Source organism: Streptomyces sp. NPDC059649 (assembly GCF_042734445.1).
Lineage (GTDB): Bacteria > Actinomycetota > Actinomycetes > Streptomycetales > Streptomycetaceae > Streptomyces.
In genome coordinates this window covers 1-110919 of the sequence record NZ_JBHWDV010000002.1, presented here as the reverse complement: position 1 = coordinate 110919, position 110919 = coordinate 1, and the positions used below count along the sequence as shown (strand labels likewise).

Genomic DNA, 110919 nt, shown 5'->3' with positions numbered 1-110919 from the left:
TGACCTGCGCAGCCGTCCTCGCGCTCAACGCGACGGTGAGCCTGCCCGCCGGTGACACCGGACGGCCCGCCCGGTCCTCGCTCACGCAGGAGCAGCTGATACCCCGCGACGCGATCCCGGCCGCCTCGCCGCAGGTCCTCGGGGCACAGACGGACGCCTGGCTCCGGCTCGGCGGACGGAACCTCACGGGGCGCTTCGGGTCCGCGGTCCTGGGGATCGTCACGGCGCTGCAGGACAGGTCGGCGCTCACCGACCGCGGTTTCGCCGCCCGCCGGATCCGTCCGCACTGCGTCGCCGTCGAGCGGGTCGCCACGGAAGCCGGTCGCTACTTTCCGCTTCCGGACCCGGCGGCCCAGCAGCGGTGGGCGCGGCTCCAGCGGCGGGGCAAGCAGGCCGGCGCCGACTGCCGGCGGGCGATCACCGAGGGGAAATTCCCGGTGTTCACCAAGGCCATGCGGGATTTCGTGGACCTCGGCGGGGCCACCACGGAACTGCTCCACCTCATCGCGGCGCAAGCCGCCCCGGGCGTGCACCAGGGCAGGGCATCATAAAGTGTGAGTTTCGGGGCCGCGGTTGCCATCGGGCCGCGCTGTCGTTGAGAACGGCATGAATAAAATGAACCGTACGTTCGCCGCGGTGCTGCTGGCTGCCGGGGCCTCGGCCGCCGCCCATCCCGTCGCGAACGCCTCACAGACGGACCGTCCGATGCTGTTCAGCGTGGACGAGGAATTGGCCAAGCTGCACGATCTGGGCCCCACGGGGAAAGTGGCCCGGGCGGCGACCTCCCTCACGTCGGTGTTCCAGCTGCTCACCCCGGTCAGCCGCGTGCTGCAGAAGTGAGCACGGCGTGGCCGGTGCCCTCAGCCGAAATCAGACGACATGGTCGGCGAGGGAATAGATGAGGTAGGCCGAATACGCGATGAGCACCAGGCCCCAGAAATAGGCACTGGGCTGTTCGTTCCGGATGTTCCACATCTTCTTCAGGCAGCCGATCGTGGCCAGGATGCCGAGCAGTCCGATGGCCGCGGAAATCCAGAAGATGACCGGGCTGTCGGCGGCGAATCCGGTACCGACGTTCGCCACGATGAACAGCAGTACGGGCCAGGTGTGGTTCAGCGGCGATTCGTCGGTTTCGGAGGCCTGCTGTGTCTCGTGCGCCATGGTTGCTCCTCGGTTACATGGGTGAGCGGGCGGACCGTGTCCCCGGTATCGGCGGCGAGCCCGGGAAAGGCCCCGTCGACGGTGTGCCCGGCTACCTGCCGTTCACCGGTAACTCGCCGCGGTGTCACGGGTATTGGTGCATATACGGCGTGCGCCCCGGGTTCGCCGGAGCGTACCAGGGGCGCACGTCGTTCAGCCTGGGATTCCGCTATCGGCGGGAAGTCACAGGATGATGTCGATCAGCCACTCGATGGCGACCTTCGTGGAGATGATGCCGCCCAGCGTCAGCGCCTTGCGGATCCACTTCGGAAGCTTGTTCCACTGCTTGGTGAAGTAGCCCTTGCCCTTCTTCGCCCAGGAAATGAGCTTCTTCTGCCAGCTCTTCGGCAGGCGCTTGAAGGCGGCCTTCAGGGCCTTCTTCTTCAGCTTGTCGATGATGCCGTGGGGGACGACCTGGTTCGCGCCGGTGTGCGCGGCGGTGCTGGCGCCACCGGTCTTGGCCGCGGCGTCCGCGAGCTGCTGGGACAGGTTCGCCGGGAGGACGGTGCGGGCCTGCTCGACGGTGAGGGTCTGCACCGCGGCGGTGCGGGCCGGAGCCTCGGTGGCGGCGGAGGCGGCCGGCGCGGCGACACCGAGGGCCACGGCGGCGGTCAGGGCTGCTGCGGTTATTCGCATCTTGTTGCGCATGAAGACTCCTCAAATCAACTGTGCGGAAGGGCCGTAACCGAAGGGGGAACGGCAGCGGCCTTACCTGGACCGGAAGTTCCGATCGCCTGGTGAAGAGTTTTCCGAGTGCGCGCTCTTCTGGGTATTGAATCTTTGGGCAGTTGAACGGCTGGGCAATGCCCTTCGGGACAATGTCCGGCCGGCGGAATTCGCTGCCATCGGGCGGCCTTCGGTGCCGTACCGCAATAACCCGCCGGACAGGGCAATTCGCCCGTTTCTCCGTCTTCCGGATCCGGCTCGTCGGCCGGCCGCGGCCCCGGAAAGCCGCCATGGGATGCTGAGACGTCCCTGCTCAGGGCGAGAAACGGGAGTGTAGGACGGCGTGATGTCAGCGATACGACGGGCTGTGACCGGTACCTGGGACCGCTTCGCGGCCTCCGATCCCGGGCTGCTGCGGCTGATGGCGGGGCTGCGGACGGTGGGGGCGATCCTGCTCACGCTCATCGTCCTGGCGCTGCTCCACACCGGCGTCACGCTGATGGTCGCGGGCGCGATGACGGCGATGGTGTCGACCTTCGCGATCCGGGAGAACGAGGTGCGGGGCCAGGCGATCACGCTGGCGCTGGGCCTGCCCGTCGCGCTCGCCGCGATGTCCCTCGGAGCACTGCTGCACGCCAAGGTCATCGCCGGCGATCTGTTCTTCCTGGCGCTGATCTTCGGTGCGGTGTACTCCCGCCGGTTCGGTGACCGCGGCACGGCGCTCGGACTGGTCGGGTTCCAGGTCTACTTCGTGTCGCTGTTCGTCCGCGCCACCGTGCCGGCCCTGCCCCAGTTGGCGCTGACCCTGGCCGTCGCCTTCGCATGCAGCGCGGTCGTACGGTTCACCGTCGTCCCGGAGACGCCGCAGCGCACCCTCGCCCGGTTGCGCGCCGCCTTCCGGGCGCGGCTGGCACAGCTGGTGGACACCCACCTCGCCCTCATGGACGCCGAGCCGGGGCAGCTGGACGACGTCCTCGACGATCTGCGCCGGGACACCGCGCGGCTGCACGAGGCGGCCCTGATGATCCAGGGCCGTCTGGAGGAGGGCACCCCGGACGAGGCCACGGCCGGGCTGCTGCAGCGCCGGGTCGCGGATGCCGAGATCGCCGCCGAGCGGCTGGGGATGCTGCTGCTCAACGCCCGCAGCGCCGAACGCGCGGACACCCTCACCCTGCACCTCCCGCACGCTCCGGTGCCCGCCACCACGAGCGTGCTGGAAACCGGGGGCGATGTGCACACCAGGCTGCGCCGGGACCTGGAGGCGCTGAACCTGCTGGTGGCGCGGCGGGCGCCGGACGACCGCGGTACGGCACTGGCACACGTACGCAACCGGCTGCTCGGCTATCGCGACGAGGACAAGCTGCCGCCGGCCTCGCCGGCCGTCCAGGACGCCTTCCGCGGAATCGGTGAGGCCGCGCGCGCCGTGCTGGGTCTGCGGCTGGCGCTGGACGGGCCGCAGGACGAGTCCGACGACTCGCCGGCGACCACGCGGTCCCGGGAGGAGTTCGACGCCGAGGACCTCGCGATCGTCGGGGCCGGCGCGGGCGACGAGGGCGAGCCCGAGGACGACCGCACCGGGCTGCAGCGGCCCACCACCCGGGCCGCCTTCCAGGTCGCGGTGGGCTCGGCGCTGGCCATCGTCGGCGGGGAGTTCCTGTCCAGCCAGCGCTGGTACTGGGCGGTGCTGACCTGCTGGGTGGTCTTCCTCAACACCTCGTCGACGGGCGAGATCCTGGTGAAGGGCTACCGCCGGCTGGTGGGCACGGTCTTCGGGGTGGTCGCCGGTGTCGGGCTGGCCGGGCTGGTCGGCAACCACACCTGGACCGCGTTCGCCCTGGTGCTGGTGTGCATCTTCGGCATGTTCTTCACCGCGCCGCTGTCGTACGCGCTGATGTCGTTCTTCGTCACGGCGATGCTCGGTCTGCTCTACACGGTGCTCGACACCTACAGCCTGTCCGTGCTGGTGCTGCGCATCGAGGAGACGGCGCTGGGCGCGGCCTGCGGGATCATCGCGGCGATGCTGGTGCTGCCGGTGCACACCGACCGGCGTACGGACGAGCACCTGGACACGGTGCTGGTGCGACTGCGGGAGGTGGTGGCCGCGGCGGTCGAGCAGCTCAGCGGCGGGCCCGCCGTCGACCTGCTGGGCCTGGCCCGTGAGCTGGACACCGCGTTGGACGAACTGCGGGCCTCCACCCGGCCGTTGACGCATCCGATCACGCCGCTGCGGGGGCGGCGGCAGACCGCGCAGTATCTCGTGGCGCTGCTGGAGACCTGTGCCTATCACGCCCGGTCGCTGGCGGCGACGGCCGAACTCGTGCCGTTCAGCAGGACCGTCGCGGCCGATCCGCGGCTCGCGCTCGCCGGGAAGCGCATCGGGCGGAACCTGGATCTGATCGCCGCGCGGGTGCGGGACGAGCCGGCCGAGGGCGAGGTGGAGGGCGGGGCCAGCATCGCCGCGATGCTGGAGGCGAGCGACTCCCCCGCGCTGCGGTCGGGGACCGTCACCTTCCGCGTGCTGCGGCATCTGCAGCGGCTGGACGAGAACGTGGTGGGCATCGCCCGGCCGCTGGACGTGCCGGTGGCCGGCCGGAACACCGGCCCGCGGGCCTGATGCGCCGGCCGGCCCGGGCGGTCACAACTCGATCTGCTCGCCGGGCTTCAGCAGCCGCAGCCGGTCCTCCAGACCGGCCTGCCGGAAGGCTTCGACCAGCGAGTCGCTGCCCTGGGTGAAGTGGCCCCAGTGCTCGAAGTGCAGGGGTACGACCTGGCGGGCGCCGAGGATGCCGGCGGCCTCGGCGGCCCGCTCGCTGGGGAGGGTGAGGTACGCGTCGCCGAGCAGCGGGGTCTGCGCGCCGCCGGCGAACAGCAGCGCCACGTCGAACGGCCCGAACCGCTCGGCGATCGCCCGGACCACGTCGAGCGAGGCGTTGTCGCCGCTGACGTACACCGTCGGCAGGCCGGCGCCGGACAGCACGAAGCCGGTGACCTCGCCGACCAGGTGCTCGGTGCCGTCGGGGCCGTGCTGTGCGGGGACTCCGGTGACGGTGAGGGTGCCGCCGTCCGGGCGGGGCAGGGTGATCCGCTCGCCGTCGGCGAGCGCCCGTACGGTGCCGCCGAGCCGTTCGCGCGCGGCGGCGGTGGACAGGACCAGGGGTGCCTCGGCGGTGTACGCCCGGCCGGCGCGGTCGAGGTTGTCCGGGTGATGGTCGTGGGAGAGCAGCACCGCGTCGACCGGGCCGACCTCCTCGGGGGTGAGCGCGGCGCCCGCCGTCTTGACCAGCTTCCGCTCGCCTATGGGGTAGTCACCGGGCGGGTCGAAGGTGGGGTCGGTCAGCAGCCGTATCCCGGCGATCTCCAGGAGTGCCGTGGGGCCGCCCACATACCGGACGGTGACTCCACCGGACGACGAGGATGCGCTCATGACTGCCTTTCGCTTGCGGGGGCGCCGCCGCCGGGGCGACGGTGCGGACGGCGGGACGCCGTCCGCATGATCCGTAACGCCGGTGTGCCGGGGCGCATTCCGGCCCGGGTCCGCGGTTATTCCGGGAGCGGAACGGCCGCGCCGGTCACCTTGATCCGGGCGTCCTCGGGGTCGATGTCGACGTACAGGTCGCTGGGGCGGCCCATGTCCTCGCCCTGGCGGAGGTGGACCCGCACCGGCTCGGTGATCAGGCCGAGGGTGCGCAGATAGCCGCCGAACGCCGCGGCGGCGGCACCGGTCGCCGGGTCTTCGACGACGCCGCCGACGGGGAAGGGGTCCCGGGCGTGGAAGTCGAGGCGGTCGGGCGCCTGGCGCTGCACGAGGTGCACGGTGGTCCAGCCGTGCTGCCGCATGAGGTCGTGCAGGGCGTCGAAGTCGTAGTCGAGGGCGGCCAGCCGCTCCCGGCTGCGGACGGCCAGCACGAGGTGGTCGTTGCCGGCGAAGGCGATGTGCGGCGGGAGTTGGGGGTCCAGGTCGTCCCGGCTCCAGTCCAGCGCCCGCAGCACGGTGTCGACGAGGGCGTCCCCGGCCGGGCGGGAGTGCGCGGGCACGCTGGTGAGCGTGGCCCGCACGGAGCCGTCCTGCGCGGTGGTGGACACCCGGATCTCCCCCGCCGGGGTGTCGAAGACCAGCTCTCCGGTGCCGTTCCGGGAGGCGAGGGCGACCGCGGTGGCGATGGTGGCGTGGCCGCAGAAGGCGACCTCGGCGCGGGGGCTGAAGTAGCGCAGCCGGTAGCGGCGGGCGGCGGTGTCGTGTGCGGTGACGAAGGCGGTTTCGGAGTATCCGACCTCGGCGGCGATGGCCAGCATCCGGGTGTCGTCGAGGGCCTCGGCGTCGAGCACCACGCCGGCCGGGTTGCCGCCCGCGGGGTCGGTGGTGAAGGCGGAGTAGCGCAGCACCTCGACGTCCGCGGGGGCGGCGGGGTGGGTCCGGGAGGCGAGCGGGGAGGGCGTGTGGTTCGTCATGGGTTCACCGTGTCACCGGAACAGCCATCGCGTCCAACGATAAATCTTGCTGGATCGCATCGGAGATCGCGATAGCGTGGAGGGATGGAGACCCGGCTTCTGGAATCGTTCGTGGCGCTGGCGCGGGCGGGCAGCTTCACCGCGGCGGCCCGTGCCCTGCATCTCGCGCAGTCCACGGTCACGGTCCATATCCGCACGCTGGAGAAGGAGTTGGGGACGCCGCTGTTCGACCGGCTGCCGTCGGGGACGGTGCCGACCGCCGCCGGGCTGCGGCTGCTGGAGGAGGCCGAGGCGGTGCTCGACGCGGTGGCCGGGCTACGGGCGACGGCCTCGTCCTGGCACGGGGACGCGGCGAGCGGGACCGTGGCGGGCCGGGTCACGATCGGGGCGGCGGACTCGCTGTGCGCCTCGCGGCTGCCGTCGGTGATCGCCGCCCTGCGGCGCGCCCACCCCGGGCTGGAGGTCCATCTGAACGCGGTCGGCACGGCCGCGGCGATGGACGGGCTGCGCGGCGGCCGGCTCGATCTGGCCCTGGTGCTGGAGCCGGTGGTGGACGAGAGCGATCTGCTGGCCCAGCGGATCGCCGAGCTGCCGTTGACGTACGTCGCGGCGCCGGACCATCCGCTCGCCGGGCGGACGGCCGGCTGGGAGGAGCTGGCCCGGGAGAGCTTCTTCGTCCACGAGGAGGGCTGCTCGTACAGCGACCGGCTGGTCCGCGCCCTGCAGGGCGTAGCGGGAACTCGTCCCGGAATCACCCGATTCGGCAGCATCGATGCCGCCCGGTCGTGCGTGGCGGCGGGTTTGGGGCTGACCCTGCTGCCCCAGGTGACGGTCGAGGGACAGCTGGCGGACGGCCGACTGGCCGCCGTCCGTGGGCCGGAGGCCCCGCCCGTACCCGTGCAGCTGGTCCGGCACCGCAGGCGGTGGGTCTCGCCGGGCGCCCGGGCGGTCACCGAGGAGCTGACCACCGCCTTCGCCGACACCTCCCTGTGACATCCGCCATAACCTCCACCGGCCTCCACTAGCTCGCCTAGTAGAAATCCCGTCCACCGACATAGGGGATTTGTCCGCCTTGAGGTGACGATTCCCCACTGATCCGCGGACGGTATGGGGCCCGTCGCCCTTTCGTCGCCACGAGACGAGCATGACGGCGATTCTGACGGCGCGACAGGTATTCCCGGGAATTGCCGGTAACAGGCAGCACACCTCACCGCCGACGACAAGGGCCGGGACGCACTACTAAACGTTTTAGTAGACAGCCCTTCCCGCTTTCCTTGCTTTGCCTGCCGGGGCTTTCCAAAAATGACGACCCCCATTACCGAGTGAGGTCATCGATGACGAAGCACCGCCGGACGAGGCATTACCGGAAGATAGCCATCGGCGCCCTGGCCGTCAGCGCGCTCGCCGTGCCGACCGCCGCCATGGCATGCCTGAACGGACCGGACGAAGCCCATTGGGGCCACGGGAAATGGCACGGGCAATGGCACGGGAACGGCCACCACCGCCACCACCACTCGGGAAGCGCCGGATGGCACACCAGGCCGAGCGCGGGGACCACCCAGAAGCCCGCCGCGGCCCCGACCCCGAGCGCGGCGCCGAGCAGCGCGGCACCGAGCAGCGCGCCGGCCTCGGGCGCGGCGGCCAGCATCCTCAAGCTGGTCAACAGCGAGCGCAGCAAGGCCGGTTGTTCCCCGCTGAAGCTCAATGCGAAGCTCACGAAGGCCGCGCAGGACCACAGCAAGGACATGGCCGCGCACCGGAACATGTCCCACACCGGTTCCGACGGCTCCGACCCCGGTCAGCGGATCACCCGCGCCGGATACAACTGGAGCGCATACGGCGAGAATGTCGCCTACGGATATTCCTCGCCGGCGAGCGTGATGAAGGGCTGGATGGCCAGCCCCGGCCACAAGCGCAATATCCTCGACTGCTCCTTCAAGGAGCTCGGTGTCGGCCTCGCCCAGCCCGGGGATTACTGGACGCAGGACTTCGGCACGGCCGGATGACGCACTGCGGAACGGCCGGATGACGGCCGGATGAGAGCCGGCTGAATTTTCCTCCCGCCCGCCGTTCCGTTCTTCTGCTCTTCTGCCGCGTTTCTGCGCGGCCCTCAGCCACCCGCCCGATCGTGGTCGATCAGCAGGTGCCGGGGGCCGCGCAGCACGGGGCTGCGGCGGTACGGGGGCGGGTCCTCGACGAGCCGGGGGTGGGCGAGGTGCTGGACGAGGGCGGTGAGTGCGGCCTGGGCCTCCAGCCGGGCCAGCGGGGCGCCGAAGCAGCTGTGGACGCCACCGCCGAAGCCGAGGTGCTGGTTGTCGTCGCGGCCCGGGTCGAAGCGGTCCGGCTCACGGAACCGCCGCGGGTCGCGGCTGCCGGACGCGAGCACGAGGATCAGCGGGGCGCCGCGCGGCACGGTGACGCCGTCGACCTCGATGTCGGCGAGCGGGGTGCGCTGCGGCAGCATCTGCACCGGCGGCTCGTAGCGCAGGAGTTCCTCGACCGCCCGGGGCATCAGCGCCGGGTCGTTGCGCAGGCGCTCCAGCGCCTCGGGATGGCGCAGCAGGGTCAGCATGCCGTTGGTGATCAGGTTGACGGTCGTCTCGTGGCCGGCGATGAGCAGCAGCACGGCGGTCGTCATGATTTCGAGCTGGTTGAACCCGCCGTGGTCGGGTCCCGGGTCGGTGGCGAACGCGGAGAGCATGTCGTCGCCGGGTTTGTCGCGGCGTGAGGCGGCGAGTTCGCCGAGGTAGAGGCCCATGGCCCGGCGGGCGTCGGCGGCCGCGCGCTGCCGTTCGGCGGGGTCCACGCCCGGGGTGGGGTCGAAACCGGAGACGATCGCGTCCGACCAGCCGCGGAACTTCGGCTCGTCCTCGGTCGGCACGCCCAGCAGCCGGCAGATCACGGTGACCGGCAGCGGATAGGCGAATTCGTCGACGAGGTCGATGCGGTCCTTGGTCCGGAGCTGGGCGAGCAGTTCCTGGACGAGGCGGGTGATCTCGCCGTGCAGGGCGTCGATCCGGCCAGGGGTGTGGGGCGGCCCGAAGCTGCGCATGGCGAGGCTGCGCAGCCGGTGGTGTTCGGGGTCGTCCAGGCCGATGAAGGACGGCGGGAGGCCCTGCTCCCGCTCCCCCTCGTCGGGTTCGGTGCGGTTCCGGCGGTCGGAGCTGATCCGCGGGTCGTGCAGCAGAGCGGTGATGTCGTGGTACCGCCCGACCAGATAGCTGCCGTCCTGCTGCCGGACCGCCGCGTGCTCGCGCAGCTCGGCGTAGATCGGGTAGGGGTCGGGCCGGCTGGCGTAGTCCGTGATCCGCTCGAAGAGGGTCTCGGGGTCCGCGGCCATGGGCGCAGCTCCTCACGCGTGGGGACGGTGGTCCGTCCGTGGTCTCAGCGGCCCGGTTGGACCAGGGTCAGGCGACGGTCGGGCAGATGGCCGGTGAGGGCGACGGTCGGGCCGTGCGAGAGCACCTTGGGGTCCGGGACGTCGGACGGGACCGGGGCCGGGGACTCGGCCTGGTCGGCGGCGCCCGGCGCGGGCGGGAAAGGGGCCGCGGTCTCGATCAGGCGCTGGTAGTACTCCAGCGATTTGGCCTGGTTGACGCTGACCGCCGCGGTGACCCGCCCCCGGTAGCCGTAGACGGCGACCAGCCGGAGCTCCTTGAGGGAGCCCTGGGCGATGACCACCTGGTCGGAGAAGGTGGGGACGCCGACGGACTTGATGTTGAGGCCGAACTGACTGGACCAGAAGGCCGGTACGGTCAGGTGCGGGCGTCGGCGCGGCCCGGGGTTGATCATGTTGTGCGCGGCCACCTCGGCCTGGGCGACCGCGTTGCCCCAGTGCTCCAGGGACAGCAGCTGGTACTCGAAGAGCGGGTGCGGGAACCGCGCCACGTCGCCGGCCGCGAAGACGTCGTCGGTGACGATCCCGTACATGTCGAAGGCCCGGCAGCCCGCGTCGCAGGTGACCCCGCGCGGCCCGGCGGCGATGCCGGATTCGGCCACCCACTCGGTGTTGCGGACCGCGCCCAGGGCGACCACGGCGACCTCGGCGTCGATCCGCGTCCCGTCGGAGAAGCGGGCGCCGATGAGCCGTCCGGCTCGGTCGCCCTCCAGGGCGGTGACGGTCACGCCGCAGCGCAGGTCGACGCCGTGGGCGCGCTGCAGTCTGGCGGCGAGGGCACCCAGCGTGCCGCCGAGGGCACCGACGAGCGGCGCCGGTCCGCGTTCGGCGACGGTCACCGCGAGGCCCCGCTCGATGCAGGCGGAGGCGATCTCCGAGCCGGTGAAGCCGGCGCCGATGACCAGGACGCGACGCGGCCCGGCGTCCAGCCGTGCGGCGAGACCGGCCGCGTCCCCGCTCGTGCGGAGGGTGAACACCCCCTCCAGAGCGGCCTCTTCCGGGTTCGGCCAGGGCCGGGCCCGGGTCCCGGTGGCGATCAGCAGCCGGTCGTAGGGCTCCTCCGTGCCGTCGGCGAGCAGGACGCGTTTGCCCAGCGGGTCGAGCCCGGTGGCCCGTACGCCGAGCCGCCAGTGGGCGTCCACCGGGCGGCGCCGCGGCAGCCCGGTGTCGCCCGCGGCGACCCGGCCGAGCAGTACCTGCTTGGACAGCGGCGGCCGGTCGTACGGCGGCTGGGCCTCCTCGCCGATCAGGGTCAACGAGCCGGCGAAGCCCTCGTCGCGCAGCGTCTCAGCGGCCCGCAGACCGGCGAGCGAGGCGCCGACGATGACGATCCGGCCGTCGCGAGGGTCACCGTTCACCGGTACCGGCCTCCTCGCCCACCATGATGGCCTGCACCGGGCACGCGGCGGCCGCACGCAGCACGCGTTCCTGCTGCCCGTCCGGGACGACCGGGTGGTACAGCAGGGCCTCCTCGCCGTGCATCGTGAACACCTCGGGGGCGAGGAAGGCGCACTGCGCGTAGCCCTGACAGCGGTTGAGGTCGACGACGACGTTCATCCGTCCGCTGTCCCTCCTCTCACCCGTAAGGCCCGGCACGTACGCGGGTACGCGTGGTGTGCGGCGCATGCATGAGCTGAGCGGCATGCGCGCGGTGGGCGTCGGCTCGTCGTCCCTGTCTATCGCGGGTCCGGGAGCGGGGCAGGTGGAGGTGGGCCGTTGGAGGGGCGGGTGGTCGGCCCCTGCTAGTGGGCCCTTTTGGTGGTTCTAGTGGGCCCCTCCTACGGGGCCTCGCCGCCGGGGGCCGGTGCGCCGTCCCGGGCGAGCAGGCTGGTGAGGGCCGTGGCGAGGGCGTCGGCCGGGTCGTCGGGCAGGGTGGCCGCCCGCCAGCCGACGAACTGATCGGGCCGTACCAGGAGCGCACCGCCCTCGGCGAGTCCGGCGATGCCGGGCCAGTGTCCTTCCGGATCGGTCACCGCGGCGCCGGGCGCGATCCGGTGGGCCGCGAGGTCCACACCGAGCCGGTCCGCGACGTCCCGTGCGGCGGCCACCCATGGGTCGCCGCCGGGTCCGGTCAGCAGGGTGAACCGGGACCGCACCAGGTCGAGTGTGGAGAGCCGGCAACCGTCCCGGTCGAGCCAGAGGTGCGGGAGGCGGGAGCCGGGGGTGCCGTCCAGGAGGCGGGTGAGGTCGTCCTGGACGGGAAGTGCGGGCCGGGGGTCGAGGACGGCGCCGGAGGCGTAGCGGTATCCGAGGTGCACCACCATCGGATCGAGCACACCGGCCGCGCGCCGTACGGCCGCCATCTGCGGACTGCGGTCCCAGTGCAGCCGGGGGTCGGCCAGCCGCAGCAGGGACTGCTCCAGCGCGAGGGCCGCGACCGGGCGGCGTTCGGCTTCGTAGGTGTCGAGGAGGGCGGGCCGGGCGTGGCCGCCGAGTACGGCGGCCAGCTTCCAGGCGAGGTTGTGGGCGTCGGCGATCCCGGTGTTCAGGCCGAACGCCCCGACCGGCGGCACGGTGTGGGCGGCATCACCGAGCAGGAACACCCGCCCGTCGCGGAAGCGGTCGGCCAGCTGGGCCCGGGGCCGCCACGGCAGGGTGCTGAGCACCTCGACGTCGAGACCGGGCACGCCGATCGCGGCGCGGATCAGCGCCCGGCAGTGCTCGTGGGTGAACGCGTCGAGCGTGCGGGCCGGGCCGGGGGTGCGCGGGCCCGCTGCGTCCCGGGCCGGGTCATGCGGACCCGCCGCGTCCGTGCCCGGGTCGTACGGGGTGTGGAAGATCCACTCCTCGGCGCCGTCGACGGTCAGCAGCATGCCGGGCGCTTCGGGGGTCGTGAGGTCGCAGGAGACGAAGGACCGGCCCTTGGTGTAGGGCCGCAGGTCGGCGCGGAAGAGGATGTTCACCATCGGCGTGCCGAGGCCGCCCGGGCCGGAGGTACCGATGCCGAGCGCGGAGCGCACCTGGCTGCGGGCACCGTCGGCGGCCAGGAGGTGGTCCGCGCGGACGACCTGGCGGCCGCCCGGTCCGTCGGGGCCGGGCGGGGTGTCGACGAGCGCGGTGACGCCGTCCGCGTCCTGCTCGAAGGAGAGCAGGCGGGTCGCGTGGTGCACCAGCGCGCCCCGGTCACGGGCAGCCGGCAACAGGACGGAGTCCAGGCGGTTTTGCGGACAGGTGCCGCGCAGGGCGGTCGGGGTGAACCGCCCCTTTTCGTCGGGATCGGCCGCGGGCAGTTCGGTGGCGGAAGGCGCCGTCTCGGGCAGCTCGGCGGTGACCAGCGTGGTGGCGGAGATCTTGCCGAGGTTGCCGGCGGACATGTCGATCGCCACCGCGTCGACCGCCTCCGCGATCCCGGTCTCCCGGAGGAATTCCGCGGTCCGGGGGCCGAGGCCGGTGGCGCGGGGGTGGCGGGAGGGGCCGTCCTGGCTCTCCACGACGAGGCACGGGACGCCGTGGTGGGCCAGGAACAGCGCGGCGGACAGGCCGACCGTGCCGCCCCCGGCGATCAGTACGGGGATGCGGGCGGGCATCGGACGTGCAGGGTTTTCGGGCATGACAACTCCCCCGTGAGGACTGCTGGGCAATCAAGGGAGACCACGGCACGAATGAGAACGCCGTAGCCATTACGGAAACACCGTAGCCACTGCGATACGCTGTTCGCAACGGGCGCGGAGGGACCGGGAGTTCGGCGCCCGGCACGACCGGCACCCCCACCACGAGGAGGACTGCGATGGCCGACGCGGAGAAGGAGCCCGCGCCACCCCTGGTCTGGACGAAGGACCGGCGCACCCCACGGCGCCAGGCGCCGAGCGTGGAGCAGATCGTGCGGACGGCCCTCGCAATCGCGGACACCGAGGGGCTGTCCGGCCTGTCGATGCGTCGGGTGGCCGCCGAACTCCGGTCCGGCACCGCCTCGCTCTACCGCTATGTCGCCGGCCGGGACGAACTGCTGGACCTGATGATCGACGAGGTGCACGGCGCGGAGGCGCCGCCCGCACTGACCGGCGAGTGGCGCACCGACCTCGCGAACGTGGCGCGGCAGGTGCGGACCACCCTGCTGCGCCACCCGTGGCTCGGGACCGAGCTGACCGGCCGCCCGGCGCTCGGCGCGAACTCGCTGCGCCAGCACGACGTCGCGCTCACCGCGGCCGGCGCGCTCACCCCGGACATCACCCTCGCCACCCGCGTCGTCGACACGGTGATGGCGTACGTCTTCGGCGCGGTCGCCCAGGAACTCGCCGAGATCCAGGCCCGGCAGCGGACCGGCCTGACCGAGGAGCAGTGGCAGGCCAGCGTGGGCCCGTACATCCGCGAGGTCGTGGAGAGCGGCGCGTACCCGGAGTTCGCCCGCCGGGTGATCGAGGCGGAGGAGACCGGCCCGGACGACCAGTTCGAGTTCGGCCTGCGGTGCGTCCTCGACGGGGTCGGGGCCCATCCCGGCCGCGGCGGCCGATGAGGTCGGCCGCTTCCCGCCCTACGCCCCGTACGCCACGCTGTCGTCGACCTCGATGTGCAGCTCGCCCCACGCAACGGAGGACGGCTGAGGAGTCTCAGCCGTCTCCCCAGGAACTCAGCCCTCCCCCAGCACCGCCCGGATCACATGCCGGGCGTTGTGGGCCATCGTCGGGTTGGTCCGTCGGTGGTACGGCAGCGCGATCAGCGCCTGGGAGAGCGTCCGGGCGCGGCCGCGGATCCACGTCGCATCGTCCACGTCCAGCGCCTCGCGGAAGACCTTCCGGGCGTCGGCCGGCAGCAGGTTCCATGCCGGGAACAGGTCGCAGGCCGGGTCGCCCACCCCCATGCAGCCGAAGTCGATCACGGCGGTCAGCCGGCCGCCGGCCACCAGGAGATTGCCCGGCATCAGATCGGCGTGCAGCCATACCAGGGGCCCGTCCCGGTCCGGGGTGCGCAGCGCGTCCTCCCATACGGCGGTCACCGCATCGCAGTCCACGGCCTCCTCCGGGATCCCGCGCAGTTCCTCGATCGCCGCCCGGGTCGCCGCGTCGAGCGAGGCGAGCGGCCCGCCCCGGTAGGCCGCCGGCGCGCCGCGGAGGGTGAGGCTCCGCATGGCCGTCACAAACCCCGCCACATCCTTGGCCAGCAGTACCGGTTCGCTCAGCGCGCCCGCCTCGGGGTTCTCCCCCGCCAGCCACCGGTACACCGACCACGGCCAGGGATACCCCTCGGCGGGCTCACCGGCCGCGAGCACCTCGGGGACGACCGTGGGGAGCAGCGGCGCGAGGCGGGGCAGCCACTCCCGCTCCGTCAAGATGTCCGGGGCCCCGCCCGGCACCAGCGGCAGCCGTACGACCATGTCGTCGCCCAGCCGGTACATGGCGTTGACCGTGCCGCCGGACGGAAACCGCTCCAGCGACAGCCCCGCCCAGTGGGGGAACTGCCCGGCGATCAGCCGCCGTACGAGGTCGTCGTCGAGGGGATAACTGCCGGGATGGCTCTGCCCTGTGCTGCTCATGGGGCGACATCCGACCGCCGGGCGGCGGCGGGAGTCAAACGCTTTTCGGGCCCGACGAACCGGTCGGCCCGATGTACCGGTCGGCGCGGCGGAAGGGCCAGCGCGGCGGAACGGTCAGCGCACCGAAGCGGCCGGCGGGCGTTCCCGCAGGGCGCCGTAGGCGAGGAAGTACGCCGGGACCCGGTTCAACCACCGGGAGGCGGTGAGCAGTTCGGCCAGCCGCTCGGCGCGCCGCGGGTTGCCGAACGGCGGCCGGCCGGCCAGCACCGGATCGATGAACCGGGCGTGCGCCACCCGTTGGAGACCCTGGGTGAGCACCGTCGTGGGCCACCGGCGGCGCTGGACACCGCGTACGTCCGCCAGACCCACCGCTCCCGCGCGCAGCGGTTCGACGAGGTACCGGGCGGCGGCCACCGCGTCCTCGACGGCGAGGTTGATGCCGATGCCGAAGACCGGTGACATCGCGTGCGCGGCGTCGCCGATGCACAGCAGCCCGGGCCGGTGCCAGCGCCGCAGCCGGTCGAGGCGGACGTCGAGCAGTTTGACCTCGTCCCAGGACCGCACGGCGTGCGCCCGGTCGGCGAGCCAGGGAACGGCTTCGGTGAACTGGTTCATGAACGCGTCGAGGCCGGCGGCGCGGCGTTCGGGGTCGGTCCCCTTGGGGATCAGTGCGGCGCACTGCCAGTACTCGCCGCGGTCGATCATGGCGGTGAGGAAGCGGTCGCCGACACCGCCCACGAGCCCGTGCGGATCGCCGTCCCGCCGCGGCAGCCGGAACCACCAGGCGTCCATCGGGCAGGCGAACTCCTCCAGTCCCAGTTCGGGCAGCGTCCGGGCCAGCGAACCGCGGCCGTCGCAGGCCACGGTGAGGGTGGCCCGCAGCTCCCCGGTCCGCCCGTCGGACGTCCGGTACCGCACGCCGGTCACCCTGCCGCGTTCCCTGAGGAACGACGTCGCCTCCGTGTTCATACGGACGGAGAACGACGGCTCCTGCCGGGCCTCGTCGACCAGCAGGTCGAGCAGGTCCCACTGCGGCACCATCGCGATGTAGTTGAACTTGCCCGGCAGCGCCCCGATGTCGCCGACGGTGACCAGCGAACGGCCCGGCCCGAGCGGCAGCTGAACGGCCCTCACCCGCCGTTGCGGCAGGGCCGCGAACCGCTTGCCCAGGCCGAGGTCGTCCAGCAGCGCCAGCGTCGAGGGGTGCACGGTGTCGCCGCGGAAGTCACGCAGGAAGTCACCGTGCTTCTCCAGGACGGTGACCTCCACGCCGGCCCGGGCCAGGAGCAGGCCGAGGACCATTCCGGCGGGACCGCCGCCCACCACACAGCATGTGGTCCGTTCCATCGCCACCGCTCCTTCCGCGGGTTCCCGGGTCCGCCCCACCCGCACCGGCAGGCGCACGGGCATCGGCACAGGCATATATGCCCGCACGCCGCGGTGGCCAGACCCGGGGCCGAGCGGGCCCCGGGGTCCGCTTGCCGGAGCGTGCGCTACGGCCTCACCGGCATCCCTGCCCGGGACCGGCTCACCAGGTGTGGGCCACGTCCACGATCAGCTGGTTGCCGGACTGCTGCACCCGGAACGGCAGCTTGGCCCGCACCCCGAGGCCGATCTGCGTCTGGCCCTCGAAGCTCGCCCCGAAGCGGGTGTCCTTGAAGGTGCGGTATCCGCTGATGTTCACGCCCGGCAGCGGCTTGCCGGCCGTCCCGGCGTAGGTCTGCTTGCCGGTCGCCGGGTCGTAGCTGGGCGCGGAGACGTAGACCTGGAGGATGGCACCGCCCTGGACCGGTATCTGCTCGCCGGAGCCGTCCTGGTGGAAGGCGTCGACATAACCGACGTGGTAGCCGATCTTGCCGGTGGCGCCGCCGATGTCGAAGACCATGCGGTCGTAGCAGGTGTTCTGGCTGGTGGTGATGTTCTTCAGCGGCTGGGTGTTCGCCTCGGTCGCCGACTTGTCGAGGCTCCCCCAGTTCGTCGTGCAGGCGGTGACCGTGCCGTGCGTGCCCACCGGGCCGGTCGCGGCGCCGGCCATTCCGGCCGTCCCGAGCACCCCGGCGCCCGTCAGGACGACCACCGTGGCCGCTGTCGCCAACCGTCGCATTTCTGCCCCCAAAGGAAGGTGAAGGATGAAGTCCGCGCGGTAGGACCGACGGGACGTCAGCAACGTTGCCCGAGAGATGCGTTTCGGCCAGCGCGCGGCGGAAGTTGTCGTGAAAACAGGGTCGCCGGCCGGGCGCTGGGCAGCGTCGCCGTGCATCGGGCGACCGGCCGGTCAGTGCACGCCGTGCGGCCGGAACTGGATGCTGATCCGCGGCCCGACCGCCCGGGTGCTCTTGGGTATCGCGTGTTCCCACGTCCGCTGGCACGAACCGCCCATGACGATGAGATCACCGTGCCCGAGCGGCCGCCGTACCGTGCTGCCTCCGCGGCGTGGCCGGAGCAGCAGGTCCCGGGGCACGCCCACGGACAGGATGGCGACCATGGTGTCCGCCCGGCGGCCGCGGCCGGTGCGGTCGCCGTGCCAGGCCACGCTGTCCCGGCCGTCGCGGTAGTAGCAGAGCCCGGCCGTGGTGAACGGTTCGCCCAGTTCCTCGGCGTAGTGGGCGGAGAGTGCTTCCCTGGCCTGTGTGAGGACGGGGTGCGGCAGCGGGTCGTCGGCCTGGTAGAAGGCGAGCAGTCGCGGGACGTCCACGACGTGGTCGTACATCTGGCGGCGCTCGGCCTGCCAGGGAACGTCGGCGGCGAGCCGTACGAACAGCGCGTCCGCGCCGCTCAGCCAGCCGGGCAGCAGATCGATCCAGGCGCCGTCGCCGAGCTCGGTCCGGCGTATGCCGTGCAGCGGGCCGAGTCGGATCTCGTCGGTCTGGTCGAAGAGCGAGCCCTGGAGTTGCGTGCCCATGCCTCCAGCGTACCGAGAGATTCGAAAACCTGTTCTGTTGCGCGTCCGGCAGGGCCGCTGATCAGCGCTTCACGGTCTCCGCCCGGGCCCGCTCCTCCGCGCCCGCCAGCCAGAAGTACACCGGCGGCAGTACGAGCTCCAGGACGGTCAGCGGGATCTGGAACCACTGCGGCGGGCCGTGCACCACCAGGGAGAGCAGCCGGCCGATCCCGCCGAGCAGGAAGATCCCGGCGAGCGCGCGCACCGCCTTCGCCGGGATCGGTGACTGCCGGGCCGCCCAGATCCAGGCCAGGCCGTACCCGAGGAAGATCGCGTTGTAGAACCGCTCCCGGCTGTCCACGGTCGGGCCGGCCGCGCCCTCGCCCGGTACCGAGGCGATCCCGAGAACGAGGTGGAAGGCCCCGATCGCCACACAGGCGATCCCCATGGCCCACACCAGCCACCTGAGTAATTTGTCCATGATCTCTTTCCCCTTTGTCTCGTGCGGCTCAGGCCGTTGCCCGGTCCGTGGCCTGAGCCGTGGCGCGCCGGCGGGCGTCGGCGGCCCGGGCGGGGTCGCCGAGCAGGTCGGCGAGGCGGGCCTTGGCGGACCAGTTGTACGGGCACACCGGGCGCAGGTTGCTGCGTTCACTGAGCAGGGTGCCAGCCAGGTCCGTACGGCCCGCGCGCAGGGCGGCCTCGACGAGGGTCCGCTGGAGGGCGTCCCGCTGGGCATGACTGCCGCCGAAGTCGTTGAGGCGGTGGCGGACGGGCAGCAGATGGGCGACGGCCGCGGCGTGGTCGTGCCGGCCGTAGGCGATCAGGGCGCGGCAGACCGGCAGGCCGATCTCCGCCGTCATCCACCGATTGGAGACCGCGGGGGCCGACGTCACCCAGTCCTCCCGGTCCTTGACGAGTCGCTCCGCCCGGTCGATGCGGTCGGCTCCGACGTAGGCCATGACGGCATGGGCGTCGTTGAAGGCGTAGTGCGGACCGTCCGCGCGGCGCTCCCAGGCGTCGGCGAGCCGGGCCCAGCGGGTGTCCTGTTGGTCGCCCGCCAGATGGAGCCGCCACAACAGGGCCGAGGCGTCCAGGAGTTCCATCGCCGCGCCCGGGGACCCGTCGTGGTGCAGGGCCGCGTCGTAGATCTCCAGGACCCGGGCGGTGTTGCCGGTCTCCAGCGTGAAGAGGGCGTAGTGCCACCAGTTGTGGACGGTGAGGAGGGTCTTGCCGGACCAGTTGCCGGTGCGCTCGTCCAGGAAGCGGATGCCGTCGGTGAAGCGGCCGCGCATCTCGTAGGTGTGCGCGACGCCGTGGATGCCCCAGACGTCGTCCGGGTGCTGGGCGAGGGCGGCCAGACCGGTCTCCTCCGCGCGTTCGTAGTGGCCGGACTCCTCCAGGCCGAAGGCGTACATGCCGAGCAGCGGGCCGTGGTGCGGATCGTGCGCGTCCCAGGCGTCCAGGGCGCCGCCGACCCGGTCGCGCAGGCGCTGGGCGTCGCCGGTGAGGAAGTCGTGCTGGTGTCCGGCGATCAGGGCGAGGACGTCGCGGGGGAAGGCCACGGTGAGGTCGCCGAGGATCCGGCCGGCGCCGTGCAGATCGCCGTCCAGCCAGGTCGTCGCGGCGGCGAGGTGCATCCGCTCACGGGCTGTCAGTTTCCCCTCGTCCAGGCCGGCCAGGAAGCCGTGGAAGGCCGTACGGGCCTCGGCCGCGTCCTTCTCCTCGGTGCCGAGCACCCCCAGATACGCGGCGAGGGCCCGGCCCAGCACCGACCGCGGCGAGTCGGCGAGCACGGCCCGGGCCGAGTCGACCACTCGCGGCCGGAAGAAGAGCAGGTCGTCCAGCGCCTGTTCGTAGTGGACGAGGGCTTCGGGGCTGGTGTCGCTCATCGGGTGCCCGTGGCGGTCCGTGGTCATGGGGTGCTCCTGGTGCCGGGAACATCGTCGTCGCTGATGACCATCGTCCCCGGGACGGGCCGGGTTCAGCCGGCCTTTCGGCCGGAACTGGCCGAATCGGCGTATCCGGGGCGGTCCGGGGACCTTCCGGGACGGTGCGGAAAGGGACCGGGAGAATGGCCTCGCGCACGGGCTGCGGTGTCCTGCCGGGCACGCCTCGTGGAGCGACAGGGACCGGAGAAACGCTGCGAGGGGAGCAGGTTGTGCGGAGTGCTACGGTGACGCCCGGGGGCGACCGGATGCGGTGGGTGGAGCTGCCGGGGGCCGAGCCCTGCCGGGTGTACGTGCACGGGCTGGGCGCCGCGTCGCTCCCGTACTTCGCCGAGGTGGCGGTGCACCCCCAACTGGCCGGCCGCCGCTCGCTGCTCATCGATCTGCTCGGGCACGGCATCAGCGACCGCCCCACGGACTTCGCCTACACACTGGAATCGCACGCCGATGCCCTGGCCGTCGCCCTGGAGTCGGCCGGGGTCGCCGGTGCCGAGCTGATCGCGCACAGCATGGGCGGTTCGGTGGCCATCGTCCTGGCGGCCCGGCATCCGCGGCTGGTGTCCCGTCTGGTGCTCGTCGACGCCAACCTCGATCCGCTCACGGCGGAGCCCGGTGGCGGAGGCAGCCGGGGCATCGCCGCGTACTCCGAGGAGGAGTTCCTCTCCGGCGGCTGGGAGGAGGTCGGCGAACGGGCCGGGGCGCACTGGTGGTCCACCATGCGCCTGGCCGGCCGGGAAGCGCTGCACCGCAGTGCCACCCACCTCGTGCGCGGGACGTCGCCGACCATGCGGGAGCTGCTGCTGGAGCTGGCCGTCCCGTGCACCTACCTGCTGCCGGAGGCCGACGGTCCGCTCCCCGGCGCCGACGCCCTCACCCGGGCCGGGGTGCAGGTCGTCGCCGTCCCGGACTGCGGGCACAACATCATGCTCGACAATCCGACGGGCTTCGTACGGGCCACCGCGGCGGCACTCACGCCACCCAGTGGGGCCGACGGGCCGCGGACGGAACGGTGAGGTCGTCGGCGAGGGCGGTGGCCATGCGCTGGACCGCCTCGCGCAGGGTGTCCGGCGGCGTGGTGTAGGGGATGCGCAGGCGCTGTTCGAAGAGGCCCGGGTCGGTGGCGAAGTAGGCACCGCTCTCGATCCGGACCCCGTGCTCCAGCGCCCGTTCCGCCAGCGCCGAGGCGACCGGCCGGCCCAGGTCGACCCAGAGCGACAGGCCGCCGGGCGGCAGGCGCCAGGTCCACTGCGGGGTGTGCTCGGCCAGCGCCGCGGCGAGGGCGGCGCGTTGCCGGCGCAGCTGTTCCAGGCGGTCCGGCAGCAGTTCCTCGGCCTGCGCCAGCAGGGTGAGGGCCAGCAGCTGGTCCACGACGGAGCCGCCCATGTCGGTGGCGACGCGCTGGCCGGCGAGTTCGGTGACCAGCCGGGCGGGGGCCCGCAACCAGCCGATGCGCAGCCCGCCCCAGTGGGTCTTGCTCATCGAGCCGAGGGTGATGACCTGCCCGGTTCCGGCGGGCGTGGCGTGCGAGGCGAAGGGCGGCGGGGCGGGCACGTCGAGGGCGAGGTCGGCCAGGGTCTCGTCGATGACCAGCCAGGTGCCGGCCCGCCCGGCCGCGCGCAGAATACGGACGCGTTCCCGCTCGGGCAGGAGACAGCCGGTCGGATTGTGGAAGTCCGGTATCAGATAGGCCAGTTGGGGCACGACCTGGCGCAGGGTGGACTCGATGATCTCGATGTCCCAGCCCTCGTCGGTCACCGGGACCGACACGGTACGGACCTGGGCGCGGCGCAGGGCATCCAGGGCGTTCGGGTAGGACGGGTTCTCCACCATGACCCGGTCGCCGGGCCGGCACAGCAGCCCGATGACGAGGGTGAGGGCGTGCTGGGCGCCGGAGGTCACCAGGATCTGTTCGGGAAGGGTGGGCAGACCGCGCCGGGTGAAGCGTTCGGCGATGGCGGCGCGCAGCTCCGGCAGGCCGTAGGGGTGGTAGCCGGGGGTCGGGGCGTGCTCGGCCAGTTGCGGGGCGATCTGGAGAAGGGCGTCGACGAGCGTCTGTTGCGGCAGCCCGGGGGCGGCCCTGGCCAGGTCGATCGCGGTGTCCTGCGGGCCGAGGAGCCGTGAAATCCCACGCGGGGTACGGCCCTCGGGCAGGTCCGTCCAGGTGCCCGAGCCCTGCCGGCTGCGCGCGTGGCCGCTCTCGCGCAGCAGGTCGTACACGGCGGTGATGGTGGTCCGGCTCGTGCCGAGCGCGACGGCCAGTTCCCGTTCGGCGGGGAGTTTGGCGTGCAGGGCGATACGGCCGTCGAGGATCAACGTGCTGATGGCCTGGGCGAGATGACGGTAGGCGGGCCGGGTCCCCGCCGGGTCGGGCAGCAAGGCGGCGAGCTGCCGGGCCCCCACGGTCCGGCCCGGCCGGGGCGCCCGGTCCGCGGGCCGGCACGGTCCTGCGTCCACCACACCATTCTCCCGCGATTGGCCGTGTTATCCGGGCCAATCACTCTACAGAGTTGCCGCATTGGCCCGGAGAGAGGCCTGGAAGCCAGGTGTGAAGACAGGCGCGGGGCCGTACGCGGAGACGTACGCACACGGCATCCGCGCACGGCAGGAGGCAGCGCCCATGCGGCAGGACATCACCACCACGGACCCGGACCGCCCTCAGGAGGCCCCGGCTCCCGCACCGCCCCCGTCGCCGTCCCCTCCCCCGCTCACCCATGTCCCCCTCGGTGAGCGCCCGTTGCGGCGCCTGCCCCAGCTGTTCCTCGGCCTCACCCTCTACGGCTGCAGCCTCTCCCTCATGGTGCGGGCCGGGCTGGGCCTCAATCCCTGGAGCGTGCTGAACGAAGGGCTGGCGGAGCGCACCGCCCTCAGCTTCGGCACCCTCACCGGTCTCGTCGGGGCGCTCGTCCTGCTCCTGTGGATCCCCCTGCGGCAGCGGCCGACGTTCGGCACCTTCGCCAACATCGTGGTGCTGGCGGTCTCGTCCGACCTCGGCCTCCGGCTCCTCCCCCAGCACCTCGGGCTCCCCGCCCGGATCGGCCTGCTCACCGGCGGCGTTCTCCTCAACGCGTTCGCCATCGCCGTCTACGTCGGCGCGCGGTGCGGACCCGGCCCGCGGGACGGGCTGATGACCGGCGCGGCCGCCGCCACCGGGCGCTCGCTCCGGCTGGTCCGGACGCTGATCGAGCTCACCGTGCTGGTCGTGGGGTGGCTGCTCGGCGGAAGCGTCGGTGCCGGCACCGTGCTGTACGCGCTGGCGGTCGGGCCGACGGCCCAGTTCTTCCTGCCCTGGTGCGCCTACCGGCGCCCGGCGGAAGGCGGCCGGGTCAATCCGCTGCCGCGCCCACACCCTCGCGGCAGGCCGGGTGGCCCCAGCCGTCCGGGTTCTTCGCGATGGGTTCGCCGGCGGCGTACGGGCGTCCGCAGCGGCAGCGGCCGGGGAACTTGGCGTTGAGCGTCCGGCCGGAAGTGCCGGAAGTCCCGGACGTGCGGCGGCGCGGCGAGGAGGCCGTTTTCGCCGCGGGCCCGGAGGCGGCCCGGCGGCGGGTGCCGGCCGGCCGGACGCTGTCCGGTGCGGCCGGCGGCTCCGGCGACCCGAGGGCGCTGCCGGCGGCTTCCTGGACGGTCGCGGCCTGGCTGGCGGCGCGGTCGGCGAAGTCGTTGAGCCGGTCGCCGTCCACCTGGTGCGCGGGCACATAGCGGAATTCCACCGTGCGGCCGGTGAGCAGTTCGTCGATGCGGACGACGAGTTCCTGGTTGGCGACGGGCTTGCCCGAGGCGGTCTTCCAGCCCTTGCGCTTCCAGCCGGGCAGCCAGGTGGTGACGGCCTTCATCGCGTACTGGGAGTCCATCCGGATCTCCATCGGTACGGCCGGGTCGGTGGCCGTGAGCAGGCGTTCCAGTGCCGTGAGCTCCGCGACGTTGTTGGTGGCGGTACCCAGCGGACCGGCCTCCCAGCGGACGACGGTCTCCCCGGCATCGGCGAGGACCCAGGCCCAGCCCGCCGGTCCGGGGTTTCCTTTGGAGGCGCCGTCACATGCGGCGATCACGCGTTCAGCCATGCCGCGATCATGCCAGGCGAGCGGCCGCGGGGCGAAGTCGCGCAGGGTGCGGTGATCGCTCCGCGGGGGGCGACGCCGGGCGCGGTGCGGTGGCCGCTCCTAGGCTGGTGGAACGGAGGGTTCCGCCGCTCGGCGAAGGCGTCCGGCGGGCGAACGAGGGAGTGCGGTGGGTCCGCGCACCGCGAGGAACGGGGGAAGCCCCCATGACCTACCGCTTCAGCGCGAACGACCAGTTCAACTACGAGATCCTGCTCGCGCTGGGCTCCGCATGGCGGCGGGGCGCGGACGTGGGCGAGGTGCTGTCCACCGCCGCGACCCTCGCCGCGGACGGAGGCGACCGGAGCGGCGACGAGAACGGCGGCGGGAAGAGCGAGGAAGAGGCCTGGGTGCGGGCCTGGGGCGGTCTCGGCCGTGCGGTCCGCGAACAGGCGGAGAAGTGCGCCGCCCAGGGGCGGGCGGTCAGCGCGCGGGACGCGTACCTGCGGGCGGCCGGATACTTCGGCATGGCGATGGTGGCGGTCGATGCCTGCCCCGACCCGGAGGCCCGGCTCCGCGAGCTCTTCGCGGAGCACCGCACCTGCTTCGGCCGTTTCGCGGCCGCGGGGGATCCGCCGGCCGAGCGCGTGACGATCCCGTACGAGGACCGCACCATGCCCGGCTATCTGTTCGGCCCGCCGGACCGTACCGGAGCGCTGCCGACGGTGATCGTCAACAACGGCAGCGACGGCCCCATCTCGACCGCCTGGACACTGCTCGGCGCGCCCGCGGTGGAGCGCGGCTACCGGGCCCTGCTGTTCGACGGGCCCGGCCAGCAGTCCCTGCTCTTCGAGCACGGAGTCACCTTCCGCCCCGACTGGGAGCAGGTGATCACGCCGGTCGTCGACTTCCTGACCGCGCGCGCCGACGTCGATGCCCGGCGGCTGGTCCTCGCCGGGATCAGCCAGGCCGGTTACGGGGTGCCCCGCGCGCTCGCCTTCGAGCACCGCATCGCCGCCGCGGTCGCGGACCCGGGGGTCGTCGAGGTGGTGGCGAGCTGGTGGCCGCATCTGGGCCCTGACCTGCGCGCACTGTGGGAATCCGGCGACCGCGAGGCGTTCGACCGCATCCTGTACGAGGCCATGGCGGAGTCCCCGGCGCTGGCCGCCAGGTGGCGCTGGCGGGCCAAGCCGTACGGCATCGAGTCGCCCTTCGACCTCCTCACCGAGGTCTCCCGGTACACCGTGCTGCCGGTGGCCCACCGGATCACCACCCCGCTGCTCATCACGGACCCCGAGGGCGAACACTTCTGGCCCGGCGCATCGGCACGCCTCCACGACGCCCTGCCGGGCCCCAAGGAACTGATCCGCTTCACGGAGGCCGAAGGCGCCCACCTGCACTGCGAACCGCTGGGCCGGGCCCGTTTCGAGCAGCGCGTCTTCGACTGGCTCGACGAACGGCTGGGCGTCGATTCCGGGGCCGGGCTGGCGGGGCGGGGCAGCCCCCTTGAAGAAGAAAGGAAATTTTCCTGAGCCTCTAGGCAGGGGCTGCCGGGCGTAGCACCATCGGCCGTAGAGGGCCCGGCCCGAACCCGCTCCGGCCGCCCCCTCCCGACACAGCACCCGACAGGTCGGCCGAGGCCGACGTTGCTCCACCCTCTCGACATTCCCCACTGTGAGCGCACCGGCGCCGGTGTTCGACACCGCGGCACCCGACGCGCCGGTGCCGGAATCGACACCATCATGAGACTGCTCGCTGAGCGACGGCCGGACGTACAGGCCCGCTCGGACACCCTTCGCTCTCCCCCGCTCGGCGCGGACCTCGGTCTGCTCCTCCTGCGCCTGTCCTTCGGCCTGCTCATGGCCGGCCACGGCGCCCAGAAACTCTTCGGCTTCTTCGGCGGCTACGGGCTCGGCGGAACCGGCAAGGCGTTCGCCGGACTCGGCTTCCACCCGGGCACGTTCTACGCGGGTCTGGCCGGAGTCTCCGAATTCCTCGGCGGGCTCGGGCTCGCGGCCGGTCTGTTCACGCCGCTCGCCGCGGCGGCCGTCATCGGCGTGATGATCAACGCGATGATCCTCGGCGTACCCAAGGGGCTCTGGTCGACCGGCGGCGGCATCGAGTACCCGCTCTGCATCGCCGCCGTGGCACTCGCGATCGCGGCGATCGGCCCGGGCCGCTTCGCGCTCGACAGACCGTTCCGGTGGCGGGACGGTGGTCTGGGCTGTGCCGCCTTCGCCCTGGGGGTGGGGGGACTCGGCGCCGCACTCATACAGCTCCTGGGCCTGTGACGGCGCGGGAGAACGGCGGGGGCACCTTCCGCTTCCGGCACCGAGCCGGCCCGCCCCGCCGCCCCGGACCGTGGACGGTCCTATGCTGAGCCCGATGTTCGCACCCGAAGGTCCCACGTTCCGTGAACTCGCCGTTCAGGCACTGTCGTCCGTCGAGCACGGCTATGACCTGCTCGCGCCGAAGTTCGACCACACGCCGTTCCGGACGCCGGACGCCGTGCTCGCTCCCGTGGCCCGGGCGCTGCGGGAGCTCGGTCCGTTCGGCAGTGGCCTCGATCTGTGCTGCGGTACGGGCGCGGGCGTGGACGTCCTGCGGCAGGTGTGCCGGGAGCGGGTGACCGGGGTCGACCTCAGTGCGGGGATGCTCGCGGTGGGCCGTGCCCGGGAGACGGCGGCCGACCGTGCGCCGCGGGTGCAATGGGTACGCGCGGATGCCCGGGCGCTGCCGTTCGGGCCGGTCTTCGACCTCGTGGTGAGCTTCGGCGCGTTCGGGCACTTCCTGCCGAGGGAGCGGCCCGGGCTGTTCGCGCAGGTCCACTCCGTGTTGCGGCCGGGCGGCCGGTTCGCCTTCCCGATCGCGGCACCGTCCCGGCCGGGGTCGGCCGGGTACTGGATGCTGGCGGCCTTCGACGCGGCGATGCGGGTCCGCAATGCGCTGTGGCGCCCGCCGTTCGTCATGTACTACCGGCCGTTCCGACTGGGTGCCGTCCGCACGGAACTGGCCCGCGCCGGCTTCACCGTGCGGTTGCACGCCCTGCCGGAACTCGGCCGACGCCCGGACGGCAGCCCCCGCTGCCGTCTCGTGGTGGCCACCCGGACCCGGCCGGTATGACGCGTCGGGCCCGTCGTCGCCCACCGTGTGCGTCGACGGGCGTGGGCCGCTCCGGCCAGGGAAGCGGCCCACAACTCCGCGTCACATCAGGGGAGTTGGCAGGCCGCGCACAGTCGTTGCAGCGTGGCCCGCATGCCCGCGCGGTTGCGGGTGGCGCGTCGGCGGGCCGGGGTGCCGGTGAAGAGCAGGCCGAGCGTTTCGGCTGTCCGGGCGCGCCATCCGCCGCGGCGGTGGTCGGTCCAGTACTCGGTGACCCGGGTTCCGCTGCCGTCCGCCGTCGGGGCGAAGCGGTAGCCCCAACGGGCTATCGGCAGCCCGAAGGCGGCGACGTCGAAGGCGAACTCCCGGCCGGGTTCGTCGACCACGATCCGGCAGTGGGTGAACCACACCCAGCCGGCCCGGCGGTTGAACCCCACGAACCGGTCACCGCGCCGCCACACCCCGATGACTTCCGGACTCCACTCCTTCATCCGCCGGAGGTCCGCGACGGCCCCGTAGAGGACGTGCGGCGGGGCGGCGCATTCCAGGGATTCCTCGACGGTCCATTCGCGTGCGGTCATCGTCCGGCTCCTTCGTGCGCCGTGCCGGCCGCGGTGGTGGGGGCGTGGGTGCGGGCGGCCACGACCGTGGCGGCGTCGAGGATCTGGCGCGTGACGGCGGCGGTGTCGGACAGGACGGAGAGGTGTCCGCAGCCGGGCCGTACGACGAGGCGGCCGTCCCGGCAGGCCGCCAGGAAGCGGCGCTCGTCGCGGCGGAGCTGATCGCGGGCGCCGTTCACCAGCCAGACCGGGCCCGGGTAGGCCGCGAGCAGGGACACCGGGTCCATTCCGCAGACGCCCTCGATGATGCTCGGCATCAGCTCGCTGCTCAGACCGCCGGCGACCATGGCCTCGGCCAGCGGGGCGGGGAGCGCACGGCGGAAGGCGTAGGCGCTCAGCCGGTTGGCCCGGTCGGGGTGCCTGCCCGCGAGGCGCGCCGCTGCGCGGTAGGCGGTGCGGAGCAGACCGCGGGGCACGGCGGTGCAGCCCATGGCCATCAGCCCGCTGACGCGTTCCGGGTGGCGGGCGGCGGTGGCCGTCGCGACATAGCCGCCCAGGGACAGACCGATGAGCATCGCCCGGCCACCGACCTCGTCGATGGCGTCGGCGACCGCCGTCACGGCGCCGGGCAGGGTGAACGGTTCGCCGCGCCGGGAGCCGTGGCCCGGCAGGTCCGGTGCGACCACCGGATGACGTGTGCCGATGGCCTGCATCACGGGGTGCCACATCGTGCCGCTCACGCGCATGCCGTGGACGAGGACGAGGGGCAGCCCGGCGTGTGGGGGTGGTGTCATGTCCGGCACCGTAACAGGAAATGCAACGCAACGTTGCGTTGTTTTTCGCTGCTAGGCTTCGACCATGAGCGGAAGTGAGCGGCAGGGCGGAAGTGAGCAGCGCGGTGGACGGGACGAGCGGACCGGGCGCGCCGAGGGAAGGCGGGCCGGTGGGCCGCGGAAGGCGCAGGAGATCTTCGACGCGACGCTGGATCTGCTGGCGGCACACGGTTACGAGGGGCTGACCATCGAGGGCGTCGCCCAGCGGTCCGGCGTCAACAAGACCACGATCTACCGCTGGTGGCCGTCCAAGGGAGCCCTCCTGGGTGCCGCGCTGATCGGCGCGCGGCGGCTCGATTTCGCACTGCCCGACACCGGAAGCCTCCAGGGCGATCTGGTGGCCCTGCTGGAAGCGATCGTCGCCCTGCTGACCGCACCGCCGTCCAGCGACATCGCGGTGGCCACGCTGGGCGCGGTCACCCACAGCCCCGAACTCGCCGTCCACGTAAGGGAGTTCTTCGCGGACCGGCTCGCGCGCGAGCTGCCGGTCTTCGAGCGTGCGGTGGCCCGCGGTGAGCTCGCGGCGGACGCCGACCCCACGCTCCTGGTGGATCTGCTCGCCGGCGCCGCCTGGTTCCGTCTGACGTTGCGCCAACTCCCGCTGGACGAGGCCTTCGTGTCCCGCACCGTCCGTACCGTCCTCAAGGGGGCGGCCACTTCGGATCCCCGTTAAATGGTCCGTTGCACCCTCAACTACAACTTTGCGAATCCTTGGTGTAGTTGACTCACTTTTCACACCAGTCTCAGACGCAACAGCGACGGACACGGAAGAAAGACACGAGGAGCGGGCGCGCATGTACACGTGGAACCGGCGGAAGAGCGAGCGGACCAGCGGCGGCATACGGTCGGTGGGCCGGGGAGCGGCACTCTCCGCGGTGGCGCTGGGACTGGTGACCGCGATGGCCGCACCGGCCGTCGCGGCGGACGACCCGACGCGCGAGCAGCTCATGGCGGACTGCGCCTCCGGCGCGGGCAAGTGCAGCTTCAACGAGCCGGTGCTCGGCAAGGCGTACCTCGGCGACTTCCACCAGGTCTCCGACTCGCTCTTCAACTGCAGCACGTCGGACGCCACGCAGTCCATGGGCTGGTCCGACACCGTGGGGTCGACGGACTCCGCGGGTGTCTCGGTCACCGCCGGCGGCAACATCGCCGGTCTGATCGACCTGAGCGTCACCGCGACGTACAGCCACACCTGGTCCAGCTCGCACACCGAGAACAGCTCCCTCACCATGACGGTCAAGCCCGGTGAGGTCGGCTGGATCTCCCGCGCGCAGGTCATGCAGACGGTCTCCGGCACCTGGCAGACGCACTACGACAGCCCCAAGTGGGGCCACTACTACTGGTTCGTACCGGACACCGTCACCGGTCCCGCGGCCAACGGGACGGACGGGCAGAGCAACGCGGTGACGGTCAAGACCCGCAAGATGACGGCCGCGGAGAAGGCGTCCTGCGCCACCGGCGGCAAGCAGGGGCGGGCGTTCGTGGCGCAGCGCTGACGCCCGCGCCGGTGCCGCCTCCCGGACGACGGGAGGCGGCATACCGCGAGCGGCCCGGCGGGCGGAAGCGGCCGGCGTCCTACGGCTGGTCCAGGACCTCGGCCGCCTTCGTCCTCGGGCCTCCGGCATCACCGGTGTTGAGCGTGCCGGCCGGTTCGAGCAGCAGGATCGCGGTCTCCTCGTCCGCCACCGGGCAGTGCTCGACGCCGCGCGGCACGACGAACAACTCGCCGGGGCCGAGGACCACATCGCCGTCCCGCAGTTGGAGGGTGAGCCGGCCGCTGATCACCAGGAACAGTTCGTCGGTGTCCTCGTGGGTGTGCCAGACGAACTCGCCCTTCAGCTTGGCGAGTTTGACCTCGTAGTCATTGAGATCGGCCACCTTCTTCTGTGACCACAGGTCGGAGAACTGCGCGAGTTTGTCCGCGAGATTGATCGCGACGGGAGCCTTGGGCATACCGGTCCTTCCTTACCGCATATCGGCCCGGACCGTTCGCATCCGGGCTGGTGACAGCCTCGCGGACGCCGCGCTCGCCGGTCTTGTACGTTCCTGACATGACTGCAGACCGGCCCCCGTCCGCCTCCCGGCCCCGTACGCCGGTCCACCCGCCCCGTACGCCGATCGACCCGCCGCGTACGCCGGCCGCCCCGTCCCGTACGTCGGTCACGGCCTGGCGGCCCTCCGTGCCGGGCATCACCGAAGTCCTGCACGCGCACTTCACCGACCACGCCTACCCGGCGCACACCCATGACACCTGGGACCTGATGATCCTCGACGACGGAACGGTCGACTTCGCGCTCGACCGCGACCGTCATGGCGCGACCGGCACCGGCACGGTCGTCCTGCTGCCTCCCGGTGTCCTCCACGACGGCCGGACGGTGACCGCGACCGGCTTCCGCAAGCGGGTGCTCTACCTCGACACCTCCGTGCTGCCCGAGCGACTGACCGGCCGCGCGGTGGACCAACCGTTGCTCGACGACGCCCTGTTGCGCCGCCGCATCCACCAGCTGCACACGGCCCTCGGGCCGGCGGGCGACCCGTTCGAGGCCGAGTCCCGGCTGGCGTTCATCCGGGAGCGGCTGCACGGGCACCTCGCCGACTGGCGGCCGCGTACGCCCGGCCGGGAGGGAAGCCGCCTGGCCGCCGAGTTGCGGGAGTTGCTCGACGCACGCCTCACCACCGGCCTCTCGCTGCAGGAGGCCGCCACCACCCTGCACGCCCACCCGACCCATCTGATCCGCTGCTTCAAACGGGCCTACGGGCTGCCGCCGCACACCTATCTGACCGGCCGGCGGATCGAGCGGGCGCGGCGGCTCCTGCTCGACGGCCGACGGCCGGCCGCGGTCGCGGCGGCGGTCGGCTTCCACGACCAGGCGCATCTGAACCGGCACTTCACCCGGCACATGGGCACGACGCCGGCCCGGTTCGCCACGGGGGCGACCGGCGCACGGCAGCAGGTCAGGTGCCCGTAGTGGTGGCCTCGAAATCGCGGACGAAGCGGGTCAGCAGGCCGGCCAGGGCGACGCGGTCCTCGGTGGACCAGCCGGCGGTGGACTCGGCGATGACCCGGCAGCGGAAGCCGCGGATCCGCGCGAGGACATCCCGCCCGTCCTGAGTGGGGACGAGCAGCGAACGACGGCCGTCCTGCTGATCCGCCGCGCGCCACAGGAGCCCGGCCTCGACGGCCTGCGCGGCCAGCCGGCTCGCCCGCGGCTGGTCGACGCCGAGCAGCGCGGCGGCCTCGGTCACGGTCGGCGCCGCGCCCTGCCCGGCGGCGGACGCGACCACGTCGAGCAGCTCGAAGACCGCGTCAGGCAGTTCGCCATGACGGTCCGTCCGCTCACCGCGCCGCTCCCCCAGCCGGGCCAGCGCACGACGCTGCCGCGAGCGGTGCAGCGCGACCACGGCGCTCTCGATGTCCGCCACTTCTTCCGGAATGCGGTTGCCGCCCATCTGCCCTCCCTGCATAGTGACTAACAACTGCATGTGAGTTTACATGCAAATGACTACCGCAAGCCCTCCCGCATGCCCGCATGCCCGCATGCCCGCATGCCCGCATGCCCGCACCGAAAGGAACTCCCCCATGGACCTCCTGGACCGCCCCCAGCCCGAACGCCCCCTCGGCTACTGGCTCACCCACCTGCACAACCTGCTGGAGACCCACTTCGCGGCCACCCTCGACGACCTCGGGCTCAGCCGTCGGCACTGGCAGGTCCTGAACACCTTCAGCCGTGCCGACCGCACCACCCACGACGACCTCACGACGGCCCTCGCGCCCTTCTGGACGAACGGTGAACCGGAACTCGACGGCCTACTGGACGAGTTCGCGGCCCGCGGCTGGACCCGTCGCGACGCGCTTCCCGGCCTGACCCTCACCGACGCGGGCCGCGCCGTGCACGCGGAGGCGGCGGCACGCATCGCCAGCGCCCGTACCACCGTGATGACGGGCCTGACGCCGGAGCAGTACACCGAGGTGATACGCATCCTGTCGGTGATGGCGGACAACGTCGCGGCGGACCTTGCCGCCCGCGCGCCTGAGGGGGCATGACCCAGGCATTTACCAGGCGTTTCCCAAGCCCGCACTTCGGGCCGTACCGACCGGTGGAGGACTGCCTTTCGGCCAACTCGCCGCGCCTACAGGTTTGTTGCGCTGCGTGGCTGCCTACAAGTCCCGCCATGACGGATGGGCGGGGCGCGGTGGACGGCCGGGTGCCGGTGGCCGGGGCCGAGGTGCTGGGCGCCGCGCGCCACGAGGGGCTGGACGAGCGGGGCTGTCACCTCGTGCACCACGGCTGAGCGTCTTCGCGTTCCACCCACCCACGGCGTTCGAGGACTACGGGGGCTCCATGACATCGCTGCGATCGGAAGCGCGGTCCGCCCCCGCGCCGAAGGTGCTCGTCACCGATCTGGACGGCACCCTGCTCGGCGGTGACCGGGTGGACCGGCGGCGGTTGCGGGCGGCGCTGGACCGGCACCCCGAGGTGACCGTGGTGTTCGCCACCGGCCGCTCGCTGGCGTCCGTCGAGCGGATCCTGGCCCGGGACCCGCTGGTCCCCCGGCCCCGGTGGATCATCGCCGACGTCGGGGCGAGCGTGATCGACGGATCGGACCGGAGCCGCGTCGACGTGGTGCAGAACCAGCTGCGCGAAGGCTGGCCGGGACACCGGCGGGTGCGTGAGCGGATGGCGCGGTTCCCGGAGCTGGCGTACCAGGAGGGAGTGGTCCAGGAGGGCCGCTGCTCGTTCTTCCTGCGCCCCGGGCAGCTCTCCGACGACATCACCGCTGCGGTAAGGGAGTTGGGCTGCGGATGGACGTACTCGGCAGGGCGGTACTTCGATGTGCTGCCGACCGCGGCGAGCAAGGGCCGGGCGCTCGCCCTGCTCGCCCGTAAGCTCCAGTGGTCCATGGAGTCGGTGCTGGTGGCGGGCGACTCGCTCAACGATCTGTCGCTGTTCGAACTCGGCGCCCACGGCGTCCTGATGAGCGGGGCGGAGCCGGATCTGCGGGAGCGGATCCCGGACCGCGCCGAGGTGTACCGTCCGGACCGGGCCGGCGCGGCCGGCATCCTCGCCGCCCTGGAAGGCCTGGGCTGGGTCGAGCGTACGCACGCCGTGGTGGTGGGGTACCACCGGCCGCCGGTGCGCTGGGCCGACGGGCGGTGGCGGCGGCCGGTGAGCCCCAACGGCGTACTGCCCACCCTGCAGGGCCTGTTCGGCGCCGACGTGCCGGACGGGGTGTGGGCCACCGCGCTGGTCGAGGACGGCACCGCACCGCACACCGCTCCCGGGCCCGTACGCCCGCACCGCACCGGGCTTCCGCTGGCGTTCCTGCCGGTGGACGGCGAGGAGTGGAACCGGTACTTCCACCGCGCCTGCAAGGAGACGCTGTGGCCGGTACTGATGTCGCAGCCCGGCCGGATGCGGTACAGCGCCGCGGTCTGGCGCCACTACGAGCGGTTCAACGCCCGCTTCGCCGACCACCTCAGCGCCCATGCGGCTCGTGACGCCACGGTCTGGCTGCACGACTACAACCTGTGGCTGGTGCCCGGCATGCTGCGCGCCGCGCGCCCGGATCTGCGGCTCGGGCTGTTCCACCACACGCCCTTTCCGCCGCCGGACGCCTTCGACCGGCTGCCGACCGCGGGGCAGCTGCGCGACTCCCTGGCCTGCCTGGACTGGGCCGGGTTCCACACCGAGGCGTTCGCCGGCCGTTTCCGGCAGGTGCTGGCCGGCGCCGCGCGGATGCCCCGTACGGGTGTGCATCCGCTGGGCATCGACCGGCGGGCCGTCGAAGAGCTGGCCCGCGCGCGCAGCCTCCGCGCCGGTGCGGCCCCTGGCGGGCCGGCCCTGATCCTGTCGGTGGAGCGGCTCGACTACGCCAAGGCGCCACTGGAGAAGGTCCGGGCGATCGGCGCGCTGTGCTCACCCAACGCCCGTCATTGTGCGGCGAGTTGGTGTTCCGACTGGTGTGCCCTCCGCCGGAGCCCGGGATCCGGATCCATGACGCCACCCGGGCGGCCCTGGAGCGGGCCATCGATGAGGTCAACGACCGCTGGCGCAGGGGCAGTTGGCGACCGATCGACTACCTTCCGCGGGCCCTGCCGTTCGCCGAGGTGGTCGACCACTACCTCGCGGCGGAGGTGTTCTGGGTGGCCTCGCTGCAGGACGGGATGAACCTCACCGCGAAGGAGTTCGTCGCAAGCCACGCCGCGACCGGCCGTTCCGGGGTCCTCATCCTCTCCCGGCACACCGGCGCGGCCGCCCAGCTCGGCGCCGCCGCGCTGCTCACCGATCCGCGCTCACCACAGGACCTCGTCGACACGCTGCACCGGTCGCTGACCATGACACCCGGCGAACGCGCCGCCCACCTCGGACGCCTGGCGGCGCTGCTCGACGATCCGCCGCCCGCCCGCTGGGCCCGCGACATCCTCACGGCCATCCACGAGGCGGCGGAGCCCCGTAAGTCCCGGCCGCAGTATCTGACATGACGGAGCGTCAGTACAGCACCGATGCCGATTCCGGCCCGGCATCGATGCCGGCCTGACCGAATTTCCGACCTCACTCAGGGTGCACGGACACGCACAGCGGGTATCACCCCTGCGCACCACTTCTCCGCACCACTTCTTCGCACCCTCCCCCTTTTCTCGCTCCACTCCCCCTTCGCGCCCCTACCCCTCCGCGCCCCCGGGAGCCGCTCATGAAGCACACCCACCCCCAGCCCGGCGACATCGGGCTCACCCGCATCAACGGCGTCACCGGCCGGCTGATCCGCTTCGGACAGTGGATCAACGGCGACGGCTTCGCCGACTACGAACACGCCTTCCTGGTCCTGCCCGACGACCAGCTCCTGGAGGCCGAACCGGGCGGGGCACGCATCCGGCCGCTCGCCGAGTACGACGGCGCCGAGGTGCTCTACGTCTGCCCGAAAGGACTCACCGAACGGCAGCGCGCGGCGATCTGCCGGGCCGCCACGCGCTATGTCGGCGTGCCCTACAGCTTCCTCGACTACCTCGCGATCGCCACGCACCGGTTCCATGTGCCCGTTCCGGGCCTGCGCCGCTATGTCGCCAGCACCCGGCACATGATCTGCTCCCAGCTCGTCGACCAGTGCTACCAGGACGGCGGGGTGCACCTCTTCGCGGACGGCCGCTGGTCCGGCTATGTGACACCGATGGCGCTGCACACGCTGCTGGCCACCGACTGAGCGGGCCGACGACCGGCCGGGGGCGACGGTGCGTTCCGTGCCGCCGTCGCCCCCGGCCGTGTCCGGGCCCGTCGACCGGCCCCGTCACGTGCCGGGCTTGCGTCCGTAGACGTAGACGTCGTCGCCGGTGCGCAGCAGGGACCAGTACTTCGCGGCGTCGCCGCTGCGCATGTTGACGCAGCCGTGCGAGCCGGGGGCCGACCAGACGTTGCCACTGATGGAGTGGAAGGCCTGGCCGCCGTCGAAGAACTGGCTGTAGGGCATGGCCACGTGGTAGAGCGTCGAGACGTGGTGCAGATGGCGCCAGTAGATCTTCTTGGCGCCGGTCCGGGTCTCGTACCCGTCCCGGCCGCTGCGGATCGGCACCGGCCCGTACACCAGCCGGGAGCCGTCCTGGATCCAGCTGAGCTGGCGGGTGAGGTCGACGCAGGCGATACGGCCCCGGTCGGTCGGGCAGTGGCGGTCCTTGTTCGGGTGGTGGCCGGCCGCCCGCTGCTGGGCGACCAGCTTCATCACTCCCCAGGTGACCGGCCCGGCGTAGCCGATGTTCGGGGTGATGCCGTGGCTGGTCTGGAAGGCCCGGATCGCGCGGCAGTCGGCGGCCGACTGGCGGCCGTCCACGGGCAGTCCGAGGAAGCGCTCGGCCTGCTTCTGGTAGGGGCCGCGGGAGGCGGTGCAGGCGGAGGCCGCGGTGGCGGCCTGGGCCGGGGAGCCGAGGGCGACCGTCAGCGGAACGGTCAGCGTGGTGAGGGCGAGCGCGGCGGCGACCCGGCGTCCGGCACCGGCCCGCCGCGGTATGCGCCGTGGCATGCGCAGCGAGAATCGTCTTTTCATGCCCGGTAGGACTCTTTGCCCCACCCGCGGGTTGCAGCCGTGACCGACCCGAAATACCGGTTACGCCGGATCCGGCCGCCGGTGGCCACCGTGGTGGTGACGCGGACGGAGCGGCCTCCCACGATTCGTGCGCCGGGCTTGCGACGATGGGCGCGCCGCGGGGGGACTCCGTCGCCGCCAAGGAGGCAGTATGACCGCCAGCACGGACCTGCTCGTCGATGCCTTCGGCCGTGTCCGGGAGGCCGTCGAGGAGGCGGTCACCGGACTCGGTCCGGACGAGCTCAGCACCCGGCCCGAGGCCGACGCCAACTCGATCGGCTGGCTGGTCTGGCATCTGACCAGGATCCAGGACGACCACCTGGCCGGCGTCGCCGGCACCGAGCAGCTGTGGACGACGGACGGCTGGTACGAGCGCTTCGGCCTGCCGTTCTCCGCCGATGACACCGGTTACGGCCACTCCCGCAAGGAGGTGGCGGCGGTGAAGGACCTGAGCGAGGAGCTGCTGACCGGCTACCACGAGGCCGTGCACGACAACACGGTGCAGTATCTGGCCGGGGTCGCCGACAAGGACCTGAAGCGGGTCGTCGACCGGTCCTGGACGCCGCCGGTCACCATGGGCGTCCGCCTCGTCAGCGTGATCGCCGACGGTCTGCAGCACGCGGGGCAGGCGGCGTACGTGCGGGGGCTGCTGGGGTACTGACGGCCCCGCCGGTTCAGGTCCTCGGGGGCAGGCGGTGCAGCTCGACCTCGGTCAGCCGGCCGGATGCGACGACGACGGTCATGTACGTGCAGTACGGCTGGCGTCGGCGGTCGGTCGGGGAGCCGGGGTTGAGCAGGCGCAGCCGGCCGTCGGCGACCGAGTCCCAGGGGATGTGGCTGTGTCCGAAGACCAGGACGTCGAGGTCGGGGAAGCGGGCGGCGCAGCGGCGCTCCCGGCCCTGGGCGGGGCCGGTTTCGTGCACCACGCCGAACCGCAGGCCCGCCAGATCGGCGTGGGCCACCTCGGGCAGCCGGGCGCGCAGTTCCGGGCCGTCGTTGTTGCCGTACACCCCGATCAGCCGCCGGGCGCGGGCCTGGAGCAGGTCCAGGGTGGCGGTGTCGACCCAGTCCCCGGCGTGCAGGACGGCGTCGGCGCGCGGTACCTCGTCGAGCAGCTGGGGCGGCAGGGTCTTGGCGCGCCGGGGTAGGTGGGTGTCGGAGAGGAGCAGGAGTCGCACGAGGCGACGGTAGCCCTCCCCCGGCCGCCCGGCACGTCGGCGTGCGCCCCGCCTGTGCGCCCCGGGTCAGCGTTCCTGGGCGGTCGGCCGGACGGTGATCTCGTTGATCGCGACATGGGCCGGCTGGGTGATCATGAAGGTGAGGGAGCGGGCGATGTCCTCGGCCCGCAGCCAGCTCTCCTGCGGGACGCCGTGGGCCGCGGCGGCCTGGCCGTCGAGTGTCATCTCCGTGGTGGTCAGGCCCGGTTCGACCAGTCCGACCCGGACGCCGCGTCCGGTCACCTCCTGCCGCAGCGCTTCGCTGAAGGAGCACACCGCGTGCTTGGTGGCCGAGTAGACGCTGTTGTCCTTCCGGGGCACCCGGCCGGCGACCGAGCTGACGGTCACCAGATCGGCGACGCCGCGCGGGCCGTCGGCCGCGGCGCGGAGCAGATGCGGCAGCGCGGCGTGCGACATCCGCAGGACGGCGCGGAGGTTGAGGTCGACCATCCGGTCCCAGTCCTCGGGGTCGCTGGTCTCGACGGGGTTGCGTGCGCCGTAGCCGGCGTTGTTGACCAGGACGTCGAGCCGTCCGAAGCGTGCGACGGCCTCGTCGACGGTGCGCTGTGGCTGGGCGGGGTCGGTCAGGTCCGCGGCCACGGCCAGGGACGGGCTGCCGCCCAGCGCGTCGAGGGCCGCGGTGAGTTCCGTCAGCCGTGCGCGGCGGCGGGCGACCAGCGCGACGGAGGCGCCCGCGCGGGCCAGTGCCCGTGCGGTGGCCGCGCCGATGCCACTGGAGGCGCCGGTCACCAGTGCCACGGCGCCGGCCAGCGGTGCCCGGCCGGCACCGGCGGGCGGTACGGCGGTCCCGGCCCGGTCGCCGGCGCTGCTGTGGTCGGTCTCTCCGGTGTGCATATCGGCCGCTCCTCCTGGTCGTCGGGGTGAAGACCGTGCTGGTGGCTCGCGCGGGGACGTGATCGCCCGCTCGTGGGGCGAGCCTTGCCGGTCGCGCCCTGCCCGTACCCCTCCTCGGGGCGGATTCACCTGGGAGCGCCGTGGCGAGTGGTGTTGCGGCCCATGGGTGGTGCCCGGCAGGCATGGCGTGCCTGCCGGGCGCTGGGTTGCGGTGCGGGTCAGTGGGCGGCGAGTTCCAGCGGGAGGTGGTTGTGCTGGAGGAAGGACTGCAGGGTGCGGTCCCAGGTACGGGCGAAGCCCAGGGCGAGTTCGGTCGTGCCGCGGACCGGGAGCGGGAGGTGCCGTTCGGCGGCGAAGCCCATCATGCGGGCGACGGCGCGCCAGAGCCGGGCGTCGGTGGTGCGGCCGACCGCGGCGTGGTGCACGGCGAGCAGGTGGGCGGCGAGCTCGTCGCCCGCGCCGGCCGCGAACCGCCACCAGTACAAGGCGCTGTCCCACTTGTCGAGCGTGTAGAGGAGGCAGGCGAAGGTCCGTGCGCCGGCCGCGTCGTAGTCGGCCGCGAAGGCGCCCAGGGTGTCGATGTCCTTGGACCGGAGCACGACGTGGCACAGCCGCCGGGCCTCCGCGAGGACGGCCGCGGGCGGGACGCCGGGGTCGAGGAGGGGGGTGGGCCGGCGGCGCCGGCGCCCGCGGGCGGCTGCCGGGCGTACCGGCGCGGGACGGACGCCGCCGACCGGCCCGCGGGTGACGGCTTCGGGGTCCCGGCCGGTGCCGGCGGCGATGCGGGCGGCCAGCCGCTGGGTGAAGGCCACCGGGTCGTGGTCGGCGAACTCCCGGCCGATGGCTTCGGCCTGCCGGCGCAACAGGTCGAGTAGCAGGTCGTCGGGCATCACGCGTCCTCTCCGGTCCCGTAGGAACCGTTCGTCATGATCTCTTTGAGCCGCTGTAGGCCGATGCTGGTGCTGACCTTGGCGGCGCCCGGGGTGGTGTGCAGCCGCTCGGCGATCTGCTCGTAGGAGAGGCCCGCGAGGTGGCGCAGGCGCACGGAGTTGGCCTGCAGCGGCGCGGTGGCCTCCAGTTCGTCCAGGGCGAGGTCGAGCGGTTCGCAACTGCGCAGCTCCTGGAGGTAGGCGGTGTCCGGCGGGTCGGCGTAGGGCTGGACCCGGCTGTTGCGGATCTCGCGGCGGTAGAAGTCGGAGATCACGCCGTGCAGGATCGTGTACGTCATGGCCTTGGGGTTGACGTGGGCGAGGATGCGTTCCCATTTGACGTACATGCGGCGGCCGGCTTCCAGCGTGGCCTCCTCGGCGTCCCGGCGGTCCCGGAGCCGGGACGCGGCGACGGAAAGGAGGGCCTTCTGTTCGCGCTGGAAGAAGACTTCGAAGTCCAGTGGCAGATCGGTGGGGCTGGCCAGCGGAGAGTGCTCGTTCACCGGCTCTCCTCACAGGGGGAGCCGGCCGGTGACCGCAGCGGGGGTGGGATGAGGTCCGGGAACGCGCCGGGGTGCGGGCGGTACGGGCCGAGGGGGCCGCGCGGGCCCGGCCCGGCGTACGGACGGGCGGGGGCGTACGGGTGCTCCGTGCGGGCCTGCGAGGCGGTGCGGACCACGCGGCGGACAAGGGCGTCGAGTCCTGTGGCGGTCAACCGGTAGGCGCCGACCAGTGCCAGCGCGTACCAGGGCCATTCGTGCCGCAAGTGCTCCACGAGCCCTCCCTTCTTGTGAGGTGCAGCCCCGCTCCGCGTCGTTGCGGAGGGGGCGGAACGGAAAGGCGTTCCTGTCCCTCTCACCGATGGGAGGGGCCCTCAGGGTTAATCAGGCTGCGCACAGAATCAGCAGAAAGTGATCGATCAATTGCACACTGTGCTCCGACCTGCACTTTTGTTCATGCGACGTGATCAATGCCACATTGACGCGAGGTTTCATCACCGGTAACTAGCGTTCGAAACCTGGCCGTTGGGTTCGCGCCGAACGCGACGGTGCGTCAGCAGCACCGGATTCCCGGCCGATACGGGCGGTGGCCCGCACGCCCCGCGACCCGACGGGCCGTAGCACTGGCCAAAGGTCCGTGCGCGGTGCATGCGTGCCTGCGCAGCGCATGCACCAAGAGGTCCGGATGCGCTCGGCGGACACCCCCCGGGGCGGGTGAGTGATCGCCGGCGATCCCCGAGGGATGCGCCACGGCACGAGGGATGCGCCCCTGCCGGTCACCGCGGGTCCGCCCCCAACAGGCATGGCCGCTCCCCCACGGCAAGGGGGCAGGGCGGGCCGCGGCGGCGCTACCGCGCGCTCTGCCGAGCCGAACTCGGCGCATGGTTGTCTCTTGCCCGTCGAATTCAAGGCGCCGCACCGGGAATTGCCGACGAGGGCACGAGCACCTCGCACCACCGCCCTCGGCCGCGAAATCCGATATGGCGTCAGGTTCCCTGAACAGCCGCCAGGAAGCTGCGCGGCGGGCGAGGAGAGCAACGCATGGAATTTCCTCAGGTAACGGAATCGACCACCCGGGGTGAGTTCCGGGGCAACGGCGTCCGGGGCATCACGGCGGCGGCCGTCCTGCTGGCGGCCGGCGCGCTGAACGTGGCGGCCGAGCAGCCCGCCGACGCGATCAGCAGCGGCACCTGGGACCGGCTGGCCGGGTGCGAGAGCGGAGGGAACTGGCGGATCGACACGGGCAACGGATTCTCCGGGGGGCTCCAGCTCGCCCACCGCACCTGGCGCTCGTTCGGCGGCCAGGCGTACGGCTCACGGGCCGCGCACGCCACCCGCGCCCAGCAGATCCACGTGGCGGAACGGGTGTTGGCGCGCCAGGGCTGGGGGGCCTGGCCCGCCTGCTCGGCCCGGCTGGGACTCAACTCGGCGGCCCGGCACAGCACTCCACGGACCGGCACTGCGCACTCGGCACCCCGGCGGCACGTCCAGGCGCCGGCCCACCACCGGGCGCGGCACCCGCAGTTCCACGAGAAGCGCCACCACGAAAAGCGCTACAAGGCCCTTCGGCACCGGAGTACCAGCGGCTCGATCGTCGTCAATTCCGGCGACACGGTGAGCGGTATCGCCGCCGCCCACGGATTCCGCTGGCAGGAATTCTACCGGGTCAACCGCAAGGTGATCGGCGCGAATCCGGACCTCATCTTCCCGGGCACCCGGCTCGCCGTACCGCGCGCACACTCCGGCTCCGCCGAGTGAATTCGGTAGCTATCGAAGAGGGTTGGGAATTCCTGGACTCCTGGATTCCCGGCACGCCGGAACATCCGGGTGACCCGGCCGACCGGGTATCCGGATGACGCACGGTGAGGGTCGCAGGCCGTCCGTGGCGCCGCGGACGGCCTGCCCGCATGCCCGGCCGACGGCCGGGCCGGCAGGCGGACGTGTGCGAGCCGCGCCGAGGCGTGCGACCTCAGGCGGTCGCGTACACGCGGGTGGCGAACTCGGCGATCTGGCGGTCGCTGAGGTTCTTGGCGAGGTTCTGTTCGGTGATCATCCCCACCAGGCGGTGGCCACCGGCGACGTCGATCACCGGCAGACGCTTGATGTGGTGGTTCTCCATGGTCTTGAGGACCTCGTTGGCGTCCGCGTCGGCGTCGATCCAGTGCAGTTCCCCGCCCAGCGAACCGGCCTGCACGGTCGCCGGATCCACGCCTTCCGCGCAGCAGGTGATGACGATGTCGCGGTCGGTGACCATGCCCATGAGCTTGTTGTTGTCACCGCAGATGGGCAGTGCCCCGACCTCCAGGTCGCGCATCATCTTCGAGGCGTCCTGGAGCGATTCGTGCGCGCCGATACAGCGCACACCGCCGGTCATGATGTCTCGCGCTCGCAGCTTGCCGGCCATGATTCCTCCTGTCTCAGGAGCGTTGCTTGCCTCGCCCTTCGATGACACCACGAAAGGCCCCCCGACGCTTCCCGGGAACGGGCCCGGCCGCGCGGCCCCGGGCGTAGGGTCGGAGCCCGTGACGTCGAATCCCTTCTTCGAGCCGAGTGATCTTCCCTACGAGCTGCCGCCCTTCGCGCGGATCCACACCGATCACTATCCGCCCGCCTTCGCACGCGGCATGGCCGAGCAGCTGGACGAGGTCGCCGCGATCACCGGCCGGGCCGCGCCACCGACCTTCGAGAACACCGTGGAGGCACTGGAACGCAGCGGCGCGCTGCTGGACCGGGTGCGCCGGGTGTTCTTCAACAAGGCCGGGGCGGACACCGACGACGCGATCCAGGCGCTGGAGGCGGAGATCGCGCCCCGGCTGGCCGCCCATGACGATGCGCTGCTGCTCGACCCCGCTCTGTTCGCACGTCTCGACGCACTGCACGCCCGGCGCGAGCAGCTCGGCCTCGACCCGGAGCAACTGCGGTTGCTGGAGCGCCACCACACGCTCCGGGTCCGGGCCGGCGCGCGGCTCACGCCCGTACAGCAGCGGCGGTTGCGGGCGATCAACGCCGAGCTCGCGACCCTGTCCACGCGGTTCGAGCAGAACGTACGGGCGGCCACCGCCGACGCGGCGCTGATCGTGGACAGCGCCGCGGAACTGTCCGGACTCCCCGAGGACCAGATCGCCGCCGCGGCGGAGCACGCCCGGGAGCTGGGCCACCAGGGCCGGTTCGCGCTGGTCCTGAAGAACTTCACCCAGCAGACCGAGCTGGCCGCGCTGGACGACCCCGCGCTGCGGGAACGGCTGCTCGCCGCCTCCCTGGGGCGCGGCACGGACAGCAACGGTCCGGTCGCCGTCGCACTGGCCCGGCTGCGCGCCGAACGTGCCGCGCTGCTCGGCCATGCCAGCCATGCCGCCTGGGAGGTCGCCGACCGGACGGCCGGCACCACGGACGCGGTGGAGGAGATGTTCGCCCGGCTGACCGGGCCCGCGATGGCCAACGCCGAACGGGAGGCCGCGGCACTGGCCGAGGCGGCCGGGGTGCCGCAGATCCGCGCGGCCGACTGGCAGTACTACGCGGAACGGGTCCGCAAGGAGCGGTTCGACCTCGACGCGGCCGACCTGCGGCCGTACCTGGAGCTGGAGACCGTGCTGCGCGACGGGGTGTTCCACGCCGCCGGGCTGGTCTACGGGATCACCTTCACCGAGCGGCCGGACCTGGTGGCGTACCACCCGGACGCCCGGGTCTTCGAGGTGCACGACGCGGACGGCGGCCCGCTCGGGCTCTACCTCGGCGACTTCCACTCCCGCCCGTCCAAGCGGGGCGGGGCCTGGATGAACTCGCTGGTCCTGCAGTCCCGTCTGCTGGGGCAGCGGCCGGTGGTCGTGAACAACCTGAACGTCGCCAAGCCGCCGGCCGGCGAACCGGTGCTCCTGACCTGGCGCGAAGTCATCACGCTGTTCCACGAGTTCGGGCATGCGCTGCACGCGCTGTTCTCGGACGTCCGCTATCCGTTGCTGTCCGGAACCCAAGTGCCGCGGGATTTCGTGGAGTTCCCCTCCCAGGTCAACGAGATGTGGGCGGAGTGGCCCGAGGTGCTGGCGCACTACGCCCGGCACCACCGCACCGGCGAGCCGATGCCGGCCGAGCTGCCGGCCCGGCTGCGCGCGGCGGAGACCTTCGGCGCGGGCTTCCGGATGGTGGAGCACCAGGCCGCCGCGGTGCTGGACTGGGCCTGGCACTCACTGTCCGCCGGCGACGGCCTGCCGGGCGCGGACGAGGCCGGGGCGTTCGAGGCGGCCGCCCTGGAGCGCGCGGGCCTGGCGTCGGCGGCGATCCCGCCGCGGTACCGCACCGGCTACTTCAACCACATCTTCGCCCACGGCTACGCGGCCGGCTACTACGGCTACCGCTGGGCCGAGGTGCTGGACGCGGACACCGTGCGGTGGTTCCGGGAGAACGGGCGGCCGGTCCGCGAGAGCGGGGAGATCTTCCGCCGGGAACTCCTCGCCCGGGGCGACAGCGTCGACGCCATGGCGGCGTTCCGTGCGGTGGTCGGCCGCGATGCGGACATCGCGCCGCTGCTGGCCCGGCACGGTCTCGACGGTCCAGGAACGGACGGTCCCGGGACGGACGGTCCCGGCACGGACGGTCCCGGCACGGACGGTCCCGGGCTGGACGGCTGATCCGGCGGCCGCGGGCAGGTCCGGGCTGCTCAGGCGGCCAGGAACCGGTCCTGCCGCTCACCGCGCAGACGGCCCGCCGGGAGCTTGCGGCCGAAGGCGACCAGCAGCAGGTCCTGGGCACTGCCGGTGAGCGGGGTGCCGGTGCCGAAGGACCAGTCGAGGTCGTCGGCGTGCAGGGCGAGGCCGCGGAGGTCGGCGCCGAAGAACTTGGCGGACCGCAGGGTGACGTGGTCCAGCAGCACGCGCAGCCGGTCCTCGGGGACGCGGCGGTCGATCCCGAGGGCGACGGTGATGTCGAGGCCGTGCACGACGTCGTGGCCCAGCGCGGCGGCGATCCCGCCGACCGGCGGCTTCCAGGGGTGGTGCGCGTGCTCCCGCAGGAAGCCGGCGAGCTGCCGCGGGGTGGCGGCCGCCGCGTCCTTGCGGGCGAGCCGGTCGGCCATCTTGTTGATGTTCCCGCCGGACCTGAGGAGTTCGGCCGCCACCTTGGGCAGCGGGTAACGGAAGCCCATCGACATATGGGCCGCGACCTCGCGCACCCGCCAGCCCGCGCACAGCGTCGGCGCGTCCCACCGCGCGTCCGGCAGGCCGTCCAACAGGTCGGCCAGCTCCCGGCGTTCGGCCGCTATCGCCGCTTTGATGTCCATACCGTCAAGGATCTTGTTCCGTCGGCCATAAGTCCAAGAGCGGTTGGTTCTGCCTCCCAGAAGCGGTGGTTATGGGGGTGGCTAGGATCGCCGGCATGGAACTCCATCAGCTCCGGTACTTCGTCGCGGTCGTGGAGGAGGGCGGTTTCACCCGGGCCGCCGCCCGGCTGCATCTGGCCCAGCCGGGGGTGAGCGCGCAGATCCGGCAGCTCGAACGGGAGCTGGGGCAGCCGCTGTTGGACCGTTCGGGCCGCCGGGTGACGGTGACGGAGGTCGGCGAGGCGGTCCTCGGGTACGCCCGGACCGCGCTCGCCGCCGTCGACGGGATCCGGCACACCGTCGACGAGTTCACCGGGCTGCTGCGCGGCCGGGTCGCGCTCGGCCTGGTCTCGGGCGCCGCTCTCGACGCCTTCGAGGTGCCGGCCCTGCTGGCCGACTTCCACGACGCCCACCCTCAGGTGGAGATCTCCCTCACCGAGGACTCCTCGGAGCGGATGCTGGCCGCGCTGCACGGCGGGGAGCTCGACCTCGCGGTCATCGGCCTGGCCCAGGAGGAGCCGCCGCCGGGCATCTCGCTGCGGCTGGTGGTCGACCAGCCGCTGGTCGCCGCGGTGGCCCCGGGCGATCCGCTGCTCACCCCGCCGGACCGGACCGGCGTACCGCTGGCCGAGCTCCGGGGCCGTCCACTGATCAGCCTGCCGCGCGGGACCGGTCTGCGCGGGGTGCTGGAGCGGGCCTGCGCGCAGGCCGGCATCCGGCCGCGGATCGCGTTCGAGGCGGCGGCCCCGGCGGTACTGGCACAGCTCGCCGCGCGCGGGCTCGGGGTCGCGGTGATCCCGGCGCTGCCGCCGGCCGCCGCGGCCGAGTACGGGCTGCGTACGCTCCCCCTCACCGATCCGCGGCCCCGCGGCCGGGTCGCGCTGGCCTGGCGGACGGCGGGCCCGGCCACGCCCGCGGCCCGGGCGCTGCTCGACCGGCTGCGCACGGCCCTGCCGGTGCCGCCGGCCGCGGCGGACGGCGGGCCGTCCCGGGATCACCAGGGGCTGGGCGCGTAGTCCTTGAGGAAGCAGCCGTGCAGGTCCTCGCCCTGTTCGCCGCGGACGATCGGGTCGTAGACCCGGGCCGCGCCGTCGACCAGGTCGAGCGGGGCGTGGAAGCCCTCCTCGGCCAGCCGCATCTTCTCGGGGTGCGGGCGTTCGTCGGTGATCCAGCCGGTGTCGACGGCGGTCATGAGGATGCCGTCGGTCTCCAGCATCTCCCGGGCGCTGGTGCGGGTGAGCATGTTCAGCGCGGCCTTGGCCATGTTGGTGTGCGGGTGGCCGGGGCCCTTGTAGGCGCGGCTGAACTGCCCTTCCATGGCGGACACGTTGACCACGTACTTACGGCGCGCGGGGGATCCGGCGAGCGCCGGGCGCAGCCGGCTCACCAGCAGGAACGGTGCGGTCATGTTGCACAGCTGGACCTCCAGCAGCTCGACCGGGTCGACCTCGTCGACCCTCTGGATCCAGCTGTTGGTGGCGTGCAGGTCCGGTACGAGGCCACCGGCGTCGATCGCGGTGCCCGCGGCGATCCGGGCGGGGGTGGCGGAGCCGGTGGTCAGGGCGAGCGCGGTGACGTCGTCGGCGGTCAGTGCGCCGGGGGCGCCCGGGCCGGCGGTCAGCGCCGTGGGGGTGCCGCTGCCGAAGTGGCCGAGGACCAGGGAGGCGGGCAGTTCGCCGGCCGGCAGCGGCGCGGACTCGGCGGCGAGGAGCTGCCCGTACGCCTCGGGTGAGCGGCGCACGGTCTGTGCGGCGTTGTTGATGAGGATGTCGAGCGGGCCTTCGGCGGCGACCGCGTCGGCGAGCGCGAGGACCTGCGCCGGGTCGCGCAGGTCGATGCCGACGATCTTCAGCCGGTGCAGCCAGTCGCCGCTGTCGGGCATGGCCGTGAAGCGGCGGATCGCGTCGTTGGGGAAGCGGGTGGTGATCGTGGTGTGCGCGCCGTCGCGCAGCAGCCGCAGCGCGATGTACATGCCGATCTTGGCGCGGCCGCCGGTGAGCAGGGCGCGCCGGCCGGTGAGGTCGGTGCGGGCGTCGCGGCGGGCGCGGTTCTCCTTGGCGCAGTCGCGGCACAGCTGGTGGTAGAAGGCGTCGACCTCGGTGTAGCGGGCCTTGCAGACGTAGCAGGAGCGCGGGCGCTGGAGGATGCCGGCGATCTCCGTGCTGACGGAGCTGGTGAGGGCCAGGCCCTGGGTCTCGTCGTCGATCCGGTCGGGTGCGCCGGTGGCGGTGGCCGCGGTGACCGCCCGGTCGTTGGCCGTCTTCGCCGCCCGGGACTCCTGCCGCCGGCGCTGTTTGACCTTGCGGTAAATGCCGGAGGTGGCGCGGCGTATGGTGATCGCGTCGGGGTGGTCGAGCGGCAGCGCGTCCAGCTCTTCGAGCACGCTCAGGCAGATGGCCATGCGCTCCGCGTCGATGCCTGTGCCTTCGGCCCGGCCTGTTTCGGTCACCGTCATCGCCGCTGCCGCTTCCTGGATCGTGTGTTCGGTTGCTGTACCGGCGGAACTGTACGTAGCCGGGGCCCGGTCCGCCAAACCGGTGCGGGGCCCGGCACGCTCGCGCACCGGGCCCCGCACACCGCCGACGGACCGGTCAGTTCACCGCCTCATGGCTCAGTTCGATGTCGCAGTCGGTCTGCCCGGCCGCGCCCAGCCGCAGCGGGGTGGCGACCGGCGGGTACCCGCTGGCGATCACCGTGTAGTCGCCGCCGTCGAGGTCGGTGAAGACGTACTCGCCGTCCTGGCCGCTGGTGGCGGTGCCGATCACGTTGCCCGCCGGGTCGAGCAGGGTCACCCGGGCGTCGTCCACCGGGGCGCCCTGGGCGGTGCGGACGGTGCCGCGGACCTGGGCGCCGAGGGCCAGCCGGATCTCGTACCAGTTGCGGGTGCCGGCGGTGACCTCCACCTGGAGGGCGGACGGGCGGTGCTGCTCGGCGCTGACGGCCAGGGTGTAGCTGCCCGGGGTCAGTTCCCCGAAGGCGAAGCCGCCGTCCTGGCCGGCCACGCCGGAGGCCACGACCTCGCCGCGCACATCGGTCGCCACGACCAGCGCACCGGCCACCGGCTCGTCGCCCTTCTCCTCGCGGACCTCGCCGGCGAGCCCGGCGACGCCGCCGAGGACCAGGTCGTAGGCGAGCGGTGCGTCGCCGACCACGACGGTCACGGCCTGCGGCTGCCGGGCACCGGCGGAGGCGATCAGCACATAGGTGCCGGGGCCCGTGGTGGGCAGCGCGTAGCCGCCGTCGTCGGTGGTCTGCGTACGGCCGAGCTGCCGGCCGCCGACGCTGATCAGGGTGACCGCGGCGCCCGCCACCGGCTGCCCGGTGCCGTCGCGGACCGCACCGCGGACGGCCGGGCCGGTGGCGTCGGCCGCGGCGGTCGCCGGGGTGTGCGCCGGCACCGGTACGGCGTCGTCGGCCGGGGTCTTCTCGGGTGCGGCCGCTTCGGCCGGCTCGGCCGGTGCCTCGGCGGTTTCCGCGGCGGGCGGGGCCTCGCCGTTGGCCTCGGCCTCCGCCTGGGCCCGCGCCTGCAGTCCGGAGATCTGCCGCAGCGGCACCTCCTTGATGAACCACATCAGTACGAAGGCCAGCGCCACGACGACCGCGCCCATGAGGAACACGGTGTGCATCGAGTCCGCGAAGCCGCGCTTGAACGGCTCGGCGAGGCGCGGGTCGAGCTGCTGGATGAACGACGAATCGCTGAGCACGCCGGAGGAGTTGCCGTTGCCGGGGTGCTTGAGCATGTCCAGCACCGGCTTGTTGGCCGGGTCGCGCAGGACGGCGGGGTCGTGCAGCGCGGCCTGGAAGCGGTGCGTGCCCGCCGCCTGCCGGAACGCCGAGGCGATCTTGTCGCCGACGGTGCTGAACAGCACCGACAGGAAGATCGCGGTACCGGCCGTGGCACCCATCTGCCGGAAGAACGTGGACGAGGCGGTGGCCACTCCCATGTCCCGCGGCGGCACCGCGTTCTGCACCGCCAGCACCAGGGTCTGCATACAGCCGCCCAGGCCGAGGCCGAAGACGAGCATGTAGACCATGGTCTCCCACAGCGGGGTGTCCCACTGGACGCGGAAGTGGAAGAGCAGCATCGCCGCGATCATCAGCGCGGTGCCGACGATCGGGAAGACCTTGTAGCGGCCGGTCTTGGCGGTGATCTGGCCGGACGCGATGGAGGCGATGAACATGCCCGCCATCAGCGGCAGCATCTCCAGCCCCGACCGGGTGGGGCTGGCGCCCTTCACGATCTGGAGGTACTGCGGGATCATCAGCATCCCGCCGAACATCCCCATGCCGATCAGCACGGACAGCAGGCTGGTCTTGCTGAAGGTGCCGTTGCGGAACAGCCGCATCGGGATCAGCGCGTCCTCGCCGATCCACCGCTCCACGAAGATCCAGGCGATGATGCCGACCACGCCGATGACGTAACAGGCGATCGACCGGGACGAGTCCCAGCCCCACTCCCGGCCCTGTTCGGCGACGAGCAGCAGCGGGACGACGCCGACGGAGATGGTGAACGCGCCCCACCAGTCGATGCGGTGGTCGCGCCGGGTGTGCGGGATGTTGAGGACCTTGGCGACGACGAACAGCGCGATGACGCCGACCGGCACGTTGACCAGGAAGACCCAGCGCCAGCCGGTGATGCCGAGCAGCTGGTCCTGGCCGGCCAGCGCGCCACCGATCAGCGGTCCGGCGACGCTGGAGGTGGCGAAGGTGCCGAGCATGTAGCCCTGATAGCGGGCGCGTTCGCGGGGCGGGACGATGTCGCCGATGATCGCCAGCGCCAGCGACATCAGACCGCCGGCGCCCAGCCCCTGCACCGCGCGGAACGCGGCGAGTTCGGTCATCGAGGTGGAGAAGGTGCACAGCACCGAGCCGACGACGAAGATGCTGATCGCGGCGAGGTAGTAGGGCTTGCGGCCGTGCAGGTCGGACAGCTTGCCGTACAGCGGGGTGGCGATCGTCGAGGTGATCAGGTAGGCGGTGGTCGCCCAGGCCTGCTGGCTGAGGCCGTGCAGATCGTCGGCGATGGTCCGGATGGAGGTGCTGACGATGGTCTGGTCGAGCGCGGCGAGGAACATGCCGAGCATCAAGCCGCTGAGGATGGTGAGTATCTGACGGTGGGTCAGTACTCCGGACCCGGGTATCGCCTTGGCTCCCGCCTCGGGCGGGGAGGTGGTGCTCATGTACGTATCTCTCCCTGCTCCACGGCGGCACCCTGGTCTCCCCCGGGACCCAGCCGTGTGTGTTGTCGTGTCGCCATGTCCTCGTTGAGCCGGCCCAGCAGCCGGATCAGGTCGGCCCGGTCCTGGGGCGACCACGGCGCGAGGAGCTCGGCCAGTTCGGCGTCGCGCTGGCGCCGGTAGTTCTCGAACGCGGCCCGTCCGGCGTCGGTCGCGGTCAGCAGTGACCCGCGGCGGTCCTCCGGGTCGGGACGGCGGGCCACCAGGCCGCGCTCGACCAGCGAGCGCACCTGGCGGCTGACCGTGGACAGGTCCAGGAACGCGTCGGCGGCCAGGTCGGTCGCCCGCCGGTCGCCGCCGACCACCAGCCGGGCCAGCAGCACCCGGTCCGCTGCGCCGCCGTCGGTCTTGGCCCGCTGCTTCCAGGCCGCGAGCAGCCGGGAGAAACGGACGATCTCCGTTCCCAGCCCGGCCGCCGCCTCTTCCAGCGCCGATTCGACGGTGATCGGCGGGGCCGCCCGGTCACATCCCGGAACAAGACCCTTACTCATCGTGTTGATCCTTAGCGGTGAGGCATCGATCCGGCTCGATCCGGCCGAACAGATTGCTTGTACCTAGCAAGCTTAGCCTCCCGGGGTCGGATGCAGTGCGCCGGGGTGGAGGCGTTCAGGGGCGCCCGGCCGGCGGCCCGCGGCGCGTCTCACGGGGCCGGGGCCGCGCACTCCTCCGTGGACTTGACCACGGTGAGCGTGATCCTGCGGTCGTCCATCGGGGTGCCCGGGGCCGGGTCCTGGCCGCAGACCTTCCACGAGGCCGGCCAGAGCACGAGGCGGCCGGCTCCGCGGCCGTCCCGGAACTGGATGGTGGTGTTGTAGTTGAGGTCCCCGTAGGCGGCGACCAGGTTCTTGCCCCTCACATCGGGCATCGGCCGGCCGTCGGCGCGAGCCGGGGCGGCCGGGCCGAGCAGGGAGACGGCGAGGGCCGCGACGGCGGTGGCCGCGGCGAGGACGGTTCTGACGGTGCTGGTGTGGTTCACCTCCGGTGAACGAATCAGCGCGCGGGCCGGTCACCTACCGCCGAAGGGGTGTCCTGGCCGGTGACCACGTCCCTGGTCAGTGCGACGCGGGAGAGGTACAGGGCGCCCCACAGGACCAGGGCGATGCCGGCGCATTCGGGGATCAGCCACCAGCCGGTGCGGACCCGTTCGTCGAAGAGGGTGACGCCCAGCGACAGGCTCACCAGCGCGTCGCCCAGGGTGAGAACCGGCTGGGAGGCGGTCAGCGGTCCGGACTGCATGGCGTTCTCGAAGAGGAAGAGGGCCCCCACCCCGACGAGCGCGAAGCCGTAGGTCTGCCAGGAGGCGAAGAACGTGGCCGGGCCGCCGGTCTGCCAGGCGTGCGTGGCGTCCTTCATCAGGGCCGCGGTCAGGGCGTAGGAGACGGCCGCGGCGGCGGCGAAGCAGGCCGCCCGTACACCGCCGGACCCGCGGCGCAGCGCGGCGCCGACCGCCGTCCCGACCACCGCGGCGCAGACCGCCAGGGCGAGCACCCAGCGGTCGAGCGGGGCGTGGTCGGTGCCGAGGGTGGGGGCGGCGGCGGCCAGCGCGGTGCCGAGGCCGACGACGATCAGCGCCACGCCGGTCCAGCCGCCCCGGGAGATCCGCCCGCCGAGCAGCAGCCGGCCGATGAGCAGGGCCAGCGGGAGTTCGAGGACGAAGATCGGCTGGACCACGGACAGCGCGCCCTGGGAGAGCGCCAGCGCCTGGAAGCAGGCCGCGGCGATGACGGCGAGCATGCCGCCGATCCAGGCGGCCCGGTGCAGCAGGTCGACGAGCAGGCCCAGGCGCAGGCCGGGCGCGAGCGGGACGGTGCGGGCCGCACGCCGCTGCAGCACCGTGGCCAGCGCGTTGCTGGCCGCGGCGAGCAGGGCGAAGAGCACGGCCGGCCATGTGGCCATGCGGCAACCTCCCGGGCACGGCGGCTGAGCCTCAGGGCTCCGACGCTAACCGCAGGCGGTGCGGTCGGCCTGCCGACACGGAGGCCGGTGGCCCGGTCGGCGGCACCGCAACGGGCACAGCCGTTCGGTGGCAGATCTTCCGCCGGGCCGCACGAAAGCGCAGGTCAGAGTAGGTACCAGCCGATTCGTGGGTGGCGCAATACTGCGGCAACACCACTGGCCGGAAGGCATCGCTATGGTCCCGGCATACCGGCCGGAACGCCCGGCAGCCCACCGCGCGGCCCCACGGTCCGCGCCCCGCTCCCCGCTCCCCCGCCCGTTCGCCTCCCGCTTCCTGCTTCCTGCTTCCTGCTTCCTGCTTCCTGCTTCCTGGAGATCGCCATGCCGCTCACGTCCCAGCGGGCCGATGTGCCCGTGACCATCGACGAGTCCAAGTGCATCGACGGCTGCACCCTCTGCGTCGACATGTGCCCGCTGGACTCCCTGGCCATCGATCCGGCCAGCAACAAGGCGTACATGCACGTCGACGAGTGCTGGTACTGCGGCCCGTGCGCCGCCCGCTGTCCCACCGGCGCGGTCACGGTCAACATGCCCTATTTGTTGCGATGAGAGGCACGTCCCCATGCGGCACACCCCCCTGAAGCACACGAAGCGCGCGATCCCCCTCGCGGCCGCTGCCCTGCTCCTCCCCCTCGCCCTGACCGGCTGCGGCGGTGCCGCGGAGGCGGGCGACGGCAAGCACGTCACCGTCACCGTCGGCTACCAGTCCAAGACCATCAACACCGTCACCGCCGGCACCCTGTTGCGCTCGCTCGGCTACTTCGAGCGGGAGCTGCGGGCGCAGGGCAGGCGCGACGGCAAGGCGTACAAGGTCGACTGGCAGGACTACGCGACCGGCGCGCCGATCACCGCGCAGATGGTCGCCGGGAAGGTCGACATCGGCTCGATGGGCGACTTCCCGCTGCTCATCAACGCCGCCCGCGGCAGGCAGCTGCACGCCCCGACCCGGCTGGTGTCGGTCACCGGCTACAACCTGCGCGGGGCGCTCAACACCATTGTCACCAAGCCCGGTTCGGCGCTGCGCTCGCTGTCGGACCTGCGCGGCAAGCACGTCTCCAGCAGCGTCGGCTCGGCCTCCGACGGGACCCTGGTACGGGCCCTACAGCGGGCCGGCATCGACCCGGAGCAGGGCGTCCACAAGCTCAACCAGCAGCCCGCGGTGGGCGCCTCGGCACTCGCGTCGGGCAGCGCGGACGCGCTCTCGCAGTTCGTCGCCTGGCCGGGACTGCTCACCCTCCAGGGCAAGGCGCAGGCGTTCTACGACGGCGGCGCGCTCGACCTGCCCACCTTCCACGGCGTGACCGTGCGGGACGCCTTCGCCGATCAACGCCCGGGCGTCGTCAAGGCGTTCCTCGCCGCGCAACGGGACGCGACCCGGTACGTACAGCGCCACCCGGTCGACGCCGCCGAGCGGGTCGCCAAGGCCACCGGGCTGCCGGCCGAGGTGGTCTACCTCTACAACGGCGCCGGAGGCGTCGCGACCTTCGACCCCACCCTGAAGCCGCGACTGATCGCCGCACTGAAGAAGGACGTCCCGGTGCTGCGGGCGGCCAGGCTGACCGGACCGGTCGATGTGGACTCCTTCGTCAACGACCGTTACCTCAAGGAGAGTTACGGCAGTGGATACGCCACGGCCGTGCGCTCCACCGCGCATCCGTCCGCCGACGAGGTGTGGCTGCGCGGTGAGGACCGCACCCACTCCTTCGCGGATCCGGCCGCCCTGCTGCGGTTCGTCGCCGCGCACCGCGCCTCGGTGCGGGCCGCGTACGTGGCCGATGCGACGACCGGCAGCCGCTGGTTCGCCGACAAGGCCGTCTGGGTCAGGGACGGCGGGCGGCTGCTGCCTTTCCTCGCCCGGGCCACCGCGGACGACTGGACCCACCAGCACCCCGGTGCCCACACCGTCGGCTACTCCACCGCGCTGAAGCAGGCCCGGTGAGCGGCCCGTGGACCCGGCGCGCCCGGCGCGCCGCGGCGGTCCTGGCGGCGCTGGCCGGCTGGCAGTTGCTCGCCCAGTACCGGGTGCACCTGTGGCTGCGGTTCGGTCAGTTCCCGACGGTCACCGAGACGGCGGGCGAGTTCGTCCGCCGGCTCGGCACCGCGGCGTACTGGCAGGACGTCACCGAGAGCCTGACCCGGATCGTCAGCGGCTTCGCGCTCGCGGCCGTGCTGGGCGTGGCCGTCGGTACCGCCGTCGCCCGCTCGCCGCTCGCCGCCGATCTGCTCGGCCCGCTGCTCGAAGTGCTGCGCCCGATACCGGCGATCGCGCTGGTGCCGGTGGCGATCCTGCTGTTCCCGAGCAATGAGCAGGGCATCGTGTTCATCACCTTCGCGGCGGCGTTCTTCCCGGTCACGGTCTCCACCCGGCATGCGGTGCGGGCGGTGACGCCGGTGTGGGAGGAGGCGGTGCTGACCATGGGCGGCGGGCGCTGGCGGGTGCTGCGGTCGGTGGTGCTGCCGGGCGCGCTGCCGGGGATCCTCGGTGGGCTGTCGGTCGGCATCGGCGTCTCGTGGATCTGTGTGATCTCCGCGGAGATGATCTCCGGTGAGTACGGCGTGGGCTACCGCACCTGGCAGGACTACACCATCGTCGACTACCCCGGCGTCTTCGTCGGGATGGCCACCATCGGGCTGCTCGGGCGACTGACCGCCAAGGCGGTGGAACTGACGGGGCGGCGCCTGGTCCGTTGGCTGCCCCGTACGGAGGGGAGCCAAGCGCCCGTGCGCCGGCCACCGGCCGAGGCCCCTCCGGTGGGACGGGTGCCGGCACAGACCGGCCCGGCGAGGATCAGGGAGCAGGTATGACCGGCACCGAACTCACCGCCGCGGCGGCCGCCGGGGCGCCCGTGCCGGGCCTGCGGCTGACCCTCGCCGATGCCGTGCTGGGCCGGCCCGGCGCGCCCGTACTGCACGGCCTGGACCTGGACATCGCCCCGGGCGAGATCCTCACCGTCGTCGGCCCGTCCGGCTGCGGCAAGTCCACGCTGTTGCGCACCCTCGCCGGTCTGCTGCCCCCGCTGGGCGGCCGGCTGAGCCAGGACGGCGAGCCGCTCACCGGGCCCGCCGCGGACCGCGCCCTGGTCTTCCAGGAGGACGCCCTGCTGCCCTGGCGCACCCTGCGGGCCAACGTCGAACTCCCGCTGGACATACGGGGGTTGGCGCGGGCCGAGCGCCGGGCGCGGGCCGCCGAATGGCTGGTCCGGGTCGGGCTCGGCGAGCAGGCCGCCCGGCTGCCGCACCAGGTCTCCGGCGGCCAGCGGCAGCGCGCCCAGCTCGCCCGGGCGCTGGCCGGCCGGCCCCGCGCGGTCCTGATGGACGAGCCGTTCGGCGCGCTGGACGCCCGGACCCGGGCCGGGATGCAGCAACTCCTCGTCGAGGTGCTGCGGGGCACCGGCGCCACCGTCGTCTTCGTCACGCACGACGTCGACGAGGCGCTCTTCCTCGGCGACCGGGTGGCGCTGCTCGGCACCGGCCGGGCGCCCCGCGTCGTCCCGGTACCCCGCCCCCGCGACCGCGCGGCGCACACCGATCCGGCCACGGCCGGCCTGCGCCGCACCGCCCTCGCCTCCCTCAGCGACTGAAAGGCCCCCGCATGGACATCCCCGCACTCGCCGACGCCGAGGAGCTGACCTGTGACGTCCTCGTCATCGGCGGCGGCACCGCCGGCACGATGGCCGCGCTCACCGCGGCCGAGCGCGGCGCGCAGGTCCTCCTCCTGGAGAAGGCGCACGTCCGCCACTCCGGGGCGCTGGCCATGGGCATGGACGGCGTCAACAACGCGGTCGTCCCGGGCCGTGCCGATCCCGACGACTACGTCGCGGAGATCACCCGGGCCAACGACGGCGTCGTCGACCAGTCCACCGTCCGGCAGACCGCCACCCGGGGCTTCGCCATGGTGCAGCGGCTGGAGCGGTACGGCGTGAAGTTCGAGAAGGACGAGCACGGCGCCTACGCGGTCCGCCAGGTGCACCGGTCCGGCTCGTACGTGCTGCCGATGCCCGAGGGCAAGGACGTGAAGAAGGTCCTGTACCGGCAGCTGCGGCGGCGTGAGATGCGCGAGAAGATCCGGATCGAGAACCGGGTGATGCCGGTGCGGGTGCTGACCGGCGAGGACGGCCGGGCGATCGGGGCCGCCGGCCTCAACACCCGTACCGGACAGTTCGTCTCGGTCCGGGCGGGTGCGGTGATCCTTGCCACCGGGGCCTGCGGCCGGCTGGGGCTGCCCGCCTCGGGCTATCTCTACGGCACGTACGAGAACCCCACCAACGCCGGTGACGGGCATGCGATGGCGTACCACGCCGGCGCCGAGCTGACCGGGATCGAGTGCTTCCAGATCAACCCGCTGATCAAGGACTACAACGGCCCGGCCTGTGCCTACGTCGCCAACCCCTTCGGCGGGTACCAGGTCAACCGGCACGGCGAGCGGTTCGTGACGTCCGACTACTGGTCGGGGCAGATGATGGCCGAGTTCGCGGCCGAGGTCGCCTCCGACCGCGGCCCGGTCTACCTGAAGCTCAGCCATCTGCCGGAGGAGTCGGTCGCCGCCCTGGAGACGATCCTGCACACCACGGAGCGCCCCACCCGCGGCACCTTCCACGCCGGGCGGGGGCACGACTACCGCACCCACGACGTGGAGATGCACATCTCCGAGATCGGCCTGTGCGGCGGCCATTCGGCGTCCGGGGTGCGGGTCGACGACCACGGCCGCACCACCGTGCCACGGCTGTACGCGGCCGGTGACCTGGCCTGCGTGCCGCACAACTACATGATCGGCGCGTTCGTCTTCGGCGATCTGGCGGGCGAGGACGCGGCCCAATACCGTGCGTACAAGGGCGAGTTGCCCGGCGATCAGCTGCGCGCCGCCCACGAGTTGATCTACCGTCCGCTGCGCCACCCCGACGGCCCGCCGCAACAGCAGGTCGAGTACAAGCTGCGGCGTTTCGTCAACGACTACGTCGCGCCGCCCAAGAGCGGTGCCCGGCTGTCGCTGGCCGTCGAGCACTTCGAGCGGATGCGCGGCGAGATCGACCGGATGGGCGCCCGTACGCCGCACGAGCTGATGCGCTGCGCCGAGGTGCACTTCATCCGCGACTGCGCCGAGATGGCCGCCCGGTCGTCGCTGGCCCGTACCGAATCGCGCTGGGGCCTGTACCACGAGCGCACCGACCATCCGCGCACCGACGACGCCCGCTGGCTGCACCATCTCGATCTGCGCCGGTCGGCGACGGGCCGGATGGAGTTCACCGCCCGGCCGGTGGAGCCGTACCTGGTCCCGGTGCCGGAGTACGCGCCGACCGGCGGCCCGTCCCGGTTCCTCGGGGAGGTCGAGCCGGAGCAGGTCGCCACCGCGGGCCCGCGGGACAACCCGCCGGTGGGGTCCCGGACGGCCGGCGACGGGCCGCCGGGCGGCGGAGGGGCGCACCCGGTGGCCGCGGCCGGCCCCTCGCCGCGGCTGCTCGGGCTGCTCGCGCTCGCCGAGGAGCAGCCGGATCTGGCGGCGCTCGGGCCCTACCTCGCCGATCCCGACCCGGCCGTCCGCCGGGCGGCGGTGGACACGCTCACCGAGGGCGTACCGGCCGGCACCGGACCGGCGCTCGCCGCCGCCCTCGCCGACCCCGATCCGGCCGTACGGGCGGCCGCCGGGGCCTCGCTGCGGGAGCTGGTCGAGGTGCTGGAGCCGGCGCCGGCGCTGGCCGGGCCGCTGGCCGCCGCGGTGCGAGACGGGGCCGACGCGGCGGTCCGGGCGGCCGCGGTGGAGGTGCTGCGGGCGCTGCGCCTGGGTGACCGGTCGCTGTTCGCCGGTGCGCTGGACGATCCCGACGTGGACGTGCGGATCCAGGCCGTACGCGCCCTGGTGTCCCTGGACGCCGTCGCCGACCTGCGACGGGCCGCCGGGGACGGGTCGCGGGAGGTACGGGTGGCGGCCGCGCACGGGCTGGGCACGGCCGGCGGCCCGGACGACCTGGCGGTGCTGCTGGCCGACCCGGATCCGCTGGTGCGGGCCGCGGCGCTGGCGGCGCTGGCCACCACGGGCTGCCCGGCGCCGTACGACGCGGCCGCGGTCACCGCGCTCGGGGACCCGGCGTGGCAGGTCCGGGCCGGTGCCGCCCGGGCGCTGGCCGCCGCCGGGCCCGTCGTCGCGGTGCCCGCGCTGCGCTCCGCGCTGGCCGATCGGGAGGCGGACGTGCGCCGGGCCGCGGTGCTGGCACTGCGCGCCCACGCGGGGCGGGCGGATGCCCGGAGCGCGCTGGCCACGGCCGCCGACGATCCGGACGCCGATGTCCGGGCCTACGCCCGGCGGGCGGCGAAGGGGTGACACACGTTCGGGCCGTCCGGGTGGCCGGGGGCACGGTCCGGCTGAAGGCTCGGGACGACACCCCCGAGACCCGGCCGGACCGTGCAAGGAGTTCCGATGGCCCCCGCGTACCGCTACGACGACCTCAGTGCGCTGTTCATCAACTGCACGCTCAAGCGCTCGCCGGAGATCAGCAACACCGAGGGCCTGGTCGAGCGGAGCCGGGCCGTCATGGCGGGCAACGGGGTCATGACGGAGGTGATCCGGGCCGTCGACGAGGACATCGCGACCGGGGTGTGGCCGGACATGACGGAGCACGGCTGGGCGTCCGACGCCTGGCCGGAGCTGTACCGCAAGGTGCTGGCCGCGGACATCCTGGTGCTGTGCGGGCCGATCTGGCTCGGTGACAACAGCTCGGTGATGAAGCAGGTCATCGAGCGGCTCTACGCCTGTTCCAGCGTGCTCAACGACCGTGGCCAGTACGCCTATTACGGCCGGGTGGGCGGCTGTCTGATCACCGGCAACGAGGACGGCGTCAAGCACTGCGCCATGAACGTCCTCTACAGCCTGCAGCACCTGGGCTACACCGTCCCGCCGCAGGCCGACGCCGGCTGGATCGGTGAGGCCGGGCCCGGGCCGTCGTACCTCGACCCGGGGTCGGGCGGCCCGGAGAACGACTTCACCAACCGCAACACCACCTTCATGAGCTGGAACCTGATGCACCTCGCGGCGATGCTCAAGCGGGCGGGCGGCATCCCGGCGCACGGCAACCAGCGCACCGAGTGGGACGCCGGCTGCCGCGCCGACCAGCCCAATCCGGAGCACCGCTGAGCCCCCGCGCCGGGTCGGCGGTGGCCGATCCGCACGCGTCCGCGCCGGCCCTCCGGGCGCCGGCCGTGCGCTGGCCCGGCTACGCGCGGTTCGCCCCGGCCGTCCTGGTGGCCGGCGGTCTCCTCTGGGACGCACTGTCGCCGCAGGACTACTGGGGCGATCCGATGCTGACGGCGGCGAGTGTGACGGCGGGTGCGCTGCTCTCGTTGCGGCTCACCGTCGCGGTCGGGCTGGCGCTGGTGCTCGGGGTGTTCGCGCTGACGGTGAAGGACGGCACCGCCGGTGACGTCGTGGGGTATCTGGAGCTGGTCAACACCGTGTTCGCCGCGCTGATGGGCGTCGGGGTGAACCGCGTGATCGCCCGGCACGGCCGCCACCTGGACGTGGTCCGGATGGTGGCGGAGGCCGCGCAGCTCGCCGTGCTGCCGGCCCCGCCGGCGCGGATCGGGCCGCTGGCCGTCGCGGCCCGTTACCAGGCCGCCCAGAGCGAGGCGCGGATCGGCGGGGACGCCTATGCCGTGCAGCGGAGCCCGTACGGGGTGCGGCTGCTGATCGCCGACGTACGGGGCAAGGGGCTGGGCGCCGTGAGCGCGGTGTCGGTGCTGCTGGGGGCGTTCCGGGAGGCGGCGGAGCAGGAGCCGGAGCTGACCGGGCTGGCCGAGCGGCTGGAGCGGGCGGTGCTGCGGGCGGGCGAGCACCTCACGGAGGAGAGCCGCCTGGAGGGCTTCATCACCGCCCTGCTGTGCGAAGTCCCGTTGGCCAGCACCGAGTTGAGGTTGCTGAGCTGCGGGCATCCGGCCCCGTATCTGTGCCGGGACGGTGAGGTGCGGGCGGTGGTGACCGGTGAGCCGGGGCTGCCGCTGGGCATGGGCGGGCTGGGGGTGGCCCGGCCGGCACCGGTCGGGGTGCCGTTCCCGGTGGACAGCACCGTGTTGCTGGTCACCGACGGGGTGACCGAGGCCCGGGACCGCGGCGGACGGTTCTACGATCCCGCGGCGCAGCTGGCGGGCCGCGGCCCGTTCGGCGACCCGCAGGAGCTGATCGACGTCCTGGTGCGGGAGGTCGAACGGTGGACCGGCGGGCCGCGCGACGACGACATGGCGGTGCTCGCGGTCACCCGGCGGGGGTCCGCCGACTGATTCCCCGATCGGGCGTCCCACCTGCACCGACAGCGTGTGCTACCGGGGATTCGGGGTGCGGGATGAGAAGATCGATCAGAGCATCAGCATCCGCCCCGAGCGGTCCTCCGCTCCCGCGCAGATCGGAGTTGATGTGTCCGACAACAGATCAGCCCTGCTGAGCCAGCGCGCCGCCGTCATCTTCCTGCTCGGCGCCCTCACCGCTCTCGGCGCCGGCGTCCTCACCTGTGTCAACGGCGGGACCCTGGCGTCCGCCGCCCTGGTCGGCGGTGCGGCGTTCGGCGCCGGCGTCACGTTCTTCCATACGGTCATCGATTGAGCCCCGGCCGCGGCGCCGACACAGGCGTCGGCGGCAGGCACGCCGCCCCGGGCGCCGCCGGGTGAGCGGGCGGTCACGACCTGCGCGGGCCGGTGGCGGAATCCGTGGCCCCGCATGCGGTGCGCGGCCGGACCGCAGGTGCGAAACTGAAAGACACCGCGCCCGGCCGCCGGCCGGTGCCCTTGCCGCCGAGGGGAACATTATGACCTGGGCATCTTGGACCACTGTCGGGATCCACGCGCTCCCCGGCACGGTGCGCGCGGAGGAGATCGGCGTGATGAACGGCGATCTGACCATCCACACGACCTGGTCGGAGAATCTGGCGCACGTAGCTGTGCAGTACACCGGGTCCTCGGACTGGTACACGATGGCCGGCAGTCCGGTGCCCTGCGAATCCGAAGAGGCCAGTCGCAGCTTCCACCAGGCCGTGGTGGAGGCGGTCCGCGGCGGCGAGCGGGCCGAGGCGTCCCTGGACGAGCTGTTCCACCGGCAGGAGCAGTAGCGGCACGGTTGCCGTAGCGGGCACCGGGCGCCCGGTTTGCCGATGAGTGCCGGAATCCTCCGCTAAGTCCGGGCGCACGTCCCGGCATTGCGAGTCCACGATCTGACGGGTCGTGGACTTTTTGCTGCTCCGGACGAGCAACCCTTTCCGGCCACATCATGTCTCCCCTGACACAGGCACCGTTGGTCACCTTGCCATCACCCAAAGGTGAACAATTGTCAAATTTTCCCCACGAATCTCGCATTCCGAGCCTGTGGCTTTACATGCTCATGCCAGAGCTACCAGGGTTTGCGCGGGGCCGACCGGCCCCCGCGGTGCCCAACGGCACCGCGCGTACGGGCGGTTGGCGAGGCCACCGCCCCCGCAGCGCTAAGGACCCACATCTGTGCGTAGACCCCACATACGCAGCCACCGCCTGGCCATCGCGGTCGCGGTGACGACGGCCGCGACCCTGACGGCCGGAGTGGCGGGCGCCGCCTCCGCGCACAACACGGCCGCTCCGGCCGCCGCCCCCTCCGCAGCCCCCTCCTCCGACAAGGTCGTCGAGGCCGCCCGCACCGCCGCGTTCGCGCACGCCTCGGCCACCGGAGTCGGCAAGAAGGACACCCTCAAGGCCGTCGACACGATGGTCGACCCGGACGGCCGGCAGCACGTCCGCTTCGTCCGCACCCACCGCGGTCTGCCCGTCCTCGGCGGCGACCTCGTCGTCCACCTCAGCGCCCGCTCCGCGTACGAGGGCGTGACCCGGGCCTACCGGCACCAGGTCGACCTCTCCGACACCGACCCGAAGCTGTCGGCCGGTCAGGCCGCGGCGAAGGCCGCCAAGGTCGCCGAGGGCGAGGCCGGTACGGCCGAACTGGTCGTGGACGCCCGCGACGACCGGCTCACCCTGGCCTACCAGGTCGAGGTGGCGGACAGCCGCACCGACGAGGCCGGCGGCGCCCGTACGGTCGTCCTCGACGCGGCCACCGGCGCGGTGCTGAGCAACACCCCCGCCAACGACTCGTTCCTGTCCCCGGCCGTCCAGGCGAAGCTGCGCAAGCGGGGCGAGCGGCTCAACCCCGCGACCCGGCAGTTCGCCCCCGCCGCGCCGGCCACCGGCCAGGCGGCGACCACCGCCGGCTTCCCGGCCGCGGCCAAGGGCACCGGCGCCTCCTTCTTCGTCGGCAGCGTGCCGCTGTCCACGACGCAGACCGCCAAGAAGTCCTTCACCCTCAAGGACAGCACCCGCGGCAACACCGAGACCCGCGACGCCGGTGACAAGGAGCTGGAGAAGTTCTCCGGCGGCAAGGCGTTCACCTCCGCCACCAACCGCTGGGGCAACGGCACCACGAGCGACCGGGCCACCGCCGCCGTGGACGCCCAGTACGGCATCACCAGCACCCTGGACTTCTACAAGAAGACCTTCGGCCGCAAGGGCATCAAGAACGACGGCCGCGGCGCGCGCGCCCTGGTGCACTTCGGCAAGAACGTGGGCAACGCCTTCTGGTCGTCGGACTGCGGCTGCATGCTCTACGGCGACGGGGACGGCAGGACGTTCGCCAAGCCGCTGGTCGTCCTGGACGTCACCGGCCACGAGCTGTCCCACGGCGTGGTCGACGCCACCGCCAACCTCCAGCCCACCCGCGTCGACGAGGAGGGCAACCAGTTCGGTGAGCCCGGCTCGCTCAACGAGTCGCTGGCGGACATCTTCGGCAGTGCGGTGGAGTTCGCCACCAACAACCCCAAGAACCCGCCGAACTACCTGATGGGCGAGAAGCTGGGGCTCGAGCAGAAGTTCCTGCGCCGCCTGGACAAGCCGTCGCTGGACAAGCTGGAGGGCACCGTCGACTACTGGTCGAAGGCGTCCTTCGACACCGAGGTGCACGCCGGCTCCGGCGTCTCCTCGCACGCCTTCTACCTGCTCGCCGAGGGCAGCGGGAAGAAGACGATCGGCGGCGTCGCCTACGACTCCCCCACCTACGACGGCTCGCGGGTGACCGGGATCGGCCGCACCAAGGCGCTCGCCATCTTCTACCGGGCGCTCACCCGGTACATGGTCTCCACGACCGACTTCCACGACGCCCGGTCCGCGACGCTGCACGCGGCGAAGGACCTGTACGGCGCCACCAGCACCGAGTACAGGACGGTCAACAAGGCCTGGGCGGCGGTGAACGTGACGGCGGCCAACGCCCCGTCGGCCCAGCACTGAGTCACCAACGTGCCTCCAACGGTGCCCCCGCCACCCGGCGGGGGCACCGTGCCGTTCCCGCGCCGCGCTCCTCGACGCCACGGCCGGCCGGAGCCTACGTTGAGGCCATGATCAGCGATCGCGAGGCAACCGGCCGGCGTCCCGGCTATGCCGTGGCAGCGGGCGTGTTCGCCATCGGCATGGCCGGAACCACCCTCCCCACCCCGCTGTACGGGCTCTACCGCCAGGAGATCGGGTTCTCCGAACTCATGGTGACCGTGGTCTTCGCCGTGTACGCGCTCGGCGTGATCACCGTGCTGCTGCTGGCCGGCAACGTCTCCGACGACGTGGGCCGGCGCCCGGTGCTGTTCTGCGCCCTGGCACTGTCCGCCGCCAGCGCGCTCTGCTTCATCTTCGAGGGCGGGCTGCCCCTGCTGTTCCTGGGCCGGGTGCTCTCCGGGTTCGCCGCCGGGCTGTTCAGCGGCGCCGCCACCGCGGCCGTACTGGAGCTGGCGAAGCCGGGCCAGGAGGCGCACGCCGGATTCGCCGCGACCGCCGCGAACATGGGTGGGCTCGGCTGCGGCCCCCTGCTGTCCGGACTGCTCGCCCAGTACGCGCCCTGGCCGCTGGTCCTGCCGTTCGTGGTGCACCTGGTGCTGCTGGCCCTGGCCGCCGTGGCGACCTGGCTGCTGCCGGAGACCGTCCGCGATCCGCACCGGCCGCACCGGCTGCGCCCCCAGCGGCTCCGGCTGCCGCCCGAGGTACGGGGCGTGTTCACGCCCTCGGCCGTCGCCGCGTTCGCCGGCTTCGCGCTGCTGGGCCTGTTCACCGCCGTCGCACCGAGCTTCGTCGGCCAGACGCTGGGCGTGACGAACCTGGCCGTCGCCGGGGCGGTGGTGTTCTCGGTGTTCCTCGGCTCGACCATCGGGCAGTCGCTCGCCGGGCGGATCGGGGTGCGCAAGGCGCTGCCGGGCGGCTGTCTGGTGCTGGTGACCGGACTGGCACTGGTGGCCACCTCACTGGCCGTCACCTCGCTGTGGGTGCTGGTCCTCGGCGCCCTGTGCGGCGGCACCGGCCAGGGCCTGGCCTTCCGCGCCGGACTGACCGCCGTGGGCCGCGCGGCGCCGGCCGAACACCGCGGCGGCACCATCTCGGCGTTCTTCCTCGTCGCCTACTTCGGCATCTCGCTGCCGGTGGTCGGGGTCGGCGCGCTCACCATGGAACTGGGGCTGCGCGGCGCGGGTCTCACCTTCGCCGGCTGCGTCATCGTGCTCGCGGTGGCCGTCGGCCTGTACGTACTGCGCCACCCGCCGGCCGTCGACGACTGAGGCCCGGGGTCCACGGCGGGGTGGGGCGGGCAGGCACAATCGGGAGGCATGAACACCAGGGTATGGATGGACAGTTGGCAGATGGAGTGCTGCGGTGAGCCCTTCGACGTCGGGTGGGAGGTGTCCTGGGCGGTGGTGGACCCGGACCGGGAGTGGCTGACCAAGGTGCTCGGAGCGGAGACCGCGGCCACGGTCGACGGCGTCGAGGAGCACCACGGCGGCGGCCCTGAGCAGGTGGCGCCCGTCAGCGGCACGGTCACCGGCATCAGCGCCGTGCACTGCCGCTTCGCGCCGCTGCCCGGCGAGTCCGGCCACACCCGCTATCCGGTGCCGGGCAGCGGCACGCTCACCCCTCTGTCCTCGGCCGTCCGGTGGACGTCCGACCGCGGCGACCTCCGGTTCGTGGGCTATCTCGTCGATCTCGACGCCCCGGCGCGGTGAGGCACGGCTGGTCCCGGGGCGGTCTCAGGCCGTACGCCGTCCCCCTCCCCCGCGCCCGAGCCGCAGCCGCAGCCGGCGCGGTCCGCGGGTGAAGACGCCCACGTCGGCCGGCGGTGTCCGGTCCGCGAAGGCCATGTCGGGGAAGGCGTCGAGGAGTTGGTTGACGCCGGTCTCCACCTCCGCCCGGGCCAGCAGGGCCCCGACGCAGAAGTGCCGGCCGAGGCCGAACGCGACGTGCTGGGCGGCGGCGGTGAAGGCGCCGCCGGGGCTGAGGTCGGGACGGAAGAGGTCGAACTCGTCGGGCCGGTCGTAATGGTCCGCGTCGCGGTTGGCGGCGCCGATCAGGCAGGTGACCGTGGCGCCGGCGGGGACCGTGCCGCCGCTGACGATCACCTCGGCGGCCGGCTGACGCATGATCATCTGGACCGGTGGGGTGTACCGCAGCGTCTCGGCGAACGCGGCGGGGATCAGCGACCGGTCGGCACGCACCGCGGCGAACTGCTCCGGCCGGGCCAGCAGATTGCGGAAGAGCAGTGCGAGGGCCTTGTCGGTGGTCTCCCCGCCCGCGGCCAGCAGCAGGCTGACGAAGGCGGTGATGTCCTGGTCGTTCATCCGGACGCCGTCGACCTCGGCGGTGCAGAGCCGGGACAGCAGGTCGTCGCCGGGGGCCGCGCGGCGCTCCTGGAGGATCGGCAGGAGGTAACCGGCGAGCTCCTCGCCCGCACGCCGTCCGGCGGCCGCGACCCCGGGGTCCTGGGCGAGGTTGGAGATGAACGCCACCACCGCGGCGTACCAGCTGTGGAAGCGGTCGTGATCGGCCCGGTCCAGTCCCAGCATGTCGACGATCACGTTGATCGGGAAGCGGGTCGCGAACCGCGCCACCAGGTCGGTCTCCTCGGCGTCCCGGAAGGTGTCGATCAGCTCGCGGGCGTTGCGCTCGATGACCGGCAGGAAGGTCTCCCGCAGTCCCCGGCCGCGGAAGGCGGGCGCCACCAGGGCGCGGCGCACCGCGTGCTCCCGGCCGTTCATCTGGGGCAGGGTGCGGCCGCCGTGGGCCGGCTCGATCTGCCAGGCGTAGTTGTCCGTGGTGAACACCGGCTCCCGGAAGGCGCGTTGGACGTCTTCGTAGCGGGAGAGCAGGTAGCTGCCGGTTCCCTCGTCGTACAGCAGCGGGTAGTGCTCGCGCAGGACCCGGTACGCCGGGTAGGGGTCCGCGGCGAACTCCGGGGACAGGATGTCGGGTGGCGGAGGAAGGGTGGTCACGCCGCCGGACGCTAGGACCGGGGCCCGGGGCCGTCCAGGGTGCGTCCGTGGCGTGCGGGCGCGCCGGGGGCGCATCGTTGGCCGCCGGTCCACACATGTGCGGCGCCCTCTTCACCCGGACGGTCGGCCGCCGTCACTCCGCTGCCCCGTACGGCACGCCCGCCCGCCCCCGGCCGGAAACGCTGGGAGCCGTACGACCGCTCCGGAACCGGAGCGCGACCGTCCGAGACAGGGGTGAGACCCGCCATGTCCGCGTCCGACCCACCGCCTCCACGGCGCCGTCTCCGCCGCACGTTCGCCGTGGCCGCCACGCTCGTCGCGCTGCTGTACGCCGTCGCCGCCCCGGCCGCGGCCGGCCAGCGCTCCACCACCGGGCCGCCCGGGAGAGCCGCCCTCGTGGCGGCCGGCAGCAAACCGCTGGTGTTCATGGGACTCGGTACGGTCGCCGGCCTGGCCGTGCTCGGGACCGCGGGCCTGGTCACGGCCGCCCGCCGGAGGTACGCCAACTCGCATTCCACGGACGCCGGTTGAGGAAGCGGGCGCCGCGCCCGGGAAGGGGTCAGTCGCTCCTGGCGGCCCGCAGACGGGCGGCCTCGCGGAGTGCGTTCTCGTTGGGGCGGCCGGCCCGGGAGCCGGCCAGCTTCTCGGCCAGGTGCCGGCCGACCGTGGTGGGCGGGTACCGCGGTGCGGTGCCGGGCGGGACGCAGCCGGGCAGGCAGGTGATCTCCGCGTCCCAGTTGCCGTCGTGGAAGTAGGCGGCGGAACGGCGCCGGACGACCCGGCCCCGCTCGTCGGTGGGCGGCAGCACCCGGTGCATCGTGGACCGCCAGCGGTCGTTGGTCCAACGGGCCAGCAGATCACCGAGGTTGACCAGCAGACATCCGGGCTCCGGCAGGACGTCGTGCCAGCCGCCGTCCCCGTCGAGGATCTGCAGTCCGGGGACGCGGTCGGCCCACAGCACGGTCACGATGCCGTAGTCGGTGTGCGCACCCATTCCCATCCGGTCCCGGTCCAGGGTGAGTTCGTGGTCCGGGAGCGGATAGTGGTTCATCCGCAGCACGTCGAGGGAGTGGTCGGTGAACGGGCCGAAGTAGCCGTCCGGCAGGCCCAGCGCATGCGCGAAGATCCCGGTCATCCGCCGGGCCAGGCCGCCGGCCTGCCGGCACCACTGTTCAACGACCCCGCGGAAGCCCGGCAGCGACGGCCAGATGTTGGCCGGGTAGTGCGCTTCCGGCAGGTCCAGTCCGGGGAAAGACGCCGCCTCGGCGCCGACGTTGAACGCCTCGAAGAGGTCCGCGGCGGCCGCGGGCACGCCGAGGCTCAGGCTGAGTCTTTCGGTGCGCGGCGGGGTGTAGCCGCGGTTGATGTCGGGGGACGGCGCCCGCAGTCGCTTCTTCTCCGCCATGGGCAGGGCGAAGAACGCGTCCAGGGCGTCGGCGAAGGCCCGGGCGGCGGCCTCCGGGATGCCGTGGCCGCGGATCTGCAGGAAGCCGATGGTGCGGGCCGCCCGGTCGACCGCGGTGGCGAGGGCCGTGCGGGCGGCGTCGGTACCGTTGTCCCAGCCGGAGATGTCGATGACGGGTACGTCGAGCACCCCGTCCGGGGCGGCCCGGTCACCGCTCCGCCCGTCGCTGCTGCCCATGGTGGGATGCCCTTTCGTCGCGCGGATGGCCAGGGGGCCGCGCCGATTCGCCTGGTTCGACATTGTGCTGACAACGGAACGGCCTGTCTTCGCCCCGAACCGGCCGTCAGGCCTCCCGGGGAGTCGTCGGGCCGGCGGGGTGCTCGGGAGCGCGCCAGGACGGGGAGCGGCCGAGCAGCGCCAGGATGCGGTCCCGTTCGCCCGTGGTCTCGTCGACGGGGAGGCCGGGCCGGAAGGCGCTGCCGGGCGCGAGCCGGGAGTCGTCGTCCGGGACGGCGCGGGCTATCGGCAGGGCGGCCCGCAGGAGTGCCGGGCCAGGGTGGTGGTCGAGGTCCAGGGTGCGGGCGACGTCCCAGCTGTGGACCACGTAGTCGATGAGGTGGAAGCCGATCACCCGGCGCGCGGGGAAGGTCCGGGCGGCGGTGAATTCGGGGAGGTGGCACGCGCGGTCGGGGTCGTCGACGGCCGCGAAGGCGGCGATGACCTGCTCGGCCGCCGCGTCATACGCCGCGACGGGGTCCGGCCCGAGCGGGCGGACCGCCCAGTGCGCCGGGTCACGGCCGTCCCCGCGCGCGGCCGCGGCGAACCCGTGGTGCTGGACGGTCATATGGGCGAGCAGATCGGCCAGCGTCCATGCGGCGCACGGCGTCGGCCGGTTGAGGTCCTCGGGGCGGATCCGGCGGACGAGCGCCACGCTGTCCCGGACCGCTTGGGCGTGCAGCCGCCTGAGCCGGACGAAGTCCGTGCGACGGGGGTCGGTGGGGTGGCCGTCCGTGAGCGTGCCGTCGGCGGCTTCGTTATTCGTATGCATGCGCTTACGATCTGCTCCCGCGTATGAAGTTGTCAACGGGTATTTTCGTGCCATGGCCGAGAACCCAGCCGACCGCGGCAGCCCCACCGGAGAACGGGCACCCCGCCCCGATCTGGCGGCGATGATGGTGCCGTTGGGCCGCGCCCTGATGGCCGCCGAGCAGCCGGCCCTCGACGCACACGGCCTGACCATGTGGGGCTACTCGGTCCTGCTGCACCTGGACGAGACGCCGATCCGCACCCAGGCAGCGCTCGCCGAGGCGATCCGCGCGGACAAGACCCGCATCATCGCCGTCCTCGACGACCTGGAGACCCGGGAACTGATCCGCCGTCAGCCCGACCCCGGCGACCGCCGGGTACGGCTGCTCTCGCTCACCCCGGAGGGGCGGCGGGTGCGCGACGCCACCCGGTCGGCGATCCAGGAGAACGAGGAACGGCTGCTGGCCCGGCTGCCGGCCGCGGACCGCGCCGCCTTCCTCCGCGCGCTGCAGACCTTGTCGGCCCTGCCCGAGCTCCGGCCGCCCCGCAAGCGGCCTTGAGGGAACGCGAGCACCCGGAAAAGCCGGTACCGGCCCCCGCGACCCGTGGTCGTGGGGGCCGGCACCGGCCGGAGGGAGCTGGAATCACTTGTAGTCGCCGCCGCCGCCCCAGCCGTAGCCGCCGTGCTGGCAGCCCTCGCTGAAGTACGGGCCGAAGTAGTCGCTGACGCCCGCGTTCAGCCAGCAACCACCGTAGTTGCCGTGGCCGCGGTGGTGGTTGTAGTGGTGGTGGCGCTTGTGGTGGTGCTTGTAGCCGTGGTCCTTGCCGGAAGCCATGGCGGCGCTCGCACCGCCCATGACGATGCTGGTGGCCAGGGCGCTAGCGGCGATCGCGGCGCGAATGCGCATGTCTGCTCCTCAGGAGGATCAAAGAGGTATATCGACCTTTTCAGGAATCACCTTCACAGAACCCCCTAAAACCTGACTCATCGTTAATTGGGCGAGTCGGAGTAATCCGCCGTCGCTTTGACGTTTCGCTGCTGGTCGGGGCCCTCGGGACGACGGGAGTCCGGGCGCAGACCGCACACCACCAGCGCCACGGCCACGGCGAGGGAGGCGGACAGCGCGGCGAAGCCGGTCAGGCTGGAGCCGGTGGCGTCGGTGAGCCAGCCGACCAGATAGGGGCCGGCGAACCCGCCGAGGTTGCCCAGCGCGTTGATCAGCCCCATGGCGACGGCCACCACCTCGATGCGCAGGAGCTCGCCGGGGATCGCCCAGAACGGACCGTAAGGGGCGTACACCGCTGCGGCGGTCACACAGAGCAGCAGCATGCGGGGCAGCGCACCGTCCACGGCCTGGCCCAGCAGCAGTGCGGCGATGCCCACGACCAGCGGGACGGCGACCGCGAGCCGCCGTCTGCCGGTGCGGTCCGACCAGGCGGCGTTGGCGATCATCACGACCAGGGCGACCGCGAAGGGGATCGCGGTGAGCAGCCCCACCTCGGTGGCCGATCCGTTGTGGGTGAGCTCCTTGACGACCGACGGCAGCCACAGGTTGAAGCCGTAGAAGCCGGTGATCCAGAAGAAGTAGACGCCGATCAGGACCAGGACCCGGCGCTGCCGGACCGCGTCGAGGTACGAGCCGCTGCCGGCCGGCGGCTTGGCGGCCTCGTCCGCGGCGAGCGCGCGCTCCAGATGGCCGGCCTCGGCGGGAGAGATCCACCGGGCCTGCTCGGGCCGGTCGGCGACCGTGAACCACCAGACCACCGCCCACACCAGCGGCGGCAGGCCCTGTAGGACCAGCACCCAGCGCCAGCCGGTGTGGTCGAGCATCCAGCCGGAGAGCGGCGCCATCAGGACGGAGGAGAGCGGGAGGCAGGCCATCCACAGGGCGTTGGCGCGGGCCCGTTCCCGCAGCGGGAACCAGGAGGCGAGCAGGATCAGCACGGCCGGCCAGACGCCGCCCTCGAACAGACCGAGGACGAACCGGGCCACGAAGAACTGCGAGCGGGTCTGCACCAGCCCGGTGAGCGAGGCGGCCAGGCCCCACGCCACCATCAGGATGAGCACGGTCCGGCGGGCGCTCCAGCGCTGGGCGAGCACCGCGGCGGGGATCTGGAGGAAGACGTAGCCGAGGAAGAAGACGCCGCCGACCAGGCCCTTGTCGGCGTTCGACAGCGCCAGGTCGCCGTGCAGGTAGGGGAGGATGACGGAGACGTTGTTCCGGTCGAGGTACGCCAGCATGTACATGATGGCGGCGACGGGGATGACGTAGAGCCAGCGCTTGGCGGGGGCCGGCGGCCCGGCGGTCGGGTCCGTCATCGGGCGGCTGCCGTTCCGTAGGTGGCGCGGATCCGGTCGGTGAAGCGGCTGAAGTCGGCGGCGGCGCGGAAGGCCGCGGCCATGGTGGCGTGCGAGGCGCGACCGCTGCCCGCGATGTCGAAGGCGGTGCCGTGGTCGACGGAGGTGCGCAGCACCGGCAGGCCGACGGTGACGGAGACGGTGCCGTCGAAGTCCACGGTCTTGGCGGGGATGTGGCCCTGGTCGTGGAAGTGCGACAGCACCCCGTCGAAGCGGCCGTCGAGGCCCTGGTGGAAGACCGAGTCGGCGGGGACCGGGCCGACCACGCCGAGGCCCTCCGCGGCGGCCTTCTGCACGGCGGGCCGCAGGACGGTGATCTCCTCGTCGCCGAAGTGGCCGCCCTCGCCGCCGTGCGGGTTGATCGCGGCGACCGCGAGCCGGGGCTCGTCGTGGCCGAAGACGCGCAGTGCGGTGACCGCGTGCCGGATGCTCGCCGCGACCCGCTCCTCGGTGATCTGGTCGAGCGCCTTGCGCAGCGCGAGGTGGCGGGTGGTGAAGAAGATCTTCAGGCCGCGGACCACGAACATGGTGTCGAAGTACGTCGCGCCGGTCAGCTCGCCGAGCATCTCGGTGTGGCCCAGGTGCCGCGAACCCGCCGCCCAGATGGCCTCCTTGTTGATCGGGGAGGTGACGATGCCGTCGACCTCACCGGCCAGGGCGGCGCGGGTCGCGGCCTCGATCGCGGCGACGGCGGAGCGGCCCGCGACCGCGTCGACCCTTCCCCAGGGAAGGTCGGCGGGCGCGACGCCGAGGTCGAGCACGTCGATGGTGCCCGGCTCGAAGCGGGCCTCACCGGGGGCGCCGACCGGACGGACCTCGACGTCGAGCCCGCAGACCGCGACCGCGCGGCGCAGCACGGCGGCGTCGCCCACCGCCAGCCCGCGGCCGAGCGCGGCGGTCGCCGGGTCGGCGAGGGTACGGGCGGTGATCTCCGGCCCGATGCCGACGGGGTCGCCGAGGGTGACGGCGAGGAGGGGCAACGGACGGTCGGGGGACGGATGGCGGCCGGTGGTCGGCTGACGGTTCGTCATGTGCTCGCCTTTCGGGGGGAGTTGGGCTGCTGCGGTGAGTTGGGCGGCGGGTGTCAGGGGGCGCTCATGGTGGCGCCGAGGGCGCGCCGGGTGCAGACGGCGCGCAGATGTTCCAGGCAGTCGCGGGCCGCGTCCGGGCCGCCGATCAGGCCGCCCTTGGTGGCGAAGGGCAGTCCGTCGTGCGGGCCGCCCACGAGGTGGCCCGCGACGGCGAGCGGCAGGACCTCGGTCTCGATGGCGAAGCCGTCGGCGCCGAGTGCGGAGGTGACGGCCGCGGCGACGTCACCGCCCGAGGCGTACAGACCGCCGGGGGTCAGCTCGGCGACGGCACGGGTGGCCACCTCGGCGAGGCAGCGCAGGAGCCGGGCGGCCGTCTCCGGATCGGGCGGGGACGGTACGGAGGGGGTGCCGGCCGCGGCGGCCGGGGCGGGGGCGACCCGGACGCCGAGGACCGTGGCGCCCCCGGCGGCCGCGGTCCGCAGCGCCGCCAGCGCCCGGCCGGGGTGCGGGTCGGCCGGGTCGAGGTCGGTCCAGCGGGCGCCGAGCGCCGTTTCGGTACGGGCGAGTTGGGTGCGGGTGCGCTCCGTGGCGCTGCCGACGACGGCCAGCACCCTGACCGGCGGGCCGCCTTGGGGCCGCAGGCCCAGTTCGGTGGCGAGGGCGGCGCCGAACGGGCCGGAGTCCAGCGCGACCCAGCGGATCCCGTCCTCGGCGGCGAGCCGGGCGGCGGCCGCCGCGAGGGTGTGCAGATGGGCGTTCTCGGTGGCGTCGCAGACCGTGACCTCGGCCGGGTTCCGGCGGAGCGCGGCGGCCACCGCGGCCGGGCCGCGCTCGACCACGTCCAGGGTCAGCTCGGCGGTGCCGCGGCGGCTCTGCTCACCGAGGACGGCGGCGACCCGGGAGTGCCGTACGGGGTCGAAGGGGTCGCGGGCGACCGGGGTACGGGTGAGCGGCACGCCGTCGACGAGATGCAGACCGCCGACCGTGGTGCGGCCGGCGTCGGGGAAGGCGGGGACGGCCAGCGCCCGGATGCGCGCGCCGGGTGTGCGGGCGGCGAGCACGTCCAGCACCGCGTCGAGTTCGCTGCCGGGGTTGCCGCGCAAGGTGGTGTCGACCCGTTTGACGACGAGCGGTGTCTCGCCGGCCGTCGCGCAGGCGGCGCGGACGGCGGTGTGGGCGCGGTCGGCGGGCCAGTGGCGGGAGGCGGTGTTGACGACGAGGACGTCCACCCGGCTTGCGTAGCGCGTCACTTGGGCGAGGGCGCCGACCGTGAGGGCCCGCAGGCCCAGCCGTGCGTAGAGCGCCCCGGTCGCGTTGCTTCCGGTGAGGTCGTCTCCGATGACGAGCACCTGGGCCACGGGGGCTCCTCCCGTAGTGACCGGTTCACGCATCCGATTTTGCGTGAAGCGCGCAACTCAGGGTGGCCAGCCGCCGTTCGGACTGTCAAGGGGCGCGCACGCCTCACCCACGGCCGGCGTCCCCACGCCCCGACTCGCCGGCGTCCCCGTCTTCCCCGGCCGTCCGCACCGGCCAGCCCGCGTCCCGGAACGCCGCGCGCCGGCCCTCCCCGCCGTCCGTGATCAGGCCCGTACCGGCGGGCACGGCCGCCCAGTAGGGAAAGCCCCCTCCCCCACCGAGCTTGGAGTCGTCGGCGAGCACCCAGGCGGCCCGTGCGCACTCGGCCATGGTCTCCTTCAGCGCGGCCTGCTCCGGGTCGGGGCAGTTGATGCCGCGGTGCGGGTCCAGGCCGTCGACGCCCAGGAAGGCGAGGTCCGGGGTGAGCCGGCGCAGCGCCTGGTCCGTACGGGTGCCCAGCAGCGACTCGTTGGGCCGCCGCAGCCGGCCGCCGAGCACCACCACCTCGACCTCCGCGTCCGCCAACTCCACCAGTGTGGAAAGGCCGTTGGTGACGACCGTGAGGTCGGTACGGGCACGCAGTTCGTGCGCCAGCCGCGCCACGGTGGTGCCCGCGTCGAGCAGGACGACGTCGCCGGGGCGGACCAGCGCGGCCGCGGCACGGGCGATGGCGTCCTTCTCGGGGCGCCGTTCCCGCGCCTTGTCGTGCCAGGACCGCTCGGCCGCCCGGGGGTCGAGCGCACCGCCGTAGGTCCGGGTGATCCGGCCGAGCGCGGCCAGCGTCGCCAGGTCGCGCCGGACGGTGGACAACGAGACGTCGAACTCGGCCGCCAGGTCGTGGACGCTGATGTCGCCGGCGCCCAGCAGCTCCACCATCCGCTCCCGCCGGCGGCGGGTGCCCGGGCGCTCCCCACTGGTCACGTCGCTGCCCCTCCTCGTCCCTGGCCGACCCGACGCCGACCGCCCTCCCGAGTTGCGCGTTTCACGCAGTTCTCCTGGCTCGCGAGACTAACAGCCGGCGGAACGGTGGGGTCCCGGCGCCGCCGCGATCAGGCCAGTACCTTGTCCTTGGCCTTCCGGTACTCCTCCTCGGTGAGGTCCCCGTGGGCCTTGAGATCGGCGAGCTTCGCCAGCGCATCGGCGTGCCCGGCGCCCTCGCCGCCGGCCCCGACGGTCTGCCGCAGATACGCCTCCATCTCCCGCTGATGCTGCTCCGCCCGCGCCACCTCGCGTTCGGTCATCCCGCGCCCGCGGGCGAGAACGTAGATGAAGACGCCGAGGAAGGGCAGCAGGATCACCAGCACGAGCCAGCCCGTCTTGGCCCAGTTGTTGAGGTCCGGGCTGCGGAAGATGTCACCGATGATCCGGAACAGCAGGATCAGCCACAGAACCCACAGAAAGACCAGGCACATCGTCCAGAACGCGTTGAGCAGCGGGTAGTCCATCACGGCCTCCCTGTGTCGCGAGCCGCGGCCTGTCACTTGTCAGGATGCTCGCCCTCGACCGTTCCCGCGACCAGATCGTCCGCCGCCGCGAACGGCTCGCCGTCGGCCACCGCCTGCTCGGTCCAGATCACCTTGCCGCCGGCGGTGTAGCGGGTGCCCCACCGCTCGGCGAGCTGGGCGACCAGGAAGAGCCCACGGCCGCCCTCGTCCGTGGTGGCGGCCTGGCGCAGATGCGGCGAGGTGCTGCTGCGGTCGGAGACCTCGCAGATCAGGGCGGTGTCGCGGATCAGGCGTACGCCGATGGGCCCGGTGGCGTAGCGGATGGAGTTGGTGACCAGTTCGCTCAGGATCAGCTCGGTGGTGAACGCCTCGGCCGCCAGGCCCCATTCGATCAGCTTGCGCACCGCCGCGGCCCGGACCTGGGCCACCGCGGAGGGGTCGGGCGGGACGTCCCAGTCGGCGATGTGCGCGGCATCCAGCACCCGGGTGCGGGCGACGAGCAGCGCGATGTCATCGCTGGGGTTCTCCGGCAGCAGCGCGCCGAGCGCGGCCTCGCAGGTCTCCTCCGGGGTCCGTCCGGGCCGGTCGGCGAGGGTCCGGGCGAGCAGCGCCGTGCCCTCGTCGATGTCCCGGTCGCGGTCCTCGACGAGCCCGTCGGTGAACAGCACCAGCCGGCTGCCCTCGGGCAGCCGGCACTGCCAGGTCTCGAACGGCAGGCCCCCGAGGCCCAGCGGCGGACCGCCCGGCACCTCGGCGGTCTCGACGGTGCCGTCGGGCCGCAGCACCATCGGCTGGACGTGCCCGGCGCGGGCCATGGCGCAGGTCCCGGACGCCGGGTCGTAGATGGCGTACAGACAGGTGGCGCCGGTGACCGAACCGCCGGCCTCCTCGGCGCCCTCGTCCTGGTCGATGCGGGTGACCAGTTCGTCGAGGTGCCAGAGGATCTCGTCGGGCGGCAGGTCGAGGTTGGCGAAGTTGTGCACGGCGGTGCGCAGCCGGCCCATCGTGGCGGCGGCGTGCAGCCCGTGGCCGACGACGTCGCCGACGACCAGTGCGACCCGGGCGCCGGGCAGCGGGATGATGTCGAACCAGTCGCCGCCGACGCCGCCGAGCCCGCCGTGGCCGGCCTGCGCGGGCAGATAGCGGTAGGCGGCCTCGACGGCGTTCTGCTCGGGCAGCGCGCGCGGCAGCAGACTGCGCTGGAGGGTGATCGCCATGGTGTGCTCGCGGGTGTAGCGGCGGGCGTTGTCGATGCTCACCGCGGCCCGCGCGACCAGTTCCTCGGCGAGCGAGAGCTCCTCCTCCTCGAAGGGCGCCGGTTCCTGGGAGCGCCAGAAGAGGACCACGCCCAGGATGGCGCCGCGGGCCCGCAGCGGGACGGAGATCATCGAGTGGATGCCGTGCGCGACGATCCGCCGGGCGCGCTGGGGGTTCTGCAGGTGCCAGCCCCGGAACGCGGTCAGGTCCGGTTCCAGGACCGGTTCGCCGCGGTTGATGCCGGAGCCCACCGAGGTGGCGGGGTCGAAGCGGACGAGGTGGCCGACCGGGTAGAGCCCGCTGTCCGGTGGTGCGCCGCTGACGGCGGTGCGCCGCATCTCCATGCCGCCGACGGCGGGGACGGTGGGTTCCTCACCGGTCAGGACGTCCTCGGCCAGGTCCACGGTGACGATGTCGGCGAACCGGGCGGCGGCGAACTCCGCCAGCTCCTCGCAGGTGCGCACGACGTCGAGGGTGGTGCCGATCTCCGTCCCGGCGTCGTAGAGCAGCTTGAGGCGGCCGCGGGCGGATTCGGCGCGGCCGGTGAGCGCCCGGAGCTCGGTGGTGTCGCGGAGCGTGGTGACGCTGCCGGGCGGGCCGCCGGCCTGTTCGGTGGAGCGCTGGTTGACGGCCAGCAGGCGGTCGCCGACCGGGTGGACCTCGTCGGTGACGGACCGGCCGGAGGACAGCAGCCGGGCGGTGTCCGGGTCGAGCCCCAGGTCGGCGACCAGGCGGCCTTCGACGTCCGCCGCCAGGCCGAGCAGCCGGCGGGCCTCGTCGTTGGCGAGCAGCAGCCGCCCGTCGGCCCCGACGATGATCACGCCTTCCCGTACGGCGTGCAGCACCGCGTCGTGGTGCTCGTACATCCGGGTCATCTCGGCGGGGCCGAGGCCGTGCGTCTGGCGGCGCAGCCGCCGGCTGACCAGGGCGGTGCCGCCGGTGGTGAGGAGCAGCACGGCGGCCGCGGCGCCGAACAGCAGCGGGAACTGCTGGTCGACCACGCCGCTCACCTTCTTGATGGTGATGCCGGCCGAGACCAGTCCGACGACCTTGCCGTCGCGGCCGCGGACGGGGACGACGGCCTGGACGAGCGGCCCGATGGTGCCGGTGATCCGCTCGGTGACGATCCCGCCGGCCAGTGCCGGCCGCAGCGTGCCGACGAACTTCTTGCCGATCCGGTTGGTGATCGGGTGGGTGTAGCGGATGCCGTCGGTGTTCATCACGACGATGAAGTCGACGCCGGAGAGCTTGCGGGCGGTCTCGGCCCGCGGCTGGAGCACGGCGGTCGGGTCCGGGCCCTTGAGCGCGGCCTCCAGCCCCGGTGCGCTCGCGAAGGTCCGGGCGACGGCGACCGATCTGTTGCGGGCCTCGCGTTCGGAGTCGGTCCGGGACTGCAGCACGAGGGCGGCCATGGCGGCGGCGACGAGCAGGACCACGATCGCCACCTGCAGGAGAAAGACCTGGCCTGCGACAGTTCGCATCCTGAGAACCGAACGCGGGCGGCCGTAGCGTCCGGCCATGTCCTCTTTCTACACCTCCCGCATACGGTGGGCGAGCCACGCGTTGCAGAGCGCAGCCGCCGCCGGGCCGGCCCGGTGTCGCGCGACAGGGCCTCGTGGTCTGTCCGCAGATCGTCCCGTGATCCGGGTCCGGGCGCCAGAGGGCGGGAAGACCCCTGGGTACGTTTTACGGGCGCACATATGCGAACGTCTTCGACGAACGGGACATACGGTCCCTCGAGTTAGGGAACGTCCATGTAACTCTCCCCACAGGTTTATTTCCGCTTCCGTTCGGGATGTACCGCTCGGGTGATCGGTGCGCCGGGGCAAGTTGCCTGGTCAGCACGGTTTGCCGGGTCCCGGGGGTGGCCGCGGGGACGGGTTCGGGGACGCTCCGGGTGGCCTACGCGCCGGCGGGCCGGTATGAGACGTTCGTGGGCATGCATGTTCCCGAGGAGATCCGTGCCGACGCGGCCGCCCTCATCGACCACCACGCGCTCGGCCGGTGGAAGCCGAACGACGCCGACCGGCGGGTCGCCGTCGCGCTCTTCCGCTTCCTGGAGACCGGGCTGCCGCTCACGGGCGAGCAGATCCGGTCCGCCCTGGCACACCCGGAGCCGGCGGGCCCGGCCGACGAACGGCTCGTAAGGCTGCTGGACGGCACCGCCGCGCTGCTCGACGACGGCCCGGTGGCCGACGGCCCCGCCGGGCGGGACGCCGTCGACCACGTCTGCCTGCTGCTGGACGCGCTGGCGCTGTCCCACCCCGCGGAGCCCTCGGGCCGGTAAGAAGCCGCAGCCGGGCCCCCAGGCACGCGTACGAGCCCCTCGTACCCGCACCTGGGGGCCCGCGGCGGTTCAGCTTGATTCAGCCCCGCCCGGGCCGGCACGCGACCGCTCGGGCACACACGACGAGGCCCGCCCCGGAGCGATGCTCCTGGGCGGGCCTCGTCGGCTGTCCGGCCGTGGGTGCCGCTAGCCCGTCACGCCGGCGGCGGAGGCGGTCGTCGGCTGCTCCACGGGGGCCTGCTCGTCCTCGGGGACCGAGATGACCCAGTGGGTGTCCTGGCGCGGGCGCAGGTAGACCGCCCAGTAGACCGCGGCGGCGGCGACCAGGGCACCGGTGATGAGCAGGCTCTTGGCGCTCTGCTGGTAGAGCACCCAGGCCAGCACCACGATCAGCAGCGCCGGGACCACCGGCCACAGCGGCATCCGCCAGGCCAGCCGGTGCTTGTGCTCACCGCGGCGGGAGACCAGGGCGCCGAGGGCGACGAAGACGTACATCGCGGCGACGGCGACACCGGTGACCTCGCTCAGGGTGTCGAGGTTGACGAAGCAGAGCGCCGCTCCGGGGACGCCGACCACGAGGGTGGCCGCCCAGGGGGAGCCGAAGCGCCGGCCGACGTGCGAGAAGGCGCGGTTGACGACGGTCGGCCAGGCGGCGTCACGGGCCGAGGAGAAGACCACCCGGGAGTTCTGGATCACCATCACGATGGTGGCGTTGATGATGGCCAGGGCGATGCAGAGGCTGACGAACGTGCCGATGCCGGAGTTGCTCCAGCTCTGGACCATGCCGGCCACGTCACCGGCGCCGAGGGTCTTCAGGTCGGGCGCGCCGAGGGTGATCGCGACCACCGGGATCAGGACGACCGCGGCGCCGATGCCGAGGGTCCACAGGACCGTGCGGGAGACGTTGCGGCGCGGGTTCTCCATCTCCTCCGCGAGGTACACGGCGGTGGAGAAGCCCTGGAGGATGAAGAGCGCGGTGGCCAGTCCCGTCACGATCAGTCCGGCGGTGACGGCGGTGCTGTGTCCGTGGCCGGCGTCGAGCACGGGGTGGACGAGCACGGAGGCGGAGCGGTGGGTGTGGGTGAAGCCGAGGAAGGCGACGACCGCGCAGGCCACGACCTCCAGGACCAGGAAGATGCCGGTGATCCAGGCGTTGGCGCGCAGGTCGAGCAGGCCCATGGCGGTGGCCAGCAGCATCACGGCGGCGGCGGTGTACTGCGGATCGAGATGGATGATCGGGGCCAGATAGTCGGCGGTGCCCAGCGCGATGATCGGTGGGACGATCATGACGACGATCAGCGAGAGGATGAAGACCAGCCAGCCGGCGAGGCGGCCCATGAGGGTGCCGACCATCGCGTATTCGCCGCCGGAGCTCGGGATCAGGGTGCCGAGCTCGGAGTAGGTGAAGGCCACGCCGATACAGAGCAGGCCCGCGATGGCGATGGTCAGGGCGGTGCCGGTGCCCAGGCTGGCGAACGAGTCCGGCACGATCACGAAGAGCGACGAGGCCGGGGTGAGGCAGGAGAGGGTGAGCAGGGTGCCACCGACCACACCGATGGAACGGGTGAGTTTGGGGGCGGCGGCGGTTCCCTCCGCCACACTGCGGGTGTCCCGCTCGGACGCTGCGGGGGCAACAGGCGTGTAGGGCATATCGGTTATCCGTGTCCCATCGGTGCGGGGGCCAGGAGGGGCGCCTTGTGGGGGAAGAGCGCCATGAGCGGAAGCGCCCGGCTGACCACGGGCGCCGCTTCGGTGACCGAATAAAACCCCCGCCGTCGAGGTCCGTCAATACCTTGTTAAGAGTGTGAGACGACGAAATCCGTCGCCGATTGCCCCTACGGAACGCGGATCCATGTACTAACTGCCGTACGGAAGCGGATTTCGCGGCAGCGGGGGGAGGGTGCGGATTCTGCGCCCGAAAGCCGGAAACCGGCACAGAAATTCTCCGCTCCCGGCCGACGGTGCGCGCCCGGTCACTCCCCGTCGGTGCGGACCCGGGCGATGAGCAGGGCGACGTCGTCGTGCCCGTGCTCGTCGCGCAGCGCGCCCAGCAGGCGGTCGCACAGCCCCTCCAGGTCCCCCTCGGGCTCGGCGAGCACGGTGAGCAGGGTCTCCAGGCGGACGTCGATGGCCTGGTCGCGGGTTTCGATCAGGCCGTCGGTGTAGAGCACCAGCAGATCGCCCTCGTGCAGCGGGACCATGGTCTGCTCGAACGGGACGCCGCCGACGCCGAGCGGGGCGCCGGTGGGCAGGTCGAGCAGTTCGGGCGGGCGGCCCGCCCGGAGGAGCGCGGGTGGCAGATGCCCGGCGACCGCGATCCGGCACCCGTCTTGCTCCGGGTCGTAGACCGCGTACAGGCAGGTGGCGAAGGCCGGGTCGAGGCCGGCGGCGATGTGGTCGAGGTGGCTGAGCACCTCGGCGGGGTCCAGATCGAGATCGGCCAGCGCGCGGGCCGTGGTGCGCAGCTGGCCCATGGTGGCAGCGGCGTTGATGCCGCTGCCCATGACGTCGCCGACCACCAGGGCGGTCTTGCCGCCGGCCACCGGGATGGCGTCGAACCAGTCGCCGCCGACCTCACTGGCCGCCTGCGCGGGCTGGTAGCGGTAGGCGATCTCCATGGCGACGGGCTGCGGCGGCCGGTGGTTCATCAGGTGGCGCTGGAGGGTGAGCGCGGTCCGGCGTTCGCTCTGGTAGGAGCGGGCGTTGTCGATGCAGACCGCCGCCCGGGCGGCCAGTTCGACCGCGAGCACCGCGTCGTCCTCGTCGAACGGCACCTGGTTGCGTACGCGGTAGAGCGAGAGCGCGCCGAGCACCTCACCGCGGGCGATCAGCGGCACGGCCAGATAGGAGTGGAGTCCGGCCTCGCGGAGCAGGGCGGCGCCCTCGGCGTCGACGGCGATGTGCGCCAGGTCGTCCTCGGTCACCTGGGCGACGAGCACCGGGCGGGCGGCGGTGACGCAGCGGGTGATCAGCCGGTCGGTGTCGTAGGAGGCGATCTGGCCGGTGGGGTCGGCGGCGCGGACCGCCTCGGTGGCGTACGCCGCGGAGACCGCGAGGGCGCGGAAGCGGGCCGGGCCGCCGCCGGCGAGCACGGCCGGGCGCCGACCGTCCAGGACGGCGTCGAGGACGTCGACCGCGGCCAGGTCGGCGAGTTCGGGGACGATGACGTCGGCGAGCTCGTGGGCGGTCTGGTCGACGTCGAGGGTGGTGCCGACGCTCGCCGAAGCGTCGGCGATCAGGGCCAGCCGCCGCCGGGCGCGGGCGGCCTCGCTGGCGGCGCGGTGCTGTTCGGTGACGTCCACGACGGAGGTGGCGAGCCCGAGGACCCGGCCGCCGGGGTCCTCCAGCCGGTAGTACGACACCGACCACGCCTGGTCGGTGTGCGGGTCGGCGGCCGTGCGGCCGACGGTGAACTGGTCCAGCAGCGGCTGCCCGGTCTCCAGGACCTCCCGCATCCGGTCCACGATGACCTCGGTGTCGAGGAACGACAGCGCCTCGCGGACGTGCCGGCCGATGTGCCGCTCGGCGGGCAGGTCGTTGATCCGCTCCAGCGCCGGGTTGACCATGACGAAGCGCAGGTGGGTGTCCAGGACGGCCAGGCCGATCGGTGACTGGGCCACCAGGCGTACCGAGAGCGCCAGATCGCGCTCGACCCGGCGCAGTACGGCCTGGTCGGTGGCGATGCCCAGGGCGTAGGACTCACCACGCTCGTCCAGCAGGCGCATGTTGCGGAATTCGACCAGCCGGGTGCTGCCGTCCTTGTGCCGTACCGGGAAGACCCCGGCCCAGCTCTCGCCGCCCGCCATGACGTCGGAGAACAGCCGCAGGACGAGGTCGAGGTGCTCCGGCGGGACCAGCAGCTTGGCGGCGGACCGGCCCAGCGCCTCCTTGGCGGTCCAGCCGAAGAGTTCCTCCGCCTGGGGACTCCACAGGGCGATCCGGCCGTCCGCGTCCAGCATCACGGCGGCCACGCCCAGTACGTCGAGCAGGCCGCCGGGCTGGCCCGGTGCGGCCCCGACCGGGGCAGCGCCCTCGGGGAACGCGTCGGTCGCACCCATCCAGGCACTCCTTCCGCCGGCCCCCTGGGACCGACAGCCGTGGCGCTCTCCGTACATCGGCCGATTCTCGCCGTGTTTCCGCTGCCCTCCATCATCTCTCGCCACGGGACGGCCCCGCAGGGAGAGCGGGAGCAGCAGGGCCGGGGCGCCCGGTGCGCGAGGGAGCATTATCCGACGCGGGTGCCTGCGCGGCGACCTTGTCGGCGATATTCGGGGCGATGAATCCGGCCGACGTGGGGGCCGGTGGTGCGCGGGACCGGCAGGTCATGGCCGTGGGGGTGGCCTGCCGGCTGCCGTGCCACCGCCCGGCAGGAGCCGCCGAGTTGGAGATGTCGATCACCAGGGATTACCCTGCCCTTTAGTTGCCTCTAGCAACTAAAGATAGGCGATCACACACCCGGCGGCCATGACCGGGCCCGCCGGTGTGGAGGAAGCCCGACATCATGTCCATCGCTGACCGGACATTCCGCACCTACGTGGAGGAGAACCTCGATGCACTTAGCTCCGACCCGGCGCACGAAGCCGTGGTCCACCAGGGCCGCCGGGTAACGGCGGGCGAGTTCCGCGCCCTGGTCCACCGCACGGCCCGGGCCCTGCGCGCCCGCGGCGTGGCCCGCGAGGACACCGTCACCCTGCTGAGCGGCAACCTCCCCGAGACCCTCGCCGCCCGCTACGCCGCCAATCTGATCGGCGCCCGTGTCAACCACCTCTACAACAAACTGTCCGCCGAGTCCCAGGCCGACATCGTCCGCGACGTCGAGACCCGGGCGCTGATCGTCGACCCGCGGTACGCCGAACGGGCCGCCGAGGTCACCGAGTTGGCGCCCGTACCGGAGGTCCTGGTCCTCGGCCCGGCGAAGCGCGGCACGGACCTGCTGGAGCTGGCGGCCGAGCAGACCGACGAGCCGTTCGCGAGCCTGGCCCGGCCCGAGGACGTCTGCACCATCCGCCACACCGGGGGCACCACCGGCCACCACCCCAAGGGCATCTGCACCACCTTCGAGCAGGCCCGCTGATTCCGCGGCGTCCTGCCGGAGGAGCCGGGCGAGCGCCGGCAGCTGGTCGCGACGACGCTGGCGCACGCGGCCGGCGCGATGGCCGACAGCAACCGGCGACATCGGATTCCTCGACGACGACGGGTACTTGACCATCGTCGACCGGATCAAGGGCATGATCGTCGTGGTCGGCGGCCATGTGTACACCACCGAGCTGGAGGACCTGCTGAACTCGCACCCGCAGGTACTGCAGAGCGCCGTCTTCGGGGTCCGGGACGCCGACCGCATGGAGCGGGTGCACGCCGCGGTGGTGCGGGCGCCGGGGAGCACGGTCGACGGGCAGGAACTGCGCGCGATGGTGTGCGCGGAGCGCGGCGCGATGTACGAGCCGGCGCACCTCACCTTCGTCGACGCGCTGCCGCTGACCGACGCCGGCAAGCCGGACAAGAAGGAGCTGCGCCGCCGGGCCGAGCAGGAGGCCGGCACGGCCGGGTGACCGCAGCGTCGGGCCGCCACAGCCGAACGCTGCGGCGGCCCGACATGCTACTGCGGGTCAGATGAGACCCCACAGCCAGCCGAAGGGGCCGAAGCCGTGCCCGTAGCCGTTCCCGTAGCCGAAACCGTTGCCGTAGCCGTTGCCGAAGCCGCCGTAGCCGCCGAAACCACCGTAGCCGTGGTGGTCGCAGTCGTGGTGGTGGTGGTGACGGTGGTGGTGCCGACCGTAGTGGTCGTGGCCCGACGCGGACGCCGCCGGCTTCTGAGGAGCGGCGGAAGCCACACCGGCGAGCGGGACGACGGCGGCGGCGGCAATCGCCGCGGCGGCCACGGAGCGACCTATGATCTTGCGCATTGCGTTTCTCCTGTTTGGCAGGAAATCTGACATTCCGATGAGTACCGCGCACCGTCACAAACCGCGCAGACACGACGAAGAGCCACTCCAACAGCCCCAAGAATTGCTCCACTCGCGGCAATGAAAAGGCAAAGGCTGGTGGGCGACGCACAGGTCAGAGCCGGATGACGACGAGCGCGGTGTCATCGGTCGCCCCGTCGGGCGGCAGCAGTTCGGCCAGCAGCGCATCCGCGATCGCCTCCGCCCCGGCGCCCCGGTGCCGGGTCAGCGAGGCGGCCAGCCGTGCCAGCCCGACGTCGATGTCCTCGCCGCGGCGCTCGATCAGCCCGTCCGTGTACAGCACCAGCACGGCGTCGGCGGCGAAGGAGACCCAGGCCTCGGGACGGTTCACGTGCTCGGGCCGGGCCCCCAGCGGCGGATCGGTCGCGCCGTCCAGGAACTCCACCCGGCCGTCCGGGTGCAGCAGCGCGGGCGGCGGATGGCCGGCGCTGCTGTAGGCGATGGTGTGGCTGGTCCAGTCGATGAACGCCTCCACCGCGGTGGCGGATTCGGCGCCCTCCACCGAGCGGGCGTAGATGCCCAGCACCTCCAGCGCCCGGGCGGGCCCGCGGGTGACCAGCGTGGCGGCGCTCAGGGCACTGCGCAGCTGCCCCATGACGCACGCGGCCTCCAGCCCGTGGCCGACGACGTCACCGACCGCCACCGCCATCCGGTCGCCGGACAGCTCCGCCAGGTCGTACCAGTCCCCGCAGACGTTGAGCGCCCCGACCGCGGGCCGGTAGCGCACCGCGGCCCGGTGGTGTCCCACCGGGCGGGGCGCGGGCAGCATCGCTTCCTGGAGCGCCAGCACCACCAGCCGTTCCCGGGCGTGCGCGTGGCGGAGCCGGTCGTTGAGCTGCTGGAGTTCCTGGGCCCGGGCGTAGAGCTCGGCCGCCATCCGCTGCGGATCACCGCCGTGGTCCCGCCGGGCACCGGCCCGGATGGTCTCGGTGACCTCCTCCACCCGGTGCACGATCAGCCGCACCCGCCCGTCCGCGTCGAGGACCGGTGCGTTGACGGGACTCCAGTAACGCTCCTCGAACACCCCTGGCCGGCCGGGCAGTTCGACGTCGTAGCGCTGCAGGGCCATGGTGTCGGTCAGGCCGGTGGCCAGCACCCGCTCCAGGGACGCCCGCAGATTGCGGGTACCGGTGGCGTCGGGGTCCCGGGGGTTGTCGGGGAAGACGTCGAAGAGGTGGCGACCGACGACCTGGCGCCGCTGCCGGCCGGCGCGGCGCAGCAGGGCCTCGTTGGCGTCGGCGATCATCAGGTCCGGGGTGAGCAGCAGCACGGCGCCCGGCAGTGCCTGGAAGACCGCCGCATAGTCGATCGGCCATTCGTTCACGGCCGGCCCGCCTTCTCGTTCGCCACATGCGGAATGATCTCGTCCGGCGGGCGGACGCGCATACCGGACGGGAGGCCGGAGGCCGTCCACGGCGCGCGAACCGGGAGGCCGTACCGGATTCCGCGGCGGCCGGAGCGGATACGGCCGTCCGCGGCATCCGGCGCCCGACCGGCGCCGGAACCGTCAGCGCTTGCGGGCCCGGCTCGGCTGCACCCGGGTCGGCTCCCCCGGCATCTTCGGGTGATCGGGCGGATAGGGCAGATCGCCCAGGCCCTCGTCGGCCGCCTGCCGGTCCGCGAGCTCGAAGACGGACTCCAGCCCGAAGGCGTGGTCCGTCATGTCGGCGTGCACATCGCCGAGTTCCGCGAACCGCGCCGGCATCGTGCGCAGGTCGAAGTCCTCCGGCACGGCGTCGGACAGCTCCTCCCACCGCAGCGGGGCGGAGACCGTGGCGCGCGGCCGGGCGCGCAGCGAATAGGCCGAGGCGATGGTGCGGTCCCGGGCCATCTGGTTGTAGTCGACGAAGATCTTCGCGCCGCGTTCCTCCTTCCACCACGCCGAGGTGACCAGGTCCGGCAGCCGCCGTTCCATGGCCCGGGCCACGGTGATGGCGGCCCGTCTGACCTCGGTGAACGTCCACTGCGGCCGGATCGGTACGTAGATGTGCACACCGCGGCCGCCGGAGGTCTTGGGCCAGCCGCGCAGCCCGTGCTCGGCGAGCAGTGCGCGCAGTTCGTGGGCGACCCGCACGGCGTCCGAGTAGTCGGTGCCCGGCTGCGGGTCGAGGTCGATCCGCAGTTCGTCGGGGTGCTCGGTGTCGTCGCGGCGGACCGGCCACGGATGGAAGGTCAGGCACCCGAGGTTGGCCGCCCAGACCACGGCGGCGGGCTCGGTGGGGCACATCTCGTCGGCGAACCGTCCGCTGGGGAAGGCGATCCGGGCGGTGGGCAGCCAGTCGGGGAGGCCCTTGGGCGCCCGCTTCTGGTAGAAGAACTCGCCCTCCACGCCGTCGGGGAAGCGCTGCATCATGGTGGGCCGGTCGCGCAGACCGCGCAGCACCCCGTCGGCGACCGCGAGGTAGTACCGGGCGACGTCCAGCTTCGTGAAGCCGCGCTCCGGGTAGTACGTCTTGTCCGGGTTGGACACCCGCACCGTGCGCCCGGCGACGTCCAGTTCTACGGCCTTGTCGGCCCGGCCTCCGGTCATGCCTCCACGCTAGAGCGTGCCCGGGGGTTCCGCCCGGCGCGCGGGACGCGGCCCGAGCCGTCAGGATCGGGACCATGGACCTGCCCGTCATGCCCCCGGTCTCCCCCATGCTCGCCAAGCCGGTGTCCAAGATCCCCGCCGGCATGCAGTACGAGGCCAAGTGGGACGGCTTCCGGGTCATCGTCTTCCGGGACGGTACGGAGGTCGAGATCGCCAGCCGCACCACGAAGTCGCTCAGCCGCTACTTTCCCGAGGTGATCACGGCGGTCCGGAACGAACTGCCGCGGCGCTGCGTCGTCGACGGCGAGATCGTCATCGCCCATGACGGCCGGCTGCACTTCGAGGAGCTGCTGGAGCGCATCCACCCGGCGGACTCCCGGGTCCGCACCCTCGCCGAGCGCACCCCGGCCTCCCTGGTCGCCTTCGACCTGCTGGCCCTGGGCTCCGACTCGCTGATGCGCGAGCCGCAGTCGGCGCGCCGGGAGGCGCTGGTGAAGGCACTGCGGACGGCCGGGCCACCGGTTCACACCGCCCCTGCCACCACGGACCGGGAGCTGGCGGAGCACTGGTTCACGCAGTTCGAGGGCGCGGGGCTGGACGGGGTGATCGCCAAGCCGCTGGACCTGCCGTACCGGCCCGGTGACCGGGTGATGTTCAAGGTGAAGCACGCCCGCACCGCCGACTGCGTCGTGGCCGGCTACCGGCTGCACAAGAGCGGCCCGGTGGTCGGCTCGCTGCTGCTGGGCCTGCACGACGACGCCGGTCAGCTGCAACACGTCGGGGTCTGCGCGTCGTTCCCCATGGCCCGGCGGCGCAAGCTGGTCGAGGAGCTGGCGCCGCTGCGGATGGACGATGCCGCGGAGCACCCGTGGGGCGCCTGGACGGACGAGGAGGCGCATGCGTCGCGGCGGATGCCCGGCGGGCCGAGCCGGTGGAGCGGCGGGAAGGACCTGTCGTGGGTGCCGCTGCGCCCGGAGTGGGTGTGCGAGGTGGCCTACGACCACATGGAGGGCAGCAGGTTCCGGCACACCGCCCAGTTCCGCCGCTGGCGCCCGGACCGTACGCCGGAGAGCTGCACCTACGCCCAGCTTGAGGAGCCGGTGGGCTACGACCTGGGGGAACTGCTGCGGGACTGACCGCCGGGCCTAACTCCCGTCCTCCTCCGGGGGCCAGCGGCGGTGGTTCTGCCCCGGGGCGAGGCGGTCGACGACCTCGGCCAGTTCGCTGCAGGCCAGCTCGATCTTGCGGCGGATGGCGTTCTGCTCGGCGACGACCGCCGAGAGCAGCAGCGCGGTGAGCGCGGCGGAGGCATTGAGCGCCTGGAGGTTGACCATGGCCTCCAGCAGGCTCTGGCCCTCGAACGGTCCGGTGCGGTCGGTCGCCGCCGAGATCGCCAGGACGGACACCACCAGCACACAGGGCGCCGCACCGGCCAGCTGGAATCGCAGCGCCGCCCACACGATCACCGGGAAGATCAGGAACAGCAGCGACAGGGTGCTGTGCACCGCCACGAGGGAGGCCAGGACCGCGGTGGCCAGCAGGGCCGCCGCCTCCGCCGACCGGACCAGGGGCATTTCCCGGGGCGGCCGCAGGGTGCGGACGGCGAGCACGAGCGGGGTGACGACGAGGACGCCCATCGCGTCGCCCACCCACCATGCCGCCCAGGTCCGCCAGAAGTCCCCGGCCGGCAGATCACCGGTGATCACCTGGGTGCCGCTGCCGAACGTCGCGCTGATCACCATGCCGGCGAACGCGCCCAGGGCGACCAGTGCGACACCGTCCCGCAGCCGGTCCAGCTCGGTCCGGAACCCCACCTTGCGCAGCATCAGACAGGCGCACACCGGGGCGAGGGTGTTGCCGGTCATGATGGCGAGGACGGACCCGTCGACCGGGCCGAGCGAGGCGACGACCAGGAGCGTGCCGAGGAAGGCGGCCGGCCAGGTCCACAGCCCGATCAGCAGCAGGCTGCTGAGCGCGATACCGGTGGGCGGCCATAAGGGCGTGACCACGGCACCGGCGACCACCACCTGTTCCAGCAGCCCGATCCGGGCGGACGCGTAGTAGACGGCGGCGAGGACGAGGATCGTCAGGGCTGCCGGTGCGAGACGGCGGAGTTGCTCGGTACGCACCACATCAGCCATCAGACAACGCGGTCGGCCGGGCGCCGGCCACGACACGCACGCCCCGCTCGCGCTTCACCCACTCCTGGCCGCCGGCGCCGTCGAAGCGCAACACGATCACCGCGGAGTCGTCGGTGTGCCCGGTCAGTTCCGCCACGCTCATCACCGCCGCGGCGACCGCCGCCGGATCGCTGCCCGCGTTGGCCCGTACCAGCCGCATCACCTGCGTCAGCCCGGCCTCCATGGGGAACGACGGTCCTTCCACGACCCCGTCGGTGACCAGGGTGAACGCGCCCCCCATGGCGAGCCGGCGGCGGGTGACCGGGTACTCCTCCCCCGGCACGATGCCCAGCGGCAGGCCCCCGGGGTCGTCGGCGAGGCCGAAGCGGCCGTCGGTGGTGGCCCAGATCGCCGGTACGTGGCCGGCCCGGGCGCTGGTCAGCTCCCAAGCGGCCGGGTCGAAGCGGAGGAAGGTGCAGGTGGCGAAGAGCCCGCAGTCGACGGAGAGCAGCAGGTCGTTGGCGCGGCTGAGCACCTCGCCGGGGTCGGCGGCGTGCACCGCGACGGCCCGCAGCCCGAACCGGATCTGGCCCATGAAGGCGGCCGCCTCCACGTCGTGGCCCTGCACGTCGCCGATGCAGAACGCCAGTGACCCGTCGGGCAGCGGGAAGCCGTCGTACCAGTCGCCGCCGATGTCCAGGCCGTGCCGGGCCGGGGCGTAGGTGGCGGCGGTGCGCAGCCCGGGGAGCTGCGGCAGCCGGGCCGGCAGCATCTCGCGCTGCAGCGCCTCGGCGAGCTCCACGCGGGCCCGCTGCTTCTCGGCGCCCTCCCGCGCCTGGGCGGTCAGCCGTCCGAGCGTGGTCAGCAGATCGTCGGCACTCGCCGACCGCGGGGGACGACGCCGAGGCATGGATCGCTCCCGGGTGCATCGGTGCATGGGCCACTGCGGCGGCGCGCTCCCTGCGACGGTCCGCGGGGGCCTCCTGACCTGGGCTCATGGGGCTCTCGGGGGGAGCCCGCCTGTCCGGTTCATCATATTTCTGCGGGGTGACTTCCGCTTCACGACGCCGGGGCCTCCCCGGCGGCCGAGCGGTTCACCGCCAGATGACGGACGCCGGACCGTACGGCCCAGAAGAAGACCCCGAAGGCGAGGACGGCCACCGCGATCGAGTCGTACGGGGCGGGCAGCCGGCCGGAGCCCTCGAAGGTGCCCAGCCCGGAGAGGGCGGTCAGCGCGAGGAGGTAGACCACCAGCCAGGCACCGGTGCGCAGTTCGGCGGAGAGCGGGCGGACCGGCCCGGCGCCGTCGCTCTCGACGGCCGCGGTACCGCCGCGGGCGCCCGGGCGGCGCATGACGAGGAAGATCAGCAGGCCGGCCAGCACCAGCGGCAGCGCGAGCCGCAGGTCGTGCCAGCCCGACCAGTAGACGAACTCGCTCGACACGACGAAGCTGACCGGGGCGATCCAGCGCAGACCGGGCACCCAGCCGGCGGTGTGACCGCCCGGTTCGGCGCGGAACACCGCGACCGCGACCGCCGAGGCGGCGTAGATCAGCAGGTACATGTCGCCCATGACGCTCACGATGTCCTGCCAGCCGCCGAAGGGCAGCAGGAAGACCACGATGACCAGGAGGTTGACGGCCAGCGCGCGGCGCGGGATGCCGAACCGCTCGTTGACCTTCATGAAGTACCGGGGAATCGTGCCGTTCTTGGCGAGCGCGTAGGTGTGCCGGGCGTCGATGGCCACGCCCACGTAGGCCGAGCCGCCGGGCGAGATGACCGCGTCCGCGTAGAGCAGGCTGGACAGCCACTGCAGGTTGAGGATCAGGGCGAGCTGGCCGAACGGCGAGTCGAAGGAGACGCCCTGCCAGCCGTGGCCCAGGAGGCTCTCGGGGACGCTGAAGAGGAACGCCAGCTGCAGGGCGAGGTACATGGCCACGGCCAGGCCGATGCCGGTGAGCACGGCCGCGGGGATGGTGCGGCGGGGGTTGCGGGTCTCGCCGGAGAAGTCCAGCGGGGCCTGGAAGCCGTTGACTGAGTAGACGATGCCACCGCCGGCCAGCGCGGTCAGGCAGGCCACATAGCCGTACGGGGCGAAGCCGCCGTGGTCGGTGAGCCGGCCGGAGTTCCAGCCGGAGGCGAGCAGCGCGATCACGGTGACGACCGGTACGGCGATCTTGAACACCGAGATCAGGTTGTTCATCCGGGCGAACATCCGCACCGCGAACCAGTTCAGCGCCGTCAGCAGCACGCTGAGCCCGGCGGCCAGGCCGAGCCCGCCGAGCGTGAGGGTGTGGCCGTTGTAGAGGCCCGGGATGTAGTGCGCGGCGTACTGCATGATCGCGGTGATCTCGGCCGCGGTGCCGCCCACGGACAGCAGCGTCGACCAGCCGATGAGGGTGCCGACCAGCCGGCCGCTGGCGAACAGCGGCCACCGGACCGTGCCGCCGCCCTCCGGCCGGGACGCGCCGAGCTCGATCAGGACCAGGGCCACCAGACCGCACAGCAGACCGGCCCCGATCCAGGACAGCAGCGCCGCCGGACCGGCCGTCTGCGCCGCGTACAGGGCCGCGAACAGCCAGCCGGAGCCGACGATGTTGGAGAAGCCGATACCGGTCAGTCCCCAGAAGCCGAGGTCCCGGCGCAGCCGGCGCTCCTCGGCCTGGACTTCCGGCGCGCCGCCCCCGCCGGCCCCCGCTGATACCTGACGCTCCGCCACGAAAACTCCTCGACTCACTGTCCCGGCCCGGTTCCGGCCGGTGTCCCGGTGCGCCGGACCCTACTTGACCGGCACCGGACAGGAATCGTCCGTCCGCCCTATGGGCCCGCGGCACGTCACGAGAGCAGGTCCGCCGGCACCCCGAAGGTGCCGGTCAGGCCCACGCGGCCGGCGTCGGTGAGCCGGACCAACCGCCGGTAAGCGCCGTGCCGTGCCGCGCCGCAGCCGATCTCGGTGGTCCTCGCCGCCGCGGGCTTCCTCGTCGCCGCCGCGCTCCCCGCGCCGGATTCCCCCGCATCATCCGGCGGGATCGGGTAGGACATGAGGGGGGAACAGATGATCGGTGCACGGGGGGATCGTCCGTGGCCGGCGTACGAGACGAGGAGCAGCGAGATGACACTGCCATGGCGTGAGGACGAGAGCTGGCGCCGCCGCTACCCGCAGCCGGGCCCCGACTGGACGCAGGGGATGCCGCAGGGGACGACGGAGCCGCTGACCCCCATGGGGCGGATCGAGCAGTACGGCCGGATGGGCAGCGCGTTGCACGGCGGGTATGTCGCGCCCTGGCAGCGCAAGGTGATCCTCGGCTTCGTCATCGGCGCCGTGGTGGTCACGGCCACGGCCCTGCTGCTGGCCTTCTTCGGCTGACCACGATTCCGGCCTGACCCTGGCTCAGGCGCAGGTCCAACAGCCGGACCAGCAGGCGGACCGGTGCGGTCGGTGGCCCCGGGCGTGCCGGCGGTCGGCCGGGCGCTCCTCGTCCACCTGCTCCTGGCCGTCGACCAGGGCCCGCAGCCCGGCGAGCCGGGCGGACAGCACGACGGTGAGCGCGGCGAGTTCCTCGGGTTCGGCATGCCCCCGCTCGATGCGGAAGGTGAGGCCGGGTGGTGCGTCGTCCACCGGGCCCCGATCGTCGGGCGGCTCCGCGCCGAGCACCGTGGCCAGGTCCATCGGGATGCCGGGCTCGTCCGGCCGCGGCCGGCCGTTCGGTGTCCGCGTGCCGGCCGGCGGGCTCTCGGCGGTCTGGGTGCTCTCGTCGGTGAAGGCGTTCATGTGCGGGGGTTCCTGGAGTCGGGGACGGGGCGCGGCCGGTGCCCGCCCGCCGCGCCCGGCGGCCGTCTGCGGGCAGGTCACACGGGCGACGCTAGGAGCGCCCCGGCGCCCCCGCGCGCGGGGCGGCGGCCGGCTGCGCCGTTCAGGCGACCGAGCGGATGTCCCAGGCGTGATATCGGGGGCCGAGGCCGTGTTGGTCCCGTCGCGCGCGCCCCGGGCGGCGAGCATCACGCACAGGTATGTGCAGGCACGCGGGTGCCGGATGACGCAGTCAGGATGGGCGGGACGATGAGATGTGATCAGGCCGGAGACGGGCATGCCACCGCACGGGGCGACGGGCGCCGGGAATTCCTCCGGTGTGCGGCCGGCGTCGCGGGGGTGGCGGCCGCCGGGGGCCTCGGCACCGAGGCGGTCGCCACGGACCGGTCGCGGGACGACCGCCGGGACCTGCCCGACCGGGTGCCGTTCCACGGCCACCACCAGGCCGGGGTCGTGACGCCGCAGCAGCTCTTCGCTGGCTTCGTCGGCTACGACGTTCTGGCCGAGGACCGGGACGGCCTGGTGGAGCTCTTCCACAAGCTCACCCACCGGTCCCGGGTCCTGACGGGCGGCGTGAAGCCGCACGACGAGCTGGTGGCGCGGGAGCGCCCGACGCCGGACTCGCTCACTATCACCCTCGGCGTGGGCGCCTCGCTGTTCGACGACCGTTTCGGGCTGTCCGGCCACAAGCCCCGCCATCTCAAGGCGATGCCGGCCTTCCCCGACGACCGGCTGGAGCCGGCCCGCTGCCACGGCGACCTGTCCCTGCAGATCTGCGCCGAGCACCCGGACGCCATCGTGCACGTACTGCGCGACGTGGCACGGGAGACGGACGGTCTGCTGCGGCCGCGCTGGCGGCGGGACGCCTTCCTCAATCCGTCCCGGCCTTCCGGGTCACGACGCAATCTGCTGGGCTTCAAGGACGGCATCGTCAACCCGGACACCGAATCGTCCCGGGAGATGGACCGGCTGATGTGGGTGACACCGCCCTGCGGCGAGCCGGACTGGGCACTGGGCGGCTGCTACCAGGTGCTGCGGCTGATCCGCTTCCACGTCGAGAAGTGGGACAAGGTGCCGCTGCGGCGGCAGGAGGGGATCTTCGGCCGGCACAAGGCGAGCGGGGCGCCGCTGGACGGCCGGCACGAGTCGGACGCGCCGGACTACCGCAACGATCCGCACGGCCGGCACATCCCGCTCGACTCCCACATCCGCCTGGCCAACCCGCGCACCCACAAGACGGACCGCTCCCGCTTCCTGCGCCGCAGTTACAACTACGACGCGGGCTTCGACCACACCGGCCGGATGGACCTCGGCCTGGTCTTCTGCGGCTACCAGCAGGACCCGGAGCGCCAGTTCGCGACCGTACAACGCCGCCTGCAACACGAGCCGCTGGCGCGGTTCGTCACCCCCATCGGCGGCGGCTACTTCTTCATCCTCCCGGGCGTCCGGGACGGGGACGACTGGTTCGGCTCCCAATTGCTGAAGAAGACCTGACCGTCCGCTGCGCTTTGGGGTGCCTCCCACGTACTTGGCCGTCCCGCCGCGGTTGTTGCTCGCCGTCGCGCGCTATGCGGCGCCCCGTACGTACCTCGCATTCCCGCCGCGGGGCTTGCTCGCCGTTGCCCGCTTTGCGGCGCCCCCGCACGTACCTTGCCTTCCCGCCGCGGGGCGTCTCGCCGTTGCGCTTTGCGGCGCGCCGCACGTGCCTGACTTTCCCGCCGCGGGACTCGCTCGCCGTTGCGCTTTGCGGCGCGCCGTACGTTGTCGGCTGTCTCGCCGTTGGGCTTGGTCGCCGTTGCGCCTGGCGGCGGGCGTGGTGTTTTCGGGTGCGGTGCCGGCCCTCCAGACTTCGTCCTCCGGTCCAGCCCCTCCCGTGGGTGGGGGGTGAGAGGCCGGTGGGGGCGGGCGTTGTCGTTCGGCAGTGTCTTGCGTCATGCGGTGTCGGGAATACCGCCCCGGCTCGCCGAGTTGAGGCCCGCAAGGGGTGCCCGTATCCCTTACGGGATCTGTTCGCCCCGCCCTAAGGGACCCTCGACGCCCACCCCCACCGGCCTCAACTTCCCCCCAACGGGAGGGGACGGGCCGGAGGGGCCTTGTTCGTGGGCTTCGCTTCCAGGGGCTCAATCAAGGAGCGAAGGCGGAGCGCAGCGGAGCGTAAAGCGAAGCAGTCCACGAACAAGGCCCCGGAGGACCGTCACCGCACCCAACAACACCCGGCCCGCCGCAGGCGCAACGGCGAACAACACCCGCGGCGGGACAGCCAAGTACGTGGGAGGCGCCGCCAAGCGCGCAACGGCGAGACGCCCCGCGGCGGGACAGACGGGTACGTACGCGGCGCGCCGCAAAGCCCAACGGCGAGCAACCACCGCGGCGGGAAAGCCAAGTACGTGGGCAACAAGCGTCAGCAGATCCGTGGGAGCTGTTCCCCCAGCGGCAGGTCAACGACCCGTGTGCCCCCCAGGGGCGTGCGGGCCACGACCATGCCGGGGTGGGTCGCCACGGCCTCGCCGATGATCGCCGCGCCGGCACCCAACGGGTGCCTCCGCATCGCGGCCAGTACCGCGTCCGCGTGCTCGCGCGGTACGAACGCCACGAGCTTGCCCTCGTTGGCGACGTACATCGGGTCCAGCCCGAGGATGGCGCAGGCGTTGGCGACCGCGGGCGGTACCGGGATGGCGCGTTCCTGGATGACGATGCCGGTGCAGGACGCGGTGGCGATCTCGCACAGCGCCGCGGCCAGCCCGCCGCGGGTGGGGTCGCGCAGGACGTGCAGGTCCGGGGTGACCGCGAGCATCGTCTCGACGAGCCCGCCGAGCGCGGCGCAGTCGCTCTCGATCTCCACGCCGAATTCCAGGCCCTCGCGGACGCTCATGATGGCCACGCCGTGTACGCCGATGTCGCCGCTGACGATCACCACGTCGCCGGGGACGACACGTTGGGGGCGGAGGTCGACGCCGTCCGGGATCAGCCCGAGGCCGGCGGTGTTGATGTAGACACCGTCGCCGTGGCCCGCCTCGACGACCTTGGTGTCGCCGGTGGCCACCTCGACCCCGGCGGCCCGGGCGGCCGCGCCCATCGCGTCCGCGACCCCGGCGACCACCGGCATCTCGACGCCCTCCTCCAGGATGAAGCCGCAGGAGAGGTACGCGGCCCGGGCGCCGCTCATGGCGAGGTCGTTGACGGTGCCGTTGACGGCGAGGTCGCCGATGCTGCCGCCGGGGAAGAACAGCGGCCGGACCACGAAGGAGTCGGTGGAGAAGGCGAGCCGGGCGCCGCCCAGCGACACCGCGGCGGAGTCGCCGAGCTGCGCGAGGACCTCGCCGCCGAAGGCGGGCACGAAGATCTGCTGGACGAGTTCGGCGGAGAGTGCGCCGCCCCCGCCGTGTCCCATGACGACCCGCGGCTGGTCGCGCAGCGGGGTGGGGCAGGTCCAGCCGGAGATGTCGACGGTGGGGAGTCCGCGGTCGGCCGGGGTGGGGGCCCCGGTGGCGGCGTTCGACGCGTGCGACGCCGTCAGCGGGGTGTGCGGGGTGTCAGGCAACGGGGCTCGCCTCCAGCGGGGTGGGCGGGGTGCCGAGTCGGCGGTACAGGTAGTAGGCGGCGCACGCGCCCTCGCTGGAGACCATGGTGGCGCCCAGCGGGGTGCGCGGGGTGCAGGTGGTGCCGAACGCCTCGCACTCGTGCGGCTTGATGAGTCCCTGCAGGACCTCGCCGCTGCGGCAGGCGGCCGGTTCGCGGGTGGTGATGCCGTCGACGGAGAAGCGGTGTTCGGCGTCGTAGTCGCGGTAGCGCTCGGCGAGCCGCCAGCCGCTGGCGGGGATGGTGCCGATGCCTCGCCAGCTGCGGTCGGTGACCTCGAAGACGTCCCGGAGCATCTTCTGCGCGGTGGGGTTGCCCTCGCTGCGGACGGCGCGCGGATAGGCGTTCTCCACGGTGTGTTCGCCGCGCTCCAGTTGGCGGACGGTGCGGCGGATGCCCTCCAGGATGTCCAGCGGTTCGAAGCCGGTGACCACGATCGGCACCCGGAAGCGTTCGGCCAGGGCCGGGTACTCCGCCATGCCCATCACGCTGCACACATGGCCGGCGGCGAGGAACGCCTGGACCCGGCAGCTGGGCGAGGTCATGATCGCCTCGATGGCGGGCGGGACCCGGACGTGCGAGACCAGCATGCTGAAGTTGCGGATGCCGAGCTTGTGGGCCTGATGGACCGTCATGGCGTTGGGCGGGGCGGTGGTCTCGAAGCCGATGCCGAAGAACACCACCTCGCGGTCCGGGTTCTGCTGGGCGGTCTTCAGCGCGTCGAGCGGGGAGTACACCACCCGTACGTCGCCACCCTCGCCGCGCACCTGGAACAGATCGCGGTCGCTGCCGGGGACCCGGAGCATGTCGCCGAAGGAGCAGAAGATCACGCCCGGGCGGGCGGCGATCTCCAGCGCCTTGTCGATCACCTCCAGTGGTGTGACGCACACCGGGCAGCCCGGTCCGTGGATCAACTCGACCTGTTCGGGCAGGAGTTGGTCGATACCGTGCCGGATGATGGTGTGCGTCTGGCCGCCGCAGACCTCCATCAGGGCCCACGGCCGGGTTGCCGTGGCCCGGATGTCGTCCAGCAGCCGGCGGGCCAGCTCGGGGTCCTGGAATTCGTCGATGTACTTCACTTCCGCGCCTCCCGCGCCGTGTCGCCGCCGACGGCCGCAGGGGACCCGCCGGCTTCCGCGGCCGCCGCCTCCCAGGGGTCGCCGAACTCCTCCTGGAGCAGTCCCAGTTCTTCGAAGAGGGCCAGGGTCTGGCGGGCCGAGTCCTCGTCCAGGCGCTGCAGCGCGAAGCCGACGTGGACGATCGCGTACTCGCCGACCTGGAGGTCGGGGACGTACTCCAGGCAGACTTCCTTGACCACGCCGCCGAAGTCGACGGTGGCCATCCGGGTGCCGTCCCGCTCCTCGATGTCCAGTACTTTGCCGGGTACCGCCAGGCACATGGGCCTCTCCTCGTCGTCAAAGCGTCGTCCGCCGCGGCCGCGGCGCCGTTCAGGGCACGCCCACCCCGCCGTGCACGGGTGCGGTGCGCGCCGCCACGACGATCTGGCCGAGCGCCAGGCCCCCGTCGTTGGGCGGGACCCTGCGGTGCCGCAGCACGGTGAAGCCGTCCTGGCCGAGCAGCCGGGCGGCGGCCTCGGCGAGCAGCGTGTTGGCGAACACCCCGCCGGTCAGGACGACGGTCGTCAGGCCGGCGCGCTCCCGGGCCAGGGCGCAGCAGCGCCGTACGAGTCCGGCGACCGCGGTGTGGAAGCGGGCGGCGATCAGCGCCGGTGCGGTGCCGGCCCGGACGTCCGCGACGACGGCCGCGAGCAGCGGCGCCGGGTCGGCGACGGTGTCGGCGGCCGCCCGGTCCGTCGGGGCGTGGGGGCCGGGACGCAGGTCGAAGGCGTAACCGGGCGCGGGGTCCTCGCCGGCGGTCAGGGCCGCGGCTTCGAGGGCGAGCGCGGCCTGTGCCTCGTATCCGGCGTGGTGGCAGATGCCGGCCAGGGAGGAGACCGCGTCGAAGAGGCGGCCCATGCTGGAGGTGGGCACGCAGTTCAGGTCGCGTTCCAACTGCCGGGCGAGCAGGCGTCGTTCGTCGGGCGGGCAGGCGGCGACCGGCGGGAGGTCCGCGGCCCAGTCGATGCCGGCCGCGCGCAGGTGGGCCAGTGCCATGCGGTAGGGGCGGCGGACGGCGGTGTCGCCGCCGGGCAGCGGTACGTAGCCGAGGCTGCCGAAGCGGCGGTAGCCGTCGTAGTCGGCGAGCAGGAACTCGCCGCCCCAGACGGCGTGGTCGTCGCCGTAGCCGGTGCCGTCGAAGGCGACGCCGATGACCGGGTGGCTGCCGTCGAGGCCGTGTTCGGCCATGGCCGCGGCGATATGCGCGTGGTGGTGCTGGACGCGGACCAGCGGCCGGCCGTCGGTGTGCCGCTGGGCCCACTGGCCGGAGCGGTAGCCGGGGTGCCGGTCGGCGGCGAGGAGTTGGGGGCGGACGCCGGTGACCGTCTCCAGGTGCGCCTCGGCGCGTTCGAAGGCGAGCTGGGTGGCGAAGTCGTCCATGTCGCCGATGTGCGCGGACAGCCAGGCGCGGCGGCCCTCGGCGAGGCAGAGCACGTTCTTCAGGTCGCCGCCGGCCGCGAGCGCGGGGCGGACCGGCACCGGAAGCGGGACCGGGAACGGGGCGTAGCCGCGGGAGCGGCGGACGAACAGCGGCTCGCCGTCGTCGGTGATCCGGACCACGGAGTCGTCGCAGGGTACGCGGATCGGCCGGTCGTGGCCGAGCCAGGCGTCGGCCAGTCCGGCGAGCCGCCGCACGGCCTCCTCGTCGTCGGTGACGATCGGCTCGCCGGCGAGGTTGCCGCTGGTCATCACGAGCAGCCGGGGTCCTTGGGGGTCGCCGGGCAGTCCGAGCAGCAGGTGGTGCAGCGGGGTGTACGGCAGTACGACGCCCAGGTCGGGGCTGCCGGGGGCGACCGCGGCGGACGGCACCGGCGCGTCCGGGGCAGGGGCGGGGGCGGGGGCGGGGCGGCGGCGCAGCAGGACGACGGGGCGCTGGGGTCCGGTGAGCAGCGCGCGTTCCGCGGGCCGGATGCGCACCAGGTGCCCGATGTCGTCGATCTGACGTGCCATCAGGGCGAAGGGTTTGTCGCCACGGGCCTTGCGGCGGCGCAGCAGGGCGACGGCGGTGTCGTCGGTGGCGTCGCAGACGAGGTGGTAGCCGCCGAGGCCCTTGACGGCGACGATCGCACCGGCGGCGAGCAGCTTCCGGGTGGCGGCGACCGGGTCGGGGTCCGGTGCCGGCCGGGGTGCGGCGGTGGGGTCGTTGGGGTCGGCGAGCAGCAGCCGCAGCCGGGGCCCGCAGTCGTGGCAGGCGATCGGCTGGGCGTGGAACCGCCGGTCGGCCGGATCGGCGTACTCCCGTGCGCAGCGCGGGCACATCGGGAAGCGGTCCATGGTCGTCCGGGCCCGGTCGTAGGGCAGCGCGGTGACGATGGTGAAGCGCGGACCGCAGTGCGTACAGGTGATGAAGGGGTGGCGGTGGCGGCGGTCGGCCGGGTCGGCCAGTTCGGCCAGGCAGGCGTCGCAGGTGGCGGCGTCCGGGGCGACCAGGGTGCGCGAGGGGCCCTGTCCGTGGGAGGGCAGGATGCGGAATCCGGTGTCGCCGGTGACCGCGAGGTCCTCGCCCTCCACGGCGTCGACGACGGCCAGCGGCGGCGCCTCGCCGGTGATCCGTGCGCCGAACGCGGCGAGCGCGGCGGGCGGTCCCTCGACCTCGGCGAGCACGCCCTCGCCGGTGTTGCTCACATGGCCCACGAGGCCCAGTTCGGTGGCGAGGCCGTGGACGAACGGGCGGAATCCGACGCCCTGGACGACGCCGCGCACGGTGATCCTGCGCCGTGCGGTGACCGGTGCAGGGGCTTCCGCGGGGGCCCGGTCGACCTGCCCGGTGGTCATGAGCGGCTCGACGCCACGGTGTCGAGGCCGGCGGAGTGCTCGTCGGTGGGCTGCGGTTCGTCCTCGTCGTGGACGTGGTGGGACGTGCGGGTCATCACGGGGATGTGGACCGGCGTGCCGTCGCGGGCGGCCAGCGCCCGGTCCAGCAGCAGCCCGTCGCCGATGCCCTGGCGCACCGAGGTGAGGCACACCTCGACGCCGGGGTTGACCCGTTCGACGTTGGCGCGGAACTCCTCCTCGTCGAAGGAGACCGCCTCGGCGATGTCGGTCTTGGTGACCACGACGAGGTGGGCGAGGCCGAAGGCGGTGGGGTACTTCAGCGGTTTGTCCTCGCCCTCGGTCACCGAGGCCAGCACCACCCGCAGGGTCTCGCCGAGGTCGTACGAGGCCGGGCAGACCAGGTTGCCCACGTTCTCGATGAACAGCAGCCGGGTGTCGGCGGGGAGCCAGTCGTGGAGGTGTCCGCCGAGCATCTCGGCCTCCAGGTGGCACAGCCCGTCGGTGAGGATCTGTTTGACGGGCACTCCGGAGCGGGCCAGGCGGACCGCGTCGTTCTCGGTGGCCAGGTCGGCGGTGAGCGCGGCGACCGGGATGCCGCGCTCCCGGGCGAGGGTGAGTTCGCGCTCCAGGAGGGCGGTCTTGCCGCTGCCGGGGCTGGAGAGCAGGTTGACCAGCGCGGTGCCGCGGGCCGCGAGGTCCTCGCGCAGGGTGTGGGCGCAGGCGTCGTTCTTGGCGAGAACCGCCTGTTGCAGGTCGACGACACGGCACATGGTTCAGCGCTCCTGGGGAATCGGTGGGTGCGGCGCGGCCTCGTGCCAGCACACCCGGACGATCTGCAGTTCACGGCCGGACAGCAGCGCGGTGTCCGTCCCGTCGCAGCCCGGGCAGCTGAGCCGTGGGGGCATGCCGGGCGGCCAGGTACGGGCGCAGGCGCCGCAGCGGGCGCGGGCCGGCACCGGTTCGATGTCGAGTTCCGCGCCCTCCAGCGCGGTGCCCGCGCAGGCGAGCTGGAAGGAGAAGGTCAGCGCGTCGGGGACCACTCCGGCCAGTTCGCCGACCTGCAGCCGGACGCTGCGCACCGCGGTGGCCCCGGCCGGCCGGGCCGCGCCGTCGACCTGGTCGACGACCGCGAGCGCGATGGACATCTCGTGCATCGGTCCCTCTCTGGTGCGGGACTACCGGGTGCCGCCGGGCCGGTCCGCGGATCCGCGCGGACCCGCCCCGGGCCCTGGGTTCATTAGACGGCGCGGGCACGGGACGGCCGGGGTGCCTCGCCGGGGCGGCGCTGCGGCGTCCTTCGTTCGGTGCAGCGCCGCCGCGGTCACATCGCGCGGATGCGCAGATAGCGCTTGATGTCGGGCAGGTTGCTCTTCAGGGCGAGGGCGAGCACGGCGGCGGCCGCCGCGCCGAGGATCAGCTTCAGCATGGGGTGGTGCTCCTCTCGGTGGTGTCCGTTTCTGCGTCCGCGTCCGCGTTCGCGGCTACGTCCGCGTCTGCTTCTGGGTCTGCGTCCGCCTCTGCGTCTGCGTCTGCGTTCGCGGCTACGTCCGCTTCTGGGTCTGCGTTCGCTTCCGCCCCGATCAGCTTCAGGATGAGTCCCACGGCCTCGTCGACCGCGGCCTCGACCGGGTCGCTCAGGCCGATGCCCTCGGCGGTGTCGGCGGGTTCGCAGCCGACCACGAGGACGCGCCGGGGCGGTTGGCCGTCGGTGCCGGCACTGAGCGTGTCGAGCAGGGCGAGCACCGCGTCGGGGGTCATGTGGTGGGCGTCGAGGGCGGCGGCCCGCGGGCGCGGGGTGGCCGGTTCGGTGGCGTCGAGGAGGTGGACGGTGCCGGGTTCGGCGCCGCGGGCGGTGGCGTCGACGAGGAGCACGGTGTCGTAGCCGTCCAGCATCTGGTAGGCGAGGTGGACGCCCCGTACGCCGCTGTCGACGATCTCGACGCCGTCCGGGAGGGGCTGTGCGCCGAGCCGGCGGACGGCCTCGACGCCGAAGCCGTCGTCGCCGAGGAAGATGTTGCCGACGCCGGCGATCAGCGTCTTCGCGGGCGGCCGGACGGCGCCGCGGGCGGGGGCGCTCACGTGTCCTCCAGGGGAGCGAGTTCGTCGGGCTGGAAGTACAGGAAGCGGCCCTGTTCGCGCCGGATGTCGGCGCCCGGGTCGTCCTCCAGGGTCACCGCGAGGTGCACCCCGCCGTCCACGTCGTGCAGTACGGCCTCGACGAGGGCGGTACGGCCGTGCAGGAAGAGGTCCTGGGCGTCGGTGCGGCGCCGGCCGGGCTTCAGCAGTACCCGGCTGCCGGCGCCGACCCGCCGTCCGTCGATGCCGATCCGGTCGGTGGCGGGGTCGACGTCGCGGTCGCCGCCGGGGTCCCACCAGGGGGTGTCGGGGCGGGTGCCGGGCACGTCGGGCGTCTGGCCGCCGGGTGCCTCCGGGCCGGGGCCGGTGACCTCGCGCAGCGCGCGTACGGCCCCGTGCAGGCGGTCCAGTACCTCGGGGGGCATGGTGTCGGCGAGTTCGATGACGTCGGCGGCGCGCGGGTCGGTGCCGCGGGCCTCGCGCTTCTCCTGGTCGGTGAGGGCCGCGGTGCGCAGGGCGAGGATCTCGTCGATCTCCAGGGCGTCGTAGAGCGCGCCGGGGCTTTCGGGGGCGACGGCCGGGTGGTCCTCCAGGATGATCGGCGAGGACAGGACCACGTCGGCGCGGCCCGGTTCGCCGGCCAGCACCGGCCAGGTGTGCTCGTTGCGGCAGGAGGCGACGGCGGTCCGGGCCCATTCGGGCGGGTCGGTCAGGGAGAGGAAGCGGCCGGCGCTCAGGCCGAGGAAGAGGTGGGCGCCGATCAGCGCGTGCGGCAGTGCAGCGGTCCGGTCCGCGGTGCCGGAGGGGGTCCAGTCGCCGGTGTTCTCGACGGTCGCGGTCAGCCGCAGCGCGGTGTACGGCCCGTCGAGCGGGCTCGCGGTCAGCCGGAGCCGGCCGTCGATCCGGCCGCGGCGGCGCACCAGCCGGCCGATGAGGCGCCCGTCGGCGTCGTGCACCGGCTCGGTCTCCTCGTTCGCCGGCAGGGTGAACGGCAGGGTGCGGCCGGCGCCGGTCAGTTCGGTGACGGCGGCGTCGAGGGTGAGGCGTTCCTCGGTGGCCTCGTCCCAGGGGACCAGCACCCGGTCGGGCAGTTCCAGCTCGTCGACGGTCTCGAACTCCCCGTCGGGGCGCAGGCGTTGGACGGTGCGGCGCTGGGCGTGCAGGAACCGCAGCTCGGCCGAGAGCCGGGCGCCGGACTTCGGTTCCATCAGGCATTCGGTGCGCTGGTGGGAGTGTTCGGCGCCGGCGGCGGTCCAGCCGGGCGGGACCAGGACGCCGAACTGCCAGCGCAGCCGGTTCTTGGCGGCCGAGGCCCGGTACGGGTAGAGCACATAGCCCTCGAACAGCACGGCGTCCGCCACCTGGCGGGCGACGGCGAAGCGGTCCGCCGTCGCGTCGGGCAGGGTGCCGGTCGTCATGGGGCGGTCCTCTCGGCGAGCGGGCGGGCGGCGGTGCCGGGGAACGGCCGTGCGTGCCGGGCGGGCGGCGGGGGTGGCGGGTCGTCGCCGGCCGCGGCGAGCAGCGCCTCGACGGCCTGCTGCCAGGAGGGCAGGGCGTGCCGGGAGCGGTAGGCGAGGAGCGCGTCGAGGGTGGTGCGGGGCAGCCGCAGCCAGCCGCAGCCCGGGAAGTGCGTCTCGATCATCTCCTGCCAGACCGTCACCGGCATCCGCACCTGGGTTTCCTTGTGCCAGGGGACGGGGTGGACCCGGAAGCCGCCGGCACCGGCGAAGACGGTGCCGGAGAACAGCAGCAGCAGCGGGACCTCGCCGTCGGCGAGGGCGTGGAAGTAGCGGCCGGCCGCGACGTCGAGGTCGTAGCTGCAGGGGACGGGCAGCTCGATCTCGGTGGTGCCGGTGAAGCCGGGGACGACGTGGGAGACGTGGGCGAACTGGAGGGGGTGCAGGGTGCTGCTCCAACGGGAGCGGTCACCGAAGAGGTCGGCGAGCGCCTCGGCCTCGTCGGGACGGTAGTCGCGGCGCGCGGGTTCGATCCGGATCTGGCAGCGCAGCGCGACGGCGTGCACCCGGTCCGCGGGGTCGGTGGTGGTCAGGCGGAGCCGGAAGAGGAGGGTGGGGGCGGCGGCGCGGCGGTCGGCGCGGACGCCGGTGCACTCGAAGGACAGCTCGGTCACGGCCGGTCGTCCTCCTTCGGCTCGCGGGCCCGGCGGGCGACGGTGGTGAAGAAGTCGGCGAGCGCGGCGCGGGCCTCGGCGCCGCCGTCGAAGCCGTGCCACAACAACCGCATCCGGCCGACGAGTTCGTAACAGACGTCGACCGGTACGAGGTAGCAGTCGGTGCGGTCGTCGGTGCGGCGCAGCAGCAGGGCCTCGACGTCGGGCTGGAGGAGCGGGGCGAGGCGGCTGCCGGCCAGCACGGTTTCCCAGGCGGCGGGGTCGAGTTCGCTCTCGGTGGCGCCGGCCGGGCTGGGGTAGAGCGCGACCAGCCGGTCCAGGCCGGTGTGGCGGAGGAAGAAGGCGACGCCGACGGGGATCCGCAGCAGGTCCCAGGCCGCCTCGTCGAGGGTGTGGCCGGGGTCGGTGAGATAGCGGTCGGGGACGGTGCGGAACCGTCCGCGGCCGGCGCCGGGCCGTTCGAAGAGCAGGGCGCAGGGGGTGCAGGCGCAGGCCAGGGCGCGGCGTTCGGTGTCGACGAGGTGGCGGTGGTTGTGGTCGGCGAGCACCACGCCGCACAGTTCGCAGCACTCGGGTGCGGCCGGGGTCGGGGCGCGGAACCGGCGCAGCCCGCGGTGGGCGGTGTGCGGTCCCAGGCGCGTGGCCGCCGGCTGACGGCCGGTCATGAGGCGGTGGCGGGGGCCGACGGGCGGCGGGAGATCTGCAGCAGGACCGGTTCGTCGGCGGCCGGTGCGGTCTCCCACTCGACGGTGGTGACCTCGGGTGCGAAGGTGCTGACCGCTGCCTCCACGGTCTGCCGGCCGGCTCCGTCGGTGCCGGAGCAGCCGCAGCCGCCGGAGGCGTCCGCCCGCAGCCGCAGGGTGCCGGTGTCCGGGTCGAAGCCGGCGCTGTCGGCGGGGTGCCGGCCGCGGACGCTGTCCAGGGCCCGCCCGATGCGGGCCTCGGTGTCCTCGGGGTGCAGGTCGTGCAGCGCGAGCAGGCCGGCGACCAGGGGGTCGCCGAGCAGCGCGGTACGCAGCGCGGGGAGCGGGCCGGTGCCGTCCGGGGTGCGCTCCAGGTGGTGCATGATGCGGGCGAGGCCGGCCCCGTAGAAGTCCATCAGGACGCGGACGAGTTCCTCGGCGGCGGCGCCGGTTTCGGGGTCGGCGTGGTGGGTGAGCCGGTCGAGTAGCTCCTCGACGCGGCGGCCGGCCTCTTCGGCGCTCGGTGCGGCGGGCGGTGCCTGGCGGTCGGTGGGCGCGCTCATCCGGCCAGTCCGCTCAGCCCGGTGGGCACGTGCTCGGTGCGGACGGTCCGGCCGTCGCCGACGTACATGTGGACGCCGCAGGGCAGACAGGGGTCGAAGCTGCGCACCGCGCGCATGATGTCGATGCCCTTGAAGGTCTCCGGGGGGTTCTCCTCGAAGATCGGGGTGTTCTGCACCGCGTCCTCGTAGGGGCCGGGGGTGCCGTAGGTGTCGCGGGTGCTGGCGTTCCACGGCGTCGGCGGGTACGGGTGGTAGTTGGCGATCTTGCCGTCCCGGATGACCATGTGGTGCGAGAGGACGCCGCGTACCGCCTCGGTGAAGCCGACGCCGATGGACTCGTCGGGGACCTCGAACTTCTCCCAGGTACGGGTGCGTCCGGCGCGGACCTCTTCCAGGGACTGTTCGGCGAAGTGCAGTGCCATGGCGGCGGTGTACGCCTGGAAGTAGGTGCGGGCGCGGTTGCGTTCCAGCGCGTTGCTCCACTGCGGGATCCGCCACTCGAAGCGGGCCTCGGGGCGGGTGAGGCTGCGTGGCAGGTCGATGACGACGCTGTGGCCGGTGGCCTTGACGTAGGGGGTGTCGACGAGTCCGGAGAGCGCGGTGGACCACAGGCGGGCGATCGGTCCGCCGCCGGTGTCCAGCGCGAGGTGTTCGGTGCCGTCGAACCAGCGCGGGGACATCACCCAGCTGTACTTGTCGGCGAAGTCGCGCTTCTGCGGGGCGGGGATGGTGTGCTGGTTCCACGGGTGGCGGGCGTCGACGGGGTTGCCCAGCGGGTCGTGGGTGACGAACTTCTCCTGGCCTTCCCAGTCCTGGTAGTAGGAGCTGCCCAGCAGGATGCGGATGCCGAGGTTGATCTCGGTGAGGTCGTTGGTGATGAGCTTGCCGTCGACGATGATGCCCGGGGTGACGAACATCTTCCGGCCCCAGTCCGTCATGTTGCGGTAGGTGAAGTCGCAGTGGTCGGGGTCGTTGAACGCGCCCCAGCACCCGAGCAGCACCCGCCGCCGGCCGACCTCCTCGTAGCCGGGCAGGGCTTCGTAGAAGAAGTCGAAGAGGTCGTCGTGGAGCGGGACGACCCGCTTCATGAACTCGACGTAGCGCATCAGCCGGCTGAGGTAGTCGGTGAAGAGCTGGACGCTGGCGATGGTGCCGACGCCGCCCGGGTACAGCGTGGAGGGGTGCACATGGCGGCCCTCCATGAGGCAGAACATCTCCCGGGTGTAGCGGCTGACCTGGAGCGCCTCGCGGTAGAACTCGCCCTCGAGGGGGTTGAGGGAGGTCATGATGTCGGCGATGGTGCGGTAGCCGTGGTCGCCGGCGTGCGGGGCCTCGGTGCGCTGGGCGAGTTCCCAGACGCCCGGGTTGGTCTCGCGGACCATCTTCTCGCAGTAGTCGACCCCGACCAGGTTCTCCTGGAAGATGTTGTGGTCGAACATGAACTCCGCGGACTCGCCGAGGTTGATGATCCACTCCCCCAGGTGCGGCGGCTTCACCCCATAGGCCATGTTCTGGGTGTAGACCGAGCAGGTGGCGTGGTTGTCACCGCAGATGCCGCAGATCCGGCTGGTGATGAAGTGCGCGTCGCGCGGGTCCTTGCCGCGCATGAAGACGCTGTAGCCGCGGAAGACCGACGAGGTGCTGTAGCACTCCGCGACCCGCTTCTGCTTGAAGTCGATCTTGGTGTGGATGCCGAGGCTTCCCACGATCCGGGTGATCGGGTCCCAGGACATCTCCGTCAGACCGCTGCCGTCACCGGCCGCCTTAGTCGTCGGTGCCATCGTGTGTGCCGTAGCCCTTCTGTACGCGGGAGGTGAGGTCGGACGGGGCCGCGGGGGCGCCGGACGGGGAGCGCGGCCGGGCCGGCCGCGCCACGGGCCGTACGGTCACCACGGCCTGCGGAATCCGGTGGTCAGCTGGTCGCCGCGGTGCCGCCACTTGGGTTCCTGGTCAACGGTCTTGGCCGTGATGTCGCGCAGTCGGCGGACGACACCGCCGTACGCCACGCTGGCGGTGCTGGAGAGCTTGCTGCCGGGCGGCTCGTCCATGAACGGCATGAACTTGTCGGGGAAGCCGGGCATGGTGCAGGCGATGCAGATGCCGCCGACGTTGGGGCAGCCTCCGATACCGTCCATCCAGCCCCGCTTGGGCACGTTGCATTTGACCACGGGACCCCAGCAGCCGATCTTCACCAGGCATTTCGGCGAGTCGTAGGCGGTGGCGAACTGGCCCTGTTCGTAGTAGCCGGCGCGGTCGCAGCCCTCGTGGACGGTGGCGCCGAAGAGCCAGGTGGGCCGCAGCTGGTCGTCGAGCGGGATCATCGGGGCCGCGCCCACCGCCTGGTAGAGCAGGTAGACCAGGGTCTCGGCGAAGTTGTCCGGCTGGATCGGGCAGCCGGGGACACAGACGATCGGGATGCCGGCCTTGGACTTCCAGTCCCAGCCCAGGTAGTCGGGCACGCCCATGGCGCCGGTCGGGTTGCCGGACATCGCGTGGATCCCGCCGTACGTGGCGCAGGTGCCGATGGCGACGACGGCGAGGGCCTTGGGGGCCAGCCGGTCGATCCACTCACTGGTGGTGATCGGCTGGCCGGTCTCCGGGTCGTCGCCGAAACCGCACCAGTAGCCCTCCGGCTTGATGGCCTCGTTGGGGACGGACCCCTCGATGACCAGGACGAACGGGTCGATCTCGCCGCGCTCGCCCTTGAAGAACCACTCGATGAAGGTGTCCGCGCCGCCGACCGGCCCGCATTCGAAGTCGATCAGCGGCCAGTGGACGGCGACCTTGGGCAGCCCGGGCAGCACACTGAGCGCGATCTCCTCGATGCTCGGCTGGGTCGCGTTGGTCAGCGACACCGAGTCACCGTCGCAGCTCAGACCGGCGTTGATCCAGAGGATGTGGATCGGTGGCTGGTCCTCGGTGGACGGCTCGCCGTCCACGGCGGACTGGGCGGCCACGCTCGATGCTGCGGACATGGGGCCTCCTCGGCGATCTGCAACGAAAGCCCCGTATGGGTCTTCCGTTCACCTTGGTAACACCCCGCGCGGTGCACGGCCGGTTGTCCGCCGCCGTTGCGGTGAAGGCCCGGAAAAAGCGGAGGGCGCCCGGAGTACCGGGCGCCCTCGGGAGCTGTGCCTGCCGGCCGTCAGCCCAGCGAACCGGCCTCGACCGCGGTCACGTCGAACCGGCCGCCGCACACCCGCAGCCCGCGGCTGCCGGTGGTCATCGACTCCTTGGACCCGGGCGGGTAGACGAAGACGATCTGCGAACGGCTCCAGCAGGGGGTGTCCGACACGCCCTCATTGACGGTGTGCAGGACGGCGTGCGCGCTCTGCCCCGGCTGGAGACGGACCACGCCGCCCGGGCCGCCCTCGCGGGTGGCGGGCTTGCCGACCGGCGAGCCGTCGCGCTGGATCAGCGAGACCCCGGGGAAGCCGCGCAGGGTGCAGGCCTTCTTGCCCTTGTTCGTGAAGATCAGGGGGTAGTGGATGTTGCCCGCGCCGATGTCGGAGGCGCCCAGCCGCAGCGACATGTTGTTGGCGGTGCACCGGTCCGACGCCGTCATGGCCGAGGCGTGCGATTTTGTACTGGACGGCACATTGCCCTTCGCCTTGCTGCCGGCGGACGCCGAATTCGCCGAGGGCCGCTCGCCACCGGCCGACCGCTGCGGACCGCCGGCCGTGCTGCCGGACGGCTTGGCACCGCCGCCGGCCTCCTGGGAGGTGGCGGGTGCGGCGGCCGACGAGGGGCGGGAGGCGGCGCCGGTCCCGTCCTGGCAGGCGGTGAGCGTGAGCGCCGCGACGGCGATCAGCGATCCGGCGGCGACACGACGGCCACGGCCGAGTGTCTTGGTGGTGAGCGACATGAGTGTCTCCCCCTCGTCTGGTAGGTGCGAGCTTGTCGTATGGGTGCGTACGGTCCGTCCGTTGTTCTTCCAGCGTGGCCCCGGGCACTGCCGGTCCGCTAACGAGGCACTAACACACCACTAACGAGCCGGCCCGGGCGGCGCGCCGATGACTCCGGCACGTCTTTGACCAGCCGGGATTCCGGGGCGCCGCTCAGGCTCGCAGAAAATCCCCGAGTTGCGGACGCGGCACCACCAGGTTCGGCCTACTTCCCGGGCCCTGGCCGGCTCCGATGTTCGGCGGATCGGCGACCGGGTTGCCGTATAGATCCCGGTTACCCCCGTTCGGCACCGCTATCCCCGCACCCGGTGCCGGCGAGCCGGCCGCCGCTTCGGCGGAGACGTGGTGACGGACGGTGACGCCGCCGGGGCCATCGCTGCTGACCAGGGCCGTTTGCCCGGGGCGGTGGTGCGGAGGGTGTGGTGGTGCACGAGGCAGGTCAGGGACGCTCGGGCCGTCTTCTTCCGTACGGCTGCGGTGAGTTGAGGTGGCGGGGGGGGGGGCCCCCCCCCCGCCCCCCCCCCCCCCCCCCCCGAGATCGAAAAGACAACCACCGAGAGGACTAACGCCGCGAGCAGAACTCCCCCCATAAGGGA

Annotated in this window: 106 protein-coding genes and 2 pseudogenes (1 of these 108 only partly in view); 40 read left to right on the top strand and 68 right to left on the bottom strand. The window is 72.9% G+C overall.

Annotated features, from left to right (window positions below):
* Positions 1 to 551, top strand: the final stretch of a protein-coding gene (locus tag ACFV1J_RS03525) for a M48 family metalloprotease (RefSeq protein WP_385855543.1). Its footprint begins 2437 nt before the window's first position; only the last 551 of its 2988 coding nucleotides appear in the window; its start codon lies off the left edge, out of view; its stop codon occupies positions 549 to 551.
* A 55-nt stretch (positions 552 to 606) separates the two neighbouring features.
* On the top strand, positions 607 to 840 hold the full coding sequence (locus ACFV1J_RS03520) for a hypothetical protein (protein ID WP_385855542.1): 234 nt from the start codon (positions 607 to 609) through the stop codon (positions 838 to 840).
* Positions 841 to 870: 30 nt separating this feature from the next.
* On the opposite strand, the gene ACFV1J_RS03515 is transcribed toward ACFV1J_RS03520, so the two are convergent.
* Positions 871 to 1161 carry a hypothetical protein gene (locus tag ACFV1J_RS03515; protein WP_385855541.1) on the bottom strand — a complete coding sequence of 97 codons (291 nt, stop codon included), beginning with the start codon at positions 1159 to 1161 and terminating at the stop codon, positions 871 to 873.
* Between the two features lie 222 nt (positions 1162 to 1383).
* The gene (locus tag ACFV1J_RS03510; protein ID WP_385855540.1) at positions 1384 to 1848 is read right to left on the bottom strand and encodes a hypothetical protein; all 465 of its coding nucleotides are present in this window, start codon (positions 1846 to 1848) and stop codon (positions 1384 to 1386) included.
* Positions 1849 to 2212: 364 nt separating this feature from the next.
* On the opposite strand from ACFV1J_RS03510, the gene ACFV1J_RS03505 reads away from it, so the two are divergent.
* The gene (locus tag ACFV1J_RS03505; protein WP_385855539.1) at positions 2213 to 4480 is read left to right on the top strand and encodes an FUSC family protein; all 2268 of its coding nucleotides are present in this window, start codon (positions 2213 to 2215) and stop codon (positions 4478 to 4480) included.
* Between the two features lie 21 nt (positions 4481 to 4501).
* Here ACFV1J_RS03505 and ACFV1J_RS03500 read toward each other — a convergent pair whose 3' ends face one another.
* Together ACFV1J_RS03500 and ACFV1J_RS03495 are read right to left on the bottom strand one after the other, a co-directional pair.
* The gene (locus ACFV1J_RS03500) at positions 4502 to 5290 is read right to left on the bottom strand and encodes an MBL fold metallo-hydrolase (RefSeq protein ID WP_385855538.1); all 789 of its coding nucleotides are present in this window, start codon (positions 5288 to 5290) and stop codon (positions 4502 to 4504) included.
* Between the two features lie 116 nt (positions 5291 to 5406).
* Positions 5407 to 6315, bottom strand: a complete 909-nt coding sequence (locus ACFV1J_RS03495) for a PhzF family phenazine biosynthesis protein (RefSeq protein WP_385855537.1) — start codon at positions 6313 to 6315, stop codon at positions 5407 to 5409.
* Between the two features lie 84 nt (positions 6316 to 6399).
* On the opposite strand from ACFV1J_RS03495, the gene ACFV1J_RS03490 reads away from it, so the two are divergent.
* Positions 6400 to 7308, top strand: coding sequence for a LysR family transcriptional regulator (locus tag ACFV1J_RS03490; protein ID WP_385855536.1), 909 nt, complete (start codon positions 6400 to 6402; stop codon positions 7306 to 7308).
* 341 nt (positions 7309 to 7649) lie between these two features.
* Entirely contained in the window at positions 7650 to 8321 is a 672-nt protein-coding gene (locus ACFV1J_RS03485; RefSeq protein WP_385855535.1) for a CAP domain-containing protein, read from the top strand.
* Positions 8322 to 8425: 104 nt separating this feature from the next.
* Here ACFV1J_RS03485 and ACFV1J_RS03480 read toward each other — a convergent pair whose 3' ends face one another.
* The 4 genes from ACFV1J_RS03480 to ACFV1J_RS03465 all read right to left on the bottom strand — a co-directional run bounded on the left by ACFV1J_RS03480 (position 8426) and on the right by ACFV1J_RS03465 (position 13263).
* Positions 8426 to 9655 (bottom strand): cytochrome P450, encoded by a 1230-nt coding sequence (locus ACFV1J_RS03480; protein ID WP_385855534.1) that lies wholly within the window; start codon positions 9653 to 9655, stop codon positions 8426 to 8428.
* Between the two features lie 44 nt (positions 9656 to 9699).
* A complete protein-coding gene (locus ACFV1J_RS03475) occupies positions 9700 to 11070 on the bottom strand; it encodes an NAD(P)/FAD-dependent oxidoreductase (RefSeq protein WP_385855533.1) in 1371 nt (456 codons plus the stop codon).
* Positions 11060 to 11269, bottom strand: coding sequence for a ferredoxin (locus ACFV1J_RS03470; protein ID WP_385855532.1), 210 nt, complete (start codon positions 11267 to 11269; stop codon positions 11060 to 11062). The genes ACFV1J_RS03475 and ACFV1J_RS03470 overlap by 11 nt, the downstream gene beginning before the upstream one ends.
* A 221-nt stretch (positions 11270 to 11490) precedes the next feature.
* Positions 11491 to 13263 carry an FAD-dependent monooxygenase gene (locus tag ACFV1J_RS03465; protein ID WP_385855531.1) on the bottom strand — a complete coding sequence of 591 codons (1773 nt, stop codon included), beginning with the start codon at positions 13261 to 13263 and terminating at the stop codon, positions 11491 to 11493.
* Between the two features lie 176 nt (positions 13264 to 13439).
* Here ACFV1J_RS03465 and ACFV1J_RS03460 point away from each other — a divergent pair, with 176 nt between their 5' ends.
* On the top strand, positions 13440 to 14165 hold the full coding sequence (locus ACFV1J_RS03460; protein WP_385855530.1) for a TetR/AcrR family transcriptional regulator C-terminal domain-containing protein: 726 nt from the start codon (positions 13440 to 13442) through the stop codon (positions 14163 to 14165).
* Between the two features lie 114 nt (positions 14166 to 14279).
* Here the strand turns inward: ACFV1J_RS03460 and ACFV1J_RS03455 are convergent, their stop codons facing one another.
* From ACFV1J_RS03455 to ACFV1J_RS03430, 6 genes are all read right to left on the bottom strand, one after another.
* Positions 14280 to 15182, bottom strand: a complete 903-nt coding sequence (locus ACFV1J_RS03455) for an aminoglycoside phosphotransferase family protein (protein WP_385855529.1) — start codon at positions 15180 to 15182, stop codon at positions 14280 to 14282.
* 114 nt (positions 15183 to 15296) lie between these two features.
* Positions 15297 to 16529, bottom strand: coding sequence for an FAD-dependent oxidoreductase (locus ACFV1J_RS03450; RefSeq protein WP_385855528.1), 1233 nt, complete (start codon positions 16527 to 16529; stop codon positions 15297 to 15299).
* Between the two features lie 181 nt (positions 16530 to 16710).
* On the bottom strand, positions 16711 to 17286 hold the full coding sequence (locus ACFV1J_RS03445; protein WP_385855527.1) for a hypothetical protein: 576 nt from the start codon (positions 17284 to 17286) through the stop codon (positions 16711 to 16713).
* Positions 17287 to 17457: 171 nt separating this feature from the next.
* Positions 17458 to 18084, bottom strand: a complete 627-nt coding sequence (locus ACFV1J_RS03440) for an alpha-ketoglutarate-dependent dioxygenase AlkB (protein WP_385855526.1) — start codon at positions 18082 to 18084, stop codon at positions 17458 to 17460.
* Between the two features lie 61 nt (positions 18085 to 18145).
* Positions 18146 to 18544 (bottom strand): DUF4345 domain-containing protein, encoded by a 399-nt coding sequence (locus tag ACFV1J_RS03435; RefSeq protein WP_385855525.1) that lies wholly within the window; start codon positions 18542 to 18544, stop codon positions 18146 to 18148.
* 28 nt (positions 18545 to 18572) lie between these two features.
* Complete coding sequence (locus tag ACFV1J_RS03430) at positions 18573 to 19979, bottom strand: tetratricopeptide repeat protein (protein ID WP_385855524.1); 1407 nt, start codon at positions 19977 to 19979, stop codon at positions 18573 to 18575.
* Between the two features lie 242 nt (positions 19980 to 20221).
* On the opposite strand from ACFV1J_RS03430, the gene ACFV1J_RS03425 reads away from it, so the two are divergent.
* The gene (locus ACFV1J_RS03425; protein WP_385855523.1) at positions 20222 to 21022 is read left to right on the top strand and encodes an alpha/beta fold hydrolase; all 801 of its coding nucleotides are present in this window, start codon (positions 20222 to 20224) and stop codon (positions 21020 to 21022) included.
* Here the strand turns inward: ACFV1J_RS03425 and ACFV1J_RS03420 are convergent.
* The gene (locus ACFV1J_RS03420) at positions 20979 to 22463 is read right to left on the bottom strand and encodes a PLP-dependent aminotransferase family protein (protein WP_385855522.1); all 1485 of its coding nucleotides are present in this window, start codon (positions 22461 to 22463) and stop codon (positions 20979 to 20981) included. The two genes, ACFV1J_RS03425 and ACFV1J_RS03420, sit on opposite strands and share 44 nt — an antisense overlap.
* An 869-nt stretch (positions 22464 to 23332) precedes the next feature.
* Entirely contained in the window at positions 23333 to 24067 is a 735-nt protein-coding gene (locus ACFV1J_RS03415) for a ribonuclease H (protein ID WP_385855521.1), read from the bottom strand.
* Positions 24068 to 24270: 203 nt separating this feature from the next.
* Here ACFV1J_RS03415 and ACFV1J_RS03410 point away from each other — a divergent pair, with 203 nt between their 5' ends.
* The 3 genes from ACFV1J_RS03410 (at position 24271) to ACFV1J_RS03400 (ending at position 27166) form a co-directional block, all read left to right on the top strand.
* Positions 24271 to 25575 carry an alpha/beta hydrolase family protein gene (locus tag ACFV1J_RS03410; protein WP_385855520.1) on the top strand — a complete coding sequence of 435 codons (1305 nt, stop codon included), beginning with the start codon at positions 24271 to 24273 and terminating at the stop codon, positions 25573 to 25575.
* Positions 25576 to 25785: 210 nt separating this feature from the next.
* Positions 25786 to 26334, top strand: coding sequence for a DoxX family protein (locus ACFV1J_RS03405; protein WP_385855519.1), 549 nt, complete (start codon positions 25786 to 25788; stop codon positions 26332 to 26334).
* Between the two features lie 94 nt (positions 26335 to 26428).
* Positions 26429 to 27166, top strand: coding sequence for a class I SAM-dependent methyltransferase (locus ACFV1J_RS03400; RefSeq protein WP_385855518.1), 738 nt, complete (start codon positions 26429 to 26431; stop codon positions 27164 to 27166).
* 86 nt (positions 27167 to 27252) lie between these two features.
* Here the strand turns inward: ACFV1J_RS03400 and ACFV1J_RS03395 are convergent, their stop codons facing one another.
* Complete coding sequence (locus tag ACFV1J_RS03395) at positions 27253 to 27726, bottom strand: SRPBCC family protein (protein ID WP_385855517.1); 474 nt, start codon at positions 27724 to 27726, stop codon at positions 27253 to 27255.
* Positions 27723 to 28499 carry an alpha/beta fold hydrolase gene (locus ACFV1J_RS03390; RefSeq protein ID WP_385855516.1) on the bottom strand — a complete coding sequence of 259 codons (777 nt, stop codon included), beginning with the start codon at positions 28497 to 28499 and terminating at the stop codon, positions 27723 to 27725. The genes ACFV1J_RS03395 and ACFV1J_RS03390 overlap by 4 nt, the downstream gene beginning before the upstream one ends.
* 64 nt (positions 28500 to 28563) lie before the next feature.
* Between ACFV1J_RS03390 and ACFV1J_RS03385 the strand changes: the two genes are divergently transcribed.
* Entirely contained in the window at positions 28564 to 29211 is a 648-nt protein-coding gene (locus tag ACFV1J_RS03385) for a TetR/AcrR family transcriptional regulator (RefSeq protein ID WP_385855515.1), read from the top strand.
* Positions 29212 to 29332: 121 nt separating this feature from the next.
* The gene (locus tag ACFV1J_RS03380) at positions 29333 to 30034 is read left to right on the top strand and encodes a hypothetical protein (RefSeq protein WP_385855514.1); all 702 of its coding nucleotides are present in this window, start codon (positions 29333 to 29335) and stop codon (positions 30032 to 30034) included.
* A 79-nt stretch (positions 30035 to 30113) separates the two neighbouring features.
* Here the strand turns inward: ACFV1J_RS03380 and ACFV1J_RS03375 are convergent, their stop codons facing one another.
* Positions 30114 to 30491: a cupin domain-containing protein gene (locus ACFV1J_RS03375; protein WP_385855513.1), complete on the bottom strand. Its 378-nt coding sequence runs from the start codon at positions 30489 to 30491 to the stop codon at positions 30114 to 30116.
* Positions 30492 to 30589: 98 nt separating this feature from the next.
* Here ACFV1J_RS03375 and ACFV1J_RS03370 point away from each other — a divergent pair, with 98 nt between their 5' ends.
* Positions 30590 to 31507: a helix-turn-helix domain-containing protein gene (locus tag ACFV1J_RS03370; protein ID WP_385855512.1), complete on the top strand. Its 918-nt coding sequence runs from the start codon at positions 30590 to 30592 to the stop codon at positions 31505 to 31507.
* Here ACFV1J_RS03370 and ACFV1J_RS03365 read toward each other — a convergent pair.
* Positions 31494 to 31988 (bottom strand): MarR family winged helix-turn-helix transcriptional regulator, encoded by a 495-nt coding sequence (locus ACFV1J_RS03365; RefSeq protein WP_385855511.1) that lies wholly within the window; start codon positions 31986 to 31988, stop codon positions 31494 to 31496. The genes ACFV1J_RS03370 and ACFV1J_RS03365 overlap by 14 nt on opposite strands.
* Before the next feature lie 130 nt (positions 31989 to 32118).
* On the opposite strand from ACFV1J_RS03365, the gene ACFV1J_RS03360 reads away from it, so the two are divergent.
* From ACFV1J_RS03360 to ACFV1J_RS03345, 4 genes and pseudogenes are all read left to right on the top strand, one after another.
* Positions 32119 to 32583, top strand: coding sequence for a MarR family winged helix-turn-helix transcriptional regulator (locus ACFV1J_RS03360; protein ID WP_385855510.1), 465 nt, complete (start codon positions 32119 to 32121; stop codon positions 32581 to 32583).
* Between the two features lie 298 nt (positions 32584 to 32881).
* A pseudogene (locus tag ACFV1J_RS03355) lies at positions 32882 to 34201 on the top strand (HAD family hydrolase); the annotation flags it as partial.
* A gap of 251 nt (positions 34202 to 34452) precedes the next feature.
* On the top strand, positions 34453 to 35022 hold the full coding sequence (locus tag ACFV1J_RS03350) for a trehalose-6-phosphate synthase (RefSeq protein ID WP_385855509.1): 570 nt from the start codon (positions 34453 to 34455) through the stop codon (positions 35020 to 35022).
* A gap of 209 nt (positions 35023 to 35231) precedes the next feature.
* Positions 35232 to 35738, top strand: coding sequence for a hypothetical protein (locus ACFV1J_RS03345; protein WP_385855508.1), 507 nt, complete (start codon positions 35232 to 35234; stop codon positions 35736 to 35738).
* Between the two features lie 84 nt (positions 35739 to 35822).
* Here ACFV1J_RS03345 and ACFV1J_RS03340 read toward each other — a convergent pair whose 3' ends face one another.
* Complete coding sequence (locus tag ACFV1J_RS03340; RefSeq protein WP_385855507.1) at positions 35823 to 36572, bottom strand: L,D-transpeptidase family protein; 750 nt, start codon at positions 36570 to 36572, stop codon at positions 35823 to 35825.
* A gap of 190 nt (positions 36573 to 36762) precedes the next feature.
* Here ACFV1J_RS03340 and ACFV1J_RS03335 point away from each other — a divergent pair, with 190 nt between their 5' ends.
* Positions 36763 to 37272 carry a DinB family protein gene (locus ACFV1J_RS03335; RefSeq protein WP_385855506.1) on the top strand — a complete coding sequence of 170 codons (510 nt, stop codon included), beginning with the start codon at positions 36763 to 36765 and terminating at the stop codon, positions 37270 to 37272.
* Positions 37273 to 37285: 13 nt separating this feature from the next.
* Here the strand turns inward: ACFV1J_RS03335 and ACFV1J_RS03330 are convergent, their stop codons facing one another.
* The 5 genes from ACFV1J_RS03330 to ACFV1J_RS03310 all read right to left on the bottom strand — a co-directional run bounded on the left by ACFV1J_RS03330 (position 37286) and on the right by ACFV1J_RS03310 (position 40387).
* Positions 37286 to 37789, bottom strand: coding sequence for a metallophosphoesterase family protein (locus ACFV1J_RS03330; RefSeq protein ID WP_385855505.1), 504 nt, complete (start codon positions 37787 to 37789; stop codon positions 37286 to 37288).
* Between the two features lie 66 nt (positions 37790 to 37855).
* A complete protein-coding gene (locus ACFV1J_RS03325; RefSeq protein WP_385855504.1) occupies positions 37856 to 38683 on the bottom strand; it encodes an SDR family oxidoreductase in 828 nt (275 codons plus the stop codon).
* 218 nt (positions 38684 to 38901) lie between these two features.
* Positions 38902 to 39573 carry a hypothetical protein gene (locus tag ACFV1J_RS03320; protein ID WP_385855503.1) on the bottom strand — a complete coding sequence of 224 codons (672 nt, stop codon included), beginning with the start codon at positions 39571 to 39573 and terminating at the stop codon, positions 38902 to 38904.
* Positions 39573 to 40115 carry an RNA polymerase sigma factor gene (locus ACFV1J_RS03315; RefSeq protein WP_385855502.1) on the bottom strand — a complete coding sequence of 181 codons (543 nt, stop codon included), beginning with the start codon at positions 40113 to 40115 and terminating at the stop codon, positions 39573 to 39575. Before ACFV1J_RS03315 ends, ACFV1J_RS03320 begins: the two co-directional genes overlap by 1 nt.
* Positions 40112 to 40387, bottom strand: a complete 276-nt coding sequence (locus ACFV1J_RS03310; protein ID WP_385855501.1) for a hypothetical protein — start codon at positions 40385 to 40387, stop codon at positions 40112 to 40114. The genes ACFV1J_RS03315 and ACFV1J_RS03310 overlap by 4 nt, the downstream gene beginning before the upstream one ends.
* Before the next feature lie 766 nt (positions 40388 to 41153).
* Here ACFV1J_RS03310 and ACFV1J_RS03305 point away from each other — a divergent pair.
* A complete protein-coding gene (locus ACFV1J_RS03305; protein ID WP_385855500.1) occupies positions 41154 to 41870 on the top strand; it encodes a transglycosylase family protein in 717 nt (238 codons plus the stop codon).
* 211 nt (positions 41871 to 42081) lie between these two features.
* Here the strand turns inward: ACFV1J_RS03305 and ACFV1J_RS03300 are convergent, their stop codons facing one another.
* Positions 42082 to 42516 carry a CBS domain-containing protein gene (locus tag ACFV1J_RS03300; RefSeq protein WP_385855499.1) on the bottom strand — a complete coding sequence of 145 codons (435 nt, stop codon included), beginning with the start codon at positions 42514 to 42516 and terminating at the stop codon, positions 42082 to 42084.
* Positions 42517 to 42634: 118 nt separating this feature from the next.
* On the opposite strand from ACFV1J_RS03300, the gene ACFV1J_RS03295 reads away from it, so the two are divergent.
* The gene (locus ACFV1J_RS03295) at positions 42635 to 44737 is read left to right on the top strand and encodes a M3 family metallopeptidase (protein ID WP_385855498.1); all 2103 of its coding nucleotides are present in this window, start codon (positions 42635 to 42637) and stop codon (positions 44735 to 44737) included.
* 29 nt (positions 44738 to 44766) lie between these two features.
* On the opposite strand, the gene ACFV1J_RS03290 is transcribed toward ACFV1J_RS03295, so the two are convergent.
* Complete coding sequence (locus tag ACFV1J_RS03290) at positions 44767 to 45384, bottom strand: maleylpyruvate isomerase family mycothiol-dependent enzyme (protein WP_385855497.1); 618 nt, start codon at positions 45382 to 45384, stop codon at positions 44767 to 44769.
* 95 nt (positions 45385 to 45479) lie between these two features.
* Between ACFV1J_RS03290 and ACFV1J_RS03285 the strand changes: the two genes are divergently transcribed.
* A complete protein-coding gene (locus tag ACFV1J_RS03285; protein ID WP_385855496.1) occupies positions 45480 to 46439 on the top strand; it encodes a LysR family transcriptional regulator in 960 nt (319 codons plus the stop codon).
* Here ACFV1J_RS03285 and ACFV1J_RS03280 read toward each other — a convergent pair.
* From ACFV1J_RS03280 to ACFV1J_RS03260, 5 genes are all read right to left on the bottom strand, one after another.
* On the bottom strand, positions 46418 to 47878 hold the full coding sequence (locus tag ACFV1J_RS03280) for an SDR family NAD(P)-dependent oxidoreductase (RefSeq protein WP_385855495.1): 1461 nt from the start codon (positions 47876 to 47878) through the stop codon (positions 46418 to 46420). The genes ACFV1J_RS03285 and ACFV1J_RS03280 overlap by 22 nt on opposite strands.
* A 136-nt stretch (positions 47879 to 48014) precedes the next feature.
* A complete protein-coding gene (locus ACFV1J_RS03275; RefSeq protein ID WP_385855494.1) occupies positions 48015 to 50603 on the bottom strand; it encodes an MFS transporter in 2589 nt (862 codons plus the stop codon).
* A complete protein-coding gene (locus ACFV1J_RS03270) occupies positions 50600 to 51151 on the bottom strand; it encodes a MarR family winged helix-turn-helix transcriptional regulator (protein WP_385855493.1) in 552 nt (183 codons plus the stop codon). The genes ACFV1J_RS03275 and ACFV1J_RS03270 overlap by 4 nt, the downstream gene beginning before the upstream one ends.
* A 149-nt stretch (positions 51152 to 51300) precedes the next feature.
* Complete coding sequence (locus ACFV1J_RS03265; RefSeq protein ID WP_385855492.1) at positions 51301 to 51636, bottom strand: PASTA domain-containing protein; 336 nt, start codon at positions 51634 to 51636, stop codon at positions 51301 to 51303.
* Between the two features lie 14 nt (positions 51637 to 51650).
* The gene (locus ACFV1J_RS03260; RefSeq protein ID WP_385855491.1) at positions 51651 to 52556 is read right to left on the bottom strand and encodes a DMT family transporter; all 906 of its coding nucleotides are present in this window, start codon (positions 52554 to 52556) and stop codon (positions 51651 to 51653) included.
* A gap of 381 nt (positions 52557 to 52937) precedes the next feature.
* Between ACFV1J_RS03260 and ACFV1J_RS03255 the strand changes: the two genes are divergently transcribed.
* From ACFV1J_RS03255 to ACFV1J_RS03200, 12 genes are all read left to right on the top strand, one after another.
* Positions 52938 to 53165, top strand: a complete 228-nt coding sequence (locus ACFV1J_RS03255; RefSeq protein ID WP_030411784.1) for a ferredoxin family protein — start codon at positions 52938 to 52940, stop codon at positions 53163 to 53165.
* Between the two features lie 13 nt (positions 53166 to 53178).
* Positions 53179 to 54555, top strand: a complete 1377-nt coding sequence (locus ACFV1J_RS03250) for an ABC transporter substrate-binding protein (RefSeq protein ID WP_385855490.1) — start codon at positions 53179 to 53181, stop codon at positions 54553 to 54555.
* Positions 54552 to 55421, top strand: coding sequence for an ABC transporter permease (locus tag ACFV1J_RS03245; protein WP_385855489.1), 870 nt, complete (start codon positions 54552 to 54554; stop codon positions 55419 to 55421). Before ACFV1J_RS03250 ends, ACFV1J_RS03245 begins: the two co-directional genes overlap by 4 nt.
* On the top strand, positions 55418 to 56197 hold the full coding sequence (locus ACFV1J_RS03240) for an ABC transporter ATP-binding protein (RefSeq protein WP_385855488.1): 780 nt from the start codon (positions 55418 to 55420) through the stop codon (positions 56195 to 56197). The genes ACFV1J_RS03245 and ACFV1J_RS03240 overlap by 4 nt, the downstream gene beginning before the upstream one ends.
* An 11-nt stretch (positions 56198 to 56208) precedes the next feature.
* Positions 56209 to 58932 (top strand): fumarate reductase/succinate dehydrogenase flavoprotein subunit, encoded by a 2724-nt coding sequence (locus tag ACFV1J_RS03235; protein ID WP_385855487.1) that lies wholly within the window; start codon positions 56209 to 56211, stop codon positions 58930 to 58932.
* Positions 58933 to 59028: 96 nt separating this feature from the next.
* Positions 59029 to 59742 carry a flavodoxin family protein gene (locus ACFV1J_RS03230; RefSeq protein ID WP_385855486.1) on the top strand — a complete coding sequence of 238 codons (714 nt, stop codon included), beginning with the start codon at positions 59029 to 59031 and terminating at the stop codon, positions 59740 to 59742.
* A 20-nt stretch (positions 59743 to 59762) separates the two neighbouring features.
* Positions 59763 to 60881 (top strand): PP2C family protein-serine/threonine phosphatase, encoded by a 1119-nt coding sequence (locus ACFV1J_RS03225; RefSeq protein WP_385855485.1) that lies wholly within the window; start codon positions 59763 to 59765, stop codon positions 60879 to 60881.
* Positions 60882 to 60936: 55 nt separating this feature from the next.
* Positions 60937 to 61200 carry a hypothetical protein gene (locus ACFV1J_RS03220; protein ID WP_385855484.1) on the top strand — a complete coding sequence of 88 codons (264 nt, stop codon included), beginning with the start codon at positions 60937 to 60939 and terminating at the stop codon, positions 61198 to 61200.
* Positions 61201 to 61402: 202 nt separating this feature from the next.
* Positions 61403 to 61702, top strand: a complete 300-nt coding sequence (locus ACFV1J_RS03215; RefSeq protein WP_385855483.1) for a hypothetical protein — start codon at positions 61403 to 61405, stop codon at positions 61700 to 61702.
* A 385-nt stretch (positions 61703 to 62087) separates the two neighbouring features.
* The gene (locus ACFV1J_RS03210; protein ID WP_385855482.1) at positions 62088 to 63893 is read left to right on the top strand and encodes a M4 family metallopeptidase; all 1806 of its coding nucleotides are present in this window, start codon (positions 62088 to 62090) and stop codon (positions 63891 to 63893) included.
* A 107-nt stretch (positions 63894 to 64000) separates the two neighbouring features.
* Entirely contained in the window at positions 64001 to 65200 is a 1200-nt protein-coding gene (locus ACFV1J_RS03205; RefSeq protein WP_385855481.1) for an MFS transporter, read from the top strand.
* 48 nt (positions 65201 to 65248) lie between these two features.
* Positions 65249 to 65641 carry a DUF6578 domain-containing protein gene (locus ACFV1J_RS03200; RefSeq protein ID WP_385855480.1) on the top strand — a complete coding sequence of 131 codons (393 nt, stop codon included), beginning with the start codon at positions 65249 to 65251 and terminating at the stop codon, positions 65639 to 65641.
* Positions 65642 to 65665: 24 nt separating this feature from the next.
* Here the strand turns inward: ACFV1J_RS03200 and ACFV1J_RS03195 are convergent, their stop codons facing one another.
* Entirely contained in the window at positions 65666 to 66904 is a 1239-nt protein-coding gene (locus ACFV1J_RS03195; RefSeq protein ID WP_385855479.1) for a cytochrome P450, read from the bottom strand.
* Between the two features lie 246 nt (positions 66905 to 67150).
* On the opposite strand from ACFV1J_RS03195, the gene ACFV1J_RS03190 reads away from it, so the two are divergent.
* Positions 67151 to 67435 carry a hypothetical protein gene (locus tag ACFV1J_RS03190; RefSeq protein ID WP_385855478.1) on the top strand — a complete coding sequence of 95 codons (285 nt, stop codon included), beginning with the start codon at positions 67151 to 67153 and terminating at the stop codon, positions 67433 to 67435.
* A gap of 28 nt (positions 67436 to 67463) precedes the next feature.
* On the opposite strand, the gene ACFV1J_RS03185 is transcribed toward ACFV1J_RS03190, so the two are convergent.
* Both ACFV1J_RS03185 and ACFV1J_RS03180 read right to left on the bottom strand, forming a co-directional pair.
* Positions 67464 to 68546: an isopenicillin N synthase family dioxygenase gene (locus ACFV1J_RS03185; RefSeq protein WP_385855477.1), complete on the bottom strand. Its 1083-nt coding sequence runs from the start codon at positions 68544 to 68546 to the stop codon at positions 67464 to 67466.
* Positions 68547 to 68652: 106 nt separating this feature from the next.
* Positions 68653 to 69357 (bottom strand): TIGR03086 family metal-binding protein, encoded by a 705-nt coding sequence (locus ACFV1J_RS03180; protein WP_385855476.1) that lies wholly within the window; start codon positions 69355 to 69357, stop codon positions 68653 to 68655.
* A gap of 52 nt (positions 69358 to 69409) precedes the next feature.
* Between ACFV1J_RS03180 and ACFV1J_RS03175 the strand changes: the two genes are divergently transcribed.
* Complete coding sequence (locus ACFV1J_RS03175; RefSeq protein WP_385855475.1) at positions 69410 to 69895, top strand: MarR family winged helix-turn-helix transcriptional regulator; 486 nt, start codon at positions 69410 to 69412, stop codon at positions 69893 to 69895.
* An 84-nt stretch (positions 69896 to 69979) separates the two neighbouring features.
* On the opposite strand, the gene ACFV1J_RS03170 is transcribed toward ACFV1J_RS03175, so the two are convergent.
* From ACFV1J_RS03170 to ACFV1J_RS03140, 7 genes are all read right to left on the bottom strand, one after another.
* Positions 69980 to 70243: a hypothetical protein gene (locus tag ACFV1J_RS03170; RefSeq protein ID WP_385855474.1), complete on the bottom strand. Its 264-nt coding sequence runs from the start codon at positions 70241 to 70243 to the stop codon at positions 69980 to 69982.
* 83 nt (positions 70244 to 70326) lie between these two features.
* Positions 70327 to 71655, bottom strand: coding sequence for an MFS transporter (locus ACFV1J_RS03165; RefSeq protein ID WP_385855473.1), 1329 nt, complete (start codon positions 71653 to 71655; stop codon positions 70327 to 70329).
* Complete coding sequence (pdxA, locus tag ACFV1J_RS03160) at positions 71652 to 72725, bottom strand: 4-hydroxythreonine-4-phosphate dehydrogenase PdxA (RefSeq protein ID WP_385855472.1); 1074 nt, start codon at positions 72723 to 72725, stop codon at positions 71652 to 71654. Before pdxA ends, ACFV1J_RS03165 begins: the two co-directional genes overlap by 4 nt.
* A 53-nt stretch (positions 72726 to 72778) precedes the next feature.
* The gene (locus ACFV1J_RS03155) at positions 72779 to 74083 is read right to left on the bottom strand and encodes a four-carbon acid sugar kinase family protein (protein WP_385855471.1); all 1305 of its coding nucleotides are present in this window, start codon (positions 74081 to 74083) and stop codon (positions 72779 to 72781) included.
* Positions 74084 to 74186: 103 nt separating this feature from the next.
* Positions 74187 to 75002: a DeoR/GlpR family DNA-binding transcription regulator gene (locus ACFV1J_RS03150; protein WP_385855470.1), complete on the bottom strand. Its 816-nt coding sequence runs from the start codon at positions 75000 to 75002 to the stop codon at positions 74187 to 74189.
* Between the two features lie 128 nt (positions 75003 to 75130).
* Positions 75131 to 75526 (bottom strand): SHOCT domain-containing protein, encoded by a 396-nt coding sequence (locus ACFV1J_RS03145; protein WP_385855469.1) that lies wholly within the window; start codon positions 75524 to 75526, stop codon positions 75131 to 75133.
* A 32-nt stretch (positions 75527 to 75558) separates the two neighbouring features.
* A complete protein-coding gene (locus ACFV1J_RS03140) occupies positions 75559 to 78303 on the bottom strand; it encodes a SpoIIE family protein phosphatase (protein ID WP_385855468.1) in 2745 nt (914 codons plus the stop codon).
* Positions 78304 to 78722: 419 nt separating this feature from the next.
* Between ACFV1J_RS03140 and ACFV1J_RS03135 the strand changes: the two genes are divergently transcribed.
* The gene (locus tag ACFV1J_RS03135; RefSeq protein ID WP_385855467.1) at positions 78723 to 79070 is read left to right on the top strand and encodes a hypothetical protein; all 348 of its coding nucleotides are present in this window, start codon (positions 78723 to 78725) and stop codon (positions 79068 to 79070) included.
* Between the two features lie 186 nt (positions 79071 to 79256).
* Here ACFV1J_RS03135 and ACFV1J_RS03130 read toward each other — a convergent pair whose 3' ends face one another.
* Together ACFV1J_RS03130 and ACFV1J_RS03125 are read right to left on the bottom strand one after the other, a co-directional pair.
* A complete protein-coding gene (locus ACFV1J_RS03130; protein WP_385855466.1) occupies positions 79257 to 80720 on the bottom strand; it encodes an APC family permease in 1464 nt (487 codons plus the stop codon).
* 323 nt (positions 80721 to 81043) lie between these two features.
* Positions 81044 to 83128 (bottom strand): SpoIIE family protein phosphatase, encoded by a 2085-nt coding sequence (locus ACFV1J_RS03125; protein ID WP_385855465.1) that lies wholly within the window; start codon positions 83126 to 83128, stop codon positions 81044 to 81046.
* A gap of 443 nt (positions 83129 to 83571) precedes the next feature.
* Between ACFV1J_RS03125 and ACFV1J_RS03120 the strand changes: the two are divergent.
* A pseudogene (locus tag ACFV1J_RS03120) lies at positions 83572 to 84619 on the top strand (AMP-binding protein).
* A gap of 57 nt (positions 84620 to 84676) precedes the next feature.
* Here ACFV1J_RS03120 and ACFV1J_RS03115 read toward each other — a convergent pair.
* The 3 genes from ACFV1J_RS03115 to ligD form a co-directional block, all read right to left on the bottom strand.
* Positions 84677 to 84973: a hypothetical protein gene (locus ACFV1J_RS03115; RefSeq protein WP_385855464.1), complete on the bottom strand. Its 297-nt coding sequence runs from the start codon at positions 84971 to 84973 to the stop codon at positions 84677 to 84679.
* Positions 84974 to 85127: 154 nt separating this feature from the next.
* Entirely contained in the window at positions 85128 to 86357 is a 1230-nt protein-coding gene (locus ACFV1J_RS03110; RefSeq protein ID WP_385855463.1) for a PP2C family protein-serine/threonine phosphatase, read from the bottom strand.
* A 183-nt stretch (positions 86358 to 86540) separates the two neighbouring features.
* Positions 86541 to 87563: a non-homologous end-joining DNA ligase gene (gene ligD, locus ACFV1J_RS03105; protein WP_385855462.1), complete on the bottom strand. Its 1023-nt coding sequence runs from the start codon at positions 87561 to 87563 to the stop codon at positions 86541 to 86543.
* 74 nt (positions 87564 to 87637) lie between these two features.
* On the opposite strand from ligD, the gene ACFV1J_RS03100 reads away from it, so the two are divergent.
* Entirely contained in the window at positions 87638 to 88699 is a 1062-nt protein-coding gene (locus ACFV1J_RS03100) for an ATP-dependent DNA ligase (RefSeq protein WP_385855461.1), read from the top strand.
* 9 nt (positions 88700 to 88708) lie between these two features.
* Here ACFV1J_RS03100 and ACFV1J_RS03095 read toward each other — a convergent pair whose 3' ends face one another.
* From ACFV1J_RS03095 to ACFV1J_RS03080, 4 genes are all read right to left on the bottom strand, one after another.
* Positions 88709 to 89695 carry an MASE1 domain-containing protein gene (locus ACFV1J_RS03095; protein WP_385855981.1) on the bottom strand — a complete coding sequence of 329 codons (987 nt, stop codon included), beginning with the start codon at positions 89693 to 89695 and terminating at the stop codon, positions 88709 to 88711.
* Position 89696: 1 nt separating this feature from the next.
* Positions 89697 to 90593: a PP2C family protein-serine/threonine phosphatase gene (locus tag ACFV1J_RS03090; RefSeq protein WP_385855460.1), complete on the bottom strand. Its 897-nt coding sequence runs from the start codon at positions 90591 to 90593 to the stop codon at positions 89697 to 89699.
* Between the two features lie 149 nt (positions 90594 to 90742).
* Complete coding sequence (locus ACFV1J_RS03085; protein ID WP_385855980.1) at positions 90743 to 92329, bottom strand: APC family permease; 1587 nt, start codon at positions 92327 to 92329, stop codon at positions 90743 to 90745.
* A 188-nt stretch (positions 92330 to 92517) separates the two neighbouring features.
* On the bottom strand, positions 92518 to 92724 hold the full coding sequence (locus ACFV1J_RS03080; protein ID WP_385855459.1) for a hypothetical protein: 207 nt from the start codon (positions 92722 to 92724) through the stop codon (positions 92518 to 92520).
* Between the two features lie 70 nt (positions 92725 to 92794).
* On the opposite strand from ACFV1J_RS03080, the gene ACFV1J_RS03075 reads away from it, so the two are divergent.
* Entirely contained in the window at positions 92795 to 93049 is a 255-nt protein-coding gene (locus ACFV1J_RS03075) for a hypothetical protein (RefSeq protein ID WP_385855458.1), read from the top strand.
* A 24-nt stretch (positions 93050 to 93073) separates the two neighbouring features.
* Here ACFV1J_RS03075 and ACFV1J_RS03070 read toward each other — a convergent pair whose 3' ends face one another.
* A complete protein-coding gene (locus tag ACFV1J_RS03070) occupies positions 93074 to 93454 on the bottom strand; it encodes an acyl-CoA carboxylase subunit epsilon (RefSeq protein ID WP_385855457.1) in 381 nt (126 codons plus the stop codon).
* Between the two features lie 288 nt (positions 93455 to 93742).
* Here ACFV1J_RS03070 and efeB point away from each other — a divergent pair, with 288 nt between their 5' ends.
* Positions 93743 to 94987, top strand: coding sequence for an iron uptake transporter deferrochelatase/peroxidase subunit (gene efeB, locus ACFV1J_RS03065; RefSeq protein ID WP_385855456.1), 1245 nt, complete (start codon positions 93743 to 93745; stop codon positions 94985 to 94987).
* Positions 94988 to 95894: 907 nt separating this feature from the next.
* On the opposite strand, the gene hypE is transcribed toward efeB, so the two are convergent.
* The 15 genes from hypE to ACFV1J_RS02990 all read right to left on the bottom strand — a co-directional run bounded on the left by hypE (position 95895) and on the right by ACFV1J_RS02990 (position 110283).
* Positions 95895 to 97034, bottom strand: coding sequence for a hydrogenase expression/formation protein HypE (hypE, locus tag ACFV1J_RS03060; protein ID WP_385855455.1), 1140 nt, complete (start codon positions 97032 to 97034; stop codon positions 95895 to 95897).
* The gene (hypD, locus tag ACFV1J_RS03055) at positions 97027 to 98151 is read right to left on the bottom strand and encodes a hydrogenase formation protein HypD (protein WP_385855454.1); all 1125 of its coding nucleotides are present in this window, start codon (positions 98149 to 98151) and stop codon (positions 97027 to 97029) included. The genes hypE and hypD overlap by 8 nt, the downstream gene beginning before the upstream one ends.
* A complete protein-coding gene (locus ACFV1J_RS03050) occupies positions 98148 to 98471 on the bottom strand; it encodes a HypC/HybG/HupF family hydrogenase formation chaperone (protein WP_385855453.1) in 324 nt (107 codons plus the stop codon). The genes hypD and ACFV1J_RS03050 overlap by 4 nt, the downstream gene beginning before the upstream one ends.
* A 49-nt stretch (positions 98472 to 98520) precedes the next feature.
* Positions 98521 to 100965, bottom strand: coding sequence for a carbamoyltransferase HypF (gene hypF, locus ACFV1J_RS03045; protein WP_385855452.1), 2445 nt, complete (start codon positions 100963 to 100965; stop codon positions 98521 to 98523).
* Positions 100962 to 101735, bottom strand: a complete 774-nt coding sequence (gene hypB, locus ACFV1J_RS03040; protein WP_385855451.1) for a hydrogenase nickel incorporation protein HypB — start codon at positions 101733 to 101735, stop codon at positions 100962 to 100964. Before hypB ends, hypF begins: the two co-directional genes overlap by 4 nt.
* A 3-nt stretch (positions 101736 to 101738) precedes the next feature.
* Positions 101739 to 102119: a hydrogenase maturation nickel metallochaperone HypA gene (locus ACFV1J_RS03035; RefSeq protein ID WP_385855450.1), complete on the bottom strand. Its 381-nt coding sequence runs from the start codon at positions 102117 to 102119 to the stop codon at positions 101739 to 101741.
* Between the two features lie 167 nt (positions 102120 to 102286).
* Positions 102287 to 102391 carry a DUF6893 family small protein gene (locus tag ACFV1J_RS03030; protein ID WP_385855449.1) on the bottom strand — a complete coding sequence of 35 codons (105 nt, stop codon included), beginning with the start codon at positions 102389 to 102391 and terminating at the stop codon, positions 102287 to 102289.
* Complete coding sequence (locus ACFV1J_RS03025; RefSeq protein ID WP_385855448.1) at positions 102385 to 103044, bottom strand: hydrogenase maturation protease; 660 nt, start codon at positions 103042 to 103044, stop codon at positions 102385 to 102387. The genes ACFV1J_RS03030 and ACFV1J_RS03025 overlap by 7 nt, the downstream gene beginning before the upstream one ends.
* A complete protein-coding gene (locus tag ACFV1J_RS03020; RefSeq protein WP_385855447.1) occupies positions 103041 to 104459 on the bottom strand; it encodes a hypothetical protein in 1419 nt (472 codons plus the stop codon). The genes ACFV1J_RS03025 and ACFV1J_RS03020 overlap by 4 nt, the downstream gene beginning before the upstream one ends.
* On the bottom strand, positions 104456 to 105172 hold the full coding sequence (locus ACFV1J_RS03015; protein WP_385855446.1) for a DUF6084 family protein: 717 nt from the start codon (positions 105170 to 105172) through the stop codon (positions 104456 to 104458). Before ACFV1J_RS03015 ends, ACFV1J_RS03020 begins: the two co-directional genes overlap by 4 nt.
* On the bottom strand, positions 105169 to 105837 hold the full coding sequence (locus ACFV1J_RS03010; protein WP_385855445.1) for a DUF5947 family protein: 669 nt from the start codon (positions 105835 to 105837) through the stop codon (positions 105169 to 105171). The genes ACFV1J_RS03015 and ACFV1J_RS03010 overlap by 4 nt, the downstream gene beginning before the upstream one ends.
* Positions 105834 to 106418 (bottom strand): hypothetical protein, encoded by a 585-nt coding sequence (locus ACFV1J_RS03005; RefSeq protein WP_385855444.1) that lies wholly within the window; start codon positions 106416 to 106418, stop codon positions 105834 to 105836. Before ACFV1J_RS03005 ends, ACFV1J_RS03010 begins: the two co-directional genes overlap by 4 nt.
* The gene (locus ACFV1J_RS03000; RefSeq protein ID WP_385855443.1) at positions 106415 to 108199 is read right to left on the bottom strand and encodes a nickel-dependent hydrogenase large subunit; all 1785 of its coding nucleotides are present in this window, start codon (positions 108197 to 108199) and stop codon (positions 106415 to 106417) included. Before ACFV1J_RS03000 ends, ACFV1J_RS03005 begins: the two co-directional genes overlap by 4 nt.
* Positions 108200 to 108304: 105 nt before the next feature.
* A complete protein-coding gene (locus tag ACFV1J_RS02995; RefSeq protein ID WP_385855442.1) occupies positions 108305 to 109393 on the bottom strand; it encodes a hydrogenase expression protein HypE in 1089 nt (362 codons plus the stop codon).
* A 170-nt stretch (positions 109394 to 109563) separates the two neighbouring features.
* Positions 109564 to 110283 (bottom strand): DUF4232 domain-containing protein, encoded by a 720-nt coding sequence (locus ACFV1J_RS02990; protein WP_385855441.1) that lies wholly within the window; start codon positions 110281 to 110283, stop codon positions 109564 to 109566.
* Positions 110284 to 110919 lie beyond the last annotated feature (636 nt).

Bases quoted from the DNA above. Each gene is read 5' to 3' on its own strand.
- ACFV1J_RS03520 (WP_385855542.1), top strand. From the start codon at position 607: ATGAATAAAATGAACCGTACGTTCGCCGCGGTGCTGCTGGCTGCCGGG.
- ACFV1J_RS03515 (WP_385855541.1), bottom strand. From the start codon at position 1,161: ATGGCGCACGAGACACAGCAGGCCTCCGAAACCGACGAATCGCCGCTG.
- ACFV1J_RS03510 (WP_385855540.1), bottom strand. From the start codon at position 1,848: ATGCGCAACAAGATGCGAATAACCGCAGCAGCCCTGACCGCCGCCGTG.
- ACFV1J_RS03505 (WP_385855539.1), top strand. From the start codon at position 2,213: ATGTCAGCGATACGACGGGCTGTGACCGGTACCTGGGACCGCTTCGCG.
- ACFV1J_RS03500 (WP_385855538.1), bottom strand. From the start codon at position 5,290: ATGAGCGCATCCTCGTCGTCCGGTGGAGTCACCGTCCGGTATGTGGGC.
- ACFV1J_RS03495 (WP_385855537.1), bottom strand. From the start codon at position 6,315: ATGACGAACCACACGCCCTCCCCGCTCGCCTCCCGGACCCACCCCGCC.
- ACFV1J_RS03490 (WP_385855536.1), top strand. From the start codon at position 6,400: ATGGAGACCCGGCTTCTGGAATCGTTCGTGGCGCTGGCGCGGGCGGGC.
- ACFV1J_RS03485 (WP_385855535.1), top strand. From the start codon at position 7,650: ATGACGAAGCACCGCCGGACGAGGCATTACCGGAAGATAGCCATCGGC.
- ACFV1J_RS03480 (WP_385855534.1), bottom strand. From the start codon at position 9,655: ATGGCCGCGGACCCCGAGACCCTCTTCGAGCGGATCACGGACTACGCC.
- ACFV1J_RS03470 (WP_385855532.1), bottom strand. From the start codon at position 11,269: ATGAACGTCGTCGTCGACCTCAACCGCTGTCAGGGCTACGCGCAGTGC.
- ACFV1J_RS03465 (WP_385855531.1), bottom strand. From the start codon at position 13,263: ATGCCCGAAAACCCTGCACGTCCGATGCCCGCCCGCATCCCCGTACTG.
- ACFV1J_RS03460 (WP_385855530.1), top strand. From the start codon at position 13,440: ATGGCCGACGCGGAGAAGGAGCCCGCGCCACCCCTGGTCTGGACGAAG.
- ACFV1J_RS03455 (WP_385855529.1), bottom strand. From the start codon at position 15,182: ATGAGCAGCACAGGGCAGAGCCATCCCGGCAGTTATCCCCTCGACGAC.
- ACFV1J_RS03450 (WP_385855528.1), bottom strand. From the start codon at position 16,529: ATGGAACGGACCACATGCTGTGTGGTGGGCGGCGGTCCCGCCGGAATG.
- ACFV1J_RS03445 (WP_385855527.1), bottom strand. From the start codon at position 17,286: ATGCGACGGTTGGCGACAGCGGCCACGGTGGTCGTCCTGACGGGCGCC.
- ACFV1J_RS03440 (WP_385855526.1), bottom strand. From the start codon at position 18,084: ATGGGCACGCAACTCCAGGGCTCGCTCTTCGACCAGACCGACGAGATC.
- ACFV1J_RS03435 (WP_385855525.1), bottom strand. From the start codon at position 18,544: ATGGACAAATTACTCAGGTGGCTGGTGTGGGCCATGGGGATCGCCTGT.
- ACFV1J_RS03430 (WP_385855524.1), bottom strand. From the start codon at position 19,979: ATGACCACGGACCGCCACGGGCACCCGATGAGCGACACCAGCCCCGAA.
- ACFV1J_RS03415 (WP_385855521.1), bottom strand. From the start codon at position 24,067: ATGGCTGAACGCGTGATCGCCGCATGTGACGGCGCCTCCAAAGGAAAC.
- ACFV1J_RS03410 (WP_385855520.1), top strand. From the start codon at position 24,271: ATGACCTACCGCTTCAGCGCGAACGACCAGTTCAACTACGAGATCCTG.
- ACFV1J_RS03405 (WP_385855519.1), top strand. From the start codon at position 25,786: ATGAGACTGCTCGCTGAGCGACGGCCGGACGTACAGGCCCGCTCGGAC.
- ACFV1J_RS03400 (WP_385855518.1), top strand. From the start codon at position 26,429: ATGTTCGCACCCGAAGGTCCCACGTTCCGTGAACTCGCCGTTCAGGCA.
- ACFV1J_RS03395 (WP_385855517.1), bottom strand. From the start codon at position 27,726: ATGACCGCACGCGAATGGACCGTCGAGGAATCCCTGGAATGCGCCGCC.
- ACFV1J_RS03390 (WP_385855516.1), bottom strand. From the start codon at position 28,499: ATGACACCACCCCCACACGCCGGGCTGCCCCTCGTCCTCGTCCACGGC.
- ACFV1J_RS03385 (WP_385855515.1), top strand. From the start codon at position 28,564: ATGAGCGGAAGTGAGCGGCAGGGCGGAAGTGAGCAGCGCGGTGGACGG.
- ACFV1J_RS03380 (WP_385855514.1), top strand. From the start codon at position 29,333: ATGTACACGTGGAACCGGCGGAAGAGCGAGCGGACCAGCGGCGGCATA.
- ACFV1J_RS03375 (WP_385855513.1), bottom strand. From the start codon at position 30,491: ATGCCCAAGGCTCCCGTCGCGATCAATCTCGCGGACAAACTCGCGCAG.
- ACFV1J_RS03370 (WP_385855512.1), top strand. From the start codon at position 30,590: ATGACTGCAGACCGGCCCCCGTCCGCCTCCCGGCCCCGTACGCCGGTC.
- ACFV1J_RS03365 (WP_385855511.1), bottom strand. From the start codon at position 31,988: ATGGGCGGCAACCGCATTCCGGAAGAAGTGGCGGACATCGAGAGCGCC.
- ACFV1J_RS03360 (WP_385855510.1), top strand. From the start codon at position 32,119: ATGGACCTCCTGGACCGCCCCCAGCCCGAACGCCCCCTCGGCTACTGG.
- ACFV1J_RS03345 (WP_385855508.1), top strand. From the start codon at position 35,232: ATGAAGCACACCCACCCCCAGCCCGGCGACATCGGGCTCACCCGCATC.
- ACFV1J_RS03340 (WP_385855507.1), bottom strand. From the start codon at position 36,572: ATGAAAAGACGATTCTCGCTGCGCATGCCACGGCGCATACCGCGGCGG.
- ACFV1J_RS03335 (WP_385855506.1), top strand. From the start codon at position 36,763: ATGACCGCCAGCACGGACCTGCTCGTCGATGCCTTCGGCCGTGTCCGG.
- ACFV1J_RS03325 (WP_385855504.1), bottom strand. From the start codon at position 38,683: ATGCACACCGGAGAGACCGACCACAGCAGCGCCGGCGACCGGGCCGGG.
- ACFV1J_RS03320 (WP_385855503.1), bottom strand. From the start codon at position 39,573: ATGCCCGACGACCTGCTACTCGACCTGTTGCGCCGGCAGGCCGAAGCC.
- ACFV1J_RS03305 (WP_385855500.1), top strand. From the start codon at position 41,154: ATGGAATTTCCTCAGGTAACGGAATCGACCACCCGGGGTGAGTTCCGG.
- ACFV1J_RS03300 (WP_385855499.1), bottom strand. From the start codon at position 42,516: ATGGCCGGCAAGCTGCGAGCGCGAGACATCATGACCGGCGGTGTGCGC.
- ACFV1J_RS03290 (WP_385855497.1), bottom strand. From the start codon at position 45,384: ATGGACATCAAAGCGGCGATAGCGGCCGAACGCCGGGAGCTGGCCGAC.
- ACFV1J_RS03285 (WP_385855496.1), top strand. From the start codon at position 45,480: ATGGAACTCCATCAGCTCCGGTACTTCGTCGCGGTCGTGGAGGAGGGC.
- ACFV1J_RS03280 (WP_385855495.1), bottom strand. From the start codon at position 47,878: ATGACGGTGACCGAAACAGGCCGGGCCGAAGGCACAGGCATCGACGCG.
- ACFV1J_RS03275 (WP_385855494.1), bottom strand. From the start codon at position 50,603: ATGAGCACCACCTCCCCGCCCGAGGCGGGAGCCAAGGCGATACCCGGG.
- ACFV1J_RS03270 (WP_385855493.1), bottom strand. From the start codon at position 51,151: ATGAGTAAGGGTCTTGTTCCGGGATGTGACCGGGCGGCCCCGCCGATC.
- ACFV1J_RS03260 (WP_385855491.1), bottom strand. From the start codon at position 52,556: ATGGCCACATGGCCGGCCGTGCTCTTCGCCCTGCTCGCCGCGGCCAGC.
- ACFV1J_RS03255 (WP_030411784.1), top strand. From the start codon at position 52,938: ATGCCGCTCACGTCCCAGCGGGCCGATGTGCCCGTGACCATCGACGAG.
- ACFV1J_RS03250 (WP_385855490.1), top strand. From the start codon at position 53,179: ATGCGGCACACCCCCCTGAAGCACACGAAGCGCGCGATCCCCCTCGCG.
- ACFV1J_RS03240 (WP_385855488.1), top strand. From the start codon at position 55,418: ATGACCGGCACCGAACTCACCGCCGCGGCGGCCGCCGGGGCGCCCGTG.
- ACFV1J_RS03235 (WP_385855487.1), top strand. From the start codon at position 56,209: ATGGACATCCCCGCACTCGCCGACGCCGAGGAGCTGACCTGTGACGTC.
- ACFV1J_RS03230 (WP_385855486.1), top strand. From the start codon at position 59,029: ATGGCCCCCGCGTACCGCTACGACGACCTCAGTGCGCTGTTCATCAAC.
- ACFV1J_RS03215 (WP_385855483.1), top strand. From the start codon at position 61,403: ATGACCTGGGCATCTTGGACCACTGTCGGGATCCACGCGCTCCCCGGC.
- ACFV1J_RS03205 (WP_385855481.1), top strand. From the start codon at position 64,001: ATGATCAGCGATCGCGAGGCAACCGGCCGGCGTCCCGGCTATGCCGTG.
- ACFV1J_RS03200 (WP_385855480.1), top strand. From the start codon at position 65,249: ATGAACACCAGGGTATGGATGGACAGTTGGCAGATGGAGTGCTGCGGT.
- ACFV1J_RS03190 (WP_385855478.1), top strand. From the start codon at position 67,151: ATGTCCGCGTCCGACCCACCGCCTCCACGGCGCCGTCTCCGCCGCACG.
- ACFV1J_RS03185 (WP_385855477.1), bottom strand. From the start codon at position 68,546: ATGGGCAGCAGCGACGGGCGGAGCGGTGACCGGGCCGCCCCGGACGGG.
- ACFV1J_RS03180 (WP_385855476.1), bottom strand. From the start codon at position 69,357: ATGCATACGAATAACGAAGCCGCCGACGGCACGCTCACGGACGGCCAC.
- ACFV1J_RS03175 (WP_385855475.1), top strand. From the start codon at position 69,410: ATGGCCGAGAACCCAGCCGACCGCGGCAGCCCCACCGGAGAACGGGCA.
- ACFV1J_RS03170 (WP_385855474.1), bottom strand. From the start codon at position 70,243: ATGCGCATTCGCGCCGCGATCGCCGCTAGCGCCCTGGCCACCAGCATC.
- ACFV1J_RS03165 (WP_385855473.1), bottom strand. From the start codon at position 71,655: ATGACGGACCCGACCGCCGGGCCGCCGGCCCCCGCCAAGCGCTGGCTC.
- pdxA (WP_385855472.1), bottom strand. From the start codon at position 72,725: ATGACGAACCGTCAGCCGACCACCGGCCGCCATCCGTCCCCCGACCGT.
- ACFV1J_RS03145 (WP_385855469.1), bottom strand. From the start codon at position 75,526: ATGGACTACCCGCTGCTCAACGCGTTCTGGACGATGTGCCTGGTCTTT.
- ACFV1J_RS03140 (WP_385855468.1), bottom strand. From the start codon at position 78,303: ATGGCCGGACGCTACGGCCGCCCGCGTTCGGTTCTCAGGATGCGAACT.
- ACFV1J_RS03135 (WP_385855467.1), top strand. From the start codon at position 78,723: ATGCATGTTCCCGAGGAGATCCGTGCCGACGCGGCCGCCCTCATCGAC.
- ACFV1J_RS03130 (WP_385855466.1), bottom strand. From the start codon at position 80,720: ATGCCCTACACGCCTGTTGCCCCCGCAGCGTCCGAGCGGGACACCCGC.
- ACFV1J_RS03125 (WP_385855465.1), bottom strand. From the start codon at position 83,128: ATGGGTGCGACCGACGCGTTCCCCGAGGGCGCTGCCCCGGTCGGGGCC.
- ACFV1J_RS03115 (WP_385855464.1), bottom strand. From the start codon at position 84,973: ATGCGCAAGATCATAGGTCGCTCCGTGGCCGCCGCGGCGATTGCCGCC.
- ligD (WP_385855462.1), bottom strand. From the start codon at position 87,563: ATGACCGGAGGCCGGGCCGACAAGGCCGTAGAACTGGACGTCGCCGGG.
- ACFV1J_RS03100 (WP_385855461.1), top strand. From the start codon at position 87,638: ATGGACCTGCCCGTCATGCCCCCGGTCTCCCCCATGCTCGCCAAGCCG.
- ACFV1J_RS03090 (WP_385855460.1), bottom strand. From the start codon at position 90,593: ATGCCTCGGCGTCGTCCCCCGCGGTCGGCGAGTGCCGACGATCTGCTG.
- ACFV1J_RS03080 (WP_385855459.1), bottom strand. From the start codon at position 92,724: ATGTCCTACCCGATCCCGCCGGATGATGCGGGGGAATCCGGCGCGGGG.
- ACFV1J_RS03075 (WP_385855458.1), top strand. From the start codon at position 92,795: ATGACACTGCCATGGCGTGAGGACGAGAGCTGGCGCCGCCGCTACCCG.
- ACFV1J_RS03070 (WP_385855457.1), bottom strand. From the start codon at position 93,454: ATGAACGCCTTCACCGACGAGAGCACCCAGACCGCCGAGAGCCCGCCG.
- efeB (WP_385855456.1), top strand. From the start codon at position 93,743: ATGAGATGTGATCAGGCCGGAGACGGGCATGCCACCGCACGGGGCGAC.
- ACFV1J_RS03050 (WP_385855453.1), bottom strand. From the start codon at position 98,471: ATGTGCCTGGCGGTACCCGGCAAAGTACTGGACATCGAGGAGCGGGAC.
- hypF (WP_385855452.1), bottom strand. From the start codon at position 100,965: ATGACCACCGGGCAGGTCGACCGGGCCCCCGCGGAAGCCCCTGCACCG.
- hypB (WP_385855451.1), bottom strand. From the start codon at position 101,735: ATGTGCCGTGTCGTCGACCTGCAACAGGCGGTTCTCGCCAAGAACGAC.
- ACFV1J_RS03035 (WP_385855450.1), bottom strand. From the start codon at position 102,119: ATGCACGAGATGTCCATCGCGCTCGCGGTCGTCGACCAGGTCGACGGC.
- ACFV1J_RS03030 (WP_385855449.1), bottom strand. From the start codon at position 102,391: ATGCTGAAGCTGATCCTCGGCGCGGCGGCCGCCGCCGTGCTCGCCCTC.
- ACFV1J_RS03020 (WP_385855447.1), bottom strand. From the start codon at position 104,459: ATGACGACCGGCACCCTGCCCGACGCGACGGCGGACCGCTTCGCCGTC.
- ACFV1J_RS03010 (WP_385855445.1), bottom strand. From the start codon at position 105,837: ATGACCGGCCGTCAGCCGGCGGCCACGCGCCTGGGACCGCACACCGCC.
- ACFV1J_RS03005 (WP_385855444.1), bottom strand. From the start codon at position 106,418: ATGAGCGCGCCCACCGACCGCCAGGCACCGCCCGCCGCACCGAGCGCC.
- ACFV1J_RS03000 (WP_385855443.1), bottom strand. From the start codon at position 108,199: ATGGCACCGACGACTAAGGCGGCCGGTGACGGCAGCGGTCTGACGGAG.
- ACFV1J_RS02995 (WP_385855442.1), bottom strand. From the start codon at position 109,393: ATGTCCGCAGCATCGAGCGTGGCCGCCCAGTCCGCCGTGGACGGCGAG.
- ACFV1J_RS02990 (WP_385855441.1), bottom strand. From the start codon at position 110,283: ATGTCGCTCACCACCAAGACACTCGGCCGTGGCCGTCGTGTCGCCGCC.